This is a genomic window from Paenibacillus mangrovi, from assembly GCF_022898935.1.
Classification (GTDB): domain Bacteria; phylum Bacillota; class Bacilli; order Paenibacillales; family Paenibacillaceae; genus Paenibacillus_AQ; species Paenibacillus_AQ mangrovi.
This window is the reverse complement of sequence record NZ_JALIRP010000016.1, coordinates 1-94,160: the sequence shown is the minus strand read 5'-3', so window position 1 is coordinate 94,160 and position 94,160 is coordinate 1. Positions and strand designations below refer to the sequence as shown.

Annotated in this window: 88 protein-coding genes and 3 pseudogenes; 78 read left to right on the top strand and 13 right to left on the bottom strand. The window is 47.1% G+C overall.

All coding sequences use genetic code 11. The features are described 5' to 3' along the window. Positions 1-497 (bottom strand): IS110 family transposase (locus MUG84_RS25080; protein WP_244730599.1); only part of this gene is annotated, 497 nt, incomplete at its 3' end. Between the two features lie 874 nt (positions 498-1,371). On the opposite strand from MUG84_RS25080, the gene MUG84_RS25075 reads away from it, so the two are divergent. Beyond that, positions 1,372-1,977 (top strand): nitroreductase family protein, encoded by a 606-nt coding sequence (locus MUG84_RS25075; protein WP_244730597.1) that lies wholly within the window; start codon positions 1,372-1,374, stop codon positions 1,975-1,977. A 251-nt stretch (positions 1,978-2,228) separates the two neighbouring features. Next, entirely contained in the window at positions 2,229-3,446 is a 1,218-nt protein-coding gene (locus tag MUG84_RS25070; protein WP_244730595.1) for a hypothetical protein, read from the top strand. Between the two features lie 145 nt (positions 3,447-3,591). Here MUG84_RS25070 and MUG84_RS25065 read toward each other — a convergent pair whose 3' ends face one another. Then, complete coding sequence (locus MUG84_RS25065; protein ID WP_244730593.1) at positions 3,592-3,963, bottom strand: ArsR/SmtB family transcription factor; 372 nt, start codon at positions 3,961-3,963, stop codon at positions 3,592-3,594. Positions 3,964-4,128: 165 nt separating this feature from the next. On the opposite strand from MUG84_RS25065, the gene MUG84_RS25060 reads away from it, so the two are divergent. From MUG84_RS25060 to MUG84_RS25035, 6 genes are all read left to right on the top strand, one after another. Then, complete coding sequence (locus MUG84_RS25060) at positions 4,129-4,641, top strand: PCYCGC domain-containing protein (protein ID WP_244730583.1); 513 nt, start codon at positions 4,129-4,131, stop codon at positions 4,639-4,641. Between the two features lie 162 nt (positions 4,642-4,803). Then, a complete protein-coding gene (locus MUG84_RS25055; RefSeq protein WP_244730581.1) occupies positions 4,804-5,964 on the top strand; it encodes a GntR family transcriptional regulator in 1,161 nt (386 codons plus the stop codon). A 320-nt stretch (positions 5,965-6,284) separates the two neighbouring features. After that, positions 6,285-7,196 carry an ABC transporter permease gene (locus MUG84_RS25050; RefSeq protein ID WP_244730579.1) on the top strand — a complete coding sequence of 304 codons (912 nt, stop codon included), beginning with the start codon at positions 6,285-6,287 and terminating at the stop codon, positions 7,194-7,196. Positions 7,197-7,207: 11 nt separating this feature from the next. After that, a complete protein-coding gene (locus tag MUG84_RS25045) occupies positions 7,208-8,110 on the top strand; it encodes a carbohydrate ABC transporter permease (protein WP_244730577.1) in 903 nt (300 codons plus the stop codon). Positions 8,111-8,166: 56 nt separating this feature from the next. Next, positions 8,167-9,822: an extracellular solute-binding protein gene (locus MUG84_RS25040; protein ID WP_244730575.1), complete on the top strand. Its 1,656-nt coding sequence runs from the start codon at positions 8,167-8,169 to the stop codon at positions 9,820-9,822. Between the two features lie 14 nt (positions 9,823-9,836). Next, on the top strand, positions 9,837-12,032 hold the full coding sequence (locus MUG84_RS25035) for a hypothetical protein (protein WP_244730573.1): 2,196 nt from the start codon (positions 9,837-9,839) through the stop codon (positions 12,030-12,032). A gap of 75 nt (positions 12,033-12,107) precedes the next feature. On the opposite strand, the gene MUG84_RS25030 is transcribed toward MUG84_RS25035, so the two are convergent. Next, entirely contained in the window at positions 12,108-12,653 is a 546-nt protein-coding gene (locus tag MUG84_RS25030) for a hypothetical protein (RefSeq protein ID WP_244730570.1), read from the bottom strand. A 224-nt stretch (positions 12,654-12,877) separates the two neighbouring features. Here MUG84_RS25030 and MUG84_RS25025 point away from each other — a divergent pair, with 224 nt between their 5' ends. The 9 genes from MUG84_RS25025 to MUG84_RS24985 all read left to right on the top strand — a co-directional run bounded on the left by MUG84_RS25025 (position 12,878) and on the right by MUG84_RS24985 (position 21,751). Then, entirely contained in the window at positions 12,878-13,867 is a 990-nt protein-coding gene (locus tag MUG84_RS25025; protein ID WP_244730563.1) for a LacI family DNA-binding transcriptional regulator, read from the top strand. Beyond that, entirely contained in the window at positions 13,860-14,741 is an 882-nt protein-coding gene (gene rbsK, locus MUG84_RS25020; RefSeq protein WP_244730559.1) for a ribokinase, read from the top strand. Before MUG84_RS25025 ends, rbsK begins: the two co-directional genes overlap by 8 nt. A 1-nt stretch (position 14,742) precedes the next feature. Beyond that, positions 14,743-15,141, top strand: a complete 399-nt coding sequence (gene rbsD, locus MUG84_RS25015; protein ID WP_244730557.1) for a D-ribose pyranase — start codon at positions 14,743-14,745, stop codon at positions 15,139-15,141. Between the two features lie 81 nt (positions 15,142-15,222). After that, complete coding sequence (locus MUG84_RS25010) at positions 15,223-16,704, top strand: sugar ABC transporter ATP-binding protein (RefSeq protein ID WP_244730555.1); 1,482 nt, start codon at positions 15,223-15,225, stop codon at positions 16,702-16,704. A 1-nt stretch (position 16,705) separates the two neighbouring features. Continuing rightward, the gene (gene rbsC / locus MUG84_RS25005) at positions 16,706-17,674 is read left to right on the top strand and encodes an ABC transporter permease subunit (RefSeq protein ID WP_244730552.1); all 969 of its coding nucleotides are present in this window, start codon (positions 16,706-16,708) and stop codon (positions 17,672-17,674) included. 13 nt (positions 17,675-17,687) lie between these two features. Further along, complete coding sequence (rbsB, locus tag MUG84_RS25000) at positions 17,688-18,605, top strand: ribose ABC transporter substrate-binding protein RbsB (RefSeq protein WP_244730550.1); 918 nt, start codon at positions 17,688-17,690, stop codon at positions 18,603-18,605. Between the two features lie 170 nt (positions 18,606-18,775). Next, complete coding sequence (locus tag MUG84_RS24995) at positions 18,776-19,666, top strand: nucleoside hydrolase (protein ID WP_244730548.1); 891 nt, start codon at positions 18,776-18,778, stop codon at positions 19,664-19,666. Between the two features lie 269 nt (positions 19,667-19,935). Continuing rightward, positions 19,936-20,499: an RNA polymerase sigma factor gene (locus MUG84_RS24990; protein ID WP_244730546.1), complete on the top strand. Its 564-nt coding sequence runs from the start codon at positions 19,936-19,938 to the stop codon at positions 20,497-20,499. After that, positions 20,465-21,751 carry a DUF4179 domain-containing protein gene (locus tag MUG84_RS24985; RefSeq protein WP_244730544.1) on the top strand — a complete coding sequence of 429 codons (1,287 nt, stop codon included), beginning with the start codon at positions 20,465-20,467 and terminating at the stop codon, positions 21,749-21,751. Before MUG84_RS24990 ends, MUG84_RS24985 begins: the two co-directional genes overlap by 35 nt. 56 nt (positions 21,752-21,807) lie before the next feature. Here MUG84_RS24985 and MUG84_RS24980 read toward each other — a convergent pair whose 3' ends face one another. Continuing rightward, positions 21,808-22,422 (bottom strand): class I SAM-dependent methyltransferase, encoded by a 615-nt coding sequence (locus tag MUG84_RS24980; RefSeq protein WP_244730542.1) that lies wholly within the window; start codon positions 22,420-22,422, stop codon positions 21,808-21,810. A 25-nt stretch (positions 22,423-22,447) separates the two neighbouring features. Next, positions 22,448-23,101: a TetR/AcrR family transcriptional regulator gene (locus tag MUG84_RS24975; RefSeq protein ID WP_244730535.1), complete on the bottom strand. Its 654-nt coding sequence runs from the start codon at positions 23,099-23,101 to the stop codon at positions 22,448-22,450. Positions 23,102-23,258: 157 nt separating this feature from the next. Between MUG84_RS24975 and MUG84_RS24970 the strand changes: the two genes are divergently transcribed. Both MUG84_RS24970 and MUG84_RS24965 read left to right on the top strand, forming a co-directional pair. Then, positions 23,259-23,984 carry an ABC transporter ATP-binding protein gene (locus tag MUG84_RS24970; RefSeq protein WP_244730510.1) on the top strand — a complete coding sequence of 242 codons (726 nt, stop codon included), beginning with the start codon at positions 23,259-23,261 and terminating at the stop codon, positions 23,982-23,984. Further along, on the top strand, positions 23,981-25,033 hold the full coding sequence (locus MUG84_RS24965) for an ABC transporter permease (protein ID WP_244730508.1): 1,053 nt from the start codon (positions 23,981-23,983) through the stop codon (positions 25,031-25,033). Before MUG84_RS24970 ends, MUG84_RS24965 begins: the two co-directional genes overlap by 4 nt. Positions 25,034-25,827: 794 nt before the next feature. Here MUG84_RS24965 and MUG84_RS24960 read toward each other — a convergent pair. Further along, positions 25,828-26,243, bottom strand: a pseudogene (locus tag MUG84_RS24960) (VOC family protein). A 147-nt stretch (positions 26,244-26,390) separates the two neighbouring features. Continuing rightward, a pseudogene (locus tag MUG84_RS24955) lies at positions 26,391-26,495 on the bottom strand (DUF6262 family protein); the annotation flags it as partial. Positions 26,496-26,675: 180 nt separating this feature from the next. Between MUG84_RS24955 and MUG84_RS24950 the strand changes: the two are divergent. Next, the gene (locus tag MUG84_RS24950) at positions 26,676-27,113 is read left to right on the top strand and encodes an Hsp20/alpha crystallin family protein (RefSeq protein WP_244730506.1); all 438 of its coding nucleotides are present in this window, start codon (positions 26,676-26,678) and stop codon (positions 27,111-27,113) included. 102 nt (positions 27,114-27,215) lie between these two features. Here the strand turns inward: MUG84_RS24950 and MUG84_RS24945 are convergent, their stop codons facing one another. After that, on the bottom strand, positions 27,216-27,923 hold the full coding sequence (locus tag MUG84_RS24945; RefSeq protein ID WP_244730504.1) for a MerR family DNA-binding transcriptional regulator: 708 nt from the start codon (positions 27,921-27,923) through the stop codon (positions 27,216-27,218). Positions 27,924-28,081: 158 nt separating this feature from the next. Here MUG84_RS24945 and MUG84_RS24940 point away from each other — a divergent pair, with 158 nt between their 5' ends. The 13 genes from MUG84_RS24940 to MUG84_RS24880 all read left to right on the top strand — a co-directional run bounded on the left by MUG84_RS24940 (position 28,082) and on the right by MUG84_RS24880 (position 42,662). Continuing rightward, entirely contained in the window at positions 28,082-28,570 is a 489-nt protein-coding gene (locus MUG84_RS24940) for a DUF6022 family protein (protein WP_244730502.1), read from the top strand. 221 nt (positions 28,571-28,791) lie between these two features. Continuing rightward, positions 28,792-30,270, top strand: a complete 1,479-nt coding sequence (locus tag MUG84_RS24935; RefSeq protein WP_244730493.1) for a TerB N-terminal domain-containing protein — start codon at positions 28,792-28,794, stop codon at positions 30,268-30,270. Between the two features lie 5 nt (positions 30,271-30,275). After that, positions 30,276-31,601 (top strand): ATP-binding protein, encoded by a 1,326-nt coding sequence (locus MUG84_RS24930; RefSeq protein ID WP_244730491.1) that lies wholly within the window; start codon positions 30,276-30,278, stop codon positions 31,599-31,601. Beyond that, entirely contained in the window at positions 31,598-33,835 is a 2,238-nt protein-coding gene (locus tag MUG84_RS24925) for a DEAD/DEAH box helicase (RefSeq protein ID WP_244730489.1), read from the top strand. The genes MUG84_RS24930 and MUG84_RS24925 overlap by 4 nt, the downstream gene beginning before the upstream one ends. A 101-nt stretch (positions 33,836-33,936) precedes the next feature. Beyond that, on the top strand, positions 33,937-34,722 hold the full coding sequence (locus tag MUG84_RS24920) for a helix-turn-helix domain-containing protein (protein ID WP_244730487.1): 786 nt from the start codon (positions 33,937-33,939) through the stop codon (positions 34,720-34,722). 104 nt (positions 34,723-34,826) lie between these two features. Then, complete coding sequence (locus MUG84_RS24915; protein ID WP_244730485.1) at positions 34,827-35,750, top strand: helix-turn-helix transcriptional regulator; 924 nt, start codon at positions 34,827-34,829, stop codon at positions 35,748-35,750. 77 nt (positions 35,751-35,827) lie between these two features. Next, on the top strand, positions 35,828-37,399 hold the full coding sequence (locus tag MUG84_RS24910; RefSeq protein ID WP_244730483.1) for an MDR family MFS transporter: 1,572 nt from the start codon (positions 35,828-35,830) through the stop codon (positions 37,397-37,399). Positions 37,400-37,546: 147 nt separating this feature from the next. After that, entirely contained in the window at positions 37,547-38,395 is an 849-nt protein-coding gene (locus MUG84_RS24905) for a L,D-transpeptidase family protein (protein WP_244730481.1), read from the top strand. A gap of 174 nt (positions 38,396-38,569) precedes the next feature. After that, a complete protein-coding gene (locus tag MUG84_RS24900; protein ID WP_244730479.1) occupies positions 38,570-39,406 on the top strand; it encodes a YitT family protein in 837 nt (278 codons plus the stop codon). A 147-nt stretch (positions 39,407-39,553) separates the two neighbouring features. After that, entirely contained in the window at positions 39,554-40,267 is a 714-nt protein-coding gene (gene pxpB, locus MUG84_RS24895; protein ID WP_244730472.1) for a 5-oxoprolinase subunit PxpB, read from the top strand. Beyond that, positions 40,264-41,271, top strand: a complete 1,008-nt coding sequence (locus MUG84_RS24890) for a 5-oxoprolinase subunit C family protein (RefSeq protein WP_244730470.1) — start codon at positions 40,264-40,266, stop codon at positions 41,269-41,271. The genes pxpB and MUG84_RS24890 overlap by 4 nt, the downstream gene beginning before the upstream one ends. Beyond that, positions 41,258-42,022 carry a LamB/YcsF family protein gene (locus tag MUG84_RS24885; protein WP_244730468.1) on the top strand — a complete coding sequence of 255 codons (765 nt, stop codon included), beginning with the start codon at positions 41,258-41,260 and terminating at the stop codon, positions 42,020-42,022. Before MUG84_RS24890 ends, MUG84_RS24885 begins: the two co-directional genes overlap by 14 nt. Before the next feature lie 22 nt (positions 42,023-42,044). Next, the gene (locus MUG84_RS24880) at positions 42,045-42,662 is read left to right on the top strand and encodes a pyroglutamyl-peptidase I (RefSeq protein WP_244730466.1); all 618 of its coding nucleotides are present in this window, start codon (positions 42,045-42,047) and stop codon (positions 42,660-42,662) included. Positions 42,663-42,686: 24 nt separating this feature from the next. On the opposite strand, the gene MUG84_RS24875 is transcribed toward MUG84_RS24880, so the two are convergent. Continuing rightward, complete coding sequence (locus MUG84_RS24875; protein WP_244730464.1) at positions 42,687-43,577, bottom strand: AraC family transcriptional regulator; 891 nt, start codon at positions 43,575-43,577, stop codon at positions 42,687-42,689. Between the two features lie 117 nt (positions 43,578-43,694). On the opposite strand from MUG84_RS24875, the gene MUG84_RS24870 reads away from it, so the two are divergent. The 15 genes and pseudogenes from MUG84_RS24870 to MUG84_RS24800 all read left to right on the top strand — a co-directional run bounded on the left by MUG84_RS24870 (position 43,695) and on the right by MUG84_RS24800 (position 62,119). Continuing rightward, positions 43,695-44,441, top strand: a complete 747-nt coding sequence (locus MUG84_RS24870) for a sugar phosphate isomerase/epimerase family protein (protein WP_244730462.1) — start codon at positions 43,695-43,697, stop codon at positions 44,439-44,441. Between the two features lie 28 nt (positions 44,442-44,469). Next, positions 44,470-45,564: a Gfo/Idh/MocA family protein gene (locus tag MUG84_RS24865; RefSeq protein ID WP_244730460.1), complete on the top strand. Its 1,095-nt coding sequence runs from the start codon at positions 44,470-44,472 to the stop codon at positions 45,562-45,564. A 197-nt stretch (positions 45,565-45,761) separates the two neighbouring features. Beyond that, entirely contained in the window at positions 45,762-46,763 is a 1,002-nt protein-coding gene (locus MUG84_RS24860; protein WP_244730458.1) for a Gfo/Idh/MocA family protein, read from the top strand. 111 nt (positions 46,764-46,874) lie between these two features. Beyond that, positions 46,875-47,960: a Gfo/Idh/MocA family protein gene (locus tag MUG84_RS24855; RefSeq protein WP_244730457.1), complete on the top strand. Its 1,086-nt coding sequence runs from the start codon at positions 46,875-46,877 to the stop codon at positions 47,958-47,960. Between the two features lie 210 nt (positions 47,961-48,170). Then, positions 48,171-48,649, top strand: a pseudogene (locus tag MUG84_RS24850) (GNAT family N-acetyltransferase). 217 nt (positions 48,650-48,866) lie between these two features. Beyond that, positions 48,867-49,406, top strand: coding sequence for a superoxide dismutase family protein (locus MUG84_RS24845; RefSeq protein ID WP_244730455.1), 540 nt, complete (start codon positions 48,867-48,869; stop codon positions 49,404-49,406). A 195-nt stretch (positions 49,407-49,601) separates the two neighbouring features. Continuing rightward, positions 49,602-51,425: an assimilatory sulfite reductase (NADPH) flavoprotein subunit gene (locus tag MUG84_RS24840; RefSeq protein WP_244730453.1), complete on the top strand. Its 1,824-nt coding sequence runs from the start codon at positions 49,602-49,604 to the stop codon at positions 51,423-51,425. 41 nt (positions 51,426-51,466) lie between these two features. Next, positions 51,467-53,191 (top strand): assimilatory sulfite reductase (NADPH) hemoprotein subunit, encoded by a 1,725-nt coding sequence (cysI, locus tag MUG84_RS24835; RefSeq protein ID WP_244730451.1) that lies wholly within the window; start codon positions 51,467-51,469, stop codon positions 53,189-53,191. Between the two features lie 207 nt (positions 53,192-53,398). Beyond that, the gene (locus MUG84_RS24830) at positions 53,399-54,214 is read left to right on the top strand and encodes a VanW family protein (RefSeq protein ID WP_244730443.1); all 816 of its coding nucleotides are present in this window, start codon (positions 53,399-53,401) and stop codon (positions 54,212-54,214) included. 35 nt (positions 54,215-54,249) lie between these two features. After that, a complete protein-coding gene (locus MUG84_RS24825; protein ID WP_244730432.1) occupies positions 54,250-55,041 on the top strand; it encodes a class I SAM-dependent methyltransferase in 792 nt (263 codons plus the stop codon). A 154-nt stretch (positions 55,042-55,195) separates the two neighbouring features. Next, on the top strand, positions 55,196-55,525 hold the full coding sequence (locus tag MUG84_RS24820) for a metal-sensitive transcriptional regulator (protein WP_244730604.1): 330 nt from the start codon (positions 55,196-55,198) through the stop codon (positions 55,523-55,525). Between the two features lie 346 nt (positions 55,526-55,871). Next, entirely contained in the window at positions 55,872-58,109 is a 2,238-nt protein-coding gene (locus MUG84_RS24815; RefSeq protein WP_244730430.1) for a heavy metal translocating P-type ATPase, read from the top strand. 197 nt (positions 58,110-58,306) lie between these two features. Next, complete coding sequence (locus MUG84_RS24810) at positions 58,307-59,350, top strand: acyl-CoA dehydrogenase family protein (protein WP_244730428.1); 1,044 nt, start codon at positions 58,307-58,309, stop codon at positions 59,348-59,350. Between the two features lie 108 nt (positions 59,351-59,458). Next, positions 59,459-61,132 carry a ribulokinase gene (locus MUG84_RS24805; RefSeq protein WP_244730426.1) on the top strand — a complete coding sequence of 558 codons (1,674 nt, stop codon included), beginning with the start codon at positions 59,459-59,461 and terminating at the stop codon, positions 61,130-61,132. Between the two features lie 144 nt (positions 61,133-61,276). Beyond that, entirely contained in the window at positions 61,277-62,119 is an 843-nt protein-coding gene (locus tag MUG84_RS24800) for a metallophosphoesterase family protein (RefSeq protein ID WP_244730424.1), read from the top strand. Positions 62,120-62,390: 271 nt separating this feature from the next. On the opposite strand, the gene MUG84_RS24795 is transcribed toward MUG84_RS24800, so the two are convergent. Further along, positions 62,391-62,843, bottom strand: coding sequence for a copper amine oxidase N-terminal domain-containing protein (locus MUG84_RS24795; RefSeq protein WP_244730422.1), 453 nt, complete (start codon positions 62,841-62,843; stop codon positions 62,391-62,393). A 386-nt stretch (positions 62,844-63,229) separates the two neighbouring features. Here MUG84_RS24795 and MUG84_RS24790 point away from each other — a divergent pair, with 386 nt between their 5' ends. The 14 genes from MUG84_RS24790 (at position 63,230) to MUG84_RS24725 (ending at position 74,499) form a co-directional block, all read left to right on the top strand. Beyond that, positions 63,230-64,120 carry a DMT family transporter gene (locus tag MUG84_RS24790; RefSeq protein WP_244730420.1) on the top strand — a complete coding sequence of 297 codons (891 nt, stop codon included), beginning with the start codon at positions 63,230-63,232 and terminating at the stop codon, positions 64,118-64,120. Between the two features lie 205 nt (positions 64,121-64,325). Further along, positions 64,326-65,000 (top strand): response regulator transcription factor, encoded by a 675-nt coding sequence (locus MUG84_RS24785; protein WP_244730418.1) that lies wholly within the window; start codon positions 64,326-64,328, stop codon positions 64,998-65,000. After that, on the top strand, positions 64,997-66,415 hold the full coding sequence (locus MUG84_RS24780; RefSeq protein ID WP_244730416.1) for a sensor histidine kinase: 1,419 nt from the start codon (positions 64,997-64,999) through the stop codon (positions 66,413-66,415). Before MUG84_RS24785 ends, MUG84_RS24780 begins: the two co-directional genes overlap by 4 nt. Positions 66,416-66,522: 107 nt before the next feature. Further along, positions 66,523-67,149, top strand: a complete 627-nt coding sequence (locus tag MUG84_RS24775) for an undecaprenyl-diphosphatase (protein WP_244730414.1) — start codon at positions 66,523-66,525, stop codon at positions 67,147-67,149. Positions 67,150-67,201: 52 nt separating this feature from the next. Beyond that, complete coding sequence (locus MUG84_RS24770; protein ID WP_244730412.1) at positions 67,202-67,378, top strand: hypothetical protein; 177 nt, start codon at positions 67,202-67,204, stop codon at positions 67,376-67,378. A gap of 130 nt (positions 67,379-67,508) precedes the next feature. Next, on the top strand, positions 67,509-68,039 hold the full coding sequence (locus MUG84_RS24765; protein ID WP_244730410.1) for a cysteine hydrolase family protein: 531 nt from the start codon (positions 67,509-67,511) through the stop codon (positions 68,037-68,039). Positions 68,040-68,218: 179 nt separating this feature from the next. After that, entirely contained in the window at positions 68,219-68,794 is a 576-nt protein-coding gene (locus MUG84_RS24760) for a bifunctional transcriptional activator/DNA repair enzyme AdaA (RefSeq protein WP_244730408.1), read from the top strand. 2 nt (positions 68,795-68,796) lie between these two features. Beyond that, positions 68,797-69,342: a methylated-DNA--[protein]-cysteine S-methyltransferase gene (locus MUG84_RS24755; RefSeq protein ID WP_244730406.1), complete on the top strand. Its 546-nt coding sequence runs from the start codon at positions 68,797-68,799 to the stop codon at positions 69,340-69,342. Next, a complete protein-coding gene (locus MUG84_RS24750; RefSeq protein WP_244730404.1) occupies positions 69,335-70,144 on the top strand; it encodes an SPL family radical SAM protein in 810 nt (269 codons plus the stop codon). The genes MUG84_RS24755 and MUG84_RS24750 overlap by 8 nt, the downstream gene beginning before the upstream one ends. Further along, positions 70,134-70,802 (top strand): DNA-3-methyladenine glycosylase family protein, encoded by a 669-nt coding sequence (locus MUG84_RS24745; protein WP_425313276.1) that lies wholly within the window; start codon positions 70,134-70,136, stop codon positions 70,800-70,802. The genes MUG84_RS24750 and MUG84_RS24745 overlap by 11 nt, the downstream gene beginning before the upstream one ends. Positions 70,803-70,812: 10 nt before the next feature. Continuing rightward, entirely contained in the window at positions 70,813-71,511 is a 699-nt protein-coding gene (locus MUG84_RS24740) for a DNA alkylation repair protein (RefSeq protein ID WP_244730402.1), read from the top strand. Positions 71,512-71,629: 118 nt separating this feature from the next. Further along, positions 71,630-72,292 (top strand): S-layer homology domain-containing protein, encoded by a 663-nt coding sequence (locus tag MUG84_RS24735; protein WP_244730401.1) that lies wholly within the window; start codon positions 71,630-71,632, stop codon positions 72,290-72,292. A gap of 110 nt (positions 72,293-72,402) precedes the next feature. Continuing rightward, on the top strand, positions 72,403-72,507 hold the full coding sequence (locus tag MUG84_RS24730) for a dihydroorotate dehydrogenase (RefSeq protein WP_244730399.1): 105 nt from the start codon (positions 72,403-72,405) through the stop codon (positions 72,505-72,507). 183 nt (positions 72,508-72,690) lie between these two features. Further along, positions 72,691-74,499, top strand: coding sequence for an LTA synthase family protein (locus MUG84_RS24725; RefSeq protein ID WP_244730397.1), 1,809 nt, complete (start codon positions 72,691-72,693; stop codon positions 74,497-74,499). A 110-nt stretch (positions 74,500-74,609) separates the two neighbouring features. Here the strand turns inward: MUG84_RS24725 and MUG84_RS24720 are convergent, their stop codons facing one another. Then, positions 74,610-75,251: a DedA family protein gene (locus tag MUG84_RS24720; protein WP_244730395.1), complete on the bottom strand. Its 642-nt coding sequence runs from the start codon at positions 75,249-75,251 to the stop codon at positions 74,610-74,612. A 218-nt stretch (positions 75,252-75,469) separates the two neighbouring features. Here MUG84_RS24720 and MUG84_RS24715 point away from each other — a divergent pair, with 218 nt between their 5' ends. After that, entirely contained in the window at positions 75,470-76,717 is a 1,248-nt protein-coding gene (locus tag MUG84_RS24715; protein WP_244730393.1) for a stalk domain-containing protein, read from the top strand. A gap of 74 nt (positions 76,718-76,791) precedes the next feature. Here MUG84_RS24715 and cls read toward each other — a convergent pair whose 3' ends face one another. Both cls and MUG84_RS24705 read right to left on the bottom strand, forming a co-directional pair. Then, positions 76,792-78,240, bottom strand: a complete 1,449-nt coding sequence (gene cls, locus MUG84_RS24710; protein WP_244730392.1) for a cardiolipin synthase — start codon at positions 78,238-78,240, stop codon at positions 76,792-76,794. A 38-nt stretch (positions 78,241-78,278) separates the two neighbouring features. Continuing rightward, on the bottom strand, positions 78,279-79,193 hold the full coding sequence (locus MUG84_RS24705) for a LysR family transcriptional regulator (protein WP_244730389.1): 915 nt from the start codon (positions 79,191-79,193) through the stop codon (positions 78,279-78,281). 205 nt (positions 79,194-79,398) lie between these two features. Here MUG84_RS24705 and MUG84_RS24700 point away from each other — a divergent pair, with 205 nt between their 5' ends. From MUG84_RS24700 to MUG84_RS24630, 15 genes are all read left to right on the top strand, one after another. After that, the gene (locus tag MUG84_RS24700; protein WP_244730386.1) at positions 79,399-80,142 is read left to right on the top strand and encodes an SDR family NAD(P)-dependent oxidoreductase; all 744 of its coding nucleotides are present in this window, start codon (positions 79,399-79,401) and stop codon (positions 80,140-80,142) included. A gap of 156 nt (positions 80,143-80,298) precedes the next feature. Further along, positions 80,299-81,093 carry an arylamine N-acetyltransferase family protein gene (locus MUG84_RS24695; protein WP_244730383.1) on the top strand — a complete coding sequence of 265 codons (795 nt, stop codon included), beginning with the start codon at positions 80,299-80,301 and terminating at the stop codon, positions 81,091-81,093. Between the two features lie 259 nt (positions 81,094-81,352). Continuing rightward, entirely contained in the window at positions 81,353-83,644 is a 2,292-nt protein-coding gene (locus MUG84_RS24690; RefSeq protein WP_244730380.1) for an Ig-like domain-containing protein, read from the top strand. A 373-nt stretch (positions 83,645-84,017) separates the two neighbouring features. After that, entirely contained in the window at positions 84,018-84,638 is a 621-nt protein-coding gene (locus MUG84_RS24685) for an FMN-dependent NADH-azoreductase (RefSeq protein WP_244730376.1), read from the top strand. A 186-nt stretch (positions 84,639-84,824) separates the two neighbouring features. Continuing rightward, entirely contained in the window at positions 84,825-84,974 is a 150-nt protein-coding gene (locus MUG84_RS24680; protein ID WP_244730374.1) for a hypothetical protein, read from the top strand. Between the two features lie 190 nt (positions 84,975-85,164). Beyond that, positions 85,165-86,358, top strand: a complete 1,194-nt coding sequence (locus MUG84_RS24675; protein WP_244730601.1) for an NAD(P)/FAD-dependent oxidoreductase — start codon at positions 85,165-85,167, stop codon at positions 86,356-86,358. Positions 86,359-86,415: 57 nt separating this feature from the next. Further along, a complete protein-coding gene (gene sigJ / locus MUG84_RS24670) occupies positions 86,416-87,270 on the top strand; it encodes an RNA polymerase sigma factor SigJ (RefSeq protein WP_244730371.1) in 855 nt (284 codons plus the stop codon). Positions 87,271-87,402: 132 nt separating this feature from the next. Further along, positions 87,403-87,954, top strand: coding sequence for a dihydrofolate reductase family protein (locus MUG84_RS24665; protein WP_244730355.1), 552 nt, complete (start codon positions 87,403-87,405; stop codon positions 87,952-87,954). 439 nt (positions 87,955-88,393) lie between these two features. Beyond that, on the top strand, positions 88,394-88,561 hold the full coding sequence (locus tag MUG84_RS24660) for a hypothetical protein (protein ID WP_244730354.1): 168 nt from the start codon (positions 88,394-88,396) through the stop codon (positions 88,559-88,561). A gap of 328 nt (positions 88,562-88,889) precedes the next feature. Next, a complete protein-coding gene (locus tag MUG84_RS24655) occupies positions 88,890-90,134 on the top strand; it encodes a serine hydrolase domain-containing protein (protein WP_244730352.1) in 1,245 nt (414 codons plus the stop codon). Positions 90,135-90,822: 688 nt separating this feature from the next. Next, positions 90,823-91,851, top strand: coding sequence for a hypothetical protein (locus MUG84_RS24650; RefSeq protein WP_244730351.1), 1,029 nt, complete (start codon positions 90,823-90,825; stop codon positions 91,849-91,851). Between the two features lie 116 nt (positions 91,852-91,967). After that, positions 91,968-92,129 (top strand): hypothetical protein, encoded by a 162-nt coding sequence (locus MUG84_RS24645; RefSeq protein ID WP_244730349.1) that lies wholly within the window; start codon positions 91,968-91,970, stop codon positions 92,127-92,129. Next, positions 92,122-92,289, top strand: coding sequence for a tyrosine-type recombinase/integrase (locus MUG84_RS24640; RefSeq protein ID WP_244730347.1), 168 nt, complete (start codon positions 92,122-92,124; stop codon positions 92,287-92,289). Before MUG84_RS24645 ends, MUG84_RS24640 begins: the two co-directional genes overlap by 8 nt. Beyond that, on the top strand, positions 92,274-92,609 hold the full coding sequence (locus MUG84_RS24635) for a hypothetical protein (protein ID WP_244730344.1): 336 nt from the start codon (positions 92,274-92,276) through the stop codon (positions 92,607-92,609). Before MUG84_RS24640 ends, MUG84_RS24635 begins: the two co-directional genes overlap by 16 nt. A 238-nt stretch (positions 92,610-92,847) precedes the next feature. Continuing rightward, positions 92,848-93,633 carry a phosphotransferase enzyme family protein gene (locus tag MUG84_RS24630; protein WP_244730341.1) on the top strand — a complete coding sequence of 262 codons (786 nt, stop codon included), beginning with the start codon at positions 92,848-92,850 and terminating at the stop codon, positions 93,631-93,633. Positions 93,634-94,160: the final 527 nt, after the last annotated feature.

The window sequence follows — 94,160 nt, the reverse complement described above, 5'->3', positions numbered from 1 at the left end:
CGCTTGGTAACCGTCTCTCGGTTAGCCATGAGAATACGCAGTTCCTCGTATGCTTCTGGATGAAACCGAACAGGGGAGTAGTACCCGTTTTTGATCATATCTGCAATGACAAGGGCGTCCTTACGATCGCTTTTAGACGGTGTATTGTCCCGGTTTTCCTTGTTCTTTTTGACGAGATGAGGATTAACCAGGACGGCTTCAATGCCTTGAGCGACAAGCCAACGTGCTAGGCTGAACCAGTAGTGGCCGGTGGGTTCCATTCCAACTATGACGCTGCTCAGTTTGTAGGTTTTGAGCAGATCCTTAATCCAACGTTCGAACAATTTGAATCCTTCACGATGGTTACCGAATTCGATCGGAGTTCCCAGAGCAATGCCTCGAAAGCTGACAGCGCGGGCCACATGGACTTCCTGGGCGATGTCTACGCCGACGACCAAGTGATGAACGGTAATGTTTTCAATGAGTTGATTTTGCTTGTCCTGTGCTTTAAACTTCATAGTAGAGCGACCTCCTGATGGGCTTTTTGAGGCTTTTGACCTCGTGCGTAACCCCATCTTACAGAGGCGCTCGTTTTTGTTCAAACTCCAAATTATTCGTATTACAGGAATTCTAACGGGACACGATAGCTGAATATCATACTTGTCGAGCAGGCTGCCTAAGCCTGCTTGTTTTATTGAACTAAAGGGAAGGATAACGCAGCAAATGCAATATTAATGAATCTAAAAAAAAATTTTCGTGGTAAAATATGGGTAGTTTGTGCCTTTGGGAGCATCTGCTCAATTAAAGGGCAGAATTACGATGCTAAGGGGGGCTTTTAATACCTTTTCCATTCGATTGTATTAGCGATTTAAGGGGGGAACTTCAACTGGGATACGTGATGAAATGGGACAACGAAATGAGGAAATAATCAGAAAATACTGTGGAGGATTAACCATAGCGGCACTGGCTGAAATTTTCAATTTAAGTGAGGAACGAATTAGAGGGATAGTTTATGAAAGACAAAGTGACTAGGGGATGGTTGGAATGCTGTTGAAAAAGGCAGCACCTATTATTTGGGTACATTTTTATTGTGATTTTGGATATAGAGACAGTCTATGTTACGCTAACGGGTACTTTAGTTCAATAAACCAGCGGCAGTCTTGGACTTTATTTTCCAGTCCAAGACTGCCGCTAGTCTTATATTGAAGTCCAGTCTAAAACTTTATTTTCTTCGGACATTAAAACATCAATATGGCCACATTACCAGTATGAAGCTCTGGCAGAAACAAGGTTCACAATTTGTGATTCATGCTAATAAGAAGGCAACGAAGCGGAATTTTTTGATACAATAAAGGTAATGAGAAAGATTCTTAATTGGAGAGTGAATATCACATGAATATATCTGAAGCTATACGAACACGCAGAAGCATCGGAAAAGTAACACAGGAGGATATTCCTGTTGCGAAAATTGAGCAAATACTCGAGGCCGGGACTTGGGCTCCTAACCATCGGATGACTGAGCCTTGGCGTTTCTTTGTACTCAGAGGTGAAGGCCGGAAGGTTCTGGGTAAAGCTCTGTCCGATGTGGCGCGCGCCTCAGCTTCCGACCCTGAATCGCCGGAGGCGGCTGCTGCCGCGGAATCGGCAAAAATGAAACCAATGCGTGCACCGGTGATCATTACCGTCGCGGTGTCTCCGAAGGAGCATGAGAAGGTCATTGAGCTTGAGGAATACGGAGCGGTTTATGCGGCCATTCAAAATATGCTCCTTGAAGCCCATGGGCTGGGTTTGGGTGCAATCTGGAGAACCGGAGAGCCGGCATATCATGCGAAGATGAATGAGCACTTAGGACTTGGCACCAATGACAAGGTGCTTGGATTTATCTATCTTGGCGTTCCGTTGGAGGGGCAGCAGCTTCATGTTAAACGCAAACCGTTTCAGGATCTGACGGTATGGATCGACGAAGAGGGTCCGGTCGGGAAGCAGAAACAGGAATAGCATTTAGTCAACACCAGTTTATTTAAAATATCAGAAAGTATAACCTCTGGGAATAGGATTTATAAGTCTTGGGATAGCCGAAAGGCTGTCCCGTTTTGGTTCTTTTATACTGAACTGTTTGTTGTCGTATTGGAAAATATTAGATTTATAGGGATAAGGAAACATTAATTAATGCCCATTTACAAATATGGTAATACGATGGAATAATTGAAATGTAAAGAAAACTATAATGATAGAAGGAGTGAAGAATCATGTTAAAAAAAGGAAGTCTGCTGCGTTCGAATTGGCCTGTGGTTTGTACGACTCTTTTGGCGGTGGTCTGTGTAGCTCCGTTTATGTGGGGATCCAAGGCAGCGGCAGCAGAGGAGCCCGTGGTGACATGGGAAAAAACCTACGATAATTTGGGCGGTCTCATGAAGCATAGAGAAGATGGATTCTATTTTGCGCAACTCGAAGGCGATGAGATCAAGCTGGTAATGATGAACGGATCCGGCAAAGTTAAAACTCATAAGACTTTTGCAAAAAAGGAGATTGACCGACTAGCATCCTTCACCCAAAAGAAAGAGGGCGGATATGTGTTCGCCGGTTGGACAAAGGACAACCAACTCTATGTGATGGAGGTAAACGGGTCCGGAAAACTGAAATGGGAAAAAACGTTAGAAGGGAAATATGACAGTTTCCGGGGCGGTGTCGATGTAGCGGAACTGCAGAATGGCGATATCGTCTTGGCAGCGGAAAAAGATCTGCATTACCTCATTACCTATAACGATATCTATCTTGCAAAGCTGACAAACAATGGTGAAATCATATGGGAGAAGACGCTCGGAGATACCAATGATTATTATGACAAAGTGAGTAAAGTCGTACCCACCGATGACGGAGGATTCTTGTTTTTGGGGGAACTCGGGATAGCTGTAAAAGAAAAACCAAGTTATGGCAATTATACGGATATGTATGTAGTAAAATTCGATCCGTCAGGCAACCAGGAGTGGGACAAGACATACGAGTCAGGGCTAAATACCGAGCCCCAGGATGCGATCGAGACTGCTGACGGCGGCTTCCTGATCGCTGCGAACAATTACAGCGATTACACCATTGTCAATATAGACGGATATTTCAAGGGATACTACATGAAGCTGGACAAATCCGGAAAGCTGGAGTGGGACGCGACTCTGCCTGAATCGATCTCGGCAAGCAAAATCAATGATATCGAGCAAACGGAAGATGGCGGGTTCATAATTGCAGGAAGAGCGAACTACGATCTCGATCAGTGGACCTGGATCTATACAGAACATGCGTATTTCCGCAAGATTGATCAGAGTGGTCAGGTAAAATGGGAAAAAGTGATTGAAAAAGGCGATCGAGAAATCAAGAGTACCGGGGTGTTCCAAACGGAAGATGGCGGATATAGGTCGGTAATCGAGGAAGGGGACAAGCTGTGGCATGTCGTAAAACTGAATGAAAAATAAATCGGTACATGCGATCTGGTTTTTGCCTGGGGCGAAATTTCCGAAGCGGAATATTTGTACATGAAGAATGTTCTGCACAGACAGGTTTGACGCGAGAAGCAGGCACAAAGAAGGCCCTCTTGAATTCAAGAGGGCCTTCTTCATGTTACCCATGCTGGGTATGCTGCAGCGTTTGAACAAAAATTTGTTCAATATGTGTATCATCAAGCGAATAGTAGACCGTTTTGCCTTCTTTGCGGCGTTTGACAATTCTTAAATTCCGCAGATATCGGAGCTGGTGGGAAACAGCGGATTGACCCATGCCGAGCAGAATCGTCAAATCGTGTACGCACAGTTCTCTCTGGAGAAGCGCATCGATCAGTTTCACCCGGGTGGGATCGCTGAATGCCTTAAACCAGTCGGCTACCTGCGAGGCGGCTTGATCATCGATCAGTCCTTCTTTTATTTTGCTAAGCTCAGTTTCTGAACCCATGCAGGTTACATCGCATTCTTCAATCGGATTGATGGACTGTTCCATGGATTAATCACCTTTCTATCGGTTCCGTGTTCAAGCTGATTATCCCAATTATAGCAAAAGAACCTCTTAAACGAAATGATTACAGTTGGTATCTCCAAAGGTGATTTAAAATATACGCTCCCATGGTATACTATATGGAAAAGAGGAATTTATTGAGAAGGAGAGATGATGTTGGGCAAAAAGACGCGTATTACGGCACTGGGAGTCATCCTTTCAACGATGCTGCTTGCAGGCTGCGGAGCCAAGGAAGCTGCTCCGGCGGACAGTCATCAGGATTCCCATCAGCATGTAGCTGTGAATGGGGATTTACAGGAAATGACGATGGGAACGGACAAGCTTCCGACTTTTCTGGATTCCTTGGATCCGGCGCTGAAAACAGCTTATACGACGGCAGCCAGTGTGAAGGAAATTTTGGTTTCCATACCCTGCTATTGTGGATGCGGCGAAAGTGCGGGGCATAAGAGCAATCTGAACTGTTTTATTAAAGAAGAGAATGCTGACGGCAGTGTAGTATGGGATGATCATGGTACCCGCTGCGGCGTATGTATAGATACAGCGACGACCGTGTCCGAGCTCAGTAAACAAGGGAAATCGGTGAAAGAAATCCGCACGGTGATCGATAATACATACTCTACGGGCGAATATGCCGCTCCAACGCCGACTCCCGAGGTACTGTAGTTATAGAAAAAAAACATCGAAGCGCTGGCCCATGCCTGCGCTCTTTTCTTTTCACGAACCGGATTGAATTTAAGTCCTCAAAAAATGGATCATTATTTTCCCGATGCAGCTCATAATAGTATAATATATATAGCAAATATATATAAAGTATGGTGAAGTTTAATGAATATGAATACTCGGGTACCCTTGTACCAGAAAATCCAGCAATACATACTCGAACAGATCCGTACCAACGGGCTTCAGCCCGGCGAGAGGATTCCTACCGAAAAGGAACTGATGGAGCAGTTCAATGTCAGTAAAATTACGGTCGTTAAAGCCCTTTCCGGACTTGCGGACGAACATATTATTGACAGGGTTCCAGGCAAGGGAAGTTTTGTCGGCATGCAGAAGCAAGCGGAGCAGGTTGAAATGACAATTCCAGCGGCGATGCAAAAGTCGGAACCGAGTGCCCTTATTTCCACGAAGCTTATTGGCCTCATCATTCCCTCAATCCTGGACTACTTTGCTATTCGGCTTATCAATGGTGTTCAGACCACGCTGGGCAAGCATGGATACCGGATGATGATTTTGATGTCCGAGGGTGATATTGAGAAGGAGAAGGAAGCGCTGAAGACTCTACAAGCTATCGGAGCAGAAGGTATCTTAATTTTCCCTGTGGATGAAGAGCATTATAACGAGGAAATTCTGAATATGAAATTCTCCGGGTACCCATTTGTGCTAATTGACCGGTTTTTGCCCGGAGTAGAGACCGATTATATCGCGGCGGATGGTAGGCTTGGCGCCCAGCTTGCGGTAGACTATCTATGGGAGCTTGGACATCGGCAGATTGCGATCTGCTCGGATTCCCCGATCCAGACTTTAACTGTTCAGGAGCGGATCGAAGGGTATATTACGGCTCTGAAAAATAAGGGAGCGATGATTAATCCGGCACATATCATTACGGATTTTTACATTGAGAACCTGAAGGATGCGGAGAGCCATCCACTTTTTCGTTATATGCGCAACCGGATGGCGACGGCTTACATTACCTTGAACGGCAGACTCGGTGTGCAGATGTACCAGCTCGCCAGTCAAGCGGGTCTCAAAGTGCCTGATGATTTATCCATTATAAGCTTCGATGAGCCGACATCGGTCGTGGACGACTTCAGCATTTTCACCTATGTCAAGCAGTTCGAATATGAAATCGGATGCAAGGCGGCTGAGACGATACTGGATGTGATTCGAAGCGGTAGACATGAACAGGGAAGAAGCTACAGTAAAATTTTGCTGAAGCCTGAATTGGTACCCGGACATACGACCGGTAAGCCACCTGAGGAGGTTTGAACAGCTTCATGGCCCGTTTCACACGAAATCTTTTCCCATGCGGAAAAGATTTTTTGCGTTTCAGGAAGGTTGAAATAAAAAGTGGAATTGTAAACATCAACCTTTTTTGCAAAAATATATTGAACATATTAAATATATAATATATTATAATTCCAAAGTATGTAAAAAATGTTTGGCGAAGCTGAACAAGAAGTGGCTTTTTATTCGAAAAGTATTAAGGGGGGACAGATGTAAGAAGAGGGAACCAGACAAATGAACAATTTGCAAACGCTTACATATTTTTGCTGGTTCATTGACCAACAAGAAGAGAGGTGAGGTTCATGAAATCATCATTACTCTGGAAAAGGGTATGGCGACACAAGCTGTTCTATTTGTTCATGCTGCCGGGGATCGTATGGTTTTTTATTTTCTCCTATGTTCCGCTATATGGGCTTCAGGTTGCGTTCAGGGATTTTACATTTGTCGGCGGCTTTACCGGCAGTCCGTGGGCGGGACTGAAGTATTTTCACCAGTTTTTTGATTACTACCAATCCTCTGCAATTATTCGCAATACCATTATCATCAGCTTGATGAAGCTGCTTATCGGTTTTCCAATGCCGATCATCCTGGCTATTCTCCTCAACGAAGTCCGACATGTGAAATTCAAGAAAACGATCCAAACCTTATCCTATCTTCCGTACTTCGTCTCCTGGATCGTGGTCGTCACGCTGCTGCAGCGCCTCTTGTCCATGTACGGAGGACCGGTAAACGATCTGATATCTTCTATGGGCGGTGAGCCTGTCCAATTCATGAATAATACAACTTGGTTTTACCAATTGATAATCGGCTCTGACATCTGGAAGAACATTGGCTGGAATTCGATCATCTACATGGCCGCGATCGCCGGCATTGACCAGCAGCTGTATGAAGCCGCCAAGATCGACGGAGCAAGCCGCTTTCGTCAGATCTGGCATGTGACGCTCCCGGGAATTCGCAACATTGCGGTAATCCTGTTCATTCTCGCCACAGGAAGCCTCATGAGTGCAGGGTTTGAGCAGCTGCTCCTGCTGAGCGGACCGGCAACCGCCAATATCGGCAGTGTCCTGGACGTTCATGTCATTACCTCCGGGATCCAGCAGGGACGACTCAGTTATGCGGCAGCCGTGGGGCTGTTCCAAAGCGGCATCGCGTTAATCCTGATCGTCACTGTGAACTGGATTGCCCGGAAAGTCAGCGATGTATCACTGTTCTAAGGGAGGCTGGTATGAAGATGAAGACACACACTTTTTCCACATTCAATCTCATGAATTACATCCTGCTAACGCTGTTTGGATTTCTCATGATCTATCCGTTCATCTACATTCTCATATACTCGCTGAATGACGGGAAGGATTCGATGCTGGGCGCCCTTTACTTTTTTCCGCGCAAGTTTACTTTGGACAACTACGCTCAGGTGTTCGATAACAAGCAAATCTGGCAGGCCTATAAAATCACGATTCTGCGGACGGTCATCGGAACGGCGCTGCATGTGCTGCTTTGTACGCTGATGGCATACGCGCTGTCGAAAAAAACGCTGCCGGGGCGCTCGTTTTTCACCTTTTACATCTTCCTGCCCACCATTTTCAGCGCAGGATTTATCCCTTACTTCATCACACTGCAGCAGCTGCACCTGATCAACTCGTTTTGGGTGTACGTCATCCCGATGCTCTTTAACTTTATGCATATCGTGATTATCCGTACGTTTTTGCAGGGCATCCCGGAAGAAATTGAAGAATCCGCGCGGATTGATGGGCTGAATGATTTTCAAATATTCCTTCGGATCATCCTGCCGTTGTCCGGCCCGGTCATAGCAACCATCTCGCTTTTCATCGGGGTAGCCCACTGGAATGACTGGTTTACGGGTGCTTATTACGTCTCGGACAAAAATCTCATTCCGGTTCAAACGCTGCTGCAGCAGATGCTGACCGAAGCCGAGGCGCTGTCTTCCTCGTTGCAGAGAGCGGCGCAGCAGGGAGGACAGACTGTGAACGTCAACATGGCCGGCGCGACGCCGGAATCACTTCGCATGGCACTGCTTGTGATAACCGTATTTCCGATTCTATGCGTCTATCCATTCCTACAGAGGTATTTCGTCAAAGGTGTCATGATCGGTTCGGTCAAAGGCTGAGGATACAGGTTCCCATAGGGACTTGATCATATCATTTATTTTTGGGGAGGGTTCATATGGCTAAATTGCGTTTGAAAGCGGTCTGTTCTTTGATGGGGGTCATGATGCTGACCGGTCTGCTATACGGCTGTGGTGGAGGAGGGAGTGGAAGCGGAGACGGAGGCGGGGATGCTGCTGACGGCAAAGGAACCACACTGACGATTCTGAACAACTGGAACGGTTCATCCGGTCCGGACACCGACACGACCCCGGTCACGCAAGCGATTGAAGAAAAGACGGGGATCAAAATCAAGATCGACTATACCAAAGGCAGCGAGGTTGAGAAGGTCAACACGATTTTTACGACGCAGGATTTGCCAGATATCTATACCGGGCCAGCATGGGGTGGCGAACTGGACGGGATTATCAAAGCAGCGAAGGAAGGGCAGCTGGTGGATCTGACCGACAAAATCGACAAATATCCGAATCTCGCCAAAGCGATTGCCAAAGAAAACGTCCCACCTGCATTGTATGAAAAAGCCATCGGAGGCATCGGCGGTAAAAAGTATATGATGTACCAGAACCAGCCGGCAACGGGAAATGACGTGAATGACTGGCTGTATGGTTTCTATGTGCGTAAGGATATCGCTGCTAAAGTGGGCGTTGATCCCCAATCGGTGAAAACGAAAGAGGATTTGTATCAATTCCTGAAGAAGATCAAGGACGCGAATTTAACTGAAAACGGCATGCCTGTCATGCCGCTCGGTGGATTCCATGAAGGTTGGGCTGTCGGCATCGGGAACACTTTGTTCTATGGCACCAGCTATGTGGACAAAGGAGACGGAAGTCTGGAGAATGTGTTTTTTACCAAAGCCTATGAGGATTATACCCTTTACTACCGCAAGCTGATTACAGAGGGACTGCTCGATCCGGAAGTATTCACCCAAACAGACCCGATTGCGAACGAGAAAATCAAGCAGGGCCGGATTGCCGTGCTCGCCGCACACTACCCTGCCATTCTCGATGCATCCAAGGATTATGTCAAATCCCATCCGGGCTCGAATTATGTTCCGGTCGGACCGCTGGAAAGAGCAGGGGCCGAGCCAAACCGCCCTGTAGATTTGTCCATTCAGGGCAATAACGTGACAGTCATCACGAAAAAATGCAAGGACGTCGATGCTGCTCTCAAGCTGCTCGATTTCCTGGCTTCGGATGAAGGATTTTTGCTCGTACACTACGGTGTTGAAGGTGTGCATTGGGAAAAGGTTAACGGAAAACCTGTCGCCAAGAAGGAATGGTTCGATAAGTTCTACGAGGATACCACTGGAAAAGTGAAGAGAAATGAAGGGATCACCATCGGGCTCGAGAACATAACCGGTATGGACCGCATCAATTCGGTGGGCGGCGGAGATATCTGGGCGGATCAGGACCGCCTCGCAGCGATGGACAATGCGCGCAAAATACTGCGCCCGAACGGCATCAGCGTCATTTCGGCGTATAACCCGGGGGATGTGATCACTAAATCACCGGATTGGGAGACTCTCAAGCCATCCATGGACCAAATGGGAGATGTGTGGAAGCAAGCGATTTTCGCTAAATCAGACGATGCGGCACTGAAAGTGATAAACGATCTGCGCGATCAGATCAAGAAGACTGGATATGATGCTGCTATGCAGTATGTGAATGAACAATTGAAAGGAAAAGAAGTCGTTAAGCTCGCCATGCCGAACTAAGGAGGGATTTGCACTTGAGCCGTCACGCGAAAACTGCTCCGGAGTGGACGGGGTTTCAGGAAGCAAGACCCTACGGGCCTAAATATGATCTGCGTACCGATTTTGTCATGGTATACGGCATTACGGAGGATTTGCCCGAGCGAATTGCCGGATGGAAGCAGGCTGGGTACACGGTCCATCTGATGACGGGCGTGTCCTGGGGAGAATACCAGGATTATCTGTATGGCCGGTATGACGGCAGGAACCACTGGGATGAGGCCCAGATGAACCGTAAAGGCGAGCATATACTGCATAACGAGGACGTACCTTACATGGTCCCTACGATTTCGTTTGCAGAATACCTGTCAACGTATATCAAAAAGGCCATCGACGCCGGCGTTGAAGCGATCCATATGGAAGAGCCAGAGTTTTGGGCGGTGTCCGGATATTCGGAAGCTTTTAAAAGAGAATGGCTGAATTATTACGGGGAGGAATGGAGTCCGCCTCATGCTTCCTGCGACGCACAGTACAGGGCTTCCAAGCTGAAGGCAGCGATGTATTACCGGGCGATGGACCGGATATGCAGCGAAATGAAGGAGTACGCACTGACTACCTACAGCCGGACCGTTCGCTTCTATATTCCCACGCACAGCTTAATCAACTATACCCAGTGGAGAATTATCAGCCCGGAAGCAATGTTCGTTTCCATGCCTTCCTGTGACGGCTTTATTGCCCAGATTTGGACCGGAACAAGCCGGACGCCGAATTTATACCGGGGGGTTCGCCGGGAGCGAACGTTTGAAACAGCGTACTTGGAGTACGGGATGATGCAGGAATTAACGCGGGGCACGGGGCGCGAAATGTGGTTTCTTCATGATCCGATCGAAGACAATCCTGCATATACCTGGTCGGATTATGAACAGAATTATTTGGCGACTGTGACGGCGTCATTACTTCATCCCGGTGTGAGCCAGTATGAGGTTTGCCCATGGCCGCACCGCGTTTTTGAGGGAAGCTATTCGAAAGAAGACGGCGACGGGAAGGAGCCGATTCCAGCAAAATACGCCACTCAGCTGCTGACCGTCATGCATGTGCTGGGTGAAATGCATAAATACGGCGCAGATCAGCAGCATTCAGCCTCCACAACGGGAATTGGATTATGCCTGGCTAATTCCGCCATGTATCAACGGGGAGATGTTGAGCTAACTGGAAAAGAGGCTGGTTCTGGTTCTCGTTATGACGGCACGGTACCTTCCGATGCGCTCGGTGTTGAGGAAAGAAAACTGCTGGATTGGTCGGCCTTTTACGGTATGGCGCTTCCCTTGCTGAAATATGGAGTTCCAATCAGACCGCTGCAATACGATAATATATTGAATTTTCCCGGCTATCTTGATGATTACAGAGTAATGCTGCTCAGCTACGAGTTTATGAAGCCGGAACATCCAGGCCTGCATCAGGTGCTGGCGCAGTGGGTCGGAGAAGGCGGTGTTCTGATCTATATCGGGGATGGAAGCGATCCTTATCATCAGGTCAAGGAATGGTGGAACCGGGCATCACGACACGGCGCATACGAGCATCCCGAGGAGCATCTTTTTGAATCGATGGGGCTCGGCCGTGTACCTCTGGACGGGGTTCACACGGTTGGAAGCGGGGCGGTCATCCTTCACCGAAAGCACCCTGCCTCCTTGACAGAGACAACGGAAGGGGCGGAATTTGTCCTAGACTCCGTTAGAAAGGCGCTGGAGATCCGCGGGGAAGACAAGGATTTCAAGAGGAACGGCATGCTTGAGATCCAGCGCGGTCCATACCGCATTGCGCATGTGCTGGATGAAAACGACCCGCTTGAGGACAGCAGCATAGTGCTGGAAGGATCATTTTTTCAGTTGTTCGATGACGACCTGCCACTGCTGAAGAAAGTGGAATTGAAGCCGAACGACAATGTGCTGCTCTATGACCTAGACTTCATCCACGAAGAACCGAAACTGCCGCGTATTTTGGCTGCTTCGGCGAGAATTCGGCATGAAGAGCATTTTGATCATTCATTTGCCTGGGTTGCGGAATCTCCGGAAGGAATCGTGGTCAGTACTCGGCTGCAGGTACCGCAACGACCGCTTCAGGTTTATGTGGATGATGCATCTATATGCTTTGAATATGACGAGGAGACAAGAACTGTTTTTCTGAAGTTTCTAGGCAGCCCGCAAGGCAGAGCCGTCAGAATCGAGTGGGAATAACCAAAATCCCGTTGGCCGGTTGATCCGGTCTAACGGGATTTTTAGCTTACGTCGGTTCAACGACAGCTACCTATGCTAATAGAGGGAATCGGCGATAACTGCAAGATCTTCCTCATTGTACAGCGGTACAAAACTATGGTCTCTCACACGCTGGGACATGAGCAGATAGGTTAATCCATCCTTCCTCCAATAAAGTGCACTCATCGCGGAATCGCTTTGGATCCATGTAGGTGTGCCGTCTCGGAGTTTGGGGCCGGATTTCCCTTCAGGCTCGGATGTATCCTCAGAATTACTCTCAACCAGAATTAGCTGGCAGCCCATTTCCAGACTGGCATACGTGAGCTGGATCATATCAAACGGAGCTTTAATGATGCTGGCTGATGTATTCGTTGGCGGAAAGGGGAGCTTGATTTGCTTCACATTGAAGGAAACCTGTTTGATCGTATCCTCAAAAGATGGAGCCGATTTGTCGATATCCCACTTGAGGCCATCCTCAGTGATCACCATTCTCGTAGCATTTTCAGGTTTCCCATAGCCCGTGTCCGTTTTATCATTGGAACTGCAGCTTGTCAGAAGGATGAATGCCGATAAAATCAAAAGGATTCTTAAACGCTTGTACAATGTATTCGGCTCCTCTTTTCATAAAATTTAGTACATCTATTTCTCTCTTATATGGTTAAAACTGTATATATGTAAGAACGCTTTTTGAAGCTATAAAGTTATGATGCTTATTTCGGACTCCATGTCATATCCACAAAATAAATTTTGAAAGCGCTATTGTCAAAACGAGAAAGATGTGATATTTTATATGTGTAACCGGTTCCACATTGAGGAGAGAACGTAATATGGCAACCATTAGAGATGTGGCGAAGCATGCTGGCGTTTCGGTAGCGACCGTTTCAAGGGTTCTGAATGAGACAGGATATGTACATGAAGATACCCGCAAGAAGGTTGAAACCGCGATCCGGGAGCTGCATTATACGCCCAATGAAGTCGCAAGATCGCTGTATAAAAGAAAATCCAGGCTGATCGGTCTGCTGCTGCCGGACATCACCAACCCCTTCTTTCCCGAGCTTGCTCGTGGGGTGGAGGATGAAATGCAGGAGAATGATTTTCGGATTATTTTTGGCAACAGCGACGAGAACATGAATAAGGAAAAAGAATATATACAAACCTTTGAGCAAAACAACGTGGTTGGCGTTATTGCTTCCACGAATCATCCGGACTCCGATACATACCGGAAGCTCCGCATTCCGGTTGTGTTCCTGGACCGGACGGCCGACAACCGCCCATCGGTATATGCGGACGGCCGCGAAGGCGGAAAAATTGCTGCTCATGAGATGATTGCCCGCGGCAGCAGACAGATTACGGTGATGCAAGGCCCCAAACATATCCGCCCGGCACAAGACCGTTATCAAGGTGCGGTGGATGTGCTAAGTGAGCAAGGTGTCCCTTTTAATGTGATCATGACCTCGTCCTTTTCGTTCACAGAAGCGGGCATATGGGCAAAGGAACTGTTCGAGCAGCATCCCTATACGGATGGCGTCATTGCAAGCAATGACATCGTAGCGACGGCTGTCCTGCATGAAGCGCTCAGGCTTGGCAAAAAAGTTCCCGAAGATCTGCAGATCATCGGCTTTGACGATATTCCGCTCAGCAGCCTGCTGACCCCGTCACTGACGACGATCAGACAGCCCGCGTACGATATGGGTAGAACCGCGGCCCGATTGCTTATCCGAATCATTGAGAACGAAAACATAGATCAAAATACCATTCAACTGCCCGTTACATTCACGGAGCGAGAAACGACCAGAAAGGTGGAGCAGCATGGCTAAAATCATTGTAGTAGGAAGCTCTTCGATCGATCTTGTAGTTACATCATCCAAACGTCCGGGAGCCGGTGAAACGGTTCTCGGTGAAAGCTTCAAAACGGTACCCGGCGGCAAGGGCGCTAACCAGGCGGTAGCGGCAGCACGTCTTGGAGCCGAAGTGACGATGATCGGCCGTGTGGGAGATGATCACTTCGCCGAAGAAATTTTGAACAATTTCAAATTGAACGGTGTTTCTATCGACTATGTGGAACCGGTTACACATATGGAAAGCGGAACAGCCCATATTGTGCTGGCAGAAGGAGACAACAGCATCGTCGTTATCAAAGCAGCCAATAATGAGGTGACACCGGCTTATATCGATCAATCTATGAATGCTTTTCATGGAGCGGCGGACATGGTGATGATCCAGCAGGAAATTCCGGAAGAAACTGTGACTCATGTGAGCAGAGTCTGCAATAAGCTGGGTATTCCGCTGCTGCTAAATCCGGCTCCGGCAAGGCCGCTCGAGAGTGAAGTAATTGAAAATGCAGCTTATATCACGCCAAATGAGCATGAAGCCAAAATTTTATTTTCCGATCTTACCGTGTCTGAAGCGCTGCGCAAGTATCCGAACAAGCTGTTTGTGACAGAGGGAAGCAAAGGTGTTCGGTATTTTGACGGAATGCATGAAGTACTAGTCCCATCCTACAAGGTGGAAGCCGTGGATACAACAGGTGCAGGAGATACGTTCAACGCGGCATTTGCCGTGGCTCTGGCTGAAGGCAAACCGATTTTTGAAAGTGTCCGTTTTGCCAACCGGGCCGCATCCTTGTCCGTAACGAAGTTTGGCGCGCAGGGTGGTATGCCGACGCGCGAAGAAGTGGAGGCGCAGTTGTAAGATGAAAAAGCAAGGCATCTTGAACAGTCATATATCTAAAGTGTTGTCTGACCTGGGACATACCGATACGATCGTGATCGCCGATGTGGGGCTTCCGATTCCCGAAGGCGTCACGAAGATCGATTTGGCGCTGACGCTAGGCTCGCCGAGTTTTGAGGAGACCGTCAATGCAATCGCATCCGATATGGAAATCGAGAAGATCGTGGTTGCCGAAGAAATGAAAACAAATAATTCCGAAGCACTTCATTATATAGAAGATAAATTTGAAGGATGCGACATCGAAGCGTGTCCTCATGAAAAATTCAAGCAGCTAACTCGACAGGCCAAAGCCGTGATCCGCACAGGCGAGGCTAAACCATATGCAAACGTCATTTTACAAGCGGGCGTCTATTTTGGATAAAGCTTATGCTTACGAAGTCAGTTTTGCTATGAAGTTCAATCTAAGGAGCATAGCTCCGCAAAACTTTTAGGAGGAGCCATTATGCAGATTCAAATGAATGGGATTCACAAAGCTTTTGGCAGCAACCAAGTATTATCCGGCGTCGATTTTGAACTGCGCGAAGGCGAGGTTCACGCCCTGATGGGTGAGAACGGCGCTGGTAAGTCCACCTTGATGAATATTCTTACGGGCATGCATGCAAGGGATAAAGGAACTATCCTGATCGACGGTAAGGAAACGTATTTCACGAGCCCTAAGGAAGCGGAACGACATGGCATCGCCTTTATCCATCAGGAGCTTCATGTATGGCCAGATATGACCGTACTTGAGAATCTGTTCATCGGCAGGGAGATGTCCTCATCATGGGGACTTCTGAAGACAAAGGAAATGAAGGCGTTTGCAAATGAGCAGTTCAAGAAGCTCTCGGTCGATATTCCGCTAAACATCGAAGCCGGACAGTGTTCAGTAGGTCAGCAGCAGATGATCGAGATTGCCAAAGCGCTCCTGACGGACACCAAAGTCATCATCATGGATGAACCGACTTCAGCACTGACGGAGAGGGAAATTCAGAAGCTGTTTGAGGTCATAGAGTCACTGAAAAAAGAAGGCGTGTCTATCGTCTACATCTCGCATCGGATGGAAGAGATCTTCACGATCTGCGACCGGATCACGGTCATGAGGGACGGCCGTACCGTGGATACGAAAGACATACCACAAACGAACTTTGATGAGGTCGTCAAGAAAATGGTTGGTAGAGAGCTGACCGAGCGTTTTCCTGCAAGAAATCCGAATCCGGGCGAGATCGTGCTTGAGGTGAAGAATGCATCGCGCAAGGGCTTGTTCGAGAATGTAAGCTTCCAGGTACGTTCAGGCGAGATTGTCGGTTTTTCCGGACTGATGGGTTCGGGCCGCACAGAGATCATGAGAGCTTTGTTTGGTCTGGATCGTTTGGAGAGCGGTGAAATCCGCATGTTCGGCAAAAAAGCCGTGATCAAAAAGCCGGTTGACGCCGTCAAACTCGGAATCGGTTTCATCACAGAAGACCGCAAGGACGAAGGCTTGGTTCTCGACTTCTCCGTACGTGACAATATGGTGCTTCCTAGTCTCAGTGGTTTTACGTCAAAAGGCATCATTTCATCGCAAAAAGAAAAAGTGTTCGTCGATGCGCTGATCAAACGTCTGCAAATCAAAACCCACACATCCGAAACTGCAGCTGGAAATCTGTCAGGCGGTAATCAACAGAAGGTCGTTATTGCAAAGTGGATCGGCATCGGACCCAAGCTTCTTATTCTGGATGAACCGACCCGGGGAGTGGATGTCGGCGCCAAGCGCGAAATCTACCAGCTGATGAATGAGCTGACAGGTCATGGCGTTGCCATTATCATGGTATCCTCCGAACTGCCGGAAGTACTCGGCATGAGTGACCGGATCGTGGTTGTGCATGAGGGGCATATCACCGGAGAATTAAGCAAAGATGAAGCGACGCAGGAAAAAATAATGACTCTGGCGACTGGGGGACAGTAAAATGACAACAATGAATGAAGCAAAAACAGCCAAAGGCTTTCAGCTATCGCAAATCACGCAAAAATTAGGACCGCTGCTTGGCCTGATTATCATGATCATTATCGTATCGGTTCTGAATCCAAGCTTTTTGCAACCGCTTAATATACTGAATCTGCTGCGACAGGTATCGATCAACGCATTGATCGCGTTTGGCATGACGTTTGTTATTTTGACAGGCGGGATCGACTTGTCCGTCGGTTCGATACTGGCATTGTCCAGTGCATTCGTCGCGAACATGCTCGTGGCAGGCTTTGATCCGATTCTCGCAATCATTATCGGCTGTTTGCTCGGCGGCGTAATGGGAATGATCAATGGTCTTCTGATTACCAAAGGGAAAATGGCGCCATTTATCGCCACACTGGCCACGATGACGATTTTTAGAGGCTTGACGCTCGTATACACTGACGGCAACCCGATTACGGGTCTTGGTGACAGTATGACGTTCCAGCTGTTTGGACGTGGTTATCAGTTCGGTATTCCAGTTCCTGCCATCACGATGATGATTACCTTTGCCATCCTGTGGGTGATTCTGCACAAAACCTCCTTTGGTCGTAAAACCTATGCCATCGGCGGCAACGAAAAGGCAGCGATCGTATCCGGTATTAAAGTAACGCGCGTTAAAATCATGATTTATTCTCTGGCAGGTATGCTGTCCGCCTTGGCAGGTACAATCCTGACATCCCGTCTAAATTCGGCGCAGCCTACGGCCGGTACTTCCTATGAGCTGGATGCGATCGCAGCAGTTGTCCTTGGTGGTACAAGCCTTTCCGGCGGCCGCGGCCGAATCGTAGGCACGCTGATCGGTGCCCTGATTATCGGTACGCTGAATAACGGGCTGAATTTGCTCGGCGTATCTTCCTTCTACCAAATGGTTGTCAAAGGTATCGTTATCCTGATCGCCGTACTCATCGACCGGAAGAAATCCGCTTAAAGGAGAGACACATATGAAAAAGCTAACGTTCTTATTGGCAGCACTTCTGCTTATTTTGACCACCGGATGTTCAATGGAACCGCCTAGCTGGGCCAAGCCTAAAACAGGCGGAGATATTAAAGATATGAAAATCGGCTTGTCGATTTCTACCCTGAACAATCCGTTTTTCGTTTCCTTGAAGGACGGCGTTGTGAATGAAGCGAATAAGCACGGCATTGAAACGATTGTGGTTGACGCCCAGAACGACTCGGCCAAGCAAAGCAATGACGTGGATGACCTGATTCAAAAAGGTGTGAATGTTCTGCTAATCAACCCTACCGATTCCGCTGCGATTTCAACTGCCGTACAATCAGCGAACAATCTGGGTATCCCGGTCATTACCTTGGACCGTTCCGCGGACAAAGGCGATGTGAAGGCGCTGGTCGCTTCGGATAACGTGAAAGGCGGAAAAATGGCGGCTGAATATATCGAAAAGCTGCTCGGCAAAAATGCGAAAGTGATTGAACTTGAAGGTGTGCCAGGGGCGTCGGCTACCCGCGAACGCGGCAAAGGCTTCCATGAAGTGGCGGATCAAAATCTGAATGTCATCGCGAAGCAATCTGCAGATTTTGACCGTACGAAAGGTCTGAACGTCATGGAAAACCTGCTGCAGGCGAATCCAGATGTACAAGCCGTGTTTGCTCATAACGACGAGATGGCGCTGGGTGCGATCGAAGCGATCCAAAGCTCCGGCAAAGACATTCCCGTGATTGGTTTTGACGGCAACGAGGATGCTTTGAAGTCGATCAAGGACGGCAAGCTGACCGCAACCGTTGCACAGCAGCCGGAACTGATCGGACAATTGGCGGTACAAGCGGCACTTGACGTACATCAAGGCAAGCCCGTGGACAAATACATCCCTGTGCCGCTGAAACTGGTGACGAAGGAATAACGTTTGAAAGAATGTATGAAGAAGGAGAAGCATCTAGCAACGATAGATGTTTTTCCTTCTTTTCATCATTCTTCGCTGTAAGCGTATTCCCATTGACGTATCCGATTAAATAAGCTAACCTTGAACACGATTCATGGAGATCTATCATCGTTTCATAAGGGGGAAATGAAGTGGCAAAGATTCCTGTTATCATTAGTACAGATCCAGGCATCGATGATGCAGCGGCGCTTGGAATGGCATTTTATCGAAATGAACTGGATATTCAATTAATCACAACTTTACATGGGAATGTAGATATTAACAAAACAACGGTGAATGCGTTGAAAGTAATCACCTTTTTTGGCGAACAGACACCGGTTGCACGCGGGATGGAATCGCCACTCTTTATTGAACCAGTAAGCACTGACGTTCACGGTGAATCCGGCATGGACGGATATAATTTTCCCGAAAGCACGCAGCAGGTCATCTCAGAGCATGCGGTCGAAGCGATGCGTTCCTTGCTCGAAACTTCGGGCGAAAAAATAACGCTCGTGTCTATCGGCCCTCTGACCAATATTGCAGTATTGCTTCTGATGTATCCTCACATCAAAACCAAAATCGAACGCATTGTCCTCATGGGAGGTTCTTTGTCTGGCGGAAATGTGACCAGCGCGGCCGAGTTTAACATTTGGGCCGATCCGCATGCCGCCAAAATCGTGTTCGATTCCGGTTTGGACATGGTCATGATCGGCCTGGATGTAACGCTGAAAGCGTTGATCGGAAACGATGAACTTGCAAATCATCAGAGCAAAACCGCGGAAATGTTCAGCGCCACCTTCCGGCATTACCGGGACGGCGATATGGAAAATGGGGTCGTCATGCATGACATGTGTGCGATTACATATTTAACGAACCCTGACATTTTCAAAGTCGAGCCCAAGCGCGTAACCGTTGTTACAGATGGACCCGCCATAGGCATGACGATGGAAGTTAGCGGCGAGCCAAACATTCAGGTAGCGACCGGGATTGATCAGGAAGCTTTCCGGAATTGGTTTTTGGAAACTTTGGAGCGGATGATCTAATAAATCATAGTTTCACACCAAAAGAGAACATATACGTATTAGAAGTCGCGGAAATCGCGGCTTTTTTTCTTATTTCGAAATCTAAAATCGGATTAGAAACGCGATTCGGTCAATCCCTAGGTTACAATGAATTAGGCGATGAGGCCAAGGTATATCCGTTAGCTTTCTTGGGATTTTGTCACTTCCCTGTGATTTTAAAATAAAATTTTTGGTGTAAAATGAACTTTCTCAATCTTTGGAATCTCTTATCTATGAAAAGGGGAGAGAACATGAACGTAAGCCAACTTGTGAATCAAGCCCAAAATGGCAATAAAGAGGCTTTATTACAACTCATCATGGCCGATCAGAACGCGTATTATCGCCTTGCATATACCTACATGGGCAACGAGCACGATGCGATGGATGCGATGGAAGACATGATTGTCACACTGTATGAGAAAATTGATCAATTGCACAATGGCGAGGCATTCTACAGCTGGAGTAAAACCATTCTCGTCAATCGGTGCAAAACATTATTCCGCAAAAAAGGGCGATATTCTTCGCTGGACGACGAACAAGAACATTCCCTTACCACAATCGCAGATGATAATCCATATCGCCATACCGAGTCTGAACTGGATTTGCAGGTACTGTTATCCCATCTTAATGCACAACAACGGGAAGCAATCGAACTTCGCTATGTTCACGATCTTCCGTATCAGACGATTGCGGATATGACCGGTGCGCCGCTAGGGACAATCAAATCAAGAATCTCGCAGGCAATTTTAAGACTGAAAGCGATGATTGGAGGTGATCGTTATGAAGACGATCGAGGAGAAATTAGAGGAATATAAACAGTCGATGAATAAGGTAGAGGCACCTTCAGGACTTGAGGGAAGACTTCGGGAAGCACTGGAGCGTGTTCCTGTGAAGAAAAGAAACATGAATAAAGCTTGGGCATGGGTTGCGTCAACTGCCGCAGCGCTCATTCTAATGCTCGGAGTATATGAGTATCCTGCCTTCGCTTATTACGGAAGCAAGTTGTTTAATGAAGCTGGTTTGAACTCGCTCAGCTTCGCTGAAGTGATGGAGCAGGGCTACGGACAAGAGGTCAACAAAAGCATAACGCTTCAGGACGGTACCATTTTCACCATTCAAGGCGTGATTGCGGACGATAATGTATTTCGTATGTATTACACCTTTGATTGGCCTGAGGGTACCAAAAAACCGGACTCAATTTTTTCACGTTACAGCTTTGATCGTGTTAAGGGGTTCTTGACCGACTCCAATTTGCTCGGCGGAGGCGGAGGTCCCAGCCAAAACAAGAACCAGTACATCGGCTATTATGAATTCGAGCCAGTCAGTCCATTCTCCCGAACATTAACCCTTACATTCAGTGAATGGCTGGATAATGGGGAGAAGTTATCTTATCCGATCACCTTCGATTTTGAAGCGAACAAAGCGATGAAAAGCATCATTAAAGAGGATCTTTCAGACTCCATCGATGTCGATAAAGGAACGATTTACTATGATTCCATTACGGCTTCGCCAACTTCAACTATCGTGAAGGGGCATTATGAACTAGAAGAGAATCCGAGATTCCCAGGCGAAACCAAGCTTTATGTGAATGGAATAGAAGTTGCGTTTGTTATGAGTAAAGGTCCAGATTTCCTTGAATTTGATCCGCTCCCTACAGATAACATTCAATCTATTGACCTTGTACTCGAAAATTTTGAAGGATACCACAAAATCAATGAACCCATCTCGCTTGCGTCACCATCCGATCGATCCATTAAAGTAGGTGATGAAAAGTTTTGGATTCGAAACGTAACTAAAACCGATACAGGCTATGATATCGTCATTGCCAGAAAACAGTTTACGTTCTTGGATACGGACAATTTATCCATCCAAGCTGGAGGTAAAGTCGTTCCAGTATCATCGATCTCTAAAGAGCGTCCCTGGGATTTGAAGAATGGCAACATTTTGTGGGAGCAGACGTATTCTTTTAACACCACGGACAAGCCGGAATTCCTGCTGGTGGACGGATACCAATATATTAAAGCCTATAATAAGAAAATTTCGATTCCTGTAGATCTCAAAAAATAAAACCATGTTATTTACGTTAAAAGCCACAATTATGCGGCTTTTAACGTACCAATGGTCTACCCTTGAAGTTCCGGCCGAGCCCATATCAAATGAATCATGCCGTTCCAGTAACGCTCCATACGTTCAATCCGAAGACCGGAGCTTGTAACGAGCTGTTCGATATTCCGGTTCCAGTGGCAGCCGGACATTTTGCGTGCGACCGGATTCAGCAATCGCTGGGCCGATTTCAGCACCGGATTCTTTCCGAGCCCATGCTCCAGCAGGTAGACGCGGCCCCCCGGTTTGCACCATCGGCTGATATTGCGCAGCACTTGTTCCGGATCATCGTACCCGCACAGGGATAGAGTAGAGACAACACAATCAAAAGAATGCTCCTGGAAGTCCAAAGCTTCAATATCGCTCTCGATAAAATGGACCTGCATGTGCAGTTCATTCGCAATCCGGCGCGCACGCTGGAGCATCATCGGGCTGAAGTCCACCGCGGTGAGCCGAACCTTGTCCATTTCGTAATAAGGAAAATTGGCACCGGCACCAACGGCAATCTCAAGCACGTCACCCTGTACGCCTTGTAGCAGCTTTTTTCGCCATTTTCCCATCATCCGTTTGCGTGTACTTTCTTCATACATGGCCGACTGCTTGTCGAATTTTCGAATCAGCTTTTGCTTATCCAAGTTATATTCCTCCCGGTATTTTTTTTCAATTTTGTTCATGCTCCTCATGATCTATTAATTCAGCTTCCCGCATCTGCTTGAATATGCCTGCGGCATACAAAGGACCCTTTAAGTTAATCTTTGTCATGATCAAAGCGATTTCGTATGGCGATTCCCTGCGGCCCTGCTTCAGCCATTCCTGAATGATGCCCATGTGGGCCGAAGCAATGTAAGCGACAAGATATTCCGTCGGCACAAGGGCGTTTTCTTTTTTGATGAAGGGGGTCACATTTTTCTCAAATAGATACTTCCACATCATGGACTTCAGCCGAGGATGGAAGGCGGGGTCTCCTTTAGGCCCAAGAATGGTTTTCAAAAAATCCGCATGCTCGTTGATATATTCTAATGCATTTACGATTTGCGGAACGGGCTTATCCATAGAGATGAGTAATTCCTGATTAAAGGGTTGTAATGTGCTGATGATCGCGATCAACCCTTCAATCAACTCCTGTTCGCTTTGCTCTAGAAGATCGTACTTATCCCGGTAGTGAAGATAGAACGTTCCGCGGTTAATGCGGGCTCTGGTGGTGATGTCTTTTACGGTCAGCGCCTCAAAACCTTTTTTTTCAATCAGCTCCGTCATGGCATCCCTTATAACGGCTTTCGTGCGAAGAATTCGCCGGTCGGTCGGTTGATCCATACTTGCATTCCTCCTAGTAAACGAATTTATTTCGTTCGCGGACAGTTAATGATCACATTCGGAGATTCTGTTCATTGTAGTAACTCTATGGATTGATTATAATGAAGGCATGGAAGATAATCAACGCGGTGTTCATTATCTTATGGAGGTTAGACGTATGGAAACGACAGTAAAGGTGCAGCAGGTCAGCAAGAGCTTTGGCAAGAAAACGGTGCTCTCCGGAGTTGATTTGAATATGGAGAAAGGTCAGATTTACGGGCTCATTGGTCCGTCTGGCGCCGGGAAAACAACGCTTGTGAAAATGATGGTCGGCATGGATATGCCGGATGAGGGCTTGGTTGAGGTCCTTCAAACGAAAATGCCAAGTTTGGCCATGCTCCAGCAGATCGGGTATATGGCTCAATCGGATGCTTTGTACAATGAACTCACTGGCGAAGAGAACCTTAAGTTTTTTGCTTCGATGTTCAAAATGGGCAAAACGGAGCAGAAAGAGCGGATCAGCTATGCCGCAGAGCTTGTTAATCTGAAGGATGAGCTTGGCAAAAAGGTAGCTGCCTATTCCGGCGGCATGAAACGAAGATTGTCCTTGGCGATTGCACTCATTCATAATCCGTCCGTACTCATTCTGGATGAGCCGACGGTCGGAATCGATCCGGAGCTGAGACAGTCCATTTGGAATGAGTTAACCCGGCTCAAGAGCGACGAGCACAAAACGATTATCGTTACGACGCATGTGATGGATGAAGCGGATAAATGCGATATGCTGGCCATGGTGAGGGAAGGGAAGATTCTGACCCGCGGCACACCGGAGCAGCTGAAGCGGCAGTACCATGCCACGAGCTTGGAAGAAGTATTTCTGCAGGCAGGAGGCAGAGAGTCATGAGAATCAAAGCGCTAGTACGAAGAATCTGCGAGCAGCTGCTGCGAGACAAGAGAACATTGGCAATGCTGTTCTTGGCACCACTGCTGGTGTTGTCATTGATGTATTATTTATTTAATCATACGGGGAATGCATCTGACGCCAAAATTGGCGTCGTGAACCTGAATCCCAAAATTATTGAGCAGATGAAGCAGCAGGGAATGGATGTTGTTTCCTATGAGAAGGCGGATAAGGATACGCTGGTGCAGGATCAGCTGGATGCAGTCATTGAAATGCAGGACTCAGGCATTCATTTAATTCTGAAAAATACGGATCCTTCCCAGTCCAAGGCGCTGCAAATGAAAATCAGCCAAGCGGCCGCCACATTTTCGGACATGAATCAGAAACCGGGGAATGCTGTATCACCCAAACTTACGCTGACAACGGATTATGTATATGGCAGCGCGGATACAACCTTTTTCGATACGTTAAGTCCGATATTGATTGGATTCTTTGTTTTTTTCTTCGTGTTCCTGATTTCAGGCATTGGACTGCTTCGGGAACGCATAACCGGAACGCTGGAACGTTTAATGTCCACGCCGATTCGCAGGGGAGAGGTCATCGTCGGGTATCTGGCGGGTTATGGTATTTTCGCTTTTATCCAAACGGTGATCATCGTGCTCTATGCAACCATGGTGCTGGATATAAACCTGGCTGGATCCATCTGGTATGTCCTGTTAACGAATCTGTTGCTCGCATTTGTCGCGCTTTCGCTCGGAATTCTGTTATCGACATTCGCTTCATCGGAGTTCCAAATGGTGCAGTTTATACCGATTGTCATTATTCCGCAGATCTTTTTCGCCGGTATTTTCCCGCTGGACCACATGGCGAACTGGGTTCAGGTCATTGCCAGAATCATGCCTTTATATTACGGAGCCGATGCACTAAAAAGCGTAATGTACAAAGGACTCGGCTTTTCCGACATCGCTCTGGATCTTGGCGTGCTGGTGCTATTTGCCGGACTGTTTATTGTACTGAATATTTTGGCGCTGAAAAAGTACCGTAAGTTGTAATCGGTGGAGCGTCGGGTAGGGTCTCATATTTTTTTGTAACAAAGGGCCAACGTATGGCGTCTATGTTTGTAAAAGGTGCAATCACATCAGTGGATTGTGCCTTTTTTTAGTTTTGGAGGTCAAAGCGGAATCAGCTCTATTTTTTTGTGACCTATTCTGATTCTGCTGCATCTAATCATCGAAGGAATGTACAACATCGCCAAATCCATTGTGAAGAAGAATTTTTATGTAAATGGTACAGAGGTCAACACGCTATGTCATATTATTAAGGAGGAGAAAAGGCTCCAAATTCTCTGATTGTTCATGGGTTGCAATCCATTTGACCATATTCATATGAAAGTTGCCAAGCTTGAGATTACTCCGGTGACAACAAGGCTGGAAGTGGAACTTACAGGGTTCATTTGAGAACCAGAACTGCTGAAACATGCCATTTAGAGTTTGGTAAATTACAGTCTTTTCTTCAATAAAATAGTTACCAACGTTTTATTCTCTAAAAAGTTATGAAAATTTATTATCAAGACCTAAATTATAAAAATCCTTAAAAATAAAGGAGAGCACACTCTCCTTTTATCAATTAAAGCGTCCTATTCTGGAATAGTCCGTTACTAATATTACCTCGTGAAGCCCTTTTATTCACTTTTCTTGAGCTTTTTGTCTCCAGAATAGTATTTGAATACTGAACAGTTGGGGTAAGCAAAACATAAATCGATACAGCTGCCACTGTATGGGTAATTGCTACGCCCCACAGTGCAACTTGCCAAGCCTCTGTGAACTGTGAATGCCGACAGCGAGGCTCACACTTTTCCAGTTGAACCTAGAACCTCCAAATAGTGCTGATTGTACATAATGCCTAGGATGTTCCCAAAGGGATCGACCACGGAAGCGGTGATGAACCCCTGGCCGCGCTCAGTGGGTGCCTCGTACTCTTTCGCCCCCATAGATAGCAACTTCTTGAAAGTTATGTTACATCGTCGACATGCCAGTACACTACAGCACCGGCCGGGCCGGTCGCTGAACTATCGGGCGCGTAGCGGCTATCGATCAGGCCTAGCTCGTGCTGGTAGTCACCGAGGCGAAACTCGGCATATCCTGGACGTTCGAAGTATGGTTTGATACCCAATAGATCGGCGTACCACTTCTTTGCCGCTTCTAGATCATCCGTCCAAAAACTGACTGTGGTGAGTCCACGTAATATCTGTTTGTCGCTCATAATCGATTTCCTCCTTAATGTTGGGTAGTACATCCCGATGCTAAACTAAATAACATCTTCTGATTAACTTCGATTTACTTACGAATAATCCCTTCCCTTTTTCAAGAAAATGGCCCGTTTGTTGAACAAGTAGGAAACGGAGTGCTCTTAGATTTTTTTATAAACCTCTGCATAAGCAAATTTTAGTTGCTCACGTAGTTCCTTATTTTCTTCATCCAATTTCTTAATTTTCCGTTTACCATTTGATATTATAAAAACACTTCGATCCATCAAATAGAGAAGCTGGGATTCGAGCAAGAGCTGGAACTAACTCAGGGATAATCCGGTTTTTTTACAAGAGATTTTAATGTCCCTTTAATGAACTAAAGCGAGCATAATATTCCATCCCCGGGTAAAAATAAGCCTGAAAAAAACAAAGGAGGATGCAGCAAAATGCCTTTAGTGCCATACGAACCATTCCGCCAACTGGATCAAATGAGACGGGAGATGGACCAGTTCTTCAACAATGATTTTTCTGCTCTCCGTAGTATGCGCCAAAACCTGGGCAATTTGAGTGTGGATGTATACGAAACGGGCAGCGAGGTCGTGGCGATGTGTGACATTCCTGGCTTGGAGAAAAAAGAGGATGTCCATATCGATATTGAACATAATACGCTGTCAATCAGCGGCACGCTCAAAAAGACGAATGATATGAAAGAAGAGCAGATGCATAGGCAGGAACGCTATGTGGGTCGATTCCAACGTTTGGTGACATTGCCGGCTAATGTTTCTCCTGATAACGTAAAGGCCACCTACAAAAATGGGGTGCTGGAGGTCCACATGCAAAAACAAGGGGAAACCAAAAAAAGAATCGACGTCGAGTTCCATTAAGCATTTTGCGATAATTGGAACCCATCAGCGGTTAGTCCAATAGCGGGCTAGCCGCTTTTATTTTTTATCATAAATTTCACCCGCTGTTCTTTGACAACCACTTCAAAACAACTTGAGTACCGTACACAACTGATACAAACGATTCAGCCCCCAAAGCTGCTCTCTGTTGCGCTGAACCAGTGCCTTTCGCGCAGTCTCGATCACCGATTGTAATGTATGCAAGTCACCCTCTGGTAGTTTTGCAATCGCTTGTTTAAGAAGAACCACGTCGCTGGAATAGACTGCGTTTTGGGTCGATTTCAACAGCCAAATTTTCACGGCTTGAAACAGGTCATAATGGCGATAGTGATTTGTTTCGTTATTTCTCGCAGACTGAATGTACCCCTCCTTTTCCCAATACCGGAGAGTGGATGCAGATAGATTCGTAGCTGTCGCCATTTCCCCTATGGTCTTCCAGTTACTGTCCCCCCTTTGTTCCTCTTTGATCTGTACCAGCAGCCCTTCAGCTTCATCCAGCATTTTGCGATCCTCATGCGTGGCAGCTTGGGCATCGTTGAGCAACCAGAGCGCTTCCCCAAGCTCTTTTCGTTGAAGCAGAGAAAGGACAGACGAGGTGATTTCCATGCCGAACCCTGGCGACATGGCAACGATGCATTCAAAATAGGCAGCATGCTCGGAGGTATATTCTCGATATCCATTGGGAGCCCTCCTGGCAGGCGGTACGAGTCCCCGAGTTTCATAGTTTCGTAAAGAGCTTGTACTTATCCCTAACTGTTTGGCGATATCCGCAGGTCGCAATAGACGGTTCATGATTCCCCCTGTTTGCTATTAAGGTTATATCCCTTATAAGGTTTTGATGTTTTCACTCCTGATAATTCGATAGATTTTTATCAAAACCTTTGCATTTGCTTTACTGATATACAATGAAGTTGTAATTCGTTAATAAAAGCGGATGGAGGAATGTGTAGATGATCGAAATGAACCCAGAAATGACAATTGAACAATTGAGTATGGCATTCGATGCGTATATCGAGTGTAACTGGAGCGCGGTGCTTACCGCTAGTAAAGATGAACTTATTGCTCTGTTTCCTGAATATGAGGATGCGACGTACGGCATGTATCTGGGCAAATTAATACCCCCTGCTTGGCAGGAGCTGCAGCGCAATGGATTTCAATTGGTAGACACGGCCAAAGAAGATGATTTTGTGATCGCGGATTGCCTTCTGTTCCGAAATTCATTGGAAAAAGCCAAATGGGGTACTCCAGGTCATGAAATTCGTATTTTTTGGATGGTAATTAAAAATCATCAGGATAAGCCGATCGGCACTCTGGTTATGGAGTTCTCCCATTCTCACATTCAGTTTGACATCCCAGATCGCCCGAAGATCTTCACCTTCGAAGAAACCGAGCGAAAAGAGATTGTGTCCCACATTATGCAGAAACAAAAGACTCATTAGTGCCTCTTAACACGTTAACCCACCCATAACACTATACAACAGGAAGCATCAGCTCAATAAAACAGCGGCAGTCTATGACTTTATTTTCTGGTCCATGTCTGCCGCTATGTTTGTTTTTGAGGTCAGTCCATTACTTTAATTTCGGCGAACATCCGCAACCGATTTGTATTATAATGAAAAAACAGAACAAATATTCTATTGAAATGGTGATGTACGGTTACATGAATTCGTATAATAAGTCTTTGGACTTTGCGGAAATCGATATCAGTGATGATACGGAGCAAGGCAGTTCGAGATTACAGGGAATGAGTATTCCGGAGCGAAAAGAGCGTCCTCCCGGGGATTCGATTCCTTTAATAAAAACTCTGTCAAGAGAACAGCAGTTTGTGCAGCAGGCGAGAGCTTTTGCTGAGCTAACTTGCGAGCAGACGGCTTTTATCCCTTTTATGAGCTATTGGCCCACTTATGAGCAGATGAATGAGGCGCAGCGCAGCTGGTATTTTTACTGGAGAAGCGAGGTGCACACCGGGCAGTATCTATTTACAGACCTGTCTTATATTTTTGTATATCTATATGAGCTGATTCATGGCGTTGGTTGGGAGACTCCAAGTCAGGGCTATGATTTAATGATGCAGCTATGGGACGCTTACGGGAAAAGGTATCCCAAGCTGAACGGGTATATGGCGGATTGGGTCTGCGATTTTGTGCTTGTTCACCAGCTGGAACTTCCTTTGATGGACACCCTCTTGCATTCCGAGACCGCTAAAACAGGCGAACTGTTCGATCTGGAACTGATGAGGCTGTTTACGGATGATCCGGCTTCACTTACGCTTGAGCAGATATTAACGCTATCAGACTACGATGTGCAGCGAAGCAAGTTCTATCAGGAAGGCGGGAGTGTCCTTCTGGAAGCGTATGTGCCTGGAGTGGTCGCACTCGTGGATTCCTTTTTGCAGAAAACAACAGGGAAAAAGCTGGTCAGCACCTTTTACAAAGGCCAGGGAAAGGCGACTCAGCGGTATTTGTTCCGGAGCGCCATCTATGACGCATCGATGTACGGAAAAACGATCCTTCTACAAGTATCCCAGCTTCGGAAATGTCCCCCGCTTAGATATTACATAACACAGCTTTTGCGCTGCACGGAAAATAAACTGAGAGAGCTTCAGCACTTCAAAGGACGCCTTCGGGGCGTGACGCTGAAGAGCGAGACGGAAACGCTGATCCAGCGCTTTTTGGACAAGGAATTTACACCTGAAAAACCGGTTGGACCTGTGATTTCCATTGACCCAGGGCGGCTGGCTGAACTTCAAAAAGATAGTGAAGAAGTACGGAATATGCTGACGGTGGAGGTATGGGATGAGATACAAGAGCCTGAGCATGCTGCTCCTCTTGAATCTAGTCTTGACCTTGAACAACCGGCTGAGGATCAGGCACTGGTGTGGGATACATCCGGTATGGAAGAAGAATGGGCTCTGTTCGCAGGACAGCTTGGACAAGCGCATTTGGACACCTTATTTGCATTAAAATCTCAAGTCGCATCGACTGAGCTAGATCAGATTGCCGAAAAGTACGGCACGATGCCGACGCTCCTGCTAGACGAGATTAATGAGATCGCAATGGAAACCATCGGAGATCTGGTGGTCGATGGAGAGAGCATTACGGAAGATTATATCGATTATTTTGAATCATTGAAGAGGTGAAATGCATGACAGAGTTAAAAATACCGAAACGGCTCACAACAGCGCTTGTCAATTCATTGACAGCAGGGGTGGTGCCGCGAATCGGACTTGAGCATATTGCCGTTGGAAGGAAGCCGGAAGTCGAAGCCATTTTACGGGATATGGACAATATCGCCGAAGGCGGTGCTGCTATGAAGCTCATCACCGGACGTTATGGCAGTGGGAAAAGCTTTCTTCTGCAAACGATCCGCAACTATGCGCTGGACCGTGATTTTGTGACGACCGATGCAGATCTGTCTCCTGAACGCAGGCTGGTTGGAACGAAGGGGCAGGGACTTGCCACCTACCGTGAGCTGATGACCCATCTGTCCACACGAACACGCCCGGATGGGGGAGCTCTTGAGGCTGTGCTGCAAAAGTGGATTTCTACGATTCAGCAGGAAGCGATGAAGGAATGCGATTTGCGTGCGGGTGATCCGGCATTAACCCAGGAGGTCGAGCAGCGCATTTTCGCGGTCACGGCCGAGATGCAGAATCTGGTGCACGGATTTGATTTTGCCCGAGTACTGTCGGCGTATTGGAACGGGTACAAGCTTGGTGAAGACGAGAAGAAACAGGCGGCTTTGCGCTGGCTGCGCGGTGAATTCCCGAATAAGACCGAGGCCAGAAAAGAACTCGATGTTGGCGTCATTATCGACGATGACAACTGGTATGATTACATCAAGCTGTGGTCGGAATTCGTAGCGAAGATTGGCTACATGGGACTGCTGCTTTTTATCGATGAAGGCGTCAATTTATATAAAATATCAAACAGCGTCTCTCGGACAAGCAATTACGAGAAGCTGTTGACGATGTTCAATGATACGATGCAGGGAAAAGCGGAGCATCTCGGCATCTTTCTGGGCGGTACGCCGCAGTTCGTCGAGGACGAGCGCCGCGGCTTGTTCAGCTATGAGGCCTTGCGGTCTCGGCTGGTTGAAGGACGTTTTGCTGGACACGGGTACCGGAACTACACCGGTCCGATTCTGAAGCTGGAAATGCTGTCGCATGAAGAGATTCTGATTCTGCTGCAAAAGCTGCTGCACATTCATGGGCTGCATTTTGGATATACCCCTTCCTTGACCGATGAGGATCTAATTCATTTCATGGAAACGGCCGTCGGGCGGATGGGAGCGGACGAGCTGCTTACCCCGCGTGAGGTAGTTCGGGATTTCATGGACCTGCTGCACACCTTGCATCAGAATCCGGACGCTTCATTCAGCCAGCTGATGGGTGAGCGAATGGCGGCACCAGCGACTGCGGACAAGGAACTGGATGAAGTGGACGATTTTCTGGCGGAGTTTGAGTTATGAGCAGCAGCGGAAACCACATTTTCTACCGTTTGGCACCGTTCATCCAGGAATTCATTTACCGGAAAAGATGGGATACGCTGCGCCCAGCCCAGGTCGAAGCACTCAAAATCTGTATGGATTCTTCCCATCACATGCTGATCGCCGCGGGAACGGCATCGGGCAAAACGGAAGCTGCGTTCTTCCCGGCTTTGACCGAACTGTATGAACGCCCCTCCGCATCCGTCGGAGTTCTATACATCGGACCCTTGAAGGCGCTCATTAATGACCAGTTTGAACGGATCAAGGAGCTGCTGCGGGACGGCAATATTCCGGTCTGGCATTGGCATGGCGATGTTTCGCAGTCGGAGAAAAGCAAGCTGATGCGGAATCCCTCTGGTGTGCTGCAGATCACGACTGAATCTTTGGAGGGGCTGCTGATGAACCGTCCGAATGCCATCCCTGCGCTGTTTCATGATCTCAGATATATCATTATCGATGAAGTACATGCCTTTATGGGGGCTGACCGGGGAATTCAGGTATTGAGTCAGATCGCGCGCATCGAGAAAATGACGGGCTGCTCGCCAAGACGCGTCGGATTATCTGCAACGTTAAGCGACTATGAAGCAGCTAAAGCCTGGCTTGGTGCCGGCAGTAAGCAGCCTGTGGACGCAGTGTCGGTACCGGGTGGACGCAAGCTGCGTTTGCGCGTGGAGCATTTTTCGTTTCCGGATGCGCGGGATGAAGAACAAGCGGAGCATTTGCAAAATGCGCGCAAGGCATATTACGACTTTGTATACGATAGCACGCATTTGAAGAAAGCGCTCGTTTTCACTAATAGCCGCTCGGATGCGGAACTGACGACCCTTGAGCTGCGTAGAGTGGCGGCCCACCGTCACCAGCCAGACGTGTTTCACGTACATCACGGCAGTATTTCAGCCATGCTTCGTGAAGAAGCGGAAGCGGCGCTGAAAAACGGACCTGGTCCGGCCGTCGCTGCGGCAACGCTGACGCTGGAGCTGGGAATCGACCTCGGGGAACTGGAGCGCGTGGTTCAGCTTGGCGCGCCTTATAGCGCATCTAGCTTTGTACAGCGGCTCGGCCGCTCCGGCAGACGGAATGATGCTCCATCCGAGATGCTATTCGTCTGCCCGGAAGAAGAGGACGAAGATGCCATGCTGCCTGCACGTATGCCGTGGACGCTGCTGCGCGCAATCGCAGTCATTGAGCTGTATGTTCGTGATCGATGGGTGGAGCCGCTTGATATCCGGCAAATGCCGATCGGCCTTTTGTATCACCAAACGATGAGCATTCTGAAAAGCAGGGGAGAAGCGACACCTGCCGAACTGGCATCGGATGTGCTGTCGCTGCCTTCATTCCGCCAGATTTCTCCGGATACATATAAAGTGTTCTTGAATTACTTGCTGCAAACCGACCATATTCAATGGACCGAGCAGCAGAGCCTGATTATCGGCCTGACGGGCGAGAAGATCGTGAACAATTTCCGCTTTTACGCTGTTTTCAAGGATGACGAGGAGCATGCCGTATATAACGGTTCAGAAGAGATCGGATCCATTACAACGGTACCGCCGCCTGGATATTGTTTCTCGCTTGCAGGAAAGCTCTGGAAGGTGACCGAAGTAGACACCAAACATAAGGCGGTTTACGTTAAGGCTGCTTTAGGTAAGGTGGATACGTTGTGGCTCGGAGCAGGCGGAGACATTCATACGCTGGTCGTGAGTAAAATGCGCGAAGTTCTGGCGGACCACACCATCTATACGTATCTGTCACCCCAAGCCGTAAACCGGCTGGAGCGGGCACGCAGATTGGCCAGGGAAAGCGGACTACTGAAATCGGTCGTGATTCCTGCAGGCGGCGATTCGATGTTCATTTTGCCGTGGGTCGGCAGTAAGCAGTTTAGGACGCTCGAGCGGCTGCTGAAGAATAACCTGTCCCAGCGCTTATCGCTTCGGTCAATTGTACCCATGGAGCCTTATTACTTCGTTGTTGCGGGAAAAGCAGACAGCGAGGTGCTGCTGGAGGAAATTTTGAAGGAATGTGCAGCCTGCACCGATCCATCTGCACTTTTGGGTCCTGATGAAGCGCCATACCTCGGTAAATACGATGAGTTCGTTTCACCCGAGTTGGTTCGGCAGGCATTTGCGGTGGACGGGCTGGATGTCAATGGACTCAAGCAAGGCTTGAGTAGAGCAATTGACCCTATTGCTGAATCAATTTCAAACGGGAAATCCAGATAGCTGGTTTTTCCCGTTTTTAATTCCCACTCAAGCGACGCTTTATATACTGAAATCCATTTCACCGATACACTTAACCCATCAACCTTTGAGGAGTGATTGAAATGTTTGATATGGTCAAAATCGGCAGAAACATTGCAAAGCTGAGAAAAGAAAAAGGTATGACACAGATGGAAATGGCGGATAAAATGGGGATTAGTTATCAGGCGATCAGCAATTGGGAACGGGGAGAAACGATGCCTGATATTTCCAAACTGCCGGAGCTTGCACAAATCTTTGATGTAAGCATCGATGAGATCTTGGAGAATCATAAAGGAACCAAAATCATTCATACATTCGTAAATAACGATGCTTCTGAGTTTTTGAAGAACAACGACATTACGATCGAAGATTTCACCGATATTGCACCGATCCTGAAAGCCCAGCAGGCGGATGAAGTATTCGAACATATGAAAACGAAATTTAATATCCGCGATATGATTTCGATTGCTCCTTTTGTCAGTACCGAAATCATTGACGAGTGCGCGAGCAAAGCTTATGAAGCTGAAACCATTGAAGATCTGAAATCCTTGGCGCCGTTTATGAGCGAAGAAGCGATCGACGAATGTGCGCGAAAGGCTTTTGAGGCAGATGGAATCGACTCACTGAAGTCTTTGGCGCCGTTCATGAGCGATGAAGTGATCGATGAATGTGCCAGAAAGGCTTATGAAAAAGATGGAATCGACTCACTGAAGTCTTTGGCGCCGTTCATGAGCGATGAAGCCCTTCAGGAATGTGCCCGAAAAGCCTTTGAAGCGAACGGAATCAGCGCCTTAAAGTCCATAGCTCCGTTTCTTGATCATGGAGTAATTGAAAAGTGGATTAGAACCGGACTGGGATATACTTCGTGATTGTAAAGTTAATATAAGCGTAAAAAGGAGCCGTACAGGGCGATACATCATCGAAATGTACAGGCTCATTGTTATCAACCTGAAGATAATGAAGGTGGGAATTCATGAAGCTCGAAAGGCTTGTCTCCATGATTTATATGCTGCTGAATCACGAGATTTTGTCAGCTTCGGCCTTGGCTGAGAAATACAACGTATCACAGCGTACGATTTACAGGGATATTGAAGCGATCTGTGCTGCCGGGATTCCGGTTGTCTCTTATCATGGCGTTAACGGCGGTTATGGCATTATGGAAGAATACAAAATGGATAAAAGCCTTCTCGGTTCCCATGATGTGGACTCCATTATCACGCTCCTCAGGAGCATGTCTACCATTTTTGAGGATGAGAAAGCGGAAGAAACGATACATAAGCTCCAGACCGTTCAGAGAGAATCGCGAAACCCAGCCATGTCGCTCGATATCGGCAGCTGGCGACCGTATAACGAGAATCTTCGGATGATCAAGGACGCGATTGCAAACCAGTTTGTGCTGCAATTTGAATATGTAAGCACCAAGGGCGAACGGGTGAATCGGTCTGTAGAACCGGTTCATTTGCAATATAAATACGACTCATGGTACTTGTACGCATATTGCAGATTGCGAAAGGAATATCGGGAATTCAAGCTGCCAAGAATCATGTCACTTGTCGTCACCGGGGAGCATTTTCTGCAGCATCAGCATGAACCGAAGCCGGCAAAAACCTTTAATGAGAAAACGCATTCCGGAAAAGGGGATACATCCATCACTTTAAGGTTTTCACCTTCTTGCATGGCCAGGGCACTGGACTTTTTTGTAGGCGTGGATAAGCGGTTCAACGAGGATGGGTCACTGGAAATTAATCTTGAGAATCAGGATATGGGCGGGATTCGGTGGCTTATGCCTGTTCTTCTCAGTTTTGGAGATGGAGCGGAGGTTGTGGAGCCTCTGGAACTGAGGAAGATGGTAAAGGATACGCTTCAAAATATGATCGAGAAATATCGGGAAGTATGACAATCCGTTGTCATACTTCTTTTTTTAATATATCGGAGGGAATAACTTTGGAAACCTAAAAGAGGAGCGAGAAGTAAATGAAGCAGCAAAGCAGGCTATCCATGGTCATAGCTGCCCTGTTATTGGGCATTCTGATGGCATCCATGGACAATTCCATCGTCGCTACGGCCATGGGCAATATCGTAGGTGAAATCGGAGGAATGGACAAATTCGTCTGGGTCACCTCGGCATATATGGTTGCTGAAATGGCGGGGATGCCGATTTTCGGCAAGCTGTCCGATATGTATGGCAGAAAAAGATTTTTCATATTCGGGATCATCATGTTTATGATTGGATCGGCGTTATGCGGTACCGCACAATCGATCACACAGTTGGCTGTCTACCGGGCAATTCAAGGAATCGGCGGTGGAGCGCTCGTGCCCATTGCATTTACCATCATGTTTGATACGGTACCGGTTCAAAAGCGAGGCAAGCTTGGAGGGTTGTTTGGCGCCGTATTCGGAATCTCCAGCATATTCGGTCCATTGCTCGGAGCATATATTACGGACTATATTGCATGGCAGTGGATCTTTTACATTAATTTGCCGCTGGGACTTATCGCTTTATGTATGATTGCAGCTTGTTACAAAGAGTCGCATGAGCACTCCAAGCAGCCAATTGACTGGGCAGGAGCCATAACCCTGTTAGGTGCCGTCGTATGTTTAATGTTCGCGTTGGAGATGGGTGGCAAACAGCTGACATGGAGCTCGACCCCAATTCTCTGCTTGCTCGGAGGTTTTGTGTTCCTGACAATGGCATTTCTATACCTGGAGACGAAAGCGAAGGAGCCGATCATTACATTCAGGTTATTCAAAAATAGAGTCTATACATCCAGCGTCGTTATTGGCTTTTTCAGCGGTGCAGCATTTATCGCGGCTTCCGTGTACATTCCGATCTTTATCCAGGGCGTCCTGGGCGGATCAGCGACCAACTCGGGCATGGTACTGCTGCCGATGATGGTCTCATCCGTTATAACCGCAACGCTTGGCGGCAGTCTGATGACCCGGTATTCATACCGGTCCATTATGAGCAGTTCTCTGCTGTTATTAACGGTTGGAGTCTTGCTGTTAACCACGCTCAATCATGATTCTTCCCGTTTGGTAGTTACATTGTTTATGGTTCTGGTCGGGCTCGGCATTGGTGCTTCCTTTTCGGTACTCGGGAATGCTTGCATTCATGGATTATCCTACCGGCAGCGGGGAACGGCGAGCTCAACATTTAACTTTTTGCGGTCACTTGGCATGACCCTTGGCATTACGATGTTCGGTATGATCCAAAATCACGCATTTTCCAGCCGGATGAACGAACTATTTAGCGGCGGAGCATCCGTACCGGAGGCTTTTCAAATGAATGATCCACATGTGCTTTTAACTGAGCAGGCACGTTCAACCATTCCTGAAGAGGTTTTGACGAGCATTTCAGGTGCATTGTCATCCTCTATCGCGCAAACTTTCGCTTGGGCCCTGCTTCCCGTTGTGCTGGCTTTAGCAGCATCTTTGTTCATGGGCAAGTCGAAGCTGGATGCATCTGCGGAATATGCTGCTCATACGGAAGCGACCGAATCATCTGAAACGGTGCAAAGAATTGGTGATAATCCAGCAGTTCAGTAATATGATCGAAACATTCCACAACAACACAAATGAATGAGTGATAGGACACCGAGGGCCTCCCATATACTGGATAATATCCAATGCAGAAAGGAGGTTCTCACAACGCTGCGTACTCGTCATCGCCCATTCGTAGCAATGCTTATCATAATGCTATTGGGCTGGATCATCCCCGCGTATGTGCATGCGGACACACATAGTGCGGGCAACGATCTCGTTATCATCAATAAAAAAACGAATAAACTGGCTTTTTTCCAAAATGGTTCCCTGGTCAAGGTATTTCCCGTAGCCACTGGCAAAACGCAATCACTCACGCCGGAGGGAAGCTTTGAAATTGTTAATAAAATTAAAAACCGTCCGTATTACAAAGAAAAAATTCCGGGAGGCGATCCAAGAAATCCGCTCGGCGACCGCTGGATCGGGCTGGATGTAAACGGAACGAAAGGAACGACATACGCAATCCATGGAAACAGCAACAAAAATGCCATCGGGAAGTATGTCAGCGCCGGATGTATCCGCATGTTTAACGATGATATTCATTGGCTGTTCGATAAGATTCAACTTCATACCACTGCCATTATTACATCGTCTAAGCTTTCATTTGAGGAGATCGCTCAAAAATCTGGTTATCATGTAGGCGAACAGAAATTTGAGGGGAGGCTGTTGATCGACAACAAGGAAGCAGCATTGCGTAGTGATATCGTCCTGTACGATTCCCGGATTTATATTCCTTTACGAGCATGCGTCGAATTATTGGGTGGGGAGGTGCTGTGGAACAACCAATCGAAAAAAGCAACCTTGAAGATTGGGGACCGAACCATTGTTCATCAAGCATTGTCGGATCAGGCAGTTGTTAACGGCAAGACCATTAAGATTACAGCGTCCAGATTTCGTGATAATTCCTTGATGCTGCCGCTGAGAAACTTCTCGGAGCTATCAGGTTATACTGTTCAGTGGGATAACGCTTCCCATACCGTATCCATTACTACTACACATTAAGAAAAACGTCTTTCGAATCTTAAAATAATAGGCCTTATCATGATCATCCGCGGATTACGCGGATTTTTTTTGCCATTTTTAGCCTCTTGATGTTGACGAACCTTGGACAAACTGGATAAAATATAAAGGTTATGTCATTCTAATAAGGTAGATCAACTGTGGGGTAGGCATCTTATGAACAGAAAAATTATAGATATCTTATTGCTTGTTGTCGGTTCATTTATTTTCGCGCTGGACGTTAACATGTTTGTGATTCCGAATGATTTGTCGGAGGGTGGCGTCACAGGCATTACCATTATTCTTTATTATCTTTTCCAATGGTCACCCGGCCTCGTCAACCTGATCTTGAACTCAATCCTGCTTCTCATAGGCTATAAGTTCCTGGATAAGCAGACGACCTTTTATACGATCATTGCCATTGTATTCAATTCCCTGTTCCTGCATTTAACGGAAGGGTGGACCATAGCTTCGAATGAGCTGCTGCTGAATGCCATTTTCGGCGGGGTTTTTGCCGGTGTGGGCATTGGTCTGATCGTCCGTGCTGGCGGTACCACCGCGGGGAGTGTCATTTTGGCGAGAATTGCACATAAGTATTGGGATTGGAATATCAGCTATGCGCTGCTGTTTTTTGATCTGATCGTAGTATTTTCGTCGTTCTTTATCATTGGCGCCCAAAGCCTGATGCTGACCATTGTCATGTTGTTTGTTGCAACGAAGGTGATGGAATTCATCATTGAAGGTTTGAACCCACGTAAAGCCGTGACGATTATTTCCAAAGAATTCGATCATATCGCTCAGGAAATAAACAATACGATGGAACGCGGCGTGACGGTATTTCCCGGCTATGGCTACTATACGAAATCACCGAAAGAAGTGCTGTACGTCGTTATTAATAAACAGGAAGTATCGACATTGAAAAAGATCGTCAAAGCCGTGGACAAGGATGCATTTATTACGATCCATGATGTAAGAGATGTATTTGGAGAAGGATTTATTGACTTAGCTAAATAAATTGAATAGTGATTAAAGGCTGCCGAGTGGCAGTCTTTTTTTGATGTCTTAGGTTCAATTAGCGGAAAATGATGCGAAAAGATTGCCATCTGCTGCGCAGCAACTCTAAAATAGAAAAAGAAATCATTAATGAAGCGAGGCTCTGATATGAAGCAGCTTACAATGACAGCGATGGGCGATTCGGCTTTGCTGATTCAATTCGGAGAGAGCATCGGGGAAGAAGTTAATGCCGAGGTTCAGGCAGCGGCTTCGCACCTGGAACGGCACCCATTTCCGGGTTTCTTGGAATGTATCCCATCCTTTACGACGTTAACGTTATATTATGATCTTCTGATGCTGGAACGGCCGAAAGGAATTGAGACCGTTTTTGAATATGTTTGTTCGATTGTGGAAGAACTGCTGCGGGACGCACCAAATCGTCCATCCCCCAAACGTAGGGTTGCTCTGATCCCGGTGTGCTATGGCGGTTTACACGGTCCAGATCTGGCTTATGTTGCCGAGGTGAACGGACGGAGTGAAGAGGATGTCGTCAGAATTCATACAGGACAGGATTTTTTGGTTTATGCGCTTGGTTTTGCACCCGGGTTTCCTTATCTCGGCGGTGTACCGGAAAGCATCGCTGCGCCAAGAAAAAGTACTCCGAGACTGAGCATACCCGCAGGTTCTGTAGGCATTGCCGGTACACAAACGGGTATATATCCGCTGCAAACACCGGGAGGATGGCAGATTATCGGCCGCACGCCGCTTGCCTTATTCCTGCCTGATCAGGACCCGCCCGTGCTGCTGGAAAGCGGTCAGCTGATTCGCTTTAAAGCCATAAGCGCAGCCGAATATAACAGGATTGCAGGTGAACGGGAATGAGTCTAGAGGTTTTGAAAAGAGGGCTGCTAGCAACAGTTCAGGACATAGGGAGAAGGGGATACGGCAAATTCGGTGTCGGCACCTCAGGGGTTATGGACAGTTATGCTTACAGCTTGGCCAATTGGCTTGTAGGTAATAATGGCGAGGAGGCGGCGCTTGAAATCACCTGGTATGGTTTTGCAGTAAAGTTCCTGAGCGATACGTTGGTTTCCATAACGGGGGCAGACTTAGCTCCGGAAAGCGGCGGTTTATCTGTACCGATGTGGCGACCTGTATTCTTTCGTCAGGGCAGTGAGCTGATATTTAAACGTCCGGTTTCCGGATGCCGGTCGTATGTGGCCGTCTCCGGCGGAATCGACGTGCCCGAAGTGATGGGCAGCCGCAGCACCAATTTACGGGCAGGTATTGGCGGTTTGAACGGGCGAGCCCTGGAGTCCGGGGATGTAATACATATACAGCATAGCGCTTCTTCATATATACGTTTATCCGATCGGTCAGAGAATTCCCCTTTTCAAACGGTGAAATGGTCGGCTGCTCCCCATATGACTTACGGAGGCTCTCAGGTGATCCGGGTCACGCGCGGACGCCAATTCGAAGATTTCCATCAGGAAGCCAGGGATCGCTTTTTCCAAAGTGAATATTCAGTTAAACCGGAATCGGATCGGATGGGTTACAGACTGTCAGGTCCCGTTCTTGGAATGGAATGCCCGCGTGAGTATATTTCTGAAGGTGTAGCAGCGGGAACCGTGCAGGTGCCTGCAGACGGGCAGCCTATTGTTCTGATGGCGGACAGACAAACGCTTGGCGGTTATCCGAAAATCGCGCAGGTCGCTTCCGTAGATCTGCCCCGGGTTGCCCAGCTCCCGCCTGGAGGGCGCGTCCGTTTCCAGGAGATTTCCCACTCTGAGTCGGAACAGCTCTGTTTTGAACAGGCGCGTCAAATGAGGCTGCTGAAAACCATGATAGACTCCAAATTAAAGGAGGAAAACAATGCTGCGGATTGATTTGAATTGTGATATGGGTGAAAGCTTTGGCCGCTACGTCCTCGGAGCCGACAAAGATATGATGGATGAAATTACGTCTGCCAATATCGCATGCGGCTTCCATGCGGGAGATCCCTCTGTCATGAGAAAAACGGTACGTTTGGCGATAAGTAAAGGTGTGGCTATAGGGGCACATCCGGGACTTCCGGATTTGGCCGGATTCGGGAGACGCCGGATGGAGGTGTCGCCGGAAGAGGTTTTTGACATGGTGACCTATCAGATTGGAGCATTGCAGGCTTTCGTCAAGCAGGAAGGCGGCGTCTTGAGTCATGTCAAAGCGCATGGCGCGCTATACAATATGGCAGCCGTGGAGAAGCCGCTGGCAGATGCATTGGCAGAGGCTGTCTATTCCGTGGATCCATCCCTGATTCTTTTCGGGCTTGCGGGCAGCGAGATGATAAGAGCGGGCAGATCTAAGGGCCTGCAAACAGCATCGGAAGTCTTTGCCGACCGGACCTATCAGGAAGACGGGACACTGACTCCAAGAAGCATGCCGGACGCATTGATTAAGGAGCCGGATCTAGCGGTTAAGCAGGTGCTGCAAATGGTGAAGGAAGGAACCGTTACTGCGTTTGGCGGCAAAAAGATTGAGATCGAAGCGGACACAGTATGCATTCACGGGGATGGGGAACATGCGCTATCCTTTGCCAAAATGCTGCGTTCGGCGCTCTATCAGGAGCAGGTATCCGTTCGAGCTTTTCAACCTTATTAACGACATAACAGGAGGAATTAACTTGAGAATTCTGATTACAGCATTTGAACCCTTTGGCGGAGATACGATCAATCCCACTCAGAAGTTGATTGGGGACATAGGCAAGGAGCCTGTCCAGGGAGCGGAGATCCATACGCTGCTGCTTCCGGTGGTTTTTGACGAATGCTCAGCCCAATTGATCCAAACAATCGAATCGATTGGGCCGGATGCGGTGGTTTGCTGCGGACTCGCATCCGGCCGGACGTCGATCACACCAGAGCAAATCGCCATCAATTTGAAAGAAGTCCCGAAGGAATCGACGGTCGCGGATAACAATGGAAACCGTCCTTACAACGAGGCTGTGAATCCGGAAGGTCCTGACGGTTTGTTTACCCGTTTGCCTGTCCGCGAAATGGTCGAGAGCATGAAAGAACAGGGTATTCCGGCTTCCATTTCCTACTCAGCCGGTACTTTCATCTGCAATAATACGATGTATGCGCTGCTGGACTACATACGGATACACAATCTCCCGATCGCAGGAGGATTTGTCCATTTTCCGGCTTCGGAAGAGATGGCTGCCTTGAAGCCAAGCCTCCCCTCGTTGTCGCATGATACCATGCTGAAGGGACTGCAGACGATCGTGCGTACACTAATGAAATAAATTTACATGACCTTACATCACGTTTCAGGCTTTTCCTTTTTTACGGAACTGGTGCGGGGATATGCTCTTATACTGCCTAAACTGCTGGATGAAGTAGCTGGAACTTGAAAAGCCTACCTCAAGCGCAATAGCGGTCATGCTCATATCCGTCGTAAGAAGCAGCTTTTCCGCCTCGGTGATCCTGATATAGCTTAAGTAATTCGTGAATGTCTTTCCCATGATCGCTTTGAATCTCCTAGAAAAATAACTGTAGCTCATATTGCACAAACGTGCCGCGGTCTGGGCATTGATATCGTTCATGTAGTTATAATCGATGTACTCAAACACCTTCTGTAGCATCTGGTAATCGCTGTCGTTCAGCGAATGCGCCACTTCCCAGCTCCAATGTTGGTGGTGAGTTTTTCGCAGAAACCATAAAAATACCCGGCAGATCAGCGTCCGTACAGCCAGCTCAAACCCGAAGCCCTTGGAGCTGAACTCTTCGTAAATCTCCTGAATAAGGGCGGGGATAGGGGTGTCTTTGATCTCAGGTTCTGTAAAAACTCTCTGTCCGCGGGAATCTGCGAGCGTGAAAGGCAATATGTATTTAGATTCGAGAATCGTACGAGAAGTAGAATAGAGAACCTCGGGGTCGAACTTCACCACGATATAAGAGACCTCCTCATCCATGGAATAGATGGAATGTGTCTCATGCGAATGGATTAAGATCAGATCGCCTTTGCCGAGAATATGGCATTCCGCGCCCAGATAGACCTTGGCTTTGCCTGAAAGGAAGTACAAGATTTCGATATAAAGATGCCAATGCGGTCCCACGATGCAGCGTTCCTTCTTGCTGGAATGGATCATGCTCTCATATGGGAAATGGATCGATCCGGCAGCAGAGCGGTTGGATTCGAAATACGGCTCAAGCATCATTTCTGCACCTCGTTTTCATTAGGACAAATATTTAATATTTTCGAATAGGTTCATTGTATTACGTATCCGGCGATTTTGGTATCCTTATCTTACTTGTTATATGGGAGGTGCAATTATATGGAAAATATAGCACTGCAGCTTTATTCTATTAAAGAGTTAACAAGCACAGATTTATTAGGTACGCTGAAAAAGGTGGCAGACATCGGATACGATGGCGTCGAGTTTGCCGGATATTTTGGGACTTCTGCGGCTGAACTGCGGAACGCTCTTGATTCATACGGCCTGCGGGCAGCCGGAAGCCATATCGGCATTTCCGACCTGACGCAGCAGCTTGATCAGACAATCGAATATTCGCTTACCATCGGGAGCCCATATATCATTTGCCCTGGACTCCCAGAAGAGATGCGTGAAAGCGCTGACAGCTATAAGCGGACTGCGGAACAGCTGGATCGGATCGGAGAACGCTGCAAGGAACAGGGCATTCGCTTCGGTTATCACAATCACGGAGTCGAATTCCTTAAATTTGAAGGACTCACCGGCTTGGAATGGCTGACCCAATACACGGATCCGGATCATTTATTCCTGGAGCTGGATACATACTGGGCAGAGCATGCAGGTTTCCGTTCCGTAGATTGGATCGAAGCATTCAAGGAACGCTGCCGTATTTTGCATATCAAGGATATGAAGAGTGAACAGGATAAACGAAACATAGAAATTGGCTCAGGGATAATGGATTTTGTGGCGATCACCGAGGCCGGTAAGCGTTACGGTGTAGAGTGGTATACGGTAGAGCAGGAGGAATTCGATATTCCTCAGCTGGACAGCATTGGAGCAAGTCTCCGTTACCTTCGACAAATATTATAAACTATGAATCCAGGGAGATGACGATAACATGGCTAAACAAGAACAGAAAATACTGCGTGTTGGCATTATCGGCTGCGGGGGCATCGCTAACGGCAAGCATATCCCGAATCTGCATGCGCAGAAAAACGTCGAATTGGTGGCATTCTGCGATATTATTGAAGAACGCGCGATTGAGTCCGCAGAGAAAATAGGCAAGGAAGATATCGACATTTACACAGATTATCGGGAGCTTCTGAAGGATGACAGTATCGACGTAGTTCATGTGTGCACACCTAATAAATCCCATTCCCACATTACGATTGCTGCGCTCGAAGCAGGCAAGCATGTAATGTGCGAAAAACCGATGGCCAAGACCTCCGAGGAAGCCCGGGCGATGGTGGAAGCGGCAAAACGGACAGGCAAAAAGCTGACGATCGGCTACGATAACCGCTACCGTCCGGATTCTCTGCTGCTGAAGAAAATCTGTGAACGCGGAGATTTGGGAGATATCTATTTTGCGAAGGCACATGCTATCCGCAGACGCGCTGTACCAACTTGGGGCGTATTTCTGAATGAAGAAGAACAGGGCGGAGGTCCACTGATTGATATCGGTACGCATGCGCTGGATTTGACGCTGTGGCTAATGGACAACTACAAGGTGAAAAGTGTGGTCGGCAACGTCTACTATAAGCTCGGTAGCAAGAAGGATGCGGCGAACGCGTGGGGACCTTGGGATCCGGAGAAGTTCACGGTTGAAGATTCCGCATTCGGATTTATCACGATGGAAAACGGTGCAACCATTGCGCTGGAATCCAGCTGGGCCCTGAACACATTGGATGTGGGCGAAGCCAAGGCAACGCTGTGCGGAACCGAAGCGGGCGCGGATATGCGGGACGGACTGCGTATCAACGGGGAAGAGCTGGGGCATTTGTACACGAAGCAGGCTGAGCTTAATTCCGGCGGAGTGAATTACTTTGACGGGAAGTCGGAAAGCCAGGCTGCCAGAGAGTGCAGATTTTGGATCGAGAGCATCCTGAACGACACGGAGCCGATGGTGAAGCCCGAGCAGGCGCTGGTCGTGACTGAAGTGCTAGAAGCGATCTATGAATCGGCACGCACTGGAAAAACTGTATATTTTGAATAGAGTAGAATAGAATGAAGGCTCACCCTTTATTAAGAGAGAGTGAGCTTTTTCTCATCAAGGATGGTCATTACGTGGCCGAGACGGCGAGAGCTGCAAGTTTCGCATTGGAATCGTAAATTTATACTATTAAAGTCGGCGTTTTCTGTGATAGATTAATGGAAAGATGTCCCAATATTAAAAAACGAGGTGTCTTAGATATGATTAGAATCGGAAAAATCAGTTATTGGCATGTTCATGCGTGGGATTATACCAAACAAGCCCAACAGCATCCGGAGGCCGAGATCGTAGCGGTATGGGATGAAAATCCGGAACGCGGGCAAGAAGCGGCGGACAAACAAGGTGTAACGTTCTATGCTTCATTGGATGAAATGCTGGCACGAGATGACATTGATGGGGTTATCGTGGATGCTCCAACACGTATGCACCGCGATGTTATGCTTAAGGCGGCTGCCGCTGGCAAGCATATTTTTACGGAGAAGGTTTTGGCGCCAACACTGCATGAGGTGAACGAGATCCTGGAAGCGGTAAAAGAAAATAATGTGAAACTAACGGTCTCCCTCCCAAGATTGAATGACGGCTACACACTTGCGATCCGGGAGATTCTTGACCAGGAGCTTCTTGGAAAAGTGACGATGGTGCGTGTTCGCTTGTCTCATAACGGCGCAACAGCCGGCTGGCTTCCGAACCATTTTTACAGTCTGGAGGATTGCCTTGGCGGAGCTTTGATTGACCTCGGCTGCCACCCAATGTATTTGACGCGGCTGTTCCTGAATGAGGAACCTATCGCGGTGAGCGCACAATTCGGCTATGTTACCGGCAAGGAAGTAGAGGATAACGCGGTTGCCACTTTATCCACGGCGTCAGGAGCTGTAGGGATCGTGGAAGCGGGTTTTGTGAACAACTTCTCTCCATTCTGCATCGAAGTTCACGGTACGGAAGGTACGCTTTTGTACGGAACGCCGGATGATAAGCTGCTGATCCGGACTTCACGTAAGGAAGAATATAAGAATGATTGGGTAGAGCTGACTGTTCCAGATAACCGGGAAAGTGCCTTCCATCAATGGATTGGACATATCCAGAACGATACGACGGCTGATGAGAATGTGGCTTATGCAGTAGAACTGACAAAGCTGATGGAAGCTGCGAATCAATCGGCGCGTGAACACCGAGGAGTCAAGCTGTCCGAACTGCAGGCTTAATCGACCCGAATGTGATGTATATCAGGAGGCAGATGCGAGGGTAATGATGGATGAGCTCTGCCTCTTTATGTGGATATGAAGAATACAATCTCATAGGAGGATGGCATTCTAGTGGGAAAAACGTACAGAATAGGCATTATTGGAAGCGGCGGGATTGCCGGAGAGCATGTTCGCACTTACAAAAAAATTGAAGATGTTGAAATCGTCGGTGTCGCCGATATTCTGCCGGGCAGGGCAGATCAATTTATTGAGCGCTGGGATCTCAAGCAGGCGAAGGGTTTTGATGATCACCGCAAGCTGCTGGAGATGGAGCTGGACGGTGTCAGTATCTGCACGCCAAACGTTGCGCACCATCAAACCACGATCGATTCTCTGCTTGCTGGCAAAAACGTTATGCTCGAAAAGCCGATGTCGGTTACTTTGGAGCAAGCCGTTGAAATGGTTCAGATCGCCAAGAAAACCGGAAGAATGCTCAACATCGGATTTCAGCCGCGTTATGACCCTAACATGGGCCTGATCAAGAATTTGGTTCAGCAAGGACAGCTTGGCAAAGTGTATTATGTGGAGACAGGCGGTGGACGGCGTCGCGGTATGCCAGGCGGAACATTCATCCGCAAGGACATCTCAGGGGCAGGTGCTATGGCTGATATCGGCTGCTATTCGCTCGACTTGGCGCTGAATACGCTGGGATATCCCAAACCACTGACCGTAACGGCATATACATCGAATTATTTTGGCGTGAATCCAAAATACCATCCGGAAGCGGCTCATTTCGATGTGGAGGATTTCGGTGTGGCCATGATCCGTTTTGAAGGGGATTTGGTGCTTAATTTTAAGACGTCTTGGGCCATGCATATGGATACGCTGGGGTCGACCATGTTCCTGGGAACAGATGCAGGCATGAAGGTTCTTCCAGGCAGCAAAGGGCCATGGGGAGGCGTATGGGACGGCAATGTCGGCGCCATATCCCTTTTTCATGATATCCAGGGTCACCACACGGAAAGCGTGATTCCGCTGATTGACCATAAGCTTAGCGTCTTTGAAGAGAAAATCAAGGATTTTGTCCGGGCGCTCCGCGAGGGAGGACCAGCACCGATCCCGGGAGAACAGATCCTCCGCAATCAAGCGATTTTGGATGGCATTCTGCGCTCATCGGAAACAAAGAGAGAAGTGGAAATTCATATACCAGAAATTTGATAACCTCGGTTACCCGTGAAACAGTCTGCAGCCTGATCAATTAGGTTCGCAGGCTGTTTTTTTGTACATGATACACAAGGAAACCACATTAATGATGAAAAGTGTTCTCAGGACATCTATAGAATTGATTATACAAGAGAGTTTGTTTTTCTTGCTGTGATGAAGTTCACGATTCAAAATAAGCTATCAAGCGATTACCCGGAGGTTTGGATGGACCAATTAAATTTATTAAAGTTCAGTTCAAGTGATTTTGATCGTTATTTCAGTCTTGTATCCAATGAAAAGTCATGGCAAGAATTACCGAACGTGCAATTCCGTACGAAGAGGCCCGAAGAAATTTTCAAAAGCTGTTAAATCGAAATGATAAATTCGAATCTTTTGGGACGTACAAAGTGCAGCTCAGTGGTGAATTTATAGGACTCGGAAGCTTAATTCTGAACGAAGAGAATACCAGGGAAGCCGAACTAGGTTATATGCTGTTGCCGGAATTTTGGGGAAAGGGATATGGCAGTGAGATGGCGGGGATTTTAGTGCGGAGAGCTCAGCAAGTTTCTTTAACCTCCTTAACGGCCATCATCGATCCTCATAATATACCTTCACGAAAAATATTATTGAACATGGGATTTATATCCGAAAAAGTTTGCGAAATCGAAGGCTTGCCTGGAGAGATTTTTTGTAAGGTTTTATGAGGCTGGCTTCGGCCAATATAGAAAGGCGACGAACGTGCTGCTCGGCGTGTTGAGAATCATTTTTTTCTGTACGCTGAAGACCGTAGGCTTGTCCATATTTCTTTCTCGCGATGTTTTCAGTCAGTAATTTTGCCTGTGACGATGTTATCTTTTTCCGGTAAAAGGGCAAACCTGAGAAAAGGAACCGAAAACATCTACAGGAGGAACAATCAGCATAATGAAAAAACAAGTAATCTGCCTGAGCGTACTCAGCACACTCGTATTCGGGGCTGCTCCAATGAGTCCGTCCGTATGGGCGAAGTCAGAGGAAATGCAGTTGAAAACAACCATCATCGACTCCAAAGGAGTCCAGGTAGGAACTGCCGTCTTGACACAAAAAGGGGACGCTGTGCAGATCCATGTCGAAGCGAAGAATCTTCCTCCGGGAGAGCATGGCTTTCACTTTCATGAAACCGGTAAATGTGATCCGCCGGACTTTATGAGTGCTGGACCTCACTTCAACCCGCAGGGTAAACAGCATGGCTTCAAGAATCCAAAGGGATTTCATGCTGGTGATCTGTTCAATCTTCTTGTAAAAGAGGACGGTACGGTAACGGCCGATCTGGAGAGTAAGACAGTCACATTGAAAAAGGGTGTAGCGAATTCCCTGCTGAAGGAAGGCGGCACAGCACTCATGATCCACGAAAAAGCCGATGATTACGTTACCGATCCTACTGGTAATTCAGGAGCCCGGATTGCCTGCTCGGTGATCCAATAAATATGACTTGAAAGGCAGCCGAAACTTTTGGTTTTGGCTGTTTTTTTTGCGCCTGTGACCTGATTTATTGGTAAAATGCTGAAAATTCTTCGTTGACCTCATCCGTATGCTGTGATAGATTCAAGAAAGAAAATATTAAATGGATGGATTTACTCGGAATTAAACAAAAAAGCATGACAACGTGAGGTGGATAGGTTGGAGCTTCAAGTAACGAACAGTCCTTTTAATCAAGAGCAAGCGGATTTATTGAATCGTCTGCTGCCGACTCTTACCGGAGTGCAGGCAAGCTGGCTGAGCGGATACTTGGTCGCAGTTCAAGGTACCGGTACCACACTTCAAGTACAGTCCAATCCAGCATCTGCTGCTGTTCTGAAGGCCGCAGTATCCCAGGAAGTGACCATTCTGTTCGGTTCACAGACCGGCAACTGCAGCGGACTCGCCCAAAAGCTATCCAAAAAGCTGAAGGAACAGGGCGCGCTGGTTACGGTTTCCTCCATGAGTGATTTCAAGCCGAACAACTTGAAAAAGCTTCAGAATCTCCTGATTATCGTCAGTACACATGGGGAAGGAGAACCGCCCGATAATGCCATTTCCTTCTATGAATTTCTGCACGGCAAACGCGCTCCTCAGCTGGATGGGATGTCTTACTCCGTGCTTGCGCTGGGTGACACTTCGTACGAGTTCTTTTGTCAAACAGGTAAGGATTTCGATAAACGTCTGGAGGAGCTGGGCGGTAAAAGACTTGCTGACCGCGTAGATTGCGATGTGGATTTTGACGAATCGGCCGCAGAGTGGATGTCTGAGGTGCTGAAAGCGCTAAATGCAGGAAATCCTTCCGCCTCTTCGAGCTTACAAACTGCAGGCAGTTCTTCGGCAATGGAAACGGAATCCGAATTTTCGAGAACCAATCCTTTTCATGCGGAAATTCTGGAGAACTTGAATTTGAATGGACGTGGCTCAGGTCGCGATACACGTCATGTTGAAATATCACTGGAAGGCTCCGGCCTTCAATATGAACCCGGCGATAGTCTGGGTATATACCCGGAAAATCACCCGGAACTCGTAAATGAGCTGATCGAGGCAATGGATTGGAATCCGGAAGAGTCAATCTCAGTGAACAAGCATGGAGATCAGCTTGCGCTCCGTGAAGCGCTTCTTCGGCATTATGAGATTACGGTTCTGACGAAGCCGCTACTTGCACAGGCCGCCGAACTGTCCTCGAACGCTCAGCTGAAGGAACTTCTTGAACCGGGACATGAGCAGGAGCTTAAAGGGTATCTCGGAGAGCGGGATTTACTGGATCTAGTGCAGGATTACCAGCTGAAGGGGATATCTGCGCAGAGTTTTGCCGGTGTATTGAGGAAGCTTCCTGTGCGGCTTTATTCCATTGCGAGCAGCTCTAAGGCATATCCGGACGAAGTTCACGTCACCGTTCGTACCGTGCGTTACGATGCCTATGGACGAGACCGTTATGGCGTCTGTTCGGTACAGCTAGCAGAGAGACTGCAGTCGGGAGATTCCGTCCCGGTGTTCATTCAACATAATCCGAACTTTAAGCTCCCGATGAACCCGGACATACCGATCATTATGATCGGTCCCGGTACAGGCGTCGCTCCCTTCAGAGCTTTTCTTGGAGAGCGGGAAGAGAGCGGAGCAGAGGGCAAAACCTGGCTGTTCTATGGTGACCAGCATTTCTCTACAGATTTCCTATATCAGACCGATTGGCAGCGTTGGCTTAAGGATGGTGTGCTCTCCCGCATGGATGTAGCTTTTTCCAGGGATCAGGACCAAAAGGTCTATGTTCAGCACCGAATGCTTGAAAAAAGCCGCGAGCTATATGAATGGATCCAGGAAGGAGCTTGCGTATATGTCTGTGGAGACGAGAATAAAATGGCTCATGACGTTCACGCTGCCCTTGTGGCCATTCTTGAACAGGAAGGCGGCCTGAGTTCGGAAGCGGCTACGGAGTATCTGCTTCAGATGCAGCAGGAGAAACGTTTTCAGCGGGATGTATACTAGGCCTGCAGAATCCAATAGAATCGCGAAGGGAGAAAGTTCGAATGTCTGAGAATCATTTATTGTCGAAGAACAGCGCTCCGCATAGTGATGTTGAAGAGATCAAAATCCGAAGCAATTATCTGCGGGGAAGTCTGACAGAAACATTAAAAGATCCTATCACCGGATCCATTCCGGAGGACGATAACCGATTGATGAAGCATCATGGCAGCTATATGCAGGATGACCGGGATCTGCGGAACGAGCGTCAAAAGCAAAAGCTGGAGCCTGCCTACCAGTTTATGCTCAGAGTCCGGGCATCTGGAGGCGTGGTCACACCGGAACAGTGGCTCATGATGGACCGTATTGCCCACAAGTATGCGAATGGAACCATCCGCCTCACGACACGCCAATCTTTTCAGCTGCATGGGGTTTTAAAATGGAATCTGAAGAATACGATCCGGGAAGTGAACGAAGCGCTGCTGACGACTCTAGCCGCCTGCGGCGACGTGAACCGCAACGTCATGTGCAATCCGAACCCGCATCAATCGGAGATTCATTCCGAAGTGTATGACTGGGCTTGCCATGTCAGTAACCATCTGGATCCGAGGACGAATGCATATCATGAAATTTGGCTGGATGGAGAAAAGGTTGTTTCCAGTCTTGATGAGGGCGAAGAGCAGGAACCGATTTACGGACGTGTGTATCTGCCTCGCAAATTCAAAATCGGTATAGCTGTCCCTCCGTCTAATGATGTTGATGTTTTTTCGCAGGATCTTGGTTTTATCGCGGTTGTTGAAAGCGGTAGGCTGGCAGGGTTTAACGTGACTGTCGGCGGTGGGATGGGCATGACCCATGGTGATCCGAAAACCTATCCTCAGGTCTCCAAAGTCATTGGGTTCTGCCTACCTGAGCAGATGATAGATGTGGCCGAAAAGATCGTGACGATTCAGCGTGATTATGGAGACCGTGCCGTCCGCAAGCATGCCCGGTTTAAATACACGATCGATGACCGCGGAATCGGCTGGTTCACGGATGAACTCACCTCGCGCCTCGGCTTTAAGCTGGAAGAGGCTAGACCGTTCCATTTTGAGGATAACGGAGACCGGTATGGCTGGGTGAAGGGCAGCAACGGCAAATGGCATTTTACCTTGTTCATTCAAAACGGACGCGTGAAAGACGAAGAAGGCTATGACCTGATGACAGGGCTACGCGAAATCGCAAAAGTACACACGGGGGATTTTCGGTTGACGCCTAACCAAAACCTGATTATCGCTAACATCGGCGCACAGGAGAAGGAAAAGATCGAGTTCTTGATTGATCAATATCATTTGACTGACGGGGCGCATTATTCTTCGCTAAGACGCAATTCGATGGCCTGCGTGGCCCTCCCGACCTGTGGTCTCGCCATGGCTGAATCTGAACGGTATTTGCCTTCGCTGCTGGATAAAATCGAACCGATGTTGGAAGAAGCGGGGCTAAAGGAAGAAGATATCGTCATCCGCATGACTGGCTGTCCGAACGGATGCGCGCGTCCGATGCTGGCCGAGCTTGCTTTTATCGGGAAGGCTCCGGGTAAGTACAATATGTATTTAGGCGGAGGATTTGCTGGTCAGCGCTTGAATAAGCTTTATAAGGAAAACATCGGCGAGTTGGAAATTCTGGATACGCTCCGGCCGATCATTGCTCGTTACGGAGTGGAGCGGGAGATAGGAGAGCATTTCGGCGATTTTGTCATCCGGGCCGGCTATGTACAGGAGGTTCGTGACGGACAGGAATTCCACGCTTAATAAAAAAAGAACTCATGAGGAAATAGCCCTGATCCCAGGGCTATTTTTATTTTCTGAACCCTAAAAAACAACCTTCCTCAGCCTTCGTTATGGTATCCTGAATGCAGGACATCAACATGATCAGACAAAGGGGACCCCTGAAGGGGCCCCTTTTGCATACATTGATTCGAATGGTTTCTTATTCTGTATAGGGAGCGTGAGGGGAATATGGAGGCAATCCGCAAGCCGGTTCGCAGATCCAAATGGAGGCTGCTGCTCGGAACAGCGTACTACAGGAGTAGAAGATACCTAGAGTGGTTCTTCGGTTCAGTGCGATTTGCGAAAAAGAAGGGGAAGGAGCTATTGCCGCACCGGATCTCTCAGCACCAGACTCCTATGCTCAGGCAGCTGAAGGATGTGGACATGTGGCTGCAGCACAACAAAATCACCAACTTGAAGATTGCCATGGAGCGCCTGCAAGGGGTGACGATCATGCCGGGAGAAACCTTTTCGTACTGGAGATTGATCGGTAAACCGAACCGCAGGAAAGGGTATGTCGAAGGAATGGTGCTCTTTTACGGCGGCTTCAAGCCTGGGGTCGGGGGAGGACTATGCCAGCTGTCCAATCTGATCTACTGGATTACGCTGCATACACCGCTCGAGGTAACTGAAAGACACCGCCACAGCTATGACGTATTTCCGGATGCGAACCGAACGCAGCCTTTTGGCAGCGGGGCGACATGTGCCTACAATTATCTCGATCTAAGGATTAGAAATAACACGACAGAGCCTTATCAGCTGGTGCTTGGCATAGAAAACGGGCATTTGACCGGTGAATGGAGAACAACAAAGCCGGCGCTGCACCACTATGAAATTTATGAAAAAGAACATCGTATTTCCCAACACTATTGGGGAGGATATGAGCGCTACAACAGCATTTTTCGCAAAGTTTTTAATCAGGACGGCGAACTAGTCTCAGACGAATTCATCACCGAAAACCGGGCGCTAATGATGTATCAGCCATTTCTCGAATCCGGTACATAATGATTGCAATCTATAGTGGGAAGGGATTGAACACAGTGAGCTTATACGGAAATGATCTGTTTAAAGGAACCGCTGCCTATTACACCAAATATCGGCCGCTTTACCCTGCATCTTTGATCCGCTTTATCGTAGACCATTTCGAGCTGGATGGTAGTGGACGCATGATCGATCTGGGCTGTGGTACCGGACAGTTGGCTATGCGTTTTAGCGATTGGTTTGAGCAAATAATCGGTATCGATCCTGAGCCGGAAATGCTTGCGGAAGCCAGGCGGCTAACGGAAATGAACCGAATCACCAATTTGAGCTGGGTCCAAGGCAGCGCGGAGGAGAAAGCGGCAGAACCGGGTTCGTACCGGCTGGTAACGATCGCCAAAGCCTTCCACTGGATGGACCGGGAGAGTATACTTGCAACATTATATCCTCGATTAGATGAGGGCGGCGGAATTGCCATTATTGATCAACATAATGAACGAAACGAAACTCAAGTCTGGCAGCAGCGGGTGGATGAGATTTTAAAAGCTTGGCTTGGTCCGGAGAGAAGGGCGGGACAAGGTACGTATTCGCCACCAAAGGAGAAATACGAAGATACGCTCGGGAAATTTCCTTTTCGTGAGATTGAGAAGCATGCCCTGCCGGATTATGAGCATACCTGGACGGTAGAATCGATCATTGGCAATATATATTCCTCATCTTTTGGCGCAAGGCATTTTTTTGGGGATCGGATCGGGGCATTCGAAGAGGAAGTGCGCTTAAGCTTGCTTGAGATGAATCCTGAAGGCGTGTTTACGGAGGGGATTCCGGTTAATGTGATAACGGCTTTAAAATAAGAAATCAATTGCGAACGGCTGATTATGAGCAAGCAAGGAAACTGCTGTACTCAATTAGAAGTTATTCATCAATGGTTTGTTTACCACTGCCTTCCGAGTATAATAGAAGAAAAGGAAAAAGGAGGCGAGTCGTATGAATACGGTACCGGATAAGATGGATGAGAATACGGAACAGAACGCGGACACCTGCTCTGGTGACCATTCGGAACGGAAAAGCCATCATTCAGATAAGGTCAAAAACAGTCTGATCAGCCGTTTGAACCGCATTGAAGGCCAGGTGCGCGGAATTAAGGGACTGATTGAGAAGGATACGTATTGTGATGATGTGCTGAACCAGATTGCCTCCGTACAATCCGCATTGAACGGTGTGGGGAAACTGCTGCTGGAGCATCATATGAAAAGCTGCGTGGTCCAGCGGATCCAGGAAGGCGATCAGGAAGTGTTGACTGAGCTCATGACCACGATGAACAAATTGATCAAATAAAGTGAAAAGTCGCCCGGAGGCGGCTTTTTTTTATCATCCATTCATTCCTCAATTGAAAAATGACATCCTCCGTCATTGAAATTCCTCCTGTAAACAGTAACCACCCCAAAATATAAAACCTATTATACATAGAATACGATTTGAGTTGACGATTATTAGGTTCCGACGTAAGCTCTTCCTCCGATAATAACCATCACATCGTTTTTTTGAATAGGGTACAGGAGTATTGTAAAAATGTATTGACTCTATATAGGGATGGGGGGTATACTAAAAATCAAGAAAGGTGATGGAATTGATTGTAAAGCAGTAATTCACAAGCTGCATGAATAGCATTTTCAAGGAGTGAATGATGGTGGAAGAAGCCGCAACGAATAACCAAAAGCAAACAACAATGCAAATTACCGGTATGACCTGCGCCGCATGCGCGAACCGGATTGAAAAAGGACTCAGCAGGCTTCCGGGTGTCACGAATGCCTCTGTCAACTTCGCTATGGAAACAGCGACCGTGGAATATGCACCGGCAGAAATTTCGGTAACGGATATGCAGGATAAGGTGAAGCAGCTCGGTTATAAAGCCATTACGGCTGAGGAAAGAGATGATTCCCAAAACAGCCGGGATGATGGAATCCGCAAACAAAAACGCAAGCTGCTTATTTCGGTGCTTCTCTCCATCCCTCTGCTGTGGGCGATGGTCGCGCACTTTTCCTTCACGTCATGGATTTATCTGCCCGATCTGTTCATGAATCCATGGTTCCAGCTGATTCTGGCAACACCGGTGCAGTTCTATATCGGTAAGCCATTTTATGTCGGAGCCTACAAAGCCCTTCGCAACGGCAGTGCGAATATGGATGTTCTTGTATCGCTTGGGACGTCAGCTGCATACTTTTACAGCTTATACCTCACGATCGATTGGTACGCTATGGGCGGCGACATGCAACATAGTCCTTCGATGTACTACGAAACCAGTGCGATCCTAATCACTCTGGTCATCATGGGCAAACTGTTCGAATCACTTGCCAAAGGCCGTACATCGGAAGCGATCAAATCGTTGATGGGACTTCAGGCAAAAACAGCCCGGATCATCCGCGGGGGCGAGGAGATTACGGTACCGGTTGAGGAAGTTATTGCAGGAGATATCGTGATGATTCGTCCGGGTGAAAAGGTGCCCGTGGATGGCGAAGTGCTTGAAGGGGAATCCTCTGTCGATGAATCGATGCTGACGGGCGAGAGCCTGCCTGTAGAGAAAAAATCCGGTGACACGGTCATCGGGGCAACTTTGAACAAAAACGGTGTTCTGCGTATCAAAGCAACCAAGGTCGGCAAAGAGACAGCGCTTGCCCAGATCATTAAAGTCGTGGAAGAAGCGCAGGGCTCCAAGGCGCCGATTCAGCGGGTAGCCGATGTAATCTCCGGCATTTTCGTTCCGATTGTCGTGGGCATCGCTGTCGTAGCATTTCTAGTGTGGTATTTCTTTGTCACACCCGGAGATTTCGCCGGAGCTTTGGAGAAAGCCATTGCCATTCTGGTCATTGCGTGTCCATGCGCGCTCGGTCTGGCAACACCAACCTCGATCATGGCCGGTTCCGGCCGTGCTGCAGAGCTGGGCATTTTGTTCAAGGGGGGCGAGCACCTGGAGCAAACGCATAAGATCGATGCGATCATCCTAGATAAGACAGGTACGGTTACTAAAGGTAAGCCGGAATTAACCGATGTGATCACGGACGACGACACCGAAGAGTTCTTAAGATTGGTGGGAGCTGCTGAGAAAAATTCCGAGCATCCCCTTGCCGAGGCCATTGTGGCAGGTATTCTGGAACGAAACATCAGTCTGCCGGATACGCAAGCATTCACCGCTATTCCAGGATACGGTATACACGCCGTCGTGGAAGGCAAGGAACTGCTGGTAGGAACAAGAAGATTAATGGAAAAGTACGGCGTGGAAGCAGCCCATGCATATGAAGTGATGGCACGCCTTGAAGAAGCAGGGAAAACAGCCATGCTGGCTGCCATCGATAAAGAGTACGCGGGTATGGTAGCTGTTGCGGACACCATTAAAGAGACTTCCAAGGAAGCGGTTAGCCGTCTGAAAAACATGGGCATTCAGGTCATCATGATCACCGGGGACAATGAACGTACTGCAAAAGCCATTGCAGATCAAGTCGGCATTGAGTATGTGCGTGCCGAAGTTCTTCCGGAAGGAAAGGCAGATGAAGTGAAAAAGCTTCAAACCCAAGGCAAAAAAGTAGCTATGGTAGGTGACGGCATCAATGATGCGCCTGCCCTTGCAACCGCGGATATCGGAATGGCTATCGGTACAGGAACGGACGTTGCGATGGAAGCCGCGGATGTTACACTGATGCGCGGAGATCTGTCGAGTATCCCTGACGCCATCTATCTCAGCCGTAAAACCATGGGCAATATCAAACAGAATCTGTTTTGGGCTCTGGGATACAACACACTTGGAATTCCAATTGCCGCACTCGGACTTCTGGCGCCGTGGATTGCGGGTGCCGCCATGGCTCTCAGCTCGGTCTCGGTTGTGCTGAACGCACTGCGCCTGCAGCGGGTAAAGGTACCCCGTTAAGTCACGTCATTCGCAGCAAAGGATATCAGGTTACTCCTTAATATGGCGCTAAGATATAACATACTGGATATATGAGCAGCCGTTCGCTAGCAAGTAAAGGCGGGCGGCTGTTTTATCGTTCTAAATGATAGAATCCACGTGCATGTCCCGTTCATGATAGAATAAAGAAAACATATATTCAGGAAAGTGGTGGAAGCATGGGATTTACTGAGCAGGAGATCAGCAGTATTCGGGAACAGTCACATCAGATGGAGCAAAAGGGCGTAATTACACCCGAATCCCTGCAATACATATATGATAAGAAGCTGTTTCATTTATTCGTGGCGGATGATCTGGAGGGGAATATGACTCCTCTGCCGGAGGCAATCCGCATTTTTCAGGAATGCTCACGCATCGATGGCAGCTTTGGTTGGCTGGTTACCATTGGTGCAGGGGGTGGATACTTCGTGCCTTTCATGACGAAAGAGATCGGACGCAAGGTATTTGCACATTCGGAAGCGGTCATTGCCGGAAGCGGAGCTACGACAGGTACAGCTCTCCGGGTAGACGGCGGTTATATCGTGAATGGCCGATGGAAATATTGCAGCGGATCGACACATGCTACAACATTTACAGCCAATGCGATCTTGGAGAAGGAGAATGGTCAGGGTTCAGGAGAAGCTCCTGAGATCGTTACGCTGATCATGACCCCCGAGCAGGTACATATCGATAAAGATTGGAATACTTTCGGGCTCAAAGCGACAGCCAGTCATAGTATGGTCGTGACCGGGGCCTTTGTTCCGGATGAAATGACCTTTTCATTTTCAGAATATCGCTCTCACCAGGAGGAATTGCTGTACAAATACCCGTTCCTGGCATTTGCGCAGACTTCCTTTGCCGGAGTAGCTATGGGGCTAGCGGATCATTTCCTAGAAGCAGCTGAAGAATGGATGAATGCGCGAGGCAATGAAAAAGTACTAGCTGAGATAATAGAACAGACACAGGAGTTTGCCCGTCAGAAGGACGCATTTTATATGGTACTGGACAAGTCCTGGGAAGAACTAAGCCAAAAAGGAAGCCTGTCCCCTGAAATGGAGCAGCGGATCTCTAGCGAATGTATTACGGCAGCCAAAGACTCCTTGAGCTGCGGACTTAAGCTGTTCCCGATGCTGGGGCTATCTGCCTGCATGGAAGATACGGCAGTAAACCGAACCTGGAGAGATTTGCAGACGGCGTGCCAACATGCGCTCCTGCGTGGATAAGAAGACGGCAACAAGCCGTTTTCTTTTTTTTCTTCCATGCAGGAGTTTGATGTCGGATACGCGAAAAGATTGTGAGCTAGTCAGATTAAGGAGGGTACAAAATACAAAATGGTTCAATCCACGTTTCACAAATATGCGATTGGCATTGATTACGGCACGCAATCGGGCCGGGCGGTACTGGTGGATCTGTCGAACGGGAATGAAATCGCCGATCATGTCACTCCATATCCCCATCATGTGATAGATGAACGGCTGCCGGGCTCCGGCGTGAAGCTTCCTCTAGATTGGGCGCTTCAGCACCCGGACGATTATTTGGAAGTTTTGCGGCGCTCTATTCCTGCTGTATTGAAGGAAGCCGGCGTAGCTCATGATGATGTGATCGGCATCGGAATTGATTTCACGGCATGCACGATGTTGCCAATAGATTCCCATGGTACACCGCTGTGCCTTTTGGATGAATGGAAGCATCATCCTCATAGTTGGGTCAAACTGTGGAAGCATCACGCAGCACAGCCGGAAGCCGACCAGCTTAACCGGATCGCGGCAGAACGGGGCGAAGCTTTCCTACCTCGATACGGAGGTAAAACCTCATCGGAGTGGATGCTCGCCAAGGTGCTGCAGATTCTGGATGAAGCCCCGGAAATATATGAAGCGGCAGACATGTTCCTGGAAGCGGCAGATTGGACCGTATTCAAGCTGACAGGCCGTATCACCCGCAACAGCTGTACGGCTGGCTACAAAGCTTTATGGCACAAGCAAGATGGATATCCGAGCCAAGAGTACTTGAAAGCATTGGATCCAAGGCTTGAGCACCTGGCTACCACGAAGCTGCGGGGTGAAGTCATGCCGCTCGGATCAAGCGCCGGTGGACTTACAGAAGAAATGGCGGCGCTTACCGGATTGAAAGCAGGGACGGCTGTTGCCGTAGGCGTTATAGACGCGCATGCCGCTGTTCCGGCCATGGGTGTGGTTACTCCCGGAAAGCTTGTCATGGCGATGGGAACTTCATTATGTCACATGCTGCTTCATGAGGAGGAGAAGCTCGTCGAAGGCATTTGCGGTGTTGTGGAAGATGGCATCATCCCGGGTTATTTCGGTTATGAAGCCGGCCAGAATGCGGTAGGCGATATTTTCGAGTGGTATATCGATGAGGCTGTACCTGCTTATGTGAAGGAGCATGCTTATCGTGAAGGCTTGGATATTCATCAATGGCTTGAGCGTGAAGCGGCAGCATATAACCCGGGAGAGACGGGGCTATTAGCTTTGGATTGGCATAATGGAAGCCGTTCAGTCCTGATGGATACGGATTTAACCGGAATGATCATCGGAATTACACTGTCTACCAGACCTCAGGAAATTTACCGGGCGTTGCTCGAGTCGACGGCTTTTGGCACCCGCAAGGTAGTGGATACGTTTGTTAAGAACGGAATCGCTGTTGATAAGCTTTACGCATGCGGAGGACTGCCGCAAAAGAACCGTCTCCTGATGCAGATCTATGCCGATGTTACTGGGCGGGAAATTGTCGTGGCAGACTCCAAGCATACTACGGCTCTCGGCGCAGCGATGTTTGCGGCAGCAGCAGCCGGCAAAGCGGCAGGCGGATACAGTAGTATCGTCGAAGCTGCTAAACAAATGGCCAAGATAAAGCAAGAAACCTTCATGCCGATACCTGAACATGTTCGTATATACGAGCAATTATATCAGGAATATTGCGAGCTTCATGATTATTTCGGCCGTGGCGTGAATGATGTCATGAAGCGGATAAAGTCCATGAAAAAATGATGATCATCTGCTGCCTTCTTTCGATTTGCAAGATATCCATTTATTCTTTTACAAAATATGCCTTCACTCTTAACGCATAAATAATACTTCGTCTTTATGATGGAGGAATAAGGATGTCATTTTGTAGATCGAAGGGAGAGGTATATGATGAAATTGGCTTTGCTGGGAGACTTGCATTATCATGAGATCGACCGGTCCATACCGGGTTTGGAGGAGGCTCGGACTGCATTTTATCATCATGTGCTCGAGCAGTTTCTGAATCTCGATGCGGATTTGTATATTTCACTCGGAGATCTCACCAACTATGGACTGACATCGGAACTTCAGGAAGTATATGCGTTATTGAAGCGTCAGGACAAGCGATTCATTCACGTCCTCGGTAATCATGACCTTTACGGCCAGACCAGAAGCGAGGTCCTTCGGATTACAGGACAGCAACGATATCATGTTCTTGATACGGAAGAAGCGATGCTGGTTTTTCTGGATACTGCGAAGGAAATGGATTTTGAGGATTGGGGAGGCTGGCTTGATTTTGAACAGCTGGAGTGGCTGGAAAGCAGAGTCATTTCGTCCAATGAAAAACCGCTTCTCGTATTTGGACATCATCCTATATACCGTACTACCAAGGGTTCGGTGAGAGAGAAAGGCTCGATTCACCCAAACATTGATATGTGGAGTATCCTGAACCAAAACAAAGGGATTGGAATTTATTTTAATGGTCACACCCATATGGATTCGATTGTACAGCAGCAGGATTGGTCATTTGTACAAATGTCAGCCTGCCTGGATCAGCCGGGTTTTCGGTTGGTTGACATCGGAAATGAAGCCATCCGGATTACGGCAGTAGACGTCACGAGCCCAGTGGTTATGGATCATGCGCCGGTTCTCCACAAGCATATGAAGCACTTTTCCCCGACACCAGATGCCCGCGGGGGCGAAGAAGATCGCGAGCTGGTTGTGGAGTTAATAAGCGCTGCACAGTTGTGATATTAAAAGGAAAGAAACTGATTGATTTTCTACATACAAACAAAGCTGATGCCAGGATCATTGGACTGACCCCTGTTTGTGAGACAGGGATCAAAACACCTTTCAAGTCTAAGCAGCCAGTCGTCGGAAATGAACCGGCGACTGGTTATTTAGTTTCGTGAGGATTCGTAAGTTGCGAAGCCTCTTTTTAATGAATTCCTATTCAACTCCTACAGTACAGAGATAGCTAAAAAAGGCTCCTATTCTCACATAAGAGCCTCAATTAATTTACTTAATTTTTAGTTGTTATGGATGCTATTTTCTTTACGTTATCCCATTCAACAGTAGCGCCAGTGGATTCAGCAACAACACGTGTATTAACATAAAACTTATTTTCTGTTTCATCTAAAAAAGGAGCTTGGGTTAAAGGGATATCCTTATTGTTAATAATCGCCTTTAATATTCCATTTGTCATTTTTATTTCAAGATCATTCTTTGAAGCTGTGACTGTTTTAGTTTTTTGATCCCAATTAACCGACATACCTAAAGCCTCAAAAAAACTACGGAACGGTATCATTGTATTCCCGTTAATAATGGTAGCTTTGTCATCTAATGCTTTACCATCTAATACCACTGTTCCCGTAACGCGTTTTTGTTCAGCATGAGCCAATGAGAGAGGAACTAAACTTGTTGCAAACAATGTAAATATCACAGTTATACGCAGAATTAAAATGCTTTTTTTCATTTTCTCCGACTCCGTTCGGTGATTGTGTTTAATATATTATTAGACGTATTTAATCGGAGAAATGTTGCTTAAGGCAGAGTGTACTTATTTGAATCTTCATCAATTGCCCGCGGGAGCGAAGAGGATCGCGAGCTGGTTATGGAGTTAATAAGCGCTGCACAGTTGTGATATTAAAAGGAAAGAAACTGATTGATTTTCTACATACAAAAAAAGCTGATGCCATGATTATTTGGCGTCAGCTTTTTTTAAGGTAAGCAGTAAAGGGGATATATGGAAATGATCTTGCAAAGGGAAAATAACACTTTCAGAAAAAATACATGACGCGACTGACATATGAGAGTATAATTCACACCATGTTTATGTAGTTACAAGGAGTGAAGACAGAAATGATTCAGCAAAATAAAACCGTTCTTCTTTTAGCTTTTTTGATTTTGGTCTGGGGGATTAATTGGCCCTTGTCTAAAGTTGCGCTGCAATATACACCGCCGATTCTTTTTGCCGGCCTTCGCGCCTTTATCGGCGGCTTGCTGCTTGTCCTCGTGGCTTTGCCCAAATACAAGAAATTGCAGTTCCGGAAAAACTGGCCGGTGTATCTTTTGTCCGCTTTGCTCAGCATCGTGCTCTATTACGGCGTACAGACGATCGGGCTTCAATATACGCCTGCGGGCTTGTTTTCAGCGATCGTATTTCTGCAGCCGGTACTGCTAGGATTATTCTCATGGATGTGGCTCGGAGAAAGCATGACAAGGCAGAAAATGCTCGGACTGTTAGTCGGTTTTGCCGGTGTGGCTACAATGAGCTTGGGTGGGCTCAGCGGTAACATATCCCCGATCGGCATAATATTGGCAATTATTACCGCCCTAACATGGGCACTCGGTACCGTTTATGTTAAAAAGATTGGGCATAAAGTGGATTCGCTCTGGCTCACCGCTATGCAGATTACGATTGGCGGCATTATTTTGCTGGCTGTAGGTACGGGAATGGAAGACTGGTCGGCCATCGTATGGAACGCATCCTTTATCGCAGACACTGTTTTTATTTCCATTTTCGTTATCGCACTCGGATGGTTTGTATATTTCAAATTAATCCATGAGGGAGAAGCGAGCAAAGTGGGTTCTTATACTTTCCTGATTCCGCTGGTTTCAATTTTTACGAGCGTTATATTCCTGGATGAACATGTGACGCTGAATCTGCTGATCGGTCTGATCCTGATTCTTGCCAGCATCATTCTCGTGAATGTCCGTTTTCGCAAAGCCAGGGAAAATAACGTGGCCTAAAACGATTACCAACTCATTATAAGCGCGGTTCTCTTATGAAAGAGAGCTGCGTTTTTTGTTTAGACGAAGCGGGTTTGCCCAAACTGGTATTGTGAAGATAGAAAGAATGAAACGGTGCCTGCAGCGGACATGAAAATCTCTCATCGATTTTTCATGTTTTTCTTTTATAATGGGGACGTAGAGCAGTGCAAAGGAGAGTCGGAATATGAAACGAATATTGATTATAGAGGATGAAAAAAGTCTGGCCCGATTTATTCAATTAGAACTCGAACATGAACAATTTTACGTGAAGGGAGCCTATGAAGGAAACAACGGACTCCAATTGGCTCTTGCGGAAGAGTGGGATTTGATACTACTGGATATCATGCTGCCGGGACTGAACGGTGTAGAGGTCTGCCGCAGAATCCGAGCCGTGAAGAGTACGCCTGTCATTATGCTTACGGCCAGAGACCAGCTGGAGGATCGGGTATCGGGTCTCGACAGTGGTGCGGATGATTATCTTGCCAAACCGTTTGATATTGAAGAGCTTATGGCCCGTATGCGGGCACTGTTCCGCCGGATTGAGCTGGAGGACCGCGAAAACCATTCCACATTAAACTTCCGCGGGATCACCATCGATCTGGACGCGAGAATCGTGACACGCAGCGGAGAAGTCGTGGAGCTGACTAAGCGAGAATTTGATCTACTAGCTGTACTCATGAAGCATCCGAATATGGTGCAGACGAGGGACATGCTTTTAGATCTGGTATGGGGATATGACTCGCTTGTAGAGACCAATGTGGTTGACGTTTATGTGCGGTATTTGAGAAACAAACTTGATGTGCCCGGAGAAGAAAGTATGATTCAAACGGTCCGGGGAATGGGATATGTGATGAGATGATGATTAAGCGGATAAAAGATTTGCTTCGAAGATTGCCGGTCATTTGGAAGCTCATGCTTGGGGCGGCGCTGCTTATTTTCCTGGTATTTGCCACGTACAATTTTGCCCAGTACCTCGTGTTGAAGAATTGGATGATGAATCAGGAGCAGGATACGCTCCATACGATGATGTCCCAGGTCGAGGTATATGTGAAGGACAATACCAGCTCTGCCGCTGACTTCGAGCTTCCTGAAACGAAATCCTTTATGAGAAATATACTGGGCAAAAATCAGATGATTAGAATTATCGATCAAGATGGTACAGAGCTGCTGACAGACTCCAACCGCTTTAATTCCAACTGGATTGCTCCGGTTCAGGTATCTTCAGCACAGATGCAGGATGTTCGGCTTGACGCAGACGACCATATTCTGGTATACCGGACTCCGTTCACGTCGGGTAATGTGCATGGAACGATTGAAATAGCGAGCAATTTGGAGACCTTTGACCATTTCAATAAAACACTGCTGCTCGTTATGGTAATCGGAGGTATGCTTGCTGTAGGCATCAGCGTTCTCAGTGGCTGGGCGATTGCCAAACAGTTTTTGCGACCGGTCAAGGCTCTTGCAAGCACGATCCAAAATGTCAAAGAAAAGGGGCTGCAGGAACGCGTCGCAAACATCGAAAACGGGGATGAGTTCTCCGAGCTTGCTCGTCTGTTCAATGAGCTGATGGATCAGCTGGAGATTTCATTCCGGCAGCAAAAGCAATTCGTGGATGATGCTTCACATGAGCTTCGCACGCCGATTACCATTCTGGAGGGCCATTTAAACTTATTGAACCGCTGGGGCAAAGAGGACCCTGTCGTTCTCGAGGAATCGCTTGACGCATCTCTGCAGGAGGTCCGCCGTCTGAAAAGGCTTGTACAGGAGCTGCTCACTCTGACAAGAACCGAATCCCAAACAATGTCGGAACATGTGAATTATATTCACATTGAGCCGTATCTGACTGAAACGGTAAAAAGGATGGAAACCTTGCATCCGGAATTCACTTTTAATATAAATGTGGAAAAAAGCAACTATGCTGTGAAGCTGAACCCGCTGCATCTGGAACAAATCATGCTTATTTTGATTGAAAATGCCGTGAAATATTCGGACAAAGATAAACAGGTGGAGATAACCTCCCATGTGAAAAACGGGCAGTTGTCTATATCCGTTCAGGATCATGGAATCGGTGTACCATCGGAAGAGCTTCAATATGTATTTGACCGTTTCTACCGAGTGGACAAGGCACGCAATCGTGAGATTGGTGGGACAGGACTGGGGTTATCGATTGCCAGAAATATTGTTCTGCATTATAACGGAGAAATCAATATGACGAGTGTGGAGGATGAAGGTACTCGGGTTACGCTTACGTTTCCGGCCGCTGTTAAGGCATAGACGAAAAGTTTTAAGGAGCTTCTCATCGTTTTTTCATTTTTCTGCTGTAAGGTGATAACAGCCGGAAGTAATCCGGTTCGACAAGAATCTGCAGAAGGAGAATGAAAATGAGTATTGGTCAATTGGACTATCAGTTATTTCAATCCATCAATGAGTGGGCGAGCTCCGCTTCCTTTTTAAACCCGGTAATGATATTTTTGGCTAAAGATGCGTTTTACCTGTTTTTTATCGGACTATTGGTTTATTGGTTTACAAGAAGTGATAAGAACAGAAGAATGGTTGTGGAATCCGCCATCGCCACTTGTGTAGGACTAGGGATCAGCTTTATTCTGGGACATCTGTTTTACCGTGACAGACCCTTTGTTGCACATACGGTGCATCAGCTGATTGATCATGCGGTGAATGCATCCTTCCCAAGTGATCATGCGATCGGCGCCTTTGCAATAGCAACTTCAATTGCCCTTTTCCGGAAAAAGGATGGTATTGTGTGGCTGATCCTAGCGGGTCTAATTGCTTTCTCCCGGGTATGGACAGGCGTGCATTATCCAGGGGATATTGTGGCCGGTGCTTTGATCGGGGTAATGGTTTCCTCGGTTGTGCACCAGGTGTTATTGCAATCCAAAACCCTGTCCGGCTGGGTGAATGCATGTATAAGCTTTTACGAAAAATGGGAAGTCAAAATCTGGCCTCTGCAATCGAAAAAAACACAGCAAGCGACTCCACAAGAAAAGTAAATGGAATGTTACGAAAATGCAGCAAGAGGCATGAAGAAGGGAGATCATCCGGTTGAATGATCATCTGCAAGATATGGACGTGTTTCTGCAAACGATGCATAAGCTGGAAGATCGAATCACTGCGCTGATTCGTAATTCTAATCTATCGGAGAGACAACAGCAATTTATTTTGAACCACATCCTGGTCATCCCTGGCAAAGATCCTTTCATCGACGGAAAGGAGTGCTAAGCTATTCTGAAGGCAGAGCCCTAAAGCTCTGCCTTCTTTTATTTACACGAACAAACGTTCCTGATATAATAAGTGAAACAGATTTCTCAAATTTTGGATTTTAATTTTGAATTGATAATGAGGATGGGGGATGGGGATGAATAATACGGCTTTTCTTGTCATTGACGTACAGGTCGGCATGTTTCCGGAGTCGGATCCGGTATATAACGGGGATGAACTTCTGGAGCGGATCAAAGGTTTAATACATCAAGCAAGGATCCATCAAGTTCCGGTCATCTATGTACAGCATAATGAGGGACCAGGTGAGCCGCTGGAATCCCATACGACTGCCTGGGAGATTCACCCGGCTATTGCTCCGGTCAATGGCGAGGTCATCATTCAGAAATATGTTCCGGATGCTTTTCATGAAACGGATCTACAGGAGGTTCTGGCTCAGAAAGGCATTGGAAGTCTTGTGATCGCAGGCATCCAAACAGATATATGTGTTGAGGCGACATGTAAAAGAGCAAGCGAGCTGGGTTTTGAAGTGATCGTTGTGAAGGATGCCCACAGTACGTGGAGCCAAGGAGCAAGAAGCGCGGAAGAAATCATCGAGGAATATAATGAACAGTTCCAATCGTTTGCTAGCCTGGAGGCAGCATCGAACATTAAGTTCAATTGATAATTGGATTACCGATGAAAACCGGAACAATACAAACGGGATGCTCTATTCGAGACAATCCCGTTTTTTGCTTTATAGAAGGAGCTGCAGGATTGAATATCAAAATCTTGCTTTTCTATTCCTAAAATCCTTCGTTGAGCCCTAAATCGGGATATACTGTCTTTATAGAGGTGATCAACATGCTGGATAGAGATGACCCGGAACTGCTTACAGAGGAGAAGTGGCAGGCGATTGTCAGGAATGATGAATCGCATGACTTCAAGTTTTTCTACGCCGTCACATCAACCGGGATATTCTGCAGGCCATCCTGCAAATCGAAGGTGCCAAACCGTGATAATGTACGGATATTCAGAAATGCGGAACAGGCGATGCGGGAAGAATTCCGGCCGTGCAAGCGCTGCAAGCCAACAGGAGAGCGGCTGCCGGACAGAGAATGGGTCGGGATAATGACCGACTACATGGATAAAAATTTTGCGGAGCCCATTACTTTAACCGATCTGGCAGAGGTTTGCCATGGTAGTCCATATCATTTACATCGGACGTTTAAGAGAATCATGGATATGACTCCTGCGGAGTACTTGCAAAACATTCGAATCGAGAAGGCGCAGGACTATTTGCGGAATACAAGCAAGTCTGCACGAGAGATTGGATCTTTGGTTGGTTTTCAGCATACCTCATACTTCATTACAGTGTTCAAGAGGAGAACAGGATGCACACCAGCCGAATATAGACAGCAAAGAATAGATGGGAGATAGAGATGGAACGGGTGGAGGTGCTCATTTTGAATAACAATAAGAAACATACGATATTCTGGACACTACTTCAGCATGAGGACTGGAAGATGCATATTGCCGCATCTGAACAGGGACTTTGTTATGTCGGATCGGCGAACATGCCGTATGAGGAAATGGAGGAGTGGATACGGAAGCATTTCCGGACATCGTTACTGGAGCAAAATGACGAGCTTATGCGGCCCTATGCCGATGAACTGGCTGGTTATTTAGAAGGAAGACTTGTTGATTTCACCATTTCGTTTGATTTGATGGGGACTCTTTTTCAAAAATCTGTATGGGATGCACTCTGTAAAATACCGTACGGGCAAACATGCTCTTACTCTGAAATTGCTCATCTTATCGGCAAGCCGGCTGCGGTCCGGGCGGTTGGGACAGCCATCGGGGCGAATCCGGTGCTGATCTCGGTCCCCTGCCACCGGGTGATCGGTAAAAATGGAACCCTCACCGGTTACAGAGGTGGTCTGGATATGAAAATCCATCTGCTTGAGCTGGAAAAATCAAATGCTTGAATATAAAATTCCTAAATCAATGTTGAACAAAGGCACAGGCTTTCTGACCGGATATAGTCATTCATTAAACCCGTATTCAGGCTGTTCATTCGGCTGCTCCTATTGTTATGTGCGGCAAATGCCAGTCTCTTTATTCCGTGGTAAACCGTGGGGGACATGGGTTGATGTCAAAAAGGACGCAGCGGATGTGTTCCGCAAAGATCTGCAGCGGGCAAAGCGAAAAGGAAAGGTCACTATCTTCATGTCTTCCAGCACCGATCCATACCAGCCTGCCGAGGCAAAAGAATGCATCACCCGCTCTTTGCTTGAAGTCATGGTGGAGGACCCGCCCGATTTTCTACTCGTACAGACTAGAAGTCCGCTCGTTCATAGGGACATCGATTTGCTGCTCCGGCTTGGGTGTAGGGTAAGGGTCAGTATGACCGTCGAAACCGACCGCGAGGATATCCGCAGGCTTATTACACCGGGAACGCCTCCGATCGAGGCCAGGCTTAGAACGCTTAAACGGCTGAAAGAAGCCGGTGTACCAACCCAAGCCACAATCGCTCCCATACTACCGAGCAGTGAAGATCTTCCACTCAAGCTTCTTCCATTAGTGGATCGTATCTGTATCGATGATTTTTTTATGGGAGATGGCAGCGGGGGCAAACGGACTCGAAGCTTAGGTATTGAGAAGCTGTATCAGGAACACGGTTTAGAAGAGTGGTATCATCCTGAGGCCTACCGGAGAGTGTATGAACGTTTTATCATGCATTACCCGGAAGAGAGCGTCAGGATTAGCCAGAAGGGGTTTGAACCATGATCCAATGATCAGGGATACCGTTAAGGAAGGCGGGCTGATTCATATAATGATCGAAACTTCTTTCTTTAAGTACGGCGATACAGAAATGGATGCCTTGAAAAAAGCTGATGCGGTTCTGGGTGCAGCGATGATGAGGATAGGTAAGGTTGATCGAGCGACGAGCCCTGATTTGTTTTCCGCACTAGTCTATACGATCATCGGTCAGCTCATTTCCGTTAGAGCGGCTGATAAAGCTTGGGCCAGGCTTCAAGAGCAGTCGGGAGCAATCACGCCAATTTCGATCGCTAGTCAATCGCCTGAGCGTATCCAGGCATGTGGAATCACAATGAACAAATCTATATGTATTCATGAGATGGCCTGCCGAATTGTAAATAGAGAGTTTGATTTGGAAGAACTGCCTCTGCTTTCAGATGAGGATGTGATTCAGAAACTGACTTCATGTAAAGGAATCGGACGCTGGACGGCAGAGATGCTGCTCCTGCATTCGCTCCAGCGGCCAGACGTGGTCAGTTGGGGGGATGCCGCCATAAGGCGTGGCATGATGAAGCTGTATGGTCTCAGCAGCCTCGATAAGAAGCAGTTTGACCAGTATCGGCTTCGCTATTCACCTTATGGATCTGTTGCCTCCATTTATCTATGGGAAATATCTATTGAGTAAGGAGTGTATCATGGCTGTAACTATTCGTGAACAACTGTTCGAACTTGCTGATGAGAAGTATCAGAAATTTTCCGCAGCACTAATTCCGAATGTATCCAATGTGCTGGGGGTTAGACTCCCGGAGCTGCGCAAGCTGGCAAAGCACATCGCCAAAGGGGATTGGCGCACGTTTTTGAAAGAAGCGGACAATGATTATTTTGAAGAAATCATGCTGCAAGGCATGGTGATTGGATATGTGAAAGCAGATATCGATGAAAAGCTGCGGTATACAGCTGCTTTTGTCCCGAAAATCGATAACTGGTCGGTATGTGACAGCTTCTGCACAGGTTTGAAATTTGCCAAAACCGAACAGGACAAGATGTGGGAATTTCTTCAGCCCTATTTGCAATCTGGTCAAGAATATGAAATCCGATTTGGTATCGTCATGCTTCTGGGCTACTTTATAGACGAAAAGTATATTGACAGGGTACTACAAGCCTTGGATTCCATTCGGCACGAAGGGTATTATGTAAAGATGGCCGCAGCATGGGCTTTATCCATATGTTATATTAAACTGCCTGAGCCAACATCAGCTTATTTCCGGAACTGCAGTTTAGATGATTTTACATTTAACAAAGCGCTGCAAAAAATAACGGAATCCAATCGCATTGATCTAGATACGAAAAAGCTGATCCGGAGCATGAAGCGGAAGAATGTCTCTCAGGGGTGACCATCCTGCGAAATTCCGGGCAGCATGATCATCAAGTTGGGTTATAATTGAGCAACTTTTTTTATACCAATCCCGTCAAATTTATTAAATGAAAAAAATTACCAATGGGGGCGGGATCATGAAGAAGTTAGCAGGAATTACTGTAATGAGCGTGCTTTTATCTGTGACACTGCTGCAGCCGCAGCATATTTACGCAGCTGATGAATTCAAGGATATGAGCCAAAGCAATTATAAGACGCAAGTCCAAGCACTGAAAGAGAAGGGGTTCTTACATGGAATGAATGATCAAGAGTTCAAACCTCAAGCGGTATTGACCAATGCGCAGGGGATCAAGCTGATCGTGGATTCCATGCAGCTCAGTCTCGCGAGCATTGACTTCAACAAAGCACCTGAAGCAGAAGGACTGTTCAGCAAAATCAGCAATGATGCCTGGTATGCGCAAGCGTTCATTAATGCTCATTATAATGGACTTGATATCCCGGCCGATATCGACCCGCAGCAGCCGATGACCAAGGAGCAGTTTACGCACTATTTGGTTCAGGCGCTTGAGCAAACAGGCCAATATGCGCTGATCAAAATCTTCATTCAGATCCATGATGAGCAGGACATCTCAACCGCGTATCAAGGAACCATTCAACGTTCTCTGATCTATAAGCTGACAACGCTCGACGATCATCAGAATTTCAGTCCGAAACAAGTGATGAAAAGAGATCAGGCGGCGGGAATGGTATTCGAGGCCGTCAAATTTGTTGAAGCCCATAAAGATCAAATCGTTCAGTAATTCAATTTTAATCTCCGTAATTTAGGTTCATTAACCGAGTATAATTATCCAAGCATAACCGTAACAATGCTCATATAATATCTCGAAATCGTTGATAGGAGGTGCTTTGAATGTCTGGAGAAGTTGGTGGAGTTTTCCGTAACACTGCTTTTATTCTGGTACTCTTTATCCTGTTGGTTATCATTCTTGCTTCTGGCTGCTTTGGCATCTATTAATCGGCTTGTAGATGACATCAATCTCTAAAAATTCAAAAGGCTGGTCTTCATTCGTGAAGATCAGCCTTTTTTGCGAACCATAGCTAAAATTTTAATGATGTTGCAAGAAATTTGTATTTCTCATCTATTTCTAAGATAATTGTACTATACTGTTCGCTTAGAATAGATAGAGGAGGATGTAACTTGCGTCAGTATTTCATGCCCTCAAAGCGAATCGGAGCCTTATTGCTCACGCTTCTGCTTGGCGGGTTTATTCTTAATTTCATTATGCAGGCAGCCTCGTTGAATATGGATTTCGACAGTGTATTCAACTGGATTTCGCAATACTATTGGCTGTATATTTCAGGGAGTTTGTTTTTCTTTTTCGTTCTGCTCACCTTTAGCGCCTTGATTCCAAATGTCTATTCGGGAGCGCTGATTGCATTTGTGATATGTATCATTTTGGCGATAGCCAATTATAAGAAGCAGGGCACTACCGGGGAACCGCTTTTCCCTTGGGATTTGAGGCAGATTAAGAACGCACAGGAAATGAGCAAAATCGTGAAAGGAATGATCTCTCCGTATGCGGTGATATTGGCGCTTATTCTGATCGCACTTCTAGTATATCTGATCTTCAAGATGCCAAAGATAAAGATTCAACTACCGCTCCGATTCCTAATGATCGTCCTATCCGTAACCATCATTGTAGGCTTTGTTCAGATGGTTGGGAGCCAAACAGCACTGGCTACCTCCATGAAATATCAGAACATTCCTTGGAATCAGAAGGTTAATTATTCACAGAACGGGTTTGTATATGCCTTTGCAGGTAATCTCAATCAGACGCTGATGGATAAACCGGATGGTTACAACAAAGATGCGATCGAGGCTATTGCCAAGAAATACAGTGCGCTGCCGGATCAAATGTCAGGAAAAGCACCTGCAGAGCAGCCTAATATTATGTTTATGATGGACGAAGCTTTCTTTGATCCGACTCGCATGCCAACCTATACCATGAGTGAGGATCCGTTGAAATTTATCCATCAGGTGCAGAATTCGACTCCGTCCGGATATATGCTGTCGCCAGAGTTTGGCGGGAATACCGCAAATATCGAATTTGAAGCCTTGACCGGCTTATCGATGTACTTTTTGAAAGACGGATCTATTCCTTATCAGCAAAGAATCGTTAAAATGTCGTCTATGCCATCGATCGTTAGCATTCTTAATGAGAGAGGCTACAGTACCAAGGCGCTTCATCCATTTGACGATACGTTTTACAACCGTAACCAAGTCTATCCTATCCTTGGCTTTGAAAAGTTCACCAGTGAAAAGGACTTGAAAGACGCCCAGCGATTCACGCCGAACGGATATATTTCGGATAAGTATGCGGTGCAGGAAGCTGTACGGGAGCTTAAAAATTCCGATAAACCGACATTCCTTCATCTGGTGACCATGCAGAACCATTTTCCGTTCACCAAAGGTCTAAATGGCCCTAATACGATATCCGTAAAAGGAGTAAAACCTGAGTATAAGGATGAACTCGAAACCTATGTCCATGATACGAAGCTGACGGACTATGCACTTGCCTATTTAAGTGAACAGCTGAAGACTATTAAACGGCCGACGATCGTCGCATTTTGGGGAGATCATTTGCCGGCATTGTCGGAAGGTATCTATACTCAGGCAGGCTGGGACAATAATCCAAGATTGAAGCATGAAACCAAGCTGATGTACATGGCGAACTTCGATATTGGCAAACAGTCCGTAGGAACGCTCAGTCCTGCTTATATTGGACCTACCATTTTTCAGCTCAGTGGACAACCTATGCCTCCTTATTACAAAATGCTGGAGAAGATCAAATCGGAGATTCCGGGACTTAACAAAAATGTCTTGATTGGTTCTTCGGGTGAGATTTCAGAGCTGACTCCAGAGCAGACGTCGCTGCTCAATGATTATAAAATGGTGGAATACGATATTCTCGAAGGAGATAATTATTCCAAGGACCTGCTGTTCTAAAAAATGAATCATGTTTAGTAAGCCCGCCATAGTGGCGGGTTTTTTCTTTGTGATAACAAAACGACCACGATCCGGCTGATAACCGGTCCATGGTCGCGCTGTAATAAACTTTAAATCTCTTTGGAATTGTCACGATTTTTAGACTTTTTTCGAAATGCTTTCCATACATAAACAATCAGAAGCACAGCTAGAATCGCGATCACAGCATAGGTAACAGGATGAATTAGCTTTTCGGCTATTGCCCAATTTGCACCGAGCTGGTAGCCTGCATAGGCCAGTCCCAGATTCCAAGGAAGGCACCCGATTGTGGTGTAGATCAGAAATTTATAGAAATTCATACCGGATATACCTGCAGGCAAAGAAATGAAAGTACGGACAAAAGGCAGTACCCTAGAGATCAAAACGGCTCTTTCTCCGTAGTTATGAAACCAGCTCTCTGCTTGTGCCAAATGTTTGCGGTTGATGAGCAAATACTTTCCGTACTTTTCCAGAAGGGTGCGAGCTCCGGTTTTTCCAATCCAGAATACGATGATGGACCCGATGATATTACCTAATGTACCGACAGCAACCAATTCCCATAAGGGGAACTTCCCTTGATGAACGAGAAATCCTCCGGTAAGCATAATGACCTCACTGGGGAGCGGAATACAAGCACTTTCGATAACCATACCAATAAAAATACCGACTAATCCAAGCCCATCAACCAATGATGAGGCTATAGATGAAATAAAATCCATGATTTGATGCAGCATATTCTTCCCTCTTTCGATAGCAATTCCTATAGTCTATCTTCATCATAACGTGTTCCTGCTAAAGTAACATTAGAGAATGATGAGAAAACCTGACTGATAGAGAGAACACGCAGTAGTCTATTCCCTGTTAAAGGTAGAACTGGTATCCCTGAAAGTGATATAGTAAAACTATTCTATGAAAATCAAATCTATCACTAGTTAATAGGAGAACCGAAAAAATGAAGGTACTAGGTAAATTTCTATTATGTTCTGTCATTCTCGCTGGATCTTTGTCTGTTGTTCCGCAGCAAACAACGGAAGCAGCCCCTGGAAAAGTTAGCATTATGCTGGATGGATACCCGCTGCCTTTTCCTGTGCAGCCAACAGTTATCAAGGGGACTACGATGGTTCCATTCCGCGCCATATCTGAAGCATTGGGCATACAGGTGATATGGAATCAGAAGGAGCAGAAGATTACTGCAACCAAACAAAACGGCGGCGCTACGAAACAGGTCGTTTTGAAAATTGGAAGTAAAAATGCTTTGGTAGACGGAAAGGCGACTACATTGTCGATCGCTCCGCAGACGATCCAAAACAGCACGATGATTCCGCTTAGCTTCTTCAGCCAGCAGTTCGGAGCTGCCGTTGCCTGGGATCAGTCGACCCAGACCGTTTCAATTACTTCTCCGAAGAAAGATATGTATACGATGGGCTTCTATGCTCTTTCTTCTTTTGATGAACGGTCATATATCCCATCGTTTGATTCGGTATCGTTCGGCTGGAGCCGGATTGATCCGAATGGTGAATTTACCACACAGGGGAAAGAGTATAAATGGCCGCAGGCAGCCGGTGACGTTACGCCCGAGTCCATTATCCAGGATGCAGATCAGCAGGGCACTACGCCGTATCTGATGGTGTACTCGGTAGATTCCAACCTCGAGCTGACCAAGAATCTGGAAGACACAGCGCTGCAAGAGAAAACCACTTCACAGATCGTGGCGACGGCAACCGAGAAGGGCTTCAAAGGAATCGCGCTGGATCTGGAGGGGCTAGGTCTTACCGGAGACAAAAATAAAGTGAAGTCCGAGTATAATGCATTTATTAAAAATCTATCCGGCAAAGCCCATCAGGCAGGTCTAAAGCTGACTTTGGTCCTTCATCCGCTCAACAGTTCGTACGCCGGTTATGATTACAAAACGTTGTCGAGCCTCGCAGATGATCTGGTGATTATGGCTTACGCGTTTGAGCAGGAGAAGGGTCCAGAGCCACTCGATAAAGTGGATGAAGCTATTCGCTTGGCGCTGAAGGAAACCAGCAAGGATAAGCTCATCCTGGGTATTTCACTAGGCAGCGAAAAGGATACCACCATAAACTCCAAAATTGGTCTGGCGAAAAGGTATGATCTCAAAGGCGTGGCATTCTGGCGTCTTGGCTTGATCGGTCCATCCGCGTGGACACAAATAAACCAATCTATTGAAATGAAATAATAGATAGAAAGAAAGAGCTGCCTCCCCTAAGAGAGACAGCTCTTTTTTGAATTATAGAATGAATAGACGTTTTATTACAGTATTGGTGACAGCAGCCTCGAGACGGACTCTTTCATCCGTATCCATCTTGGACGCTCCAGATACTCTTCCATGGTAAGCTGCTTGGATACTAGAATATCCTCTTCAAATACCTCAGTCAGTTTTTGCGAAATCCGGTCATCATATAAAAAGGCATTGACCTCAAAATTAAGCTTAAAGCTGCGGTAATCGATGTTGGCCGTTCCTACGGAAGCGATTTCCCCGTCAATAACGATCGTTTTCGCATGAATAAAGCCGTTATTGTAGAGATATACCGTAGCACCGGTTTTCAACAATTCACCTATGTATGAGTACGTCGCCCAATAAACGAAGATATGATCCGGTTTATCCGGAATCATAATTTTCACTTCCACACCGGATAGTGCTGCAATCTTTAAGGCATCAAGCAGGCTTGGATCTGGTATGAAATATGGGGTCTGAATATATATCGATTTCTTCGCGGAAGATATCATTTTAATATAACCATTCTTGATATGTTCAAACTGACTGTCCGGACCGCTGGTTACGATCTGCATACCTATTTTACCAGCCGGGCCAACGTTCGGAAACAAACTGGGAGAATAGGTAATCGCGTGGTGATGGGATGCCTGATTCCAGTCCAAAATGAATCGGATCTGCATGGCGTATACGGCGGAACCGGTAATCCGCAGATGTGTATCTCGCCAGTAGCCGAATTTGGAATTGAGACCCAGGTACTCATCGCCTACATTAAAACCGCCGACATATCCAATTTCTCCATCAATAATGACCAGCTTCCTGTGGTTTCGGTAGTTCAGCCGCAGGTTGATCAGACGGAGCTTGGAAGGAAAGAAAGCCTCTGCAAGACCACCCGCTTCGCGGAAGTCCTGGAAAAACCTTTTTGTCAGCTTTTTGGAGCCGAGCTGGTCGTATAATACTCTGACTTTAACGCCTTCTCTTGCTTTTTGCGTAAGAAGATTTATTAATTTTTTGCCGAGGTTATCATTCTGGATAATGTAATACTGGACATGGATGTAAACTTTGGCCGCCTCAATATCCTTGAATAGATTGTCAAACTTCTCCTGGCCGTCCGTGATAATATCTACCGCATTTTCTTCAGTAAAAATAGAGTGGTTGTTGTTCAGATGCATATAGATGAGATCTCGGTTATTGCTGGCTGACGCATTATGAAACTGATAGCTTCCCGATTGTATTTGTCCGATCTGCTCCAAGATGGTCTCTTCAACGCCGATTTTCTTCAAGTCGCCCCAATGAAACAGACGGACTTGCCTGAAGTTCTGAGCAAACAGCAGGTACAGCAAAAATCCGACAATCGGAATAAAGGTAAGCACGAGCAGCCATGCCCAAGTGGCACCGGCGTCCCGCCTTTCTTTAAAAACAACGACTAGAACAAAGATAAAATTCAGAAAGAGAATTAACCCTAGTATGCCTGATGCAATATTCATTGCTACGAAATCCCCCTCTTGCTTTATGTATTTCAAAGTTACAATAATTGCTGCAATTCAGATATATCATGCTTGAGACGGTACAGAAAATGCCTCGAGATTACGGAAGGAGTGTGGTCTTTCTGCTGGATCACCCCAAGGTATACCGGACTTGACTCTGGAAGATCGAAATTCAGGATGACCGTGTCGTCTTCGGCAAAAAGCGGCTCTGTAATAAATGAATAATCCAGTCCCACGGTTACCGCGTGATGATTCATGCAGGCTCTGCTGATTAACGCTCGGTTATTGGTTGTATATGCAATATCCACATCGCCATATTTTTTCTGAAAGTCATCCATAAACCACTTCACATAATCATCATTATACAGTACAACCGTATGTTGTTTAAGCTCCTCCGGCGTAATTACTTTTTGATAAGCGAGCGGCGAGTGAATGCTTGTTGCAGCGACCATTTTCACCTTAAGCAGACGATCAAAATCAAGTCCCATATGTTTAACCAACCGGTCTTTAAAAAGGATGATAAATCCCAGATCACATTTGTCATTCAAAATATCGTCGATGATATCCTGTGAGCCCTGCTCCACAATCTCGATTTTCACTTGGGGATACTGTTTCTTGAAATCGAGTACGGCTTGATCCAGTAAAAAAATTGGCCCCGGAATCGTGGCTAATCTCAGCCTGCCTTGAACCGTATCGGAGTAACCCTGCACAGCTTCTTTCAATTCATCGTATTTCTGCAGGAGCTCTATTGCTTTCTTGATCATGACCACACCTTCAGCAGTAGGCACAGCTCCAGTACGGGAACGTTTAAGGACGGTTACTCCCCATTCTTCCTCCAGACTGGATATGGATTGACTGACCGCAGATATGGTCACATGCAGATTTTGTGCGGCTTTGGAGATGGAGCCCGTTTTTGCAACTTCAACCAAATACTCCAGTTTTTCAATATGCATCTTTCGGTCCAATCCTTTACTTTAAGTATTTCTTAAATAAAATTAAAAATGTTTAAATTTTTATTAATTAATATTGATGATAACATAGAAGTAGAGCATGAGGTACTCTCGATATTTTGTTCAACAATGCCGGCATTTATTTTATTAAGCCGATTGCTGAGATTGGCTTGGATGAGTGATAGAAAATGAATGGGAGAGATCAACGATGAGATTTGAAAATAAAGTTGCCATTGTAACCGGCGGAGCAAGCGGGATTGGGGAAGCATCGGTCAGATTGTTTGCGGAGGAAGGCGCCAAAGTCGTGATTGCTGATTTTTCGGAACGTGGACAGGCCGTATCCGATGAACTGAATCAGGAAGGCTTTGATACGCTCTTTGTGAAGACCGATGTGACGAAGGAACAGGAAGTCATTCACATGGTGGAGCAAACCGTAGCGAAATACGGGAAGCTGGATATCCTGTTTGCCAACGCGGGTATTGCGCAGGATGGACCTGCGGATCAGCTGTCGTTCGACAACTGGCAACGGACCATAGATATCAATTTGACAGGGGTGTTCCTCTGTGATAAATACGCGATTAAACAAATGCTCGAACAAGAACATGGCGGCGCAATCGTGAACTGCGGCTCCATTCACAGCCATGTCGGCAAAGCCAACGTGACAGCGTATGCTTCGGCAAAAGGCGGCGTGAAGCTGCTGACTCAAACGCTGAGTACGAACTATGCTGCCAAAGGGATCCGGGTCAATGCGGTTTGCCCGGGATATATCGATACTCCACTGATCAAAGGCAGATCCGAAGCCTTAAACCAGCATCTGATCGGTCTTCATCCAATGGGCCGTCTTGGCAAGCCTGAAGAAGTAGCCAAAGCCGTCTTATTCTTAGCCAGTGATGACGCGTCCTTCATTACAGGTACCAGCCTGCTTGTGGATGGTGGATATACTGCCGTGTAAATGTTATAGAATATTTCGTTGATGTCGTAAAACAATGACAGTCGTTTGCTTAACAGCAGCGGCTGTTTTTTGTCGTTGCTGGAGGAGATGGACATACACATATGGAAAAGTAACATGAGTAGTAGTAATTCTAAGAAGGTGGAGGAACATTACGATATGAACAATAACATATCTGGCATCTCGACGCGGGCGGCCGCTTACCTCAAACGGATCGGATACGATGGAGAGGTTGAACCGACCGCGGCCATGCTCGCGCGTATTCAAGAATGCCATATCCATCATGTACCCTATGAAAATCTGGATATTTTGAATAGCGTACCTCTATCACTGAAGCTTGAAGATTTGTATGACAAAATCGTCGTCCGCCGCCGCGGAGGCTATTGTTTTGAGCTAAACGCGTTGTTCAGTTGGCTTTTGGAAGAGATCGGATTTCAGGTCACGCATTATTTCGCCAGATTTTGGCGCGATGAGCCGAATCCGCCGCCGATGCGCAGGCATCATATTTTACGCGTAGAAGCTGAAGGGATTTCCTATTTGTGTGATGTCGGAGTTGGAGGAATCGTGCCTGTCCGTCCTTTAGTTTTGAAGGAAGGGATCGAGCAGCCGTTAGGTAATGAATGTTATCGACTGGACCCGGACCCGTTTTTCGGCTGGATGCTGTGCGAACGAAAAAATGGGGAGTGGAACCAGTTGTATTCGTTCACTGAAGAGCCGCAACTGCTGCAAGATTATGCGATGGCTTCGTATTGGTGCGAGCATGCATCCGAATCGATTTTTACGCAAACCGCTATGGTGTTCATCCGCACGCCGGAGGGAAGAAACACGGTGTCCGGAGACGAGTTCAGAATATTCTCTTCTACAGGAGTTCAGACCTTTGTGCCTTCATCACCAGAGACATACCGTGAGGCTTTGAATACGTATTTCGGCATTTCATTTCCTGCTTCCGATTGATCTACGAGAGCTTAGACGTGAAGGCCGAAATTTTTAGTGCCATTAAGACTAATGTGTTTTTGCGAATAAGGTGTGGGACTTTAGCGTCCTGCACTTTATTTTTTTGTCGGATCCGGTTCTAACATGATGCTCGCCAAAATAAGAAAAAGTAAGCGCTTTATTCTACAGCAAGAAAAGCCCTGAATCGAATTCACCTTTCCTCATTGTTGTTACTGTGTCAAGGTCATTCACACTACACGCAAAGGAAGTGAAGAGAGTTATGGCAGCCAAACAGGGACATGTTATGATCCGGATACGGAAAAAACATGCTTTCCGCAAACTCGGAATTTGTCTGGTTTTCATTGTTTATCTTGCTCTCTCCTGTATCCCCCCTTCGTCTGTATTGGCTGCTCCGCGAATTACGATCGATCCCCCAGACAGCGGTGGGTCGCTAGACCCGGGAAGGATTCATCTGACCGGAACGTACAGCGGCGTCTATGACATTGAAATCGCGATTAACGGCGATTCGTTGACAAGCGCCCATACGGAAGCGGGTGATATCGGCAACTGGTATGCCGACGTCGATTTATCGATGTATGACGGACCTGTCGAACTCGTCGCGAGAGGCAAGGATACTATGACCCGTTATACAGCATGGTCTCCTTTTTTGCAGATTGAAGTAGATAATCCGAAGGCGAATATTCCAAAGGTGCGGGTGGTCAGCCCTACGGAGCAGGATGTGCTTCAAGGACAAATCCCGGTTGTAGTCGAAGCTTCAGGAAAAAATGGCATCGCACGCGTTCAGGTGAGAATCAACGGAGGGGAATGGGAGGATGCCAACCCGGCGGTATCAGGGTATTTGTATCCATGGGATACGCAGGCCGTTTCGGGACGAATCAATAGTCTGGAAGCGAGAGCCGAGGACGTAAACGGCAATATTGGTTACAGTCAGACCGTATATGTCAAAGCAGGAATTTCCGTGGAAGCTTCAACAGTAACGCGGGACGTCTACAGTCAGGACCGGGCGATGTGGATCTGGGAATACGACTCCTACCCGCTCATTTTGAACCCCGGCGCCAGGACGGTTTTGGATGCGATGTCATCGGATACGGCCACCTTCGGCCAAGATCAGATCCGGACCTGGTATCTGGCCGTAGGGGAGTACTATGGGATCCGAATGCTCGAAGACAAACGTGCGGAAGTTCGCGATTTTATCGGGTGGGCCCATGATCGCGGGTATCAGGTTCAGGCTTTGATTGCGGGCGGTACGACGCCTCCGTATTTTGGGGCGTATTCAAGGTACCGGCAGCAGGCTGTTGCCGAATTCGAACGCATCTTGAATTACAATTTATCCTCCGGCGAGAATGAACGGTTCGATGGGGTCAACATTGATACCGAGCCTTACAGCCTTCCCGATTATAAAAGCGATAAGCCTTCCGTCCAGATTCAATACCTAGATATGTTAAAAGCTTTGATGGACCGAAAACAGGCTTCCGGGCTTTCACTTCAAGTAGGGGCAGCGATTCCCCGCTGGTTCGACACCTCTGTGGACGCAACGGATATTTTATGGAACGGTACTGTGAAACCGCTCTCCGAGCACGTGCAGGATACACTTGATTATATCTCCATCATGGATTATCGCGACCAAGCGGAAGGCACCGTCGGAATCATCGAAAATGCGCGGGGCGAGATGGAATACGCGGGCAAAATCGGAAAGCCTAATTCCGTTGTGATCGGCGTAGAAACGAAAGATATTGCGGACGGTGGAGATCCCGAGACGATCAGCTTTCATGAAGAAGGACGGCAGTATATGGAGTCAGAGCTGGATAAGGTGTATGCCGCCTTTGGGGGCAATCCGGCCTTCGGAGGCATTGCAATTCATCACTATGATTCGCTTCGGAACCTTCCTTCCGTCTGGGGACCGGGAGCAGTCTTTTGGCAGGCGCCGCCTGACACCGAACCGCCGACCGTAATTTCGGGAGAACTGCAGGCGGATGTGTTCGACTATCAGCGGATCGATATTTCGTACGGCCCGGCTGCGGATAATGCCGCTGTTCAGGAATATCGCATTTACCGTGGAACCAGTACGAACTTTCCGCTCGATAAAGCGCATCTTGCAGGAGTTTCCAAGAGATTGAGCTTCCAGGACAATGGCCTGCTGCCTGAGACGAAATATGTGTATAAGGTCACGGCAGTCGACACTTCCGGGAATGAGGGACCGCCAAGCAAGCCCGTAAAAGTCAAAACAGATTGTACGACGTTAAAGCCGATGATCGTATCGAAAATTCAGATGAAGTATGACGGCACAAAAGCCACCGTTACCCTCCAAGTTGCCGATTTGAAAACCGGAGGGGCAGTCACCGCAAATGTAGGGGGAAGATTCACATACATGGCAGGGAAGTACGTAAACGGTACAACTAACGCGACCGGTTCCTATACTGCCAACTCCGAGAACGTTGCTTCTCCATCGGGAGAGATCGGGTTTGCTCCAAGACGGATCATTGCTCCTGGCTACTATTGGGCGCAGGCCTATGATAAGAAAGAGGGATCGTCCGTCCGTTGGGGAGGTTGAAAAACGTCGATAAGACGTTTTTCTTTTTTTATTTTGGTTATGTTTAATTTTTTGTTGTTTTTGGATTAAAAATTAAACGCCTTCTAAGGAAGGCGTTTAATTGAGTTAACGTTTCTTCGTGTTATAAGGTCAGAGACAAGAACTTGCAGTCATAACCGTTGAGATTGCTTATCGAAGCTTCGATTCCGATGTTACAATTCAGAGCCTTACGTCGTTATATGTGCAAAACGGAAAAAGGAGTTGAGGAACAATGAACGATTTGACATGAATCATTTTCGGAGGTGGCTTTGCAGGGCTTAGCGTGTTACTGCAATCATGATCACACAGTAATAAGAAAATTTCATTTTTTAATATCTGGGAGGGAAAATAAGAAATGGCAAATATTTTATTTGTTAAAGCTAACAATCGAGACCAATCCATCAGCTTAAAGCTGTACGATGCTTTCGTAAGTGCGTACCGGGAGAACAATCCGAACGACAATATTACGGAATTAGACCTTTTCAAAGCGGAGCTACCTTACTACAACAATGAAATGTTTACGGGCATTATCAAGCTTTCGGGCGGCGATGAACTCACTGCCGAGGAACAAAAAGCAGCCGATATCGCTAACGGCTATACAGATCAATTCCTAGCAGCCGATAAAGTCGTATTCGCGTTCCCTCTTTGGAATTTTACGATTCCGGCTCAATTGCTGACCTACCTGTCCTATCTAAGCCAACCGCGAAAAACCTTCTCTTATACACCACAAGGCCCGGTAGGATTGCAAGGCAGCAAGAAAGTCGTGCTTCTTAACGCACGAGGTGGCGTTTACTCCGAAGGCCCGCTGGCTCAAAAGGAGATGTCTGTGAACTACGTGAAAAGCATGCTCGGCTTCTGGGGAATAACGGATATTGAAATAGTTGTCGTAGAAGGCCACATGCAATTCCAAGATCGTGCTCAGCAAATTATCGAAACCGGCTTAGCTGAAGCAGCTAAAGTAGCATCCGGATTCTAATCCACTACAAGCAGAACACTATACCCCCGTCCTTGGCGGTATAGTGTTCTAACGACATAAATTTGTAGACATTGTCGCGGTGATGTTGGCAATGGTGCCGATTACTGTAAAGCACCGCATGTCACAGAACATCTTCCTTTTCCGGCATACTTGATGAAAAAAAATAGTAATAGCAAAGGATGAGAAATGCCTGCGGAACTTGTCGAAGCTCTCTTTGATCCGTCCAAGCAAGGTCATAGATTCTCTACTGTGCTTCCTACAGTGGAAGAAGTAGCCGGCCGGACACCTGGCACCTTCAAACAGTGGGCGATCGATCATTCCGAGGCTTTTCGGTAAAAGCTTCACGAGCAATTATTTACGATTCAACAAAGAAATCTAAATGAAGGCCAGCAGATTTACTCAACAATCTGGCACGAAAGAACTGCTGAATATACGGACTCAAATAATTTTTTTTATTCGTTTCAGATGTCACAACTCAGAGCCCTACATCGTTATATGTGCAAAAAGTAAAAGGAGCTGAGGAATGATGAATGACATGACATGCATAATCATCGGAGGCGGCCATGCAGGGCTTGGAGTGCTCAAAGCAATAAAGGAAACGACCCGGGGCATGACGAAGGGACGACGGATTCGGTTTGTTCTGTTCGACAAGCAGCCCGGTCATGTGCGCAAAGTGATGATGTTTCGGCCGGCCACGAGCGGGGAAGAGATTATCGTTCCCTGGACGCATTATTGTTCAGAAGGAGTCGAATTCGTGCAAGGTACGGTTACGTCAGTGGAAAGTGGGGAAAAACGGATTCGATATACGGATGCGCAAGGAAATGAAGCCCGATTTCGTTATGATCTTCTAGTCGTGGCGGTCGGGAGCATCGTTCGGCGACCGGATCCCGATCAGGGCGGCATCGCCTTAACCGACCCGCAAGCCGCGGCAGGCATACGGGAGCGCTGGCGAGCCAACCTGCAGAAGGCAGCCGGAGAGACGAATCCTGAGGAACGAAAGCGACTGATGACAATCGCGGTTGCGGGAGCGGGCATCAGCGGCGTCGAGACGTCCGCCGAACTGGCGCTCGCCATGCGGAAGGAAGCAGCGGCGCTAGGGCTGAGCTTGTCTGATACCTCCGTCTATTTGCTGAATGCGCAGGAGCGGCTGTTCACGGGAGGGCCGGAGAAAGCTGGACGGAAGTTAGAACAGACGCTCAGCGAATGTGGAGTGACAGTGCTTCACAATCGTAAGGTGATGCGGGAGGAAGCAGGAGTGGTGACGCTCAGCAATGGCGATTGTCTTGATGTTGGCCTATGTGTATGGACGATTGGTTTGATACCGAATCCGGCCCTTCGCAGCATGGGGTTGCCGCTTACACCTGAAGGTCAAGTGCTGGTGGATGAATGTTATCGTGTTCAGGGGTCGCCGGGCGTATACAGCATTGGCGACTGTGCGAGAATCGTCGATCCGAAAACCGGCAAGGTGGATCAGATGACGTGCTTTGAAGCTGGGATACAAGGGAATCGACTAGGGAAAATCGTGATGGCCGATCTGGAAGGCCGTCCCGCACCGATTCACAAAGCGTTAAAAAATAATATGGATGCCTTCAACATCGGCTTGGGGGAAAATCGCGGATTTCTGTGGGCACGCAAATGGGGACTTGATTTTATCATAACAGGAAAGCTAGCGTGGAAAGCCAAGAAGCTGGTTTGGGATTACGCCAGTTTGCTACGATAGTAACAAAGAGACCAAGATTGCAAGATTTCTAATAGTTCAGAAAAGGTGTGACGGCGGATGGAGGAATTGTACGATCAATATAGAGCGCTGCTGTTCACGCTGGCGTATCAATTGACAGGTTCTACAGCAGATGCAGAGGATGCGGTGCAAGACGTGTTTTTTAAGGCGTGCGACATTCATCCCGAGCGATTGAAGGAGCCGAAAGCGTATTTGTGCAAAATGGTAACCAATCGCTGTCTCGATCTTCAGAAGTCGGCGAGGAGGAAGAGGGAAGTGTACGTCGGTCCTTGGCTTCCCGAACCGATTCGGACACCGGAGGAGGATATGCTGGAGAAGGTCGTCCGCCGCGATTTGCTGTCGTACGCCATGCTCGTTCTGTTGGAGAGGTTGACTCCGACAGAGCGGGCGGTTTTCGTTTTGCGTGAGGCCCTTGGATTCGATTATCCCGAAATAGCCGAACTGCTCGGCAAGCGAGAAACGAATTGCCGCATGCTGATGAGCCGGGCAAGAAGCAAGTTGGGAATATCCGAAGATGAGCCAGTCGCCGCCGAAGCGGTCGAAGTGGATTGGGTTAGCCGGTTCCTCACATCCCTTGAGCAAGGTAACGTCGATCACGTACTGTCCCTGCTGAGTGAAGATGTCATCCTCGTTACCGACGGGGGTGGAAAGGCAGTCGCGGCTACGTGTCCGATACAAACGCGCGATCAAGTGGCCCTAATCCTTGCCGGCGCTCTCCAAGGCCTAAAGTCTCAGGGTAGTCTTCACTCCGAGTTTGCCCCTCTGAACGGTGAGACCGGTATCGTACTTCGTTCGGGGGACAAAACCGTAGCCATTATATTTTTACAGCGCCGACGCGGAAAGTTTGACAGAATCTACGTTGTAAGAAACCCGGATAAGCTTACTCGTGTTTAGCCGGGAAACTATGACAATAGCGTTACAAGTATCCCTTTAATTTTGATAACATTACATGGTTGCCGGCTTCATCGGCAGCATACTTAACTGTCTCAGCTTAGGAATCGAATTAATAACATAGGGGGGACTTTTATGGCTTCATTGGTTTATCACGTTGCAGTTTCAATTGATAATTTCATTGCAGACCAGGCTATGATAGATGGCAAGCTTGACAGTACTTTTTTCCTCTTTGAAGGTGATCATTTGCCGGATTATTTATCCGACATTCAGCAATATGCAGCGGTGTTAATGGGCGGGAAAACTTACGAGTTTGGATTTCAATTCGGTGCAAAACCGGGTGAACCCGGTTATAAAGGAATAAAGCACTATATCTTCTCAAACACCATGCAGTTTGAATCCAACGCGGAAGTAGAACTGGTTAGAGGAGAGGCAGTAGATTATATCGAGAACCTCAAAAAAGAAACGGAAGGGACATTGTGGCTTTGCGGGGGAGGACAACTGGCGGGTTCGCTTATCGAACGAAAACTCATAGACCAATTGGTGTTGAAAGTGAATCCGATCATGGCTGGCTCAGGCGTGCCGCTATTCGGTGACGCAAGACCCCGTTTGAAATTGGAGCTTATCGATATGAAACGGTATGAGAGTGGGGTCATAAAATCAACCTATATCATTATTTATCCATAAATCGAACTGGGACGTCTACACACCGGGAAAGAGGTAGTTGGTAATGCTTTCTTCACGGCCTTGGGGTCAAAGGAGAAAAATTGATTAACTAACAGGCTATTTTTGAGAAGTTTCATTACGCTAACGGGAAACGATAGCTGAATATCACACTTGTCGAGCAGTCTGCCTAAGCCTGCTTATTTTATTGAACTAAAGGGCAGGTTAGTTAAAACATCCTAATAAGATATTGATGTGTGTAACAGTTCTGGATGCGTTTAGGCCTGCGGGTTCTGGTTTTTAGGCGAATGTTGTTTGATTTTATTGTTTGGTAGATTTAAATCGAACGAAGGATCTTAGAGTAATCGTTCAAAGCCTGATGGGCGGTTCTGTTTCATAAGTTGGAATAGTATATTTAATTTTAGGTATAACCACTCAATATGATGATTTGGGGTGATGACGAATGAATGCTGGTTTAATTATGGCTGCATGTGTTTTAATTGGTGGTGCGATTGGATATTTTACTGGAAATTATGAAGTGTGGGGGGGACTCGGGGTCGCAGTAGGGTTATTAGGTATGGCTTACATCCAGATGAAGAAGAACTCGAAGAAAAAAAATGACTCTATGTGATATCTCAACAACAAGTCCCTAAAAACAAAGCGAAAAATATCCCCAACAACCTTCATTTAGACCCAGCACACATTCCTATTCGCGTTCAGATTGAACTATCGGGAAACAATAGATCAATAAAAGACAAGTAACGGTAGCCATTCATTCGGCTGCTGCTTTCTATACTAACGGGCAGGTTAGAATATAAAACCTTGAGGTGAGTCATTTTTTGATTGCCAATATTCAGTCTCTTTAATGTATCGAAGATACCTTTTTGAACAAAGGGCTCTAAAGCATGAATTACAAGAGAGAATAATAGGGTAGAAAAAAGTAAAGAGAGGAATACCAAATGAATAAGACTATAACGGGACAAAGCAATAGCGGCTTCTCCGAAACAGGGCTGCGCAGAATGCGCGACGTGCTGGCAAGGCATGTTGAGTCCGGAAAGATTCCTGGGCTCGTCGCCCTGGTCAGCCGGAATGGTGAGACACACGTCGAAGCGCTCGGTACAATGCGCCATGACGGTGGCGCGCCGATGCGCCGGGACACGATCTTTCGGATGGCGTCCACTTCCAAGCCGGTCGCGATGGCGGCGGCGATGGTCCTACTCGACGAGTGCAGGCTGCGTCTTGACGACCTGGTAGAGCCGTGGCTGCCCGAACTCGCCGACCGGCGAGTGCTGAAGCGGGCCGACGGCCCGTTGGACGATACCGTGCCAGCGCGGAGACCGATCATCGTACGGGACCTGTTGACCTCCACGTTCGGGCTCGGAATGGATATGACCTCACTGGGCACTCCGATCATGAACGCAATCTTCGAACATGGGCTCACGCCCGATCTACCGGAGCCGATGCCCGAGCCGGATGAGTGGATGCGCCGCCTAGGTGCGCTTCCGCTGATGCACCAGCCCGGAGAGCGCTGGCAGTACAACATCAGCAACGATCTACTTGGCGTGCTTGTGGCCAGGGTCACGGGCCAGTCGTTTGAGACGTTTCTTCGCGAACGCATCTTCGACCCCCTTGGCATGAAAGACACCGGTTTCCACGTGCCTGCCGACAAGATCGACCGGCTACCTCCTCTCTACGCCCCCAACCCGCAGACTGGGGAGTTCATCGTGTGGGATGAGGCCATGGGGGGACGCCACAGCCAGCCTCCGGCGTTCCAGGGCGGCGGAGGTGGACTTTCCTCCACCGTCGACGACTACCACGCCTACTTCCGGATGCTGCTGAATCACGGGATGCACGGGACCCAACGGATCCTGTCTCGGCCCGCCGTTCAGCTGATGACCACCAACCGCCTCACGCCTGAGCAACAAGCCGCCCGAAACGCCATGGCCAGCAACAATGTCCATGTGTCATTCGGTCAAGGTCAGCACGGCGGCTGGGGCTTCGGGATGGCGGTGCGCACCTACCGCGGCGACTACGCGCCCATCGGCCAGTTCGGCTGGGACGGAGGAAGCGGCACCTCGACTTACGTCGACCCGGAGACCGGGCTCACGGGAATCCTGCTCACCCAGGTTGGGATGTCAACTCCGGATTCAGCGCGACTTATCCACGACTTCTGGACTACGATATATCAGGCAATCGAAGACTGACCAAAGCTTGTAATCACCGATGCACAGCAAGGATATAACGAGGCCATCAATAAACAATTCCCATTTTATTATACTTTGCGGGTGGTATCAGCTTCGCTGGTACTACCCCTAGAAAGGGCTCAGAGGGCGGTGGAGTGGTTTTCTTATTTAAATATTCTTATGGCCTCAAAAGCACTTGATCCGCGTCTTTAACATCTGACCGATACGAAGCCGAGGACATTCCGCTCGGAAGCCCGGAGGGCTGCAGCCGTCCATGGCGGAGATGATGGGCCTCAAGCCCCCGGTATCACGGTGCGGTCGGCGCTCATATCATTATCCCACCAAATATACCTTTTGAATATTAGATGGGATAATGATATGACGGCTTAATACCCTTTTGTGGGTCATAATTTTAGGAGTGCTATTCAGGAACTTGAACAACGTTAACGGCTCTGTGAATTATATGGAGTACGTCACTGCGACAACATCAGAATGTAATGTCAAGCTTCAAGGAATGTTTAGTTGTACGTGCTTAAAAATCCTTGTACTAACGGAGAACGATAGTGCAATATGCAACAGAAAAGGCAGCGATCACTTAGATCAGCTGCCTTTTCTCAACTACCGGGCAGGATAGTTTAACGATTGTCGTTAAACAGGAATTTTGATTCAATATGGAGAATATTTCCTTTGATAAGATGGAGGTGTTCTCATGCTGGAGCGTATTCAAGTAAAATTAGACAATTACGGTTTCTCAGGTCTAGACTCATCCCAAATCGGTGCAGTTAAATCAGTTGCAGATTATTATCAAATGTCCTTAACGCCAACGGAGATTCTTGGTTTTACGGGGCTCGCCTTTCTCAACGTATTCGATGAATACTTTGTCCAGCCAAACGCTGGACCACCTGAACCAGATATTTTCCGACTTGTTCGTAATTTAGGCATTCATATTGAAGGAATACACCAATATGCTGACGGTGCTGCATTTATTAAACTTCAAGCGGATGCATGGGACAAAGCCAAGGTTGCAATCGATTCAAAGAAACCTGTATTTTCTAAAAATATTGCTCAAGAAAACCAGACCTCAGTAATAACCGCTTTCGACGATATCGGCTATTACATCGATTCATGGCATACAGGGTATGAAAACTGGCAAGATGTCATCCCATGGAACTTATTGGGATTATCTCGATGTCCTTGTGTGAACTGCGTGAACGACCGTAAAGTTTCTGAATCTAAAGAAGCAACGAGTGGCTTGATTTCTCTGCATTGGGCTACGCCTATCCCTGCTAATGACAAGATGAATTCCATGAAAGAGGCCTTACAATTCGTCTTTAGCCTAAATGAAAAGGAGACATATGAGGAGTTTGGCAAAAGGTATTTTGTGGGTCTAAAGGCTTTTGAAGAATGGATAAACGCAATAGAAAGCAATAGAGTTCTAAAATATGATTTTGCCCTTGTCATTGAAGTAGTTAGCGAGGCTAGGCACCATGCCAATCTTTTCTTGAAGGAGCTAAAACAAATATTTGATGGAAAATCACATCATTTGTTTGATGAAGCGATTAGTACATACGGTAATATAGCTACAAAAACCAAGGTATTAAAAGAGAAATTTCCTTATGAGCAGCCGCGGGAATCGTTTAACGAAGTAAATCGGCAGGACGTAGTTACCATTCTAAGGAATATATTGTTGTTAGAGAGAAAAGGTTTGTCTTGCTTAAGAGAGATATGCTTTTTATAAACTGAGTCACTTTTGCCTATAAATTATACTAATGGTAAACGCTAGTTGAATGCAGCAGTTTAAAACCTTCTATTAGAAGCAAACTAGAATTAATTGCTCTAGTAGGAGGTTTTGTTATGAATTTAAGCGAGCTTTGGCATCATTATGAAGCGGATAAGCGAATACAGGGGTTTAGCCCAAATAAAATGGACAAGCGAATTCCGAAATCTTTTAATGGAGTAAGATGTTATCCATCTGAAGATCTCATGTCAGACACTAAAGGAAAGAGCATTGCTTGAGTTTTTATATAGCATAGGCTGCCGAATTGGAGAGGTTGAGAAGATAAACATTGAGGATCTGAACTGGGAAAACTGTTCTGCCATTGTAAATGGCAAGGGTTCAAAGAAAAGAGAGGTTTATTTCACCAAGGGGGGGAAAGAAACTTGGATAGCAATTTAACTCCTAAACAACAAAAACGGCAGCAAGAGCGTGAAATTATTGATGAATATCACAAATTGGTAACTGAAGAAGCTCTGGAACCCTTGTATCAATCTTTTAAGAAATGGAAATCAGGATCCTTGCCATATTTCGAACTTACAGAGCTAATCCATCTATTCCATAAGAAGAATCAGGAGATATACAAGGACTTCACGTACAATGATCATAAAGAGCTCGTTCTACTTGCCAAGTTGAAATTGAGCCGTTTATCTGAGGATGATATTAAAGAAAATAAGCGGCTTTTAGAATTTTGGGGATTTGAGGACAGAGCCACCGAGTAAATTAAAATGTGCCGTTCAGCCGATAGACTAACAGAACTCATTCACAGCGGATTACAAAGCAAGGTACTGATCCCTTATTCTAATAAAGCTAACGAGCAGATTACGCTCAGCTAAGGGCAGGATAGTTTAGCAAGAAGTTAATAGCCAAGCGACGTTTTTTGAAGAAAATTGGGTGATTTTTTCTTACAAAGGTATTTTATAATATATTGTATCTCGTTAATTTGGGAGAGTGAGCAAGGTGAATCACGAATGGATAGCCCAAAAAGTGCTCGAGAGCTACCTTTTCATAGATCCGGTTCTTGAGTTCATGAGGCACAACGAGAATATGACATACAAAATAACAGACCGTGGCAATAGCAGTTCATTCTTGCTGCGGATCCATAAGCCCGTTACAGAAGGGTTTTTGGGCATTCAGCATACGCTGGAGGGGCTGAAATCCGAGACGGTACTTTTGCAGGAGTTGGGTCGCAAGCGCGTGTTGGGGGTACAAATACCCGTTGCGAATAGATTCGGGGAGTATGTAACGGTATGTCGCCTGGAGGACATGGATGCCACTATTTATGCAACGCTATTGGATTGGATTGATGGGGATACTTTTACGCATGAAGAAGAGAATATGGATGAAATCGTGTATGCAATTGGAGTCAATCTTGCGCGATTTCATAGCTTCACTCGAGCAAGCGCGGTCTTAAAAGATTTGCATAGACCCGTATACGGCTCCGAAAAAATCGATAGTACGCTCGAGAAGCTGAGGCATGGCGTAGAAATAAACATATATAGCATGGAACATTACGGGATCATGACTGAAGTGCTTGCTCAGGTAAAGGGACTCATGAGTGAACTGGACTCGCAGGAAGGAGCCTGGGGGTTAATCCATGCAGATATTCAGCGGGGGAATATCGTTATCACTGAAAGTGGTGAGCCTTGTTTTATCGATTTTTGCCTATCCGGATACGGTTATTACTTATTCGATATCGGAGCGCATCTGCGAAATTTGAAAGCAAAAAGCGAGACATATTTCTGAAAGGCTACACGTCAAAAGCTCCATTTTCCAAGGATAGTTTAAGATACGTTGAAGGGTTGATTCTGATGGATATATTCCTGTGCTATGCGTTCTTTATCCGTGATTCGGACAGAAATGGTTGGATTAAAGACCACGTATTCAGAAAAATTGAGTTGTGGATTCAGTGGCTGACGGGGAAAGAAATTTACTATTTATTATAGGCGAAGAAGAAATTAAGATAACGGGAACTATAGCTTAATAAACTAAGACGAGGCTGCCGGCATGGATCTGCAGCCTCGTTACGCTATTCCAGCTAATAGCTTGTCAATATTTAATTATTAATAATCGATTCCAGGAGTGGTATACTTAAAAAAAGATATGACAAATAACCGTCCCCTTCGGCACAGGAATATATTTCATCTTTTCCTATTTCATGCTGATCATTCTAGCCGAAATGCTTCTTTTGAAGTCAAGATGGCAAAAATCCAGTGAATGAGTTTGTTTACACAAGCAATTACCGCTACTTTGAACAGCTTTCCTTCCGCACG

What these genes read in the sequence shown, in the direction of transcription:
- MUG84_RS25075 (WP_244730597.1), top strand. Translation starts at nt 1,372, where the DNA reads ATGAATATATCTGAAGCTATACGAACACGCAGAAGCATCGGAAAAGTA.
- MUG84_RS25070 (WP_244730595.1), top strand. Translation starts at nt 2,229, where the DNA reads ATGTTAAAAAAAGGAAGTCTGCTGCGTTCGAATTGGCCTGTGGTTTGT.
- MUG84_RS25065 (WP_244730593.1), bottom strand. Translation starts at nt 3,963, where the DNA reads ATGGAACAGTCCATCAATCCGATTGAAGAATGCGATGTAACCTGCATG.
- MUG84_RS25060 (WP_244730583.1), top strand. Translation starts at nt 4,129, where the DNA reads ATGATGTTGGGCAAAAAGACGCGTATTACGGCACTGGGAGTCATCCTT.
- MUG84_RS25055 (WP_244730581.1), top strand. Translation starts at nt 4,804, where the DNA reads ATGAATATGAATACTCGGGTACCCTTGTACCAGAAAATCCAGCAATAC.
- MUG84_RS25050 (WP_244730579.1), top strand. Translation starts at nt 6,285, where the DNA reads ATGAAATCATCATTACTCTGGAAAAGGGTATGGCGACACAAGCTGTTC.
- MUG84_RS25045 (WP_244730577.1), top strand. Translation starts at nt 7,208, where the DNA reads ATGAAGATGAAGACACACACTTTTTCCACATTCAATCTCATGAATTAC.
- MUG84_RS25040 (WP_244730575.1), top strand. Translation starts at nt 8,167, where the DNA reads ATGGCTAAATTGCGTTTGAAAGCGGTCTGTTCTTTGATGGGGGTCATG.
- MUG84_RS25025 (WP_244730563.1), top strand. Translation starts at nt 12,878, where the DNA reads ATGGCAACCATTAGAGATGTGGCGAAGCATGCTGGCGTTTCGGTAGCG.
- rbsK (WP_244730559.1), top strand. Translation starts at nt 13,860, where the DNA reads ATGGCTAAAATCATTGTAGTAGGAAGCTCTTCGATCGATCTTGTAGTT.
- rbsD (WP_244730557.1), top strand. Translation starts at nt 14,743, where the DNA reads ATGAAAAAGCAAGGCATCTTGAACAGTCATATATCTAAAGTGTTGTCT.
- MUG84_RS25010 (WP_244730555.1), top strand. Translation starts at nt 15,223, where the DNA reads ATGCAGATTCAAATGAATGGGATTCACAAAGCTTTTGGCAGCAACCAA.
- rbsC (WP_244730552.1), top strand. Translation starts at nt 16,706, where the DNA reads ATGACAACAATGAATGAAGCAAAAACAGCCAAAGGCTTTCAGCTATCG.
- rbsB (WP_244730550.1), top strand. Translation starts at nt 17,688, where the DNA reads ATGAAAAAGCTAACGTTCTTATTGGCAGCACTTCTGCTTATTTTGACC.
- MUG84_RS24990 (WP_244730546.1), top strand. Translation starts at nt 19,936, where the DNA reads ATGAACGTAAGCCAACTTGTGAATCAAGCCCAAAATGGCAATAAAGAG.
- MUG84_RS24985 (WP_244730544.1), top strand. Translation starts at nt 20,465, where the DNA reads ATGAAGACGATCGAGGAGAAATTAGAGGAATATAAACAGTCGATGAAT.
- MUG84_RS24975 (WP_244730535.1), bottom strand. Translation starts at nt 23,101, where the DNA reads ATGGATCAACCGACCGACCGGCGAATTCTTCGCACGAAAGCCGTTATA.
- MUG84_RS24970 (WP_244730510.1), top strand. Translation starts at nt 23,259, where the DNA reads ATGGAAACGACAGTAAAGGTGCAGCAGGTCAGCAAGAGCTTTGGCAAG.
- MUG84_RS24965 (WP_244730508.1), top strand. Translation starts at nt 23,981, where the DNA reads ATGAGAATCAAAGCGCTAGTACGAAGAATCTGCGAGCAGCTGCTGCGA.
- MUG84_RS24950 (WP_244730506.1), top strand. Translation starts at nt 26,676, where the DNA reads ATGCCTTTAGTGCCATACGAACCATTCCGCCAACTGGATCAAATGAGA.
- MUG84_RS24945 (WP_244730504.1), bottom strand. Translation starts at nt 27,923, where the DNA reads ATGAACCGTCTATTGCGACCTGCGGATATCGCCAAACAGTTAGGGATA.
- MUG84_RS24940 (WP_244730502.1), top strand. Translation starts at nt 28,082, where the DNA reads ATGATCGAAATGAACCCAGAAATGACAATTGAACAATTGAGTATGGCA.
- MUG84_RS24935 (WP_244730493.1), top strand. Translation starts at nt 28,792, where the DNA reads ATGAATTCGTATAATAAGTCTTTGGACTTTGCGGAAATCGATATCAGT.
- MUG84_RS24930 (WP_244730491.1), top strand. Translation starts at nt 30,276, where the DNA reads ATGACAGAGTTAAAAATACCGAAACGGCTCACAACAGCGCTTGTCAAT.
- MUG84_RS24925 (WP_244730489.1), top strand. Translation starts at nt 31,598, where the DNA reads ATGAGCAGCAGCGGAAACCACATTTTCTACCGTTTGGCACCGTTCATC.
- MUG84_RS24920 (WP_244730487.1), top strand. Translation starts at nt 33,937, where the DNA reads ATGTTTGATATGGTCAAAATCGGCAGAAACATTGCAAAGCTGAGAAAA.
- MUG84_RS24915 (WP_244730485.1), top strand. Translation starts at nt 34,827, where the DNA reads ATGAAGCTCGAAAGGCTTGTCTCCATGATTTATATGCTGCTGAATCAC.
- MUG84_RS24910 (WP_244730483.1), top strand. Translation starts at nt 35,828, where the DNA reads ATGAAGCAGCAAAGCAGGCTATCCATGGTCATAGCTGCCCTGTTATTG.
- MUG84_RS24905 (WP_244730481.1), top strand. Translation starts at nt 37,547, where the DNA reads ATGCTATTGGGCTGGATCATCCCCGCGTATGTGCATGCGGACACACAT.
- MUG84_RS24900 (WP_244730479.1), top strand. Translation starts at nt 38,570, where the DNA reads ATGAACAGAAAAATTATAGATATCTTATTGCTTGTTGTCGGTTCATTT.
- pxpB (WP_244730472.1), top strand. Translation starts at nt 39,554, where the DNA reads ATGAAGCAGCTTACAATGACAGCGATGGGCGATTCGGCTTTGCTGATT.
- MUG84_RS24890 (WP_244730470.1), top strand. Translation starts at nt 40,264, where the DNA reads ATGAGTCTAGAGGTTTTGAAAAGAGGGCTGCTAGCAACAGTTCAGGAC.
- MUG84_RS24885 (WP_244730468.1), top strand. Translation starts at nt 41,258, where the DNA reads ATGCTGCGGATTGATTTGAATTGTGATATGGGTGAAAGCTTTGGCCGC.
- MUG84_RS24875 (WP_244730464.1), bottom strand. Translation starts at nt 43,577, where the DNA reads ATGATGCTTGAGCCGTATTTCGAATCCAACCGCTCTGCTGCCGGATCG.
- MUG84_RS24870 (WP_244730462.1), top strand. Translation starts at nt 43,695, where the DNA reads ATGGAAAATATAGCACTGCAGCTTTATTCTATTAAAGAGTTAACAAGC.
- MUG84_RS24865 (WP_244730460.1), top strand. Translation starts at nt 44,470, where the DNA reads ATGGCTAAACAAGAACAGAAAATACTGCGTGTTGGCATTATCGGCTGC.
- MUG84_RS24860 (WP_244730458.1), top strand. Translation starts at nt 45,762, where the DNA reads ATGATTAGAATCGGAAAAATCAGTTATTGGCATGTTCATGCGTGGGAT.
- MUG84_RS24845 (WP_244730455.1), top strand. Translation starts at nt 48,867, where the DNA reads ATGAAAAAACAAGTAATCTGCCTGAGCGTACTCAGCACACTCGTATTC.
- cysI (WP_244730451.1), top strand. Translation starts at nt 51,467, where the DNA reads ATGTCTGAGAATCATTTATTGTCGAAGAACAGCGCTCCGCATAGTGAT.
- MUG84_RS24830 (WP_244730443.1), top strand. Translation starts at nt 53,399, where the DNA reads ATGGAGGCAATCCGCAAGCCGGTTCGCAGATCCAAATGGAGGCTGCTG.
- MUG84_RS24820 (WP_244730604.1), top strand. Translation starts at nt 55,196, where the DNA reads ATGGATGAGAATACGGAACAGAACGCGGACACCTGCTCTGGTGACCAT.
- MUG84_RS24815 (WP_244730430.1), top strand. Translation starts at nt 55,872, where the DNA reads ATGATGGTGGAAGAAGCCGCAACGAATAACCAAAAGCAAACAACAATG.
- MUG84_RS24810 (WP_244730428.1), top strand. Translation starts at nt 58,307, where the DNA reads ATGGGATTTACTGAGCAGGAGATCAGCAGTATTCGGGAACAGTCACAT.
- MUG84_RS24805 (WP_244730426.1), top strand. Translation starts at nt 59,459, where the DNA reads ATGGTTCAATCCACGTTTCACAAATATGCGATTGGCATTGATTACGGC.
- MUG84_RS24800 (WP_244730424.1), top strand. Translation starts at nt 61,277, where the DNA reads ATGATGAAATTGGCTTTGCTGGGAGACTTGCATTATCATGAGATCGAC.
- MUG84_RS24795 (WP_244730422.1), bottom strand. Translation starts at nt 62,843, where the DNA reads ATGAAAAAAAGCATTTTAATTCTGCGTATAACTGTGATATTTACATTG.
- MUG84_RS24790 (WP_244730420.1), top strand. Translation starts at nt 63,230, where the DNA reads ATGATTCAGCAAAATAAAACCGTTCTTCTTTTAGCTTTTTTGATTTTG.
- MUG84_RS24785 (WP_244730418.1), top strand. Translation starts at nt 64,326, where the DNA reads ATGAAACGAATATTGATTATAGAGGATGAAAAAAGTCTGGCCCGATTT.
- MUG84_RS24780 (WP_244730416.1), top strand. Translation starts at nt 64,997, where the DNA reads ATGATGATTAAGCGGATAAAAGATTTGCTTCGAAGATTGCCGGTCATT.
- MUG84_RS24775 (WP_244730414.1), top strand. Translation starts at nt 66,523, where the DNA reads ATGAGTATTGGTCAATTGGACTATCAGTTATTTCAATCCATCAATGAG.
- MUG84_RS24765 (WP_244730410.1), top strand. Translation starts at nt 67,509, where the DNA reads ATGGGGATGAATAATACGGCTTTTCTTGTCATTGACGTACAGGTCGGC.
- MUG84_RS24760 (WP_244730408.1), top strand. Translation starts at nt 68,219, where the DNA reads ATGCTGGATAGAGATGACCCGGAACTGCTTACAGAGGAGAAGTGGCAG.
- MUG84_RS24755 (WP_244730406.1), top strand. Translation starts at nt 68,797, where the DNA reads ATGGAACGGGTGGAGGTGCTCATTTTGAATAACAATAAGAAACATACG.
- MUG84_RS24750 (WP_244730404.1), top strand. Translation starts at nt 69,335, where the DNA reads ATGCTTGAATATAAAATTCCTAAATCAATGTTGAACAAAGGCACAGGC.
- MUG84_RS24740 (WP_244730402.1), top strand. Translation starts at nt 70,813, where the DNA reads ATGGCTGTAACTATTCGTGAACAACTGTTCGAACTTGCTGATGAGAAG.
- MUG84_RS24735 (WP_244730401.1), top strand. Translation starts at nt 71,630, where the DNA reads ATGAAGAAGTTAGCAGGAATTACTGTAATGAGCGTGCTTTTATCTGTG.
- MUG84_RS24730 (WP_244730399.1), top strand. Translation starts at nt 72,403, where the DNA reads ATGTCTGGAGAAGTTGGTGGAGTTTTCCGTAACACTGCTTTTATTCTG.
- MUG84_RS24720 (WP_244730395.1), bottom strand. Translation starts at nt 75,251, where the DNA reads ATGCTGCATCAAATCATGGATTTTATTTCATCTATAGCCTCATCATTG.
- MUG84_RS24715 (WP_244730393.1), top strand. Translation starts at nt 75,470, where the DNA reads ATGAAGGTACTAGGTAAATTTCTATTATGTTCTGTCATTCTCGCTGGA.
- cls (WP_244730392.1), bottom strand. Translation starts at nt 78,240, where the DNA reads ATGAATATTGCATCAGGCATACTAGGGTTAATTCTCTTTCTGAATTTT.
- MUG84_RS24705 (WP_244730389.1), bottom strand. Translation starts at nt 79,193, where the DNA reads ATGCATATTGAAAAACTGGAGTATTTGGTTGAAGTTGCAAAAACGGGC.
- MUG84_RS24700 (WP_244730386.1), top strand. Translation starts at nt 79,399, where the DNA reads ATGAGATTTGAAAATAAAGTTGCCATTGTAACCGGCGGAGCAAGCGGG.
- MUG84_RS24695 (WP_244730383.1), top strand. Translation starts at nt 80,299, where the DNA reads ATGAACAATAACATATCTGGCATCTCGACGCGGGCGGCCGCTTACCTC.
- MUG84_RS24690 (WP_244730380.1), top strand. Translation starts at nt 81,353, where the DNA reads ATGGCAGCCAAACAGGGACATGTTATGATCCGGATACGGAAAAAACAT.
- MUG84_RS24685 (WP_244730376.1), top strand. Translation starts at nt 84,018, where the DNA reads ATGGCAAATATTTTATTTGTTAAAGCTAACAATCGAGACCAATCCATC.
- MUG84_RS24680 (WP_244730374.1), top strand. Translation starts at nt 84,825, where the DNA reads ATGCCTGCGGAACTTGTCGAAGCTCTCTTTGATCCGTCCAAGCAAGGT.
- MUG84_RS24675 (WP_244730601.1), top strand. Translation starts at nt 85,165, where the DNA reads ATGAATGACATGACATGCATAATCATCGGAGGCGGCCATGCAGGGCTT.
- sigJ (WP_244730371.1), top strand. Translation starts at nt 86,416, where the DNA reads ATGGAGGAATTGTACGATCAATATAGAGCGCTGCTGTTCACGCTGGCG.
- MUG84_RS24665 (WP_244730355.1), top strand. Translation starts at nt 87,403, where the DNA reads ATGGCTTCATTGGTTTATCACGTTGCAGTTTCAATTGATAATTTCATT.
- MUG84_RS24660 (WP_244730354.1), top strand. Translation starts at nt 88,394, where the DNA reads ATGAATGCTGGTTTAATTATGGCTGCATGTGTTTTAATTGGTGGTGCG.
- MUG84_RS24655 (WP_244730352.1), top strand. Translation starts at nt 88,890, where the DNA reads ATGAATAAGACTATAACGGGACAAAGCAATAGCGGCTTCTCCGAAACA.
- MUG84_RS24650 (WP_244730351.1), top strand. Translation starts at nt 90,823, where the DNA reads ATGCTGGAGCGTATTCAAGTAAAATTAGACAATTACGGTTTCTCAGGT.
- MUG84_RS24645 (WP_244730349.1), top strand. Translation starts at nt 91,968, where the DNA reads ATGAATTTAAGCGAGCTTTGGCATCATTATGAAGCGGATAAGCGAATA.